Raw genomic sequence first — 114,359 nt, 5'->3', positions numbered from 1 at the left:
GACCCCGTGACGGGGGCGCCGGACAACCTGACCGGCGTCGCGGTGGACACCACGCCGATCGCGGTCGTGCACCCGACCTTCCTCTACGAGCTGCTCTGGAACCTCGCGGTCGCGGCGCTGGTCGTGTGGGCCGACCGCCGCTTCCGCCTGTCCCGCGGGCGGGCGTTCGCCCTCTACGTCGCCGGCTACACCGCAGGCCGCTTCGTCATCGAGCTGATGCGCACCGACCCGGCCACCCGGGTGTTCGGCGACGTGCGGATCAACGTGGTGGTCTCCGCGGTCGTCTTCCTGGGCGCCGTGGCCTACCTGTGGTGGGTCCGCGGGCCGCGCGAGGTGTTCGGCCGGGCCGCCGAGGCTCCCGACGGCGACTCGGGTTCGGCGGACGACGGTGGGGGTACGCCCGATCCCGTGGCACGCAACGGGAGTACCGGGGATCCGGACGAGGACCAGCGCTCGCAGAACGAGGCCGAGGTGCGCCTCACCGAGAGGTCGCCCGCCTCCGCGCCGGGCGGCAAGGGCGGTTCCGCGGATGCCAGCAGCGTCGACGCCGAGCCCGCCGACCCCCAGCAGGAGAACGACGTGCCGGCGGAGCCCCCGTCGGCCGCCAAGAACTGACGTCCCGAGAACTGACGTCCCGAGAACTGACGTCCCGAGAACTGACGTCCCGAGAACTGACGTCTCCGCCTCACCGGCGCACCCTGCCGCGGGCCGCCCGACCGTCTAGCATCGGTCGGGCACCGCGCAGGACGTCGGGGTCCCGCGCCGCCGGTCCTTGACCGATCCCGATCGCCGGGACCGCGCACGGATCCGCCGCGCACCCGTCCTGGGCCACCGTCGTCCCCGGGTCACCCCACCACCCGTCCGCGTGACGACGAGGAGGCACCGGATGGCTGTATCCCCTGCAGCTCCGACGCCGGGCCGGCAGGGTCTCTACGACCCCGCCTACGAACACGACGCCTGTGGTGTCGGCGCGGTCGCGCACGTCAAGGGAGAGCGCAGCCACGGCATCGTTGCCGACGCGCTCCACGTGCTGCACAACCTCGACCACCGCGGGGCGGCGGGCAGCGAGCCCACCACCGGCGACGGCGCCGGGATCATGGTGCAGGTCCCCGACGCCCTGATCCGGGCGACGGTCGACTTCGAGCTCCCCGCACCGGTCACCGGCCCCGGCGGCTCCGGACCCGACGGCCCCGATGGCCATGGCGATGGGCATGGCGATGGGCGTGGCGGTGGGCGTGGCGATGGGCATGGCGTGCCGGTCACCGAGCTGGCCTACGCCACCGGACTGGCCTTCCTGCCCGTCGACGAGGACGCCCACGCCAAGGCGGTGTCGTTGCTCGAGCGCGTCGTCGCCGAGGAGGGCCTCGTGGTCCTCGGCTGGCGCGACGTGCCCGTCGACCCCGAGGGCGCCGAGGTCGGCTCGGTGGCCCGCGGCGCCATGCCGCGGTTCGCCCAGATCGTCGTCGCGACCCCCGACCGTTCGGTCACGGGCATCGCGCTCGACCGGCTCGCCTGGATCGTGCGCAAGCGCGCCGAGCGCGACTCCCAGGAGGCGGGCTGCGGGCTCTACCTCGCGTCGCTGTCGAGCCGGACCATGACGTACAAGGGCATGCTGACCACCGACCAGCTGCCCCTGTTCTTCGGCGACCTGCGCGACGAGCGCCTGGTCAGCGCGATCGCGGTGGTGCACAGCCGCTTCTCCACCAACACGTTCCCGTCCTGGCCGCTGGCGCACCCGTACCGGTGCATGGCGCACAACGGCGAGATCAACACCATCCGCGGCAACCGCAACCGCATGCGGGCCCGCGAGGCGCTGCTCGGCACCGACCTCTTCCCCGGCGACCTGCAGCGGGCGATGCCGGTCTGCCCCGAGGACGCGTCCGACTCGGCGAGTTTCGACGAGGTCCTCGAGCTGCTCTCGCTCGGGGGCCGGCCGCTGCCGCACGCGGTGATGATGATGATGCCGGAGGCGTGGGAGAACCACGCCGAGATGCCGGCCGACCAGCGCGACTTCTACCGCTTCCACGCCACGCTCATGGAGCCCTGGGACGGCCCGGCCGCGGTGGTGTTCACCGACGGCACGCTCATGGGCGCCACCCTCGACCGCAACGGGCTGCGCCCGGCGCGGTGGTGGCAGCTCGCCGACGACCGCGTGGTGCTGGCCAGCGAGTCCGGCGTCCTCGACGTCGAGCCCGACCAGGTGCTCGCCAAGGGTCGCCTGCGGCCGGGGCGGATGTTCCTGGTCGACACGCGGCGCGGGGCGAGCGGAGCGACGGGGGAGGGTGCTGCGGCGATCGTCGACGACGACGCCTACAAGAGCGACCTCGCCGCCGCCGAGCCCTACGGCGAGTGGCTGCACGCGGGGCTGATCCGCCTCGACGAGCTGCCCGACCGCGAGCACGTGGTGCACACCCACGAGTCGGTGATGCGCCGCCAGCAGATGTTCGGCTACACCGAGGAGGAGCAGCGCATCCTCCTCGCACCGATGGCCACGACGGGCGCCGAGCCGCTGGGCTCGATGGGCACCGACACCCCCACCGCCGCGCTCTCGAGCCGGGCCCGGCTGCTCTACGACTACTTCGTCCAGCTCTTCGCCCAGGTCACCAACCCGCCGCTGGACGCCATCCGCGAGGAGCTCGTCACCTCGATGGCCCGGGCGATCGGCCCCGAGCAGAACCTGTTCCACCCCGGCCCCGCGTCGTGCCGCCAGGTCGTGCTTCCCGACCCGGTGATCGACAACGACGAGCTGGCCAAGCTCATCCACATCAACGACGACGGCGACATGCCGGGCTTCGCCGCCACGGTCCTCAGCGGCCTGTACCGGGTCGCCGGCGGCGAGGAGGCGTTGCGCGAGGCGCTCGACCGCGTGTGCCGGGAGGCGTCGGAGGCGATCGCGCACGGCAAGCGCATCCTCGTGCTCTCCGACCGCGACTCCGACGAGCAGTGGGCCCCGATCCCGGCGTTGCTGCTGGTCTCGGCCGTGCACCACCACCTGGTCGGCACCCGCGAGCGCACCCAGGTCGCGCTCGTCGCCGAGTGCGGCGACGCCCGCGAGGTCCACCACGTCGCACTGCTGCTGGGCTACGGGGCGGCGGCGGTGAACCCGTACCTGGCCTTCGAGTCGATCGAGGACATGATCGCGGGTGGGTGGCTGCAGGGCGTCGAGTGCGCCGAGGCGATCCAGCGCTACGTCGCGGCGCTGGTCAAGGGCGTCCGCAAGGTCATGTCCAAGATGGGCATCTCGACCGTCTCCGGCTACACCGCCGCCCAGGCGTTCGAGGCGCTGGGGCTCTCGCAGGAGTTCGTCGACGAGTTCTTCACCGGCACGTCGTCGAAGCTCGGCGGCGGTGGCCTGGACCTCGTGGCCCGCGAGACCGCGGAGCGGCACCGGCGGGCGTATCCGGACAACCCGGGGGAGCGCAAGCACCGCAAGCTCGAGGTCGGCGGCGAGTACGCCTACCGCCGGGAGGGCGAGCTGCACCTGTTCAGCCCCGAGACGGTGTTCCTGCTGCAGCACTCCACGCGGACCAGGCAGTGGGACGTGTTCAAGCGGTACACCGCGGAGGCCAACCGCCTGATCGAGTCGGGTGGCGCGCTGCGCGGCATGTTCCGGCTGCGCACCGAGCGGTGCACCCCGATCCCGCTCGAGCAGGTCGAGCCGGCCACCGAGATCGTCAAGCGCTTCGCGACCGGGGCGATGTCCTACGGCTCGATCTCCGCCGAGGCGCACACCGACCTCGCGATCGCCATGAACAACATCGGCGGCAAGTCCAACACCGGTGAGGGCGGCGAGGACCCGGTCCGGCTGTACGACCCGTCGAAGCGGTCGTCGATCAAGCAGGTCGCGTCCGGGCGCTTCGGCGTGACCAGCGAGTACCTGGTCAACGCCACGGACATCCAGATCAAGATGGCCCAGGGCGCGAAGCCGGGCGAGGGCGGCCAGCTGGCCGGCCAGAAGGTCTACCCCTGGATCGCGGAGGTGCGGTACTCGACGCCGGGAGTGGGGCTGATCTCCCCGCCCCCGCACCACGACATCTACTCCATCGAGGACCTCAAGCAGCTCGTCCACGACCTCAAGAACGCCAACGAGCACGCCCGGATCCACGTCAAGCTGGTGTCGTCGGTGGGCGTCGGCACGGTGGCCGCCGGGGTGGCGAAGGCCCACAGTGACGTGGTCCTGATCTCCGGGTGGGAGGGCGGCACCGGGGCCGCGCCGCTGACCTCGCTCAAGCACGCCGGCAGCCCGTGGGAGATCGGCCTGGCCGACACCCAGCAGACGCTGATGGTCAACGGGCTGCGCGACCGGATCACCGTCCAGGTCGACGGCCAGATGAAGACCGGCCGCGACGTCGTGATCGGTGCGCTGCTCGGCGCCGAGGAGTACGGCTTCTCCACCGCCCCGCTGGTGGTCAACGGCTGCATCATGATGCGCGTCTGCCACCTCGACACCTGCCCGGTGGGCGTGGCCACCCAGAACCCGGAGCTGCGCAGGCGGTACACGGGCAAGCCCGAGTTCGTCGAGAACTTCTTCTGGTTCGTCGCCGAGGAGGTCCGCGAGCACCTCGCCGAGCTGGGCTTCCGCTCGCTGGACGAGGCCATCGGGCACGCCGAGCTCATCGACGGCCGCGAGGCGGTCGAGAACTGGAAGGCCCGCGGCATCGACCTGACGCCGCTGTTCGCGGTCCCCGACGTGCCCGAGGGCGCGCCCACCGACCGCATCCGCACCCGCCCGCAGGACCACGGGCTCGACAAGGCGCTCGACCGGACGCTGATGCAGCTCGCGGAGGGCGCGCTGGCCGACGCGACCCCCGTGCGCCTGGAGATGCCGATCCGCAACGTCAACCGCACCGTCGGCACGCTCACCGGCGCCGAGGTCACGCGCCGCTACGGGCGCGAGGGGCTGCCCGACGACACGATCCACGTCGAGTTCCACGGCTCGGCCGGACAGTCGTTCGGCGCGTTCCTGCCGCCGGGGATGACCCTCGACCTCGTCGGCGACGCCAACGACTACCTGGCCAAGGGCCTCTCCGGCGGCCGGGTGATCGTGCGGCCCGACGACCGGGCCCCGTTCGCGGGCAGCGTCGACCGTCCTGGCTGCGACGAACGCCACGTCGTCGCCGGCAACGTCATCGCCTACGGGGCGACGGGCGGCGAGGTCTTCCTGCGCGGCCAGGTGGGCGAGCGGTTCTGCGTGCGCAACTCCGGCGCGCTGGCCGTGGTGGAGGGCACCGGCGACCACGCCTGCGAGTACATGACCGGTGGTCGGGTGGTCGTGCTCGGCTCCACCGGCCGCAATCTCGGCGCGGGCATGTCGGGCGGCATCGCCTTCGTGCTCGACCTGCCCGAGATCCGGGTCAACCAGGAGATGGTCGACCTGCAGGAGCTCTCCGACGACGACGCCGACTGGCTGCGGGCGGTCGTGGAACGCCACCGCGACCTCACGGGCTCGCCGCGGGCCGCGGCGCTGCTCGACGACTGGGCCGCGCAGGTCGGGCACTTCACCAAGGTCATGCCGCAGGACTTCCAGCGCGTCCTCGACGCGACCCAGCGGGCCCAGGCGGAGGGCCGCGACCCCGACGAGGTGATCATGGAGGTGGCGGCCGGTGGCTGATCCGCGCGGGTTCCTCAAGTACGAGCGGGAGGACAACCCCAAGCGCCCCATCGAGGAGCGGCGCACCGATTGGCACGAGCTCTACGCGCCGCTCACCGACCCCGCGGTCCGCGAGGGCACGATGGTCCAGGCCGCCCGGTGCATGGACTGCGGCATCCCGTTCTGCCACTCCGGCGGCGCCGGCTGCCCGCTCGGCAATCTCATCCCCGAGTGGAACGACCACGTCCGCCGCGGCGAGTGGGGCCGTGCCTCGGAGCGGCTGCACGCCACCAACAACTTCCCGGAGTTCACCGGCGCCCTGTGCCCGGCGCCGTGCGAGGCCGCGTGCGTCCTCTCGATCACCAGCCAGCCCGGGCCGGTCGCCATCAAGCGCGTCGAGTGGTCGATCGCCGAGAACGGCTGGGCCGACGGGCTCGTCGAGCCGCAGCCACCGTCGAACCACACCGGCAGGCGCGTCGCCGTCGTCGGCTCCGGCCCGGCCGGGCTCGCCGCCGCCCAGCAGCTCACGCGCGCCGGGCACGAGGTCACCGTCTACGAGCGCGACGACCGCCTCGGCGGGCTGATGCGCTACGGCATCCCCGAGTACAAGTTCGAGAAATGGGAGGTCGACCGGCGCCTCGAGCAGATGCGGGCCGAGGGCACCCGGTTCGTCGTCAACTGTGAGGTGGGCGGCGAGCCGGGTGGGCGGGACGGTGGCACTGTGCTGTCGGTCGAACGCCTGCGCGCCGAGTACGACGCCGTGGTGCTCGCGGTCGGCGCGCTGCAGGGGCGCGACGACCGGACGATCCCCGGGCGCGACCTCGACGGCATCCACCTGGCCATGGAGTACCTCGTGCCCGCCAACCGCGAGCAGGAGGGCGACGGGCCATCGCCGATCAACGCGCGGGGCAAGAACGTCGTGATCATCGGGGGCGGCGACACCGGCGCCGACTGCTACGGCACCGCCACCCGCCAGGGCGCGATCGGCGTGCACCAGCTCGACCAGTACCCGCCGCCCCCGAAGACACGCCAGGACTCGAGCTCGCCGTGGCCGACCTGGCCCTACGTGTTCCGCACCCCGCCGGCGCTGGAGGAGGGCGGCGAGCGGCTGTTCGCCACCGCCGTGCGCCGCTTCGTCGGCGACGAGCGCGGCCACGTGCGGGCGGTGGAGCTGTCGTCGGTGGAGGTGCGCCGCGACGCCGACGGACGCCGCGAGGTCGTGCCCACCTCCGAGGAGGTGCACGAGATGCCGTGCGACCTCGTGCTGTTCTCCATCGGCTTCACCGGTCCCGACGACATGCCGCTGCTGCCGCGGCTGGGGCTGGAGCGCAACCCCAAGGGCGCGATCGGCTGCGGCTCGGACTGGCAGACCGACGCGCCCGGCGTCTTCGTCTGCGGCGACGCCCACCGCGGGGCCTCGCTGATCGTCTGGGCCATCGCCGAGGGCCGCTCGGCCGCCGCCGCGGTCGACCGCTACCTCGACCCCGAGGGCAGCACCGACCTCCCCGCCCCCCTGCACCCCGGCGCCCTGCCCCTGAGCGCCTGACCGGCCCGCAGTTGCTAGGGCGCCGGTACGGCCTCGGTCCTGGACGAATCGGTGGCGACGGACGCCGTCACCTCGTCGACGAACGCGACCACGGCGTCGTGCACGGTGTCGCGGTCGTGCTCGTTGAGGACGTCGTGGAGGTCAGCGGGGAAGGTGACGACCCGGGCGTCGGGCAGCTGCGCCGCCGTCTGCCGCGAGTGCTCCACCGGCACGACCGGGTCCGCTTCGCCGTGCACGAGCAGCACCGGGACGCCCGGCCGCCCGTCGGCCAGCCCCGCGGCGATCTCCGGCCAGGTCTGCGTGACCGCGAGCAGCGTCTCGCGACGGAAGCCGCCGTGGTAGGTCAGCGGGTGGTGCATGAGCGCGTCGACGTACTCGGGGTGCGTGCTCAGCGCCTCGCGCGGGTCCTCGGCCGGGGTCTCCGGCTCGCCGGCCGCGAGCCACTCGTGGATCCACTCCTGCGGGCGCAGCGGCGCGCCGGAGAGCACGAGGGCGTCGGCGACCTCGGGCGAGCGCAACGCGAGCAGGGTGGTGGCCACCCCGCCTGCGGAGTGCCCGATCACGGTCAGCGGGACGCCGGGGTCCTCGTCACGGGCGATCCGGGCGAGAACCCGCGCGTCGTCGACGTAGATGTCCCACGTCGGGATCAGCGCGCGCTCGCCGTCGCTGCGGCCGTGGCCCACCGCGTCGAGGGCGTGCACGACCTGCCCGTGCGCCGTGAGCCGGCGCGCCAGGGCGTCGTAGAGCTCGAGGTACTCCCCGTAGCCGTGGAGCAGCACGACGGTTCCGCGGATCTCGCCGCTGGGACGCCACGTGTCGTGGAAGACGCGGCCGGCGGCACCGGTGAACGTGGGCATGACGGTGTCCTCTCGTCGGGTCCGCGCCGCTGGTCCGGCGCGGTGTCCCGACGGTCCCGGGGCCCGCTGTCAGATCGCTGCCGCTCCGCTGCCGACGTCAGGGTGCCGGCGCCTCGACCACGGCGCGCTGGATCTGCACCGGGATGCGCGGCGCCCCGCCGCCTGCCTGGTTCGAGCCGTCGTCGCCCCCGGCGGCGACGCGGTCGAGGACGTTCAGGCCCTCGGTCGCGATCCGCCCGATGACGGAGTACTCGGGCGGCAGCGCCGAGTCGCCGTAGACGAGGAAGAACTGGCTGCCCGTCGACCCCGGCTGCGCGCTCTTGGCCATGGCCACCAGCCCGCGCGCGTAGGTCGACGCCTGGCCCTCGGCGCCGGGGTACGGCGGCAGGTTCTGCGGCGGCTCCTCGGCGTACTGGTATCCGGGCCCGCCCGCGCCGGTCCCGGTCGGGTCCCCGCACTGGAGCACCTGCAGCCCCTGGCTGGTGACGAGCCGGGGGCACGGGGTGTCGTCGTAGAAGCCCTGCTCGGCGAGGCTCACCACCGCGTTGACCGCGCAGGGTGCCGACGCGCGGTCGAGGGTCATCGGGATCGCGCCCTGCGAGGTCTGCAGGGTGACGCCGACCGTACCGGTCGTCGGGGGATTCGGGTCGGGCGGAGTGTTGGGCTTGGCCGCGGGCTCCGCCGGGTTGTACTGGCACACCGCGGGGGCCGCGGCGGGTGGGGGCTCGTCGGAGCCCGACACGGCGAGGTAGATGCCCGCGGCGAGGGCGACCACCGCGACGACGGCGACGACCGAGATCAGCGTCAGGCGCTGCCGACGGCGCCGGGCCCGCTCGGCACGCCGCTCGATCTGGCGTTCCAGCTTGCGCTTGGCGGCCTTCCGGCGCTGCTCGTTCGTCGGCACGGCGGACATCGTAGGAACCGCGCCGCCGGAGCCGGGTGCGCCCCTCGACTAGGGTGGACGGGACCGAGCCGAGCGGCCGGACCGATGCCGAGGAGGACGAGGACGTGCTGGTCGAGGCCTTCGCGGCCGGGGTGTTCCAGACCAACTGCTACGTGGTCGCGCCCGGCCCCGGGGAGTCCTGCGTGGTCGTCGACCCCGGCCAGGACGCCGAGGAGGGGCTGCGCGAGGTCATCGCGCGCCACCGGCTCTCGCCGGTCGCCGTCCTGCTGACCCACGGGCACCTCGACCACATGTGGTCGGTGACGCCGGTGGGCGACGGCGACGACATCCCGGCCTGGATCCACCCCGAGGACCGCTCGATGCTCGCCGACCCGCTGGCCGGTGTCGGACCGATGGGCGCCCAGCTCGCGGCGATGTACCCGGGCCTGGAGTTCCGCGAGCCCCGCCACGTGCGCACCCTCGATGACGGCGCCGACCTCGAGCTCGCCGGCCTGCGCCTCTCCGTGGACCACACGCCGGGCCACACCCGTGGCTCCGTGGTGTTCCGCTCGGCCACCGAGGACGACCGTCCCTTCCTGCTCGCCGGCGACACGCTCTTCCAGGGCGGGATCGGGCGCACCGACCTGCCCGGCGGGTCGATGGACGAGATGATGGCCTCGCTCCGCGACAAGATCCTCAGCCTGCCCGACGACACCGCGGTGCTGCCGGGCCACGGTCCGATGACCACCGTTGGCCAGGAGCGGGACACCAACCCCTTCGTCCAGGGCCTGAGCCACGCCCCCGGACGCCACCTGTGACGGCCGTCCCGCCCGGGGGCTTCCGCGCCCCCAAGGGCATCCCCGAGTACGTCGGGCCCGAGTTCACCGCCGTCCGCGACACCCTCGTCCGCGAGGCCGACCGGGCGGGCTACGCCCACATCGAGCTGCCGGTCTTCGAGGAGACCGCCCTCTACGCCCGCGGCGTGGGGGAGTCGACCGACGTCGTGTCCAAGGAGATGTACTCGTTCGACGACCGCGGCGGCCGCTCGGTGACGCTGCGGCCCGAGGGCACCGCCGGCGTCGTGCGGTCGGTGATCGAGCACGGGCTGGACCGCGGCGGGCTGCCGGTCAAGCTGCGCTACGCCGGGCCGTTCTTCCGCTACGAGCGCCCGCAGGCCGGCCGGTTCCGCCAGCTCCAGCAGGTGGGCGTCGAGGCCATCGGCGTCGACGACCCGGCGCTGGACGCCGAGGTGCTCGCGGTCGCCGACGCCGGCTTCCGCGCGCTGGGCCTGCGCGGCTACCGCCTCGAGATCACGTCGCTGGGTGACGCGTCGACGCGGCCGCAGTACCGCGCGGAGCTGACGCGCTTCCTCGAGAAGCTGGACCTCGACGAGCCCACCCGCGAGCGTGCCCGGATCAACCCGCTGCGGGTGCTCGACGACAAGCGTCCCGAGGTCCGCGCGCAGCTCGAGGGCGCCCCGCTGATGGTCGACCACCTCTCCGACTCCGCGGCCGCCCACCACGCCGAGGTCAGGCGCCACCTCGACGCCCTGGGGGTCGCCTACGTCGAGAACCCGTGGATGGTGCGCGGTCTCGACTACTACACGAAGACGACCTTCGAGTTCGTCCACGACGGGCTCGGCTCGCAGTCGGGGATCGGCGGCGGCGGGCGTTACGACGGGCTGATGGCCGAGCTCGGGGGGCAGGACCTCTCCGGTGTCGGGTTCGGCATCGGCGTCGACCGCACGCTGCTCGCCTGCCGCGCCGAGGAGTCCGGGCAGGGGACGGCCGGGCGGGTCGAGGTGTTCGGCGTGCCGCTGGGCGAGGCGGCCCGCGACCGGCTCGTCACGATCGTCGGGCAGCTGCGCCGCGCCGGGGTGCGCGCCGACCTGGCCTACGGACACAAGGGGCTCAAGGGCGCGATGAAGGCGGCCGATCGGTCGGGGGCGCGCTACGCCCTCGTGCTCGGTGCCCGCGACCTCGAGGCCGGCGAGATCCAGCTCAAGGATCTGCTCGACGGCAGCCAGGGCGCCGTGGCCCTGAACGACGCCGTCGCCGCCGTGGACCGGGCCCTGCACGACGACTGATCGCCACGCGGGGACGGGCGTGCGTGTCGTGGGCCGGGCTCCGGTCGGCCGGGAGCGCGGGGACCTGGGGTCATGATCGCACCGGGTCCGACGACGGCCGCCCGGTCCCCGCCGGTCGGCCTCGACGCGATCTTCGGCGTAGGTCGCCCCGCCCCCACCGCAGGGCGGTGGCGTCCGCGGGGACCCGCGCGTCAGCGCAGCCCGAGCACCCGCACCGCGTTGTCCTTGAGGATCCTCGGGCGCACGTCGTCGGGGACGTCGAGGTCGGCGAAGGCCGCGAGCCAGCGGTCGGGCGTGATCACCGGGAAGTCCGAGCCGAAGAGCACCTTGTCGCGCAGCTGACGGCCCGCGGCCCGCACGAGCTGGGGCGGAAAGTACTTCGGCGACCAGCCGGAGAGGTCGATGAACACGTTGGCCTTGTGCGTCGCGATCGAGATCGCGGCGTCCTGCCAGGGCACCGACGGGTGCGCGAAGATCATGGCGAGGTCGGGGAAGTCGGCGGCGACGTCGTCGAGCAGCATCGGGTCGGAGTACCGCAGCTTGAGCCCGGCGCCGCCCGGCAGGCCCGCGCCGATGCCCGTCTGCCCGGTGTGGAACAGTGCCGGCACGCCGGCCTCGGTGATCGCGTCGTAGAGCGCGTAGTAGGCCGGGTCGTTCGGCGCGAAGCCCTGCAACGTGGGATGGAACTTGAACCCCCGCGCCCCGCGCTCGACCAGCGTCCGTACCCGGCGTACGGAGGCCCGGCCGCCGTGCGGGTCGACCGACCCGAACGGGATGAGCACGTCGGGGAACGCCGCGGCCCGGTCGACGATCTCCTCGCTCGACAGCGGCGGGTGCCCCGTGGCCGCGGGCGCATCGACGGTGAAGACGACCGCGGCCATCGACCGCTCGCGGTAGTGGGCGGCGATCGCCTCGACGGTCGGGGTGCGGTTCTGATCGCTGCGGAAGTACTGCGCCGACGCGTCGAGCAGCTCGTCGGTCAGCGCGTAGCAGCCGTGCGCGTCCTGCTCGACGTGGGTGTGGACGTCGATGGCGGTCAGGGCGTCGAGGTCCATCAGCGTTGCTCCTGCGATCGAGCGGTCAGGACGGCGCGGATCACCGCGTCGCGGCGGGCGAGCAGGTCGGCGGGGTCGGCGCCGTCCACCGCCTGTTGCACCTGCGTGACGAGGCGGTCGGCGAGCTCGGGGGTCATGGTCACGTCCCCCAGGTCGGCCCACAGCGCCTCGGTGCCCGGCCCGAGGTGTTCGAGCACGTGGGCGAGCCCGCCGGCGCCGCCGGAGAGGTGCTGGCCGGTGATCGGCCCGAGGGCGGCCCAGCGCAGGCCGGGGCCCTCGGTGATCGCGGTGTCGACGTCGGCGACGGTCGCGACACCGCGCGCGACCAGCGAGTACGCCTCGCGCCAGAGCGCCGCCTGCAGGCGGTTGGCGAGGTGGCCCGGGAGCTCGGCGCGCAGCCGCAGCGGGGTCCGGCCCACCGAGGCGTAGACCGCCGTCGCGGCGTCCACCGCCGCCGGCGACGTCGCCTCCCCGGGCACGACCTCCACGAGGGGCACGAGGTGCGGCGGGTTGAACGGGTGCCCGACCAGCACGCGCTCCGGGTGCTCGGGGGCGCCGCGGGCGAGGTCGGTGGGCCGCAGCATCGACGAGCTGCTCGCGATCACCACCTCGGGTCGCGTCGCACGGTCGAGCACGCCGAGCAGCGCGTGCTTGAACTCGAGGCGCTCGGGCCCGTTCTCCTGGACGAAGTCCGCGCCGGCGACCGCGGTGGCCGGGTCGTCGGTGAACGCCAGCCGCTCGGCCGCCCCGAGCTCGGCGCGCAGCCGGTCCTCGGCGCCGGGGGCGGGGTCGGTGGCGACGACGTCGTGGCCGTGGGCGAGGAACAGCCGCGCCCAGCTGGCCCCGATGACGCCGGTCCCGACGACGGCGACCCTCACGAGGTGCGCTCCGGGGCCAGCCCCACGAATGCGTCGAGGGCCGAGGCGTCGGCCAGCGAGTCGCGGGACGCGACGGTGTCGGGGTCGGCGCCGAGCAGGATGCGCTTGGCCGGCACCTCGAGCTTCTTCCCGGTCCGGGTGCGGGGCACCGCGGGCAGGCCGTGGACGTGGTCGGGCACGTGGCGGGGCGACAGCGCGGAGCGCAGCTCGGCGCGGATGCGCGCCACCAGCGCGTCGTCGACCTCGTGGCCCGGGGCGGGCACCACGAACAGCAGGAGCTCGCCGGGCCCGCCGGCGGGGTCCTCGAGGTGCACGACGAGGCTGTCGGCGATCTCGGGCATCTCCTCGACGACCGCGTAGAACTCGGCGGTACCCAACCGGACGCCACCCCGGTTCAACGTCGCGTCCGAGCGTCCGGAGACCACCACCGACCCCGTGGGGGAGAAGCGCACCCAGTCGCCGTGGCGCCAGACGCCGGGATAGGTGTCGAAGTAGGCGGCGTGCAGCCGCGAGCCGTCCTCGTCGCCCCAGAACGACAGCGGCATCGACGGCATGGGTTCCCGGATGACGAGCTCGCCGCGCTCGCCGACGACCGCGTTGCCGTCCTCGTCGAACGCGGCCGCGTCCACCCCGAGCTCGGGGCCCGAGATCTCGCCCTCGACGACCTCCTGCCACGGGCCGCCCTGGACGATCCCGGTGCACACGTCGGTGCCGCCGCTGCCGACGAGGAGCAGGACCTCCGGGCCGAACTCGGCGGCGACCCAGCGGTATCCCTCGGGCGGCAGCGGGCTGCCGGCGACGCAGACCTGGCGCAGCGACCGCAGGTCGTGGTCGCGTGCGGGGTGAAGGCCCTCGGCCCGGCAGGCCATGAGGAAGCCGGGGGAGGCGCCGAAGTGGGTCGCCCGGGCCGCCGCGGCGAGCCGCCACTGCCAGGCGAGGTCGGGGTGCAGCGGGTTGCCGTCGACGAGGATCAGCGCCGCGCCGTGCAGCAGCCCGGACACCAGCGCGTTCCACATCATCCAGGCGGTCGTCGTGAACCACAGCATCCGGTCGCCCGGCTGGACGTCCCACGCCAGGCCGTGGTTCTTGAGGTGCTCGACGGTGATCCCGCCGTGGCCGTGGACGATCGCCTTCGGCTTGCCGGTGGTGCCCGAGGAGAAGAGCACGACCAGCGGGTGGTCGAAGGGCACCGGGTCGTAGGCCGGCGCCGCGGGCTCGGCGAGCAGCTCCGACCACGTCACGGCGTCGGGGACCTCGCCGCGGCCGTAGGGCACCTCGACGACGTGGCGCAGGCTCGGGAGCGCGGCACGCAGCGCCGCGACCTCGCGCGTCCGGTCGATCGGCTTGTCGCCGTAGACGTAGCCACCGACCGCGAGCAGGACCGTCGGCTCGATCTGCGCGAACCGGTCGATGACGCTGCGCGCCCCGAACTCCGGCGCGCACGAGGCCCAGACCGCGCCGAGGCTCGCGGCCGCGAGGTGCGCGACCACGGTCTCGGGGATGTTCGGGGCGTAGGCGACGACCCGGTCGCCGCGGCGCACCCCGAGCCGCTGGAGCCCGGCCCGGGCGCGGGCGACGGCGTCACGCAGCTCGCCGCGGGTCCACTCCTGGGGTTCGCGCGTCTGGGAGTGGGCGATCAGGGCGGTGTCCCCGTCGGCGCCCGGCCCCTCGAGCGCCCGCTCCGCGTAGTTCAGCGTGGCGCCCGGGAACCACACCGCGCCCGGCATCTCGCGGCGCGCGAGCACCGCCCGCGGGGCGTCGTGGAATCCCGCGACGAAGAACGTGGCGATCGCGGACCAGAAGCCGTCGAGGTCGGTGACCGACCACCGGTGCAGGGCGTCGTAGTCGTCGAACCGCAGCCCGCGCTCGGCCTCGAGCCAGGCGACGAAGCGGGCGGTCACCGTGCCCTCGGGTGGAGGCGCCATCAGCGGACCTTCCCCGCGTGCCCGTCCAGGAAGGCCGACATGCGGTCCTGGGCGTCGGCGCTGCTCGAGGAGATGGCGGCCATGAGCGACTCCATGAGGTACCCCTCCTCGTCCCGCGCGGCCGCGATGCGGGGCAGGGCCTGCAGGACGGCGAACGTGCTCGTGGGCGGGTTGGCGGCGATGCGGTGGGCGAGCTCGAGCGCCTTCGGGAAGCCGCCGCCGGGCTCGGTGAGATAGGTGGAGATCCCGAGCTGCTGGCCCTCGTCGGCGTCGAGGACCCGACCGGTGAGCATCATGTCGGTCATGCGCGGCACGCCGATGAGCCGGGGGATCCGCACCGAGCCCCCGCCGCCGACGAACAGGCCGTGCCGGGCCTCGGGCAGCGCGTAGAAGGCGCCGGACTCGGCGACGCGGACGTGGGTGGCGGCGGCGAGCTCCAGCCCGCCGCCGACGACCGCCCCCTTGAGCACGCTGACGACGGGCAGGCGGCCGCGTTCCATGCGGTCGAAGACGCGGTGCCAGAAGCGCGAGTGCTCGACGCCGGCGACGGCGTCGGTGTCGCCGAGCTCGGCGAGGTCCAGCCCCGCGCTGAAGTGCTCGCCCTCCGCGTCGAGCACGACCGCGCGGACGTCGGACGGCGGGGCGGCGAAGAACGCCTCGAGGCCCAGGACGGTGGCGTCGTCGAGGGCGTTGCGCTTGGCGGGACGCGCCAGCCGCAGGATCGCGATCGGCCCCTCGCGCTGCAGGGTCAGCGACCGGGGCAGCAGGGCGGCCACCGCGTCGTCGGGTCGCGCCCCGCCGCTCTCGTCCCCGCTCTCGTCCCCGCTCACGGCCTCGCTCATCGGGCTCCTTCCCGGGCGGCGGCGGGCAGCGCACGCTCCCGCAGCTCGACCCGACGGATCTTGCCGGTGGCGTTGCGCGGCAGCGCCTCCACGGCGACCAGGTACTTCGGGATCTTGTGGCGCGCCAGGTGTGCCTCGAGGTGGGCGCGCACGGCGGCCTCGTCGAACGCCTGCCCGTCGCGGACCTGCACGTACGCGGCCCCGACCTCGCCCCAGCGCGCGTCGGGGACGCCGACCACCGCGGCGTCGGCGACCTCGTCGCGGCGCACGAGCACGGCCTCGACCTCGGCCGGGTAGATGTTCTCGCCGCCGGAGATGATCACGTCCTTGACGCGGTCGACGACCTCGGCCCAGCCGTCCTCGTCGACCCGCAGCACGTCACCGGTTCGGAACCAGTCGCCGTCGACGAACGCGGCCGCGGACTCCTCGGGGCGGCCCCAGTAGCCGGAGAAGACGTGGGGCCCGCGCACGAGGAGCTCGGCCGGTGTCCCGGGGAGCTCGTCGCGGGCGCCGTCGCGCAGCATCGCCGTGTCGGTGAAGAAATGCGGCACGCCGACCGAGACGGGACGGGCGGGGTCGCCCCCGCGCGGGACCATGCAGACCCCCGGCGACGCCTCGGTCATGCCGTAGCCCTGCTGGAGGCGCACGCCGCGGTCCAGCCAGGCCCGCGCCACGCGCTCCTGCACCGGGGAGCCGCCGTAGAGCACGGTGTGCAGCGTCCCGAGCTCGGCGGACTCCCAGCCGGGGTGCTCCACCATCATCTGCAGCATCGTCGGCACGGCCGAGAAGCTGGTGATCCCCGCGGCGCCGATGCGGGCGAGCACGGCGCCGGGGTCGAAGCGCGGCAGCGGCTCGACCGACCCGCCCTTGAGCAGGGTGGGCAACGTGATCTGGCCGAGGCCGACGCAGTGGAACAGCGGCGCGATGCACAGCGCGCGGTCGGTGCTCGCGACGTCGGTGTCGGCGAGCTGGTTGATCGTGTTCCAGGTGAGGTTGCCGTGGCTGAGCACCGCGGCCTTGGGGCGTCCGGTGGTGCCCGAGGTGTAGAGCAGCACCGCCGGGTCGTCGGGGGTCACCGCCGGAGGTGCCGCCAGCGGGGCGCCCGCCGTCGCGATCTCGTCGAACTCGCCGTCGGTGCGCAGCATGGGGCAGCTCGGCCCGGCCGCGGCGGCGAGCTCTGCGGCGTCGGGGCCCACGACCAGCAGCGCGGCGCCGGCGTCGCCGAGCATGTAGGCGATCTCGGCGGCGGCGAGCCGGTGGTTGAGCGGGACCACGACGGCCCCGAGCCGCCAGACGGCGAAGAACGTCTCGAGCACGGTGACGGCGTTGACCCCGAGCTGGGCGACGCGGTCGCCGGGCGCGACGCCGCGGGCGCGCAGACCCTCGGCCAGCCGGTCGACCCGGCGGGCCAGCTCGCCGTAGGTCACCGTGCGGTCGGGACCCACGAGCGCGGGACGGTGCGCGGCGGCACGGGCGCGTCGCTCGGGCCAGGACCCGAGACCCGGCACCATCGTGTGACGCGCGGTGGCGGTCATGGCACACTCCTCAGGATTATCAGGAAGCTTGATATTAGGTGGTGGCGCGTCGCAACGGAAGCCGACGGGGACGGGGGATCGACGGTGGGCCAGGACGCGGGGCACCGTGACGGTCCCTCACTGCTCTACGCCGTCAAGCAGGTCGAGCTCGCCGTGCGGGCCCGCCTCGACGAGCTGCTGCGCGCCACCGGCATCACCGTGCCGCAGTGGACCGCGCTGACCGTGCTCGCGCGCCGCGAAGGCCAGACCAGTGCCGAGCTCGCGCGCAACGCGTTCGTCAGCGCGCAGGCGATGGGCGACCTCGTCGCGGCCCTGGAACGCGGCCGCTGGATCGTCCGCCGTCCCGACCCGACGCACGGTCGGCGCCTGCTCATCGGGCTGTCCGACGAGGGTCGGGCGCTGCTGGCGCGGGTGGAGCCCGGTGCCGCGGCGGTGGAGGAGCAGATGCTCGCGGGCCTCGACCCCGAGGACCGCTCCGCCCTGCGTGCCCTGCTCAACCGCTGCCGGACGAACCTGGCGCCCTGACCCATGTGAGCGATCTTCGGTGCGACAGGCCGGGAGATCGCTCACAGGGGATCAGCCGCGGGCCGCGTCCTCGTCGGGGATGACGTCCAGGTCGGCCGCGCCGGCGCGGGCGCCGGGCTCGTAGGCGGCGTAGAGCTCGCGGAACAGGGCGTGGGCGGGCTCGGCGGGCCAGTCGGGCGGCAGGTGCCGGCGGGGCAGGCGCGGGTCGCGGCGGACGGCCTGCAGCCAGTCGGTCTGCAGCAGGAGCTGGGCGGTCAGCGCGTCGGGCGCGGACTGACGCGCCGCCGGGTCGCCCCAGCGGGCGTGGAAGGCCGCGTAGCGCCCGGCGAGGGCCGGCAGGTCCCAGGCGTCGCGGACCAGGGTGTCGACGTCGGTGGGCGCGACGGCGCGGGCGTCGAAGGCCCGCAGGCGCCCCTCCAGTCCGAGCCCCTCACCGAGCGCGGGGACGTCGACCTCGCCGGGCGCGATCCACAGCCCGCCCTGCAGCGGCCCGAACCCGGCCCAGACCAGCCGGGCGCGCAGGAGGTGCCGTTCGCGCTGCCAGGCGTCGGGCAGCGAGAACGACAGCAGGGTCCACGTGCCGTCCCAGCGCGTGTTGACGACGTCGGTGCGCCAGATGCGGGTGTCGCCGTCGCGCAGGACCTCGCGGGTGGACGGAGTCGGGCCGACGTAGACCTGCCGGCCCCGCCGCACGCGGTGCAGCTGCTCCCGGCGGGCCATGCGACTGACCGTCGAGCGGGTCGCGTGCTCGGAGACCCCGGCCCGCCCGAGGACGTCGACGAGGCTGCTGGTGGCCACGTGCACGCCGCGTCCGAGCAGGTAGCCGCCGAGGAAGGTCAGCAGGATCGCCTGGGGGCGGGGGGCGTCGACCGGTTCCTCGACCGCGTCGTCCGGGGCCTCGGACACGGGCGGAGCCTAGCGTCGGGACGATGTTGGGCACATCGTTGACGGCCGTCGGTCGGTTGCCTACATTGGCGCCGACGCAGGTGACCCCGACCACATCAACGGAGGTGCGGCGTGGCCGACGCCGACACCCGCTCGCGGACCCAGCTCCGCCGGGCCGTGCTGTCCAGCTACCTGGGCAGCGTCATCGAGTACTACGACTTCCTGCTCTACGCGACCGCGTCGGCGGTGGTGTTCGCGAAGGTCTTCTTCTCGACGCTCGACCCGCTCGTCGGCACGGTCGCGAGCTTCGGGACGCTCGCCACGGGCTACCTCGCGCGCCCGCTCGGTGGCGTGCTGTTCGGGCACTTCGGCGACCGCGTCGGGCGCAAGAAGATGCTCGTGGTGACGATGAGCCTGATGGGCGTGGTCAGCGTGCTCATCGGCGTGCTGCCCACCTACGCCCAGATCGGGGTGTGGGCGCCGATCCTGCTGGTGCTGCTGCGCGTGCTGCAGGGCGTCGCGGTCGGCGGCGAGTGGGGCGGCGCGGTGCTCATGTCCGCCGAGCACGCGACCTCGCGCCGCGGCCTGTGGGCGAGCTTCACCAACGCGGGCGCCCCGAGCGGCATGGTGCTCTCCACCGCCGCGCTGGCCGGGGCCGCGGCGGTCGCGGGGGAGCAGGGCTTCCTGGCCTGGGGCTGGCGCGTGCCGTTCCTGCTCAGCGCGGTGCTGCTCGCGGTCGGCCTGTTCGTCCGGGCCCGCGTCGACGAGACGCCGGTGTTCACCCGCGCGCAGACTGGTGCGCCGTCGAGGCCCCCGCTGGTCGAGGTGCTGCGCCGCCCGCGCAACCTCGTGCTCTCGATCGGCATCGGCTTCGGCGCCTTCGTCGCGCAGGGCGTGCTCACGACGTTCGTCATCGCGTACGCCGTGCAGGCGGGCTTCGCGCGGCAGACCGTGCTCAACGCGCTGACGGTGTCCTCGATCACCGCGGTGTTCGGGATCCTCGGCTTCGCGGCGCTGTCGGACCGCGTCGGCCGCCGGCCCGTCGTGCTCGTCGGGGCGCTGGCGATGACCGTGTGGGCGTTCCTGCTGTTCCCACTGGTCGACTCCGGGTCCGCCGCGCTGCTCGTGCTCGGCGTCGTCGTCGGGCAGGGCGTGGTGCACGCGGCGATGTACGGCCCGCTGGCCGCGCTCTACACCGAGCTGTTCTCCACCCGCGCCCGCTACACCGGCGCGTCGCTGGGCTACCAGGTCGCCGGCATCGGCGCGGGTCTCGGCCCGGTGATCTTCGCCAGCGTGTTGCAGGGCACCGGCAGCCCGGTGCTGGTGTCGGTGGTCATCGCCGTGTGCTGCCTGCTCACCGTCGGCTGCGTGCTGGCCGCGGGCGAGACCAGCCGCCGCGGCCTCGACGACCCCGCCACGACCCCCGCCTCCGGCACGTCCCACAGTCCGGTCGCCTGACCCGTGTGAGCGAAGGTCCCGGCTACAGCCGGGAACTTCGCTCACCTGGGCGGTCGGCGATCGCAACCCGATCGTCACCCACAGCCTTCACACCTGCCTCACGTTGTGCCCCGGGCTGAGCGGAAGGGGACGTTGATGGCGGAGCAGGTGGACGCGACGTCCGGATCGGGGACACGCAGCGACTACCTGGCGCAACGCCAGCTGCGCGCCGGATCGGCGAGCTGGGTGCTCCTCGCCGGCCTCGGCGTCGCCTACGTCATCTCCGGCGACTACGCCGGCTGGCACTTCGGGCTGGCCCAGGGCGGGTGGGGCGGTCTCGCGATCGCCGCCGTGCTCATGGCCGTGATGTACACGTGCATGGTGCTCGGCCTCGCCGAGATGTCCTCGGCGCTGCCGGCCGCGGGCGGCGGGTACACGTTCGCCCGGGTCGCGATGGGCCCGTGGGGCGGGTTCGCGACGGGCGCGGCGATCCTGCTCGAGTACGCCGTCGCCCCGGCCGCGATCGCCACGTTCATCGGCGGCTACGTCGAGTCGCTCGGCCTGTTCGGGATCACCGACGGCTGGTGGGTCTACCTCGTCTGCTACGTCGTCTTCGTCGGCATCCACCTGCTCGGCGTCGGCGAGGCGCTCAAGGCCACGTTCGTGATCGCCGCCATCGCCCTGGTCGGCCTGATCCTCTTCGCCGTCGGCGGCATCATGTCCTTCGACGCCGCCAACCTCACCGACATCCCGGTGACCGACGCGGCGGGCGCGTCCCCCCTGCTGCCGTTCGGCCTGGTCGGTGTGTGGGCGAGCTTCCCGTTCGCGATCTGGTTCTTCCTCGCGGTCGAGGGCGTGCCGCTCGCCGCCGAGGAGGCCCGGGACCCGGTGCGGGCGGTTTAGCGGGGGATCATCGTCGCGATGGCGGTGCTGGTCGTCTCCGCGGCGGCCGTCCTGCTGCTCGCCCCGGGTGCGCAGGGCGCCCAGGCGCTCTCGGAGAGCGACAACCCCCTGGTCAGTGTGCTGGAGGCCGGCCTCGGCGCGGGGTGGCTGTCGACGACGGTGAACTACATCGGCCTGCTCGGCCTGATCGCGAGCTTCTTCTCGATCATCTACGCCTACTCGCGGCAGACCTTCGCCCTCTCGCGCGCGGGCTACCTGCCCCGCGTGCTGTCGCGCACCAACGGCCGAAAGGCCCCGACGCTCGCACTCGTCATCCCGGCCGCGCTCGGCTTCGTCCTGGCCGCCTTCGGCAACGGCGACATCCTCATCAACCTCGCCGTGTTCGGGGCGACGCTGTCCTACGTGCTGATGATGGTGGCGCACCAGGTGCTGCGCGCCCGGAACCCGGAGCTCCCGCGGCCCTACCGCACGCCGGGCGGGCGGATCACCACCGGGATCGCGCTCCTGCTCGCGCTCGCCGCGGTCGTCGCGACGTTCCTGGTCGACGTCGTCGCCGCGCTCTGCGCGCTCGTAGCGCTCGCCCTGCTCATGGCCTGGTTCGGGTTCTACTCTCGCCACCACCTCGTCGCGGCCGCGCCCGACGAGGAGTTCGCGGCCCTGGCGAAGGCGGAGGAGGAACTCGAGTGAGCTGGACGGGGCGAGCGCAGCGACGGGGGAAGTTCCGGACCACCCTCGGCGGCCACTCCTACACCTTCGACGACCTGCGCGACCTGCTCGCCAAGGCCACGCCCCTGCGCTCCGGGGACGTGCTGGCCGGCGTGGCGGCGGAGTCCGCGGCCGAGCGGGTGGCCGCACAGACCGTGCTGGCCGACGTGCCGCTGACCCACTTCCTGGACGAGGCCGTCGTGCCCTACGAGGACGACGACGTCACCCGGCTGATCATGGACTCGCACGACGCCGCCGCCTTCGCCCCGGTGCGCTCGCTCACCGTCGGCGGGTTCCGCGACTGGCTGCTGTCGTGGGAGGCCGACACCGCCACGCTCGCCGCGCTCGCGCCGGGCCTGACCCCCGAGATGGTGGCGGCGGCCAGCAAGCTCATGCGCGTCGGCGACCTCGTGGCCGTCGCCCGCAAGACGCGCGTCGTCACCGGCCTGCGCACGACGATCGGCCTCGAGGGGCGGCTGGCGACGCGCCTGCAACCCAACCACCCGACCGACGACGCCGTCGGGATCACGGCCTCACTGGTAGACGGGCTGCTGCACGGCGCGGGCGACGCGGTGGTGGGGATCAACCCCGCCACCGACCGGCCCTCCACCGTGCGGGCGCTGCTCGACCTCGTCGACGACGCCCGGCAGCGTCTCGACGCGCCGATCCAGTCCTGCGTGCTCACCCACGTCACGACGACCCTCGAGCTGCTCGAGCAGGGGGCGCCGGTCGACCTCGTGTTCCAGTCGGTGGCCGGGACGCAGGCGGCCAACCGCGGTTTCGGGGTGACCCTCGACCAGCTGCGCGAGGCCCGCGAGGCCGCTCTCGCCCTGGACCGCGGCACCGTCGGCCGCAACGTCACCTACTTCGAGACCGGGCAGGGCTCGGCACTCTCGGCCGACGCCCACCACGGGTCGAACGGGGGAGGGGTCGACCAGCAGACCCTCGAGGCCCGGGCGTACGCGGTGTGCCGTGCGTTCGACCCCCTGCTGGTCAACACCGTCGTCGGCTTCATCGGGCCCGAGTACCTCTACGACGGCAAGCAGATCCTGCGGGCGGGGCTCGAGGACCACCTCTGCGGCAAGCTGCTGGGCGTCCCCATGGGGGTCGACGTCTGCTACACCAACCACGCCGAGGCCGACGCCGACGACACCGACACGCTCCTGCTCACCCTCGGCGCGGCGGGCTGCGCGTTCGTGATCACCGTCCCGGGCGGCGACGACATCATGCTCAACTACCAGTCGCTGTCGTTCCAGGACGTGCTGCAGGCGCGCCAGACCCTCGGCCTGCGGCCGGCGCCGGAGTTCGAGGCGTGGCTGGGCTCGGTGGGGCTGCTCGACGCCGCCGGCCGGGTCCCCCGGCTGGTGCCCGAGCCGATCCGCGCCCTGATGGCCTGAGGGAGGACGGGCATGAGCACCGATCCCTGGGAGACGCTGCGGGCCGCCACCCGCGCGCGGGTGGGGCTGGGCCGCGCCGGCGACGGGTTGTCCACCCCGGAGAACCTGCGGCTGGCCGCCGCGCACGCCCAGGCCCGCGACGCGGTGCACGCGCCGCTCGACGCGGACGCCGTCGTCGCGGCGCTGGGGGAGCGGGCGGGGCCGGTGGTGCACTCCCGGGTCGCGGACCGCACCGAGTACCTCCAGCGCCCCGACCTGGGGCGGCGGCTGGCCGACGACCACGGCCTCGAGCGGGGTGACCACGACCTCGCGGTGGTGATCGCCGACGGGCTCTCGGCGCGGGCGGTGCACGACCACGCCGTCGCCGTCGTGGACGCGCTGCTGCCCCGCCTCGAGGGCTGGTCGGTCGCGCCCGTGGTCGTGGCGCAGCAGGCGCGCGTCGCGCTCGGCGACGACATCGCCGCGGCCCTGGGTGCGCGGATGGTGCTCGTGCTCATCGGTGAACGCCCCGGCATGTCCTCGCCCGACTCCCTCGGCGCCTACCTGACGTTCGACCCGCGCCCGGGCCGCCTCGACTCCGAGCGCAACTGCGTGTCCAACATCCGCCCGCCCGACGGGCTCACCTACGACGGTGCCGCCGAGGTCCTGGCCGCGCTGATGACCGAGTCCTTCCGCCTCGGGCTCTCGGGCGTCGGCCTCAAGGACACCGGCACGGCACTGCCGCCCGTCGCGGGCTGAGCCCGTCGTCCGGACTCGGTACGCCCGGTCGGCGTTCCGTGGCTGCGCCGATGAGGCGATCTTGGACGGCCACTCGGCCGGATGGTTTCGTCACCCCTTCGTGTCCGCGTCGTTGTCGACGCGTGGTGGCTCACGCCGCCACATCACCCCAGGGGCGGAAGGACACCACACGCATGGGTCTTCACAGGGCGAAGCTCGGACGTCGGGGGATGGTCGCGCTCGCGGCCACCGGGGCCCTGATCGTCGGCGGCGGAGCCGCCGCGGCGATCGGGACGGGCAGTGCGGCACCGCTGGTGCCGGCGCCCGTCCCGGTGGTGGGCACGACGTACGTGGAGCCGGATCTCGCGCCGTTCGCGCCCGGGGACATCCGCGGGGACGCCACGGCCGAGGTCTCCGACGCCTTCGGCGCTCCGGAGGGCGGAGGCGTGGCCGCGCTGCGGCTGCAGACCCCCGGCGGCTCGGACAAGGCAGCGCTCGCGGTGAGGGAGGAGCCGCCGTCGCCGCTCGCCGCCTGGATCCCGACGGCCGCGTACTCGGCCTACCGGTCCGCTGCGGACAACCCGGTGCAGTTCCCGAGCATGCAGCTCGCCATCGACTTCGACCCGACCTCGGACGCCGGGTTCTCGACCCTCACCTACGAGCCCGTCTACAACCCCGACGACAGCACCACGCCCGAGGAGTGGCACCGCTATGAGGCGGGCGCGGGCAACTGGTGCTCGACGCGAGCGATCCCGGACGTGATCGAGGCCGATCAGACGGCGTGCTCGAACGGCGGCGCGAAGCCGTTCTCGGCCTACGTCGCCGGGCAGCCCGACATCGTCGTCACGGCGCTCGTCCTCAACCAGGGCACGGGCAACCCCGGCCTCGACGCGGCCGTGGACCTCGTCTCGACGCCCAGCACGACCTACGACTTCGAGCTCGTCGCGCCCGAGGTGCCGGGTGAGGAGCCGTGCGAGGAGCCGACCGTGCCCTCCATTCCGATGCCGCACCCCGGTGACGGCGAGGACGAGGGTCACGAGAACGGTGGCCACGAGAACCAGGGCCACCACGACAAGGGCGGCCACGACAAGGGCGGCCACGACAAGGGCGGCCACGAGAACGGCGGTCACGACGGCGGTCACGACGGGGGCCACGAGCCGCGGCCCGAGCCGGAGCCCTGCTCCGGCAACTGATCCGGACACCCGACGGCCCCCTCGCCCTCGCCGGTGAGGGGGCCGTCGTCGTCCGAGTGCCCATGATCACCGGTACGTAGCGCATCCCGCACGGGCCGCGGGCTGACCTGTCGAACGTGCTCCTGATCTCCGCGAGGAGCGCGCTACTGCTCGCCGCGCCGGCGCCCGGGCAGGCGGTCGACCACGCGGCCGAGGCGTTCGGTGGTGCCCTGCAGCGGCGCGAGGGCGTCGGCGAGCACCTTGATCTGCTCGTCGAGGTTGTCGATGCGCCCGGCGAGAGTGCGCAGGTCGGGGCTGACCTTCTGCAGCTCGCCGGCGGCGGTCGACAGCGCCGCGTCGAGGTTGGCCAGGCGCGGCGGCACGTCGGGGAACGTGGTGTCGGCGTGGCGGGCGAGGGCCTCGACGTGCCCGATGGCGCCGGTGAGCTTGCGGACCTCGTCGATCGCGCCCGCCATCTGCCGCAGGGCCGGGGCGGCCTCGGCGAGGTGGTGGAGGTCGTCGACCGCGGAGGAGAGGGCGTGCAGGTCGTCCACGGCGGCCGAGAGCGCTTCGAGGGTCGGGACGGCCTCGGCGAGCCGGGCGACGGTGGGCACGGCGTCCGCGAGCGCGGCGACGGTCGGCACCGCGTCGGCGATCCGCTCGACGGGGCCCGTGGCGTCCGCGATCCGCCCGACGGTGGGGACGGCGTCGGCGAGGCGCTCGATCGTGCCCGTCGCGCCGGCGAGCGCCTGCAGGTCGTCGGTCGCGCCGGCCAGCGTGCCCAGGTGCCCGGCGGCCGTCGCGACGTCCTGGAGCGCCGGGACCGCGCCCGCGATCGTGGCCAGCTCGCCCGCGGCGTAGCCGATCTCCACCAGGGCGGGGGCGGCGGCGGCGATGGTGTGCAGGTCGTCGGTCGCGACGCCGAGGCGCTCGAGGGCCGGGACGGCGCCCGCGAGGTGCTCCAGCGACGGCGCGGCACCGGCGAGGCGCTCGAGGTGGGGGACGGCCCCGCCGAGCTGCTGCAGCGCCGGCGCCGCGTCCGCGAGGTGGGCGAGCACCGGCGCCGCCTCGCCGAGGTGCTGGAGGGCGGGGACGGCGGTCGCGAGCGTGGCGATGTCGCCGCGGGCGTCACCGATCTCCTGCAGGGCGGGGACGGCGGTGGCGAGCGTGGCGATGTCGCCGCGGGCGTCACCGATCCGCTGCAGGGCGGGGACGGCGGTGGCGAGCGTGGCGATGTCGCCGCGGGCGTCGCCGATCTGCTGCAGCGCCGGGACGGCCTCGGTGAGTGCGCGGATGTCGGGCGCCGCGCCGGCGATGGCCTCGAGCGCCGGCACGGCGCCGGCGAGGGCGTGCAGGTCGTCGGTCGCGTCGCCCAGGTGGCCCAGCGCGGGCACGGCCTCGGCGAGCCGGTCGAGCGCGGGCGCGGCCTCGGCGATGCGGGCCAGCGTGGGCACGGCGCGGGCCAGGGCGTTGAGGTCGTCGACGGCGCCGCCGAGGCGGTCGAGGGCGTCGACGGCGTAGGAGAGCCGCGTGAGGTCGGGCGCGAGCTGGTCGAGGGTGTGCTGCAGCCCCGACGCGACGGGGGAGAGCTGCTCGAGCAGCCGCACGAGCCGGGGCACGGCGCGCAGCGCGTCCACGACCATGGGGCTGAGGTCGGCCGCGGTCCCGGCGCCCGTGCGCGCGATGTCGGCCAGCCCCCGCACGATCGACGGTCCCTGCAGCGTGAGCTCGATGGCCGTGCGCGTCGACGCCACCACCAGGGCCCGCGCCGTGTCGAGCACCCCGTTCGGCGCCGGCGTCGGATCCACCGCGCGCGGCAGGGCGGGACGGGTCATGCGGGCTCACCCCGGGTGCTCGGACTGCTCGAACTGACGGCGCGCACGACGACGGCCGCGAGGAACGTGGTCACCGGGACCGAGGCGACCAGCCCGATGCTGCCGACGAGGGTCCGCACGACCTCCTGCGCCACGTCCTCGGCCGTGAGCAGGTCGCCGAGACCCCGCCCCGCCAGCGCGAACAGCAGCAGCAGGGGCAGCGCCGCCCCGGCGTACGCGAGCACGAGCGTGTTCACCGCGGAGGCGACGTGGTCCCGACCGACACGCATGGCGGAACCATAGAGGTCGATCAGCCGAGCGGCCGGGTCCGCGCGGTGCAACTCCCACACGGCGCTGGTCTGGGTGACGGTGACGTCGTCGAGCACGCCGAGCGCGCCGATGATCACGCCCGCGAGCAGCAACCCCCGCACGTCGAGCCCCGGGCCGAGGACGCCGGCGAGCTCCGAGGCCTCCTCGCCGAGCCCGGTCAGCCGCGAGGCCGCCGCGAAGAGCAGCGCGAGCACGCCGATCAGTGCGAGGCTCGCGAGCGTCCCCAGCGCCGCCGTGGCGCTGCGCGCCGACGCCCCGTGGGTGAGCGGGAGGACCACGCCGACGATCAGCCCGCACGCGATGAGGGCCACCGGCACCGGCGACGCGCCGGTGGCGAGGGCGGGCAGCACGAACACCGCGAGGACGCCCAGCGTGACGCCGAGCGCGACGAGGGCGCGCAGCCCCTGCCAGCGCCCGAGCAGGACCACGGCCAGCGCGAACAGGCCCCCGAGCAGCAGCAGCGGCGGGCCGCGCTGGAAGTCGACGAGGGTGTAGCCGAGCGGGTCGGCGGGGTCGCCGCCCGACCACGCCAGCACCACCGGGTCGCCCACCGCGAAGCGCGGTGAGCCCGGGGTCGACGGGGCCAGGGTCGCGATCCTCGTACCGGGCGCCGGACCGCTGTCGAGGCGGACCGTGACGGCGACGCAGCCCTCGCCGGGCGCGGGGGCGGGCAGGTTGGGGTCGGTGCAGTCGACCTCCCCCGCGGCGCGGAGGACCTCCCCGTCGACCGGCGTCTGCCCGCCGAGGCCGGGGACGCCCTGGGCCGACTGGCCCGCGCGCCCGGCCTCGACCACGCGCGCGTAGTCGCCGGGTGAGGGCATGAGCAGCACCAGCCCCGCCAGCACCGCCAGGACGAACGGGGCGAGCAGCAGCGCGAGCAGCCGGCGCACCCGCTGTGCCGACGCGCCCTCCAGCCCGCCGCCACCGTGGCCGTGCCCGTGGCCGACCGCGACCTCCGCACCCGGGTCGGCCGCGCGACGCGGGGGGGACCCTTCGCGTGCCGACGCTTCACGCGAGCGGCGCCGCCGCGGCGCCGTCCCGGACGAGCGGGCACGCGACGGCGCTCCGTCCTCACCGGTACGACGCCGCCCGGTGGCGCCGTCCGGCCGTCCGTCCTCGGCCGACCGGCGTCGGGTCCCCTCGCGCGGGCGCTCCCGGCGGATCGGTCCGGTGTCGTCGTCGGGCGCCGGGGTGCCCGCGCGGCGATCGGGTCGGCGGGGCGCGGTCACCGCCACATCATCGCCGGGCCCCGCGGCACGACCGGGGACGGGGGCTCAGGAGCCGGGCGAGGCGAGCCTGCCGCCGAGGCGCAGCACCGGCTCCGGGGCCTTGTGCGCGAGCTTCATGAAGATCTCGCCGGCGCGGGCCCGGGCCAACGAACCGTGGCCGAACCTGCGGCTCAGCCCGCGGCGGTCCCCGGGCAGGCGGTGGTGCACGGGCTCCTCGGTCGACTCCGGCTCGGACAGCGTCCGCCCGATCACCATGCGCTGGATCTCGCTGGTGCCCTCGAAGATCGTGTAGAGCTTTGCGTCGCGGTACCACTTCTCGACGGGCAGGTCGTCGACGTAGCCCCACCCGCCGCAGGTCTGCACGGCCTGTTCCGCGGCGCGCACGGCGACCTCCGAGGCCTTGAGCTTCGACATCGAGCCCTCGCCGACCTGGAACGGCACACCGTTGGCGGCCATCCACGACGCGCGCCACGTGAGCAGGCGGGCGGCGTCGATGTCGGCGGCGAGGTCGGCCAGGGGGAACGACACGCCCTGGTTGGCGATGATCGGCCCGCCGAACGCCTCCCGCCGGCGGGCGTGGTCGCAGGCGTACTCGAACGCCGCCCGCGCCACGCCGAGCGCCATCGCGGCCACCATCGGTCGCGTCTGCTCGAACGTCCCGAGCGCCGCGGCCTTGCCCTCGCCCCGTCGGGCCTTCTCCAGCTTGTGCTCGAGCTTGTCCTCGCCGCCGAGCAGCTGGTCGGCCGGGATGCGGCAGCCCTCGAACCTCAGCTCGGCGGTATGGCTGGCGCGGTGCCCGAGCTTGCGCAGGCGGCGGACCTGTTCCATGCCCGGGGTGTCCTTCGGCACGACGAACATCGCCTGGCCCTTGGTGCCGAGCTCGGGGTCGACGACGGCGTTGACGATCGTGACGTCGGCGATGCCGCCGTTGCCGATCCAGATCTTGTCGCCGTCGATGACCCAGGAGTCGCCGTCCTTGCGGGCGCGGGTCTGCAGCCCGGCGACGTCGCTCCCGCCCTGGGGCTCCGAGACGGCCAGCGCCGCGAGCTTGATGTCGCCGGGCTCGCCGAACATCTCGGGGGCCCACCGAGCGAGCTGCTCGGGAGTGCCGGCCTGGTTCAGCGCGGAGAGGGCCAGCGCGGGCAGGACGACGGTCAACCCGATGCCGGCGCAGCCCCAGAAGATCTCCTCGAGGAACAGTGGCAGCGACAGGCCCGTGGGGTCGGCGATGAGATCGGCGTAGAACAGCGGGCTGTAGAAGCCCTCCTGCGCCGCCCGGTCGACGATGTCCCAGGGGCACTCCTCGGCCGCGTCGTACCGGGGCGCCGCTGGCCGGATGACGTCCTCGGCGAAGGCGTGCGCACGGCGCACCAACTCGTGGTGGGCGGGCGTCAGCTCGAGGGTGAAGGCGTTCATGTGCCTCCACCCGCCTTGCTCCGCTGGGTCGTCTCCGCCACCGGACACCTCCTCACGGCCCGGAGCCCCTGCTCCGTTCTGCTGTTACCAATCAGTACCGCGTACTGCGAGTACCGAAACGTGGTCGCCGGAGTCAGGAGCGGACGAGGCCGATCGGGTTGCCGGGCGGGAAGGCGTGGGCGGCCACGACCGCGTCGACGAGCGGGGCCAGGAGCTGCGCCAGCCGATCGGTCCGCTCGCGCCCCAGGGCCGTCCACGGGCGGGCGGCGAGGCGGTCGGTGGCCGCCTCGATCTCCTCGTGCCCGATGCGCCCGGCATCGGTGAGGCGGTCCGCGTCGTCGAGCCAACCGCGTTCGCGCAGCTCCGCCGCGCCGGCCGCCCACTCCTCCTCGTCGAAGCGGCGGGCCTGCCGCGTGGTCCAGCCGTTCAGCTCCCCGGCCGCGGCCTTGAGCCGGTGCGCGGCGACCGGTCCGATCCCGCGGGTGACGAGGACCGCGACGTGGCCGTCCCCCCGGTGCTCCCGCAGCGTCGTCGCCGCCTGCCACAACGCGCGGACGGGCTCGTCGGGGCGGGGGAGCGCCTGGTTCGCCGCGCCGAGCACCCGGCCCTCGACGTCGGCCGCGTCGGCGGCCGCGCCCGCCAGCTCGGCGGCCTCGGCGATCTCCGGCCGGTGCGCCACCTCCTCCCCGAGCAGTCGGTGCAGCGCGGCGCCCGCGCCGGCGGCGCGCGCGGTCAGGCAGCGGTCCGGATCCGCGAGGTCCCAGGCGTCGGGCAGCGCGCGCTCGAGCCGAAGGCGGTGGAAGCCGTGGAAGGCGGCGTACGCGACCTCCGGCCCGACCGCGCCGAGCGGCGCCGACCGCTGGGCCACGTAGGCCATCCAGAATCCGCGCAGGCCCGCGGCGTCGGCCGCCGTCCGGGCCTCGACGGTGAAGTAGCTGACCGCGTGCAGCGGCTCGTACAAGGTCCACAGGCGCCGGGCGTCGTCCACGCGGAGAATGGTCCTCCCCGATGACGACTTGCCGCATCATCGAACACGTGTTCGAATAGGTGGGTGCGGTGGGACGAGCAGAAGGTCGCCGGGGGGCCCGAGCAGTTGCCGGGCATGCCGGCGCTCAAGGGGCTGGTCCGCAGCGTCCGGACGCCGGAGTTCGCGGGCATCACCTTCCACGAGGTGCGGGCACGCTCGGTGCTCAACCGCATGCCGGGCGCCTCGCCGATGCCCTTCGGCTGGACGGTGAACCCCTATCGCGGCTGCAGCCACGCGTGCACCTACTGCCTCGGTCCCGACACCCCGGTTCTCATGGTGGACGGCACGAGCGTGCGGCTCGCCGACGTGCGGGTGGGCGACCTCGTGGTGGGCACGGCGATGCGCGGCGGCGTGCGCAGCCTCGTGCCGACGCCGGTGCACGACGCGTGGACCAGCACGAAGACGGCGTGGCGCGTCCGCCTCGCCGACGGGACGGCGATCGTCGCCAGCGCCGACCACCGTTTCCTCACCCCGCGCGGGTGGGTCCACGTGCGCCCCGACGGGTGTGCGGGCGACCAACGGCCCCACCTGCGGGTCGGTGATGCGCTCGTGGGCGCCGAGACCCTCGCGGACGAGGCGTTCCGTCGCCCCGGTTCCCCGCCGGTCGCGCCCGCGCCCCCGGACGACGCGCCGGGCGGGCGCACGGTGGCCGCCATCGAGGAGCTGCCCGGCGAGCGGCCGCTGCGCGACCTCACGACGGGCACCGGCGATTTCGTCGCCGACGGCGTCATCAGCCACAACTGCTTCGCCCGCAACACCCACACCTACCTCGACCTCGACGCGGGCGACGACTTCGACCGCCAGGTCGTCGTCAAGCTCAACGCGCCCGAGGTGCTGGCGCGCGAGCTGCGCTCGCCGCGGTGGACGCGGGAGCACGTCGCGATGGGCACCAACACCGATCCCTATCAGCGGGCGGAGGGTCGGTACGTCCTCATGCCGGGCATCATCCGCGCCCTCGGCGGCAGCGGGACGCCGTTCTCGATCCTCACCAAGGGCACCCTGCTGGCCCGCGACCTGCCCGAGCTCACGGCGGCGGCCCGCGACGTCCCGGTGGGTGTCGGGGTGTCGCTCGCCCTGCTCGACCCCGAGCTGCACCGGCGGGTCGAGCCGGGCACGCCGACACCGCGCGCCCGGCTCGACCTCGTGCGCCGCGTCCGGGACGCGGGCCTGCCGTGCGGGGTCTTCGTCGCGCCGGTGCTGCCCGGTCTCACCGACACCGACGAGGCCCTCGACGCCCTGCTCGGCGAGATCGCCGACGCCGGGGCCAGCGGGGCCAGTGTGCTCGCGCTGCACCTGCGTCCCGGCACCCGCGAGTGGTTCCACGCGTGGCTGGCACGGGAGCACCCCGGCCTGATCGAGCGCTACGCCGCGCTCTACCGCCGCGGCGCCTACGTCGACGCCGCCTACCGGCGCGACCTCGCCTCCCGCGTCCGGCCGATGCTCGAGCGCCACGGGCTCACCGGGGGCGGGCACGCGATGGGCGGGCGGCACGGGGAGGGCCGCGGCGAGCGGCACGACGGCCTCGAGGGCAAGGGCGGGTGGCCGGACGGCGCGATGCCCTCGCCGACGGCACCCGAGGCGGTCGTCACCGCGCCGGCCGAGCAGCTCTCGTTGCTGTGAAGACGGGTTCGCCTGTGGTGCGACGACGGTGCGAGTCCTCCAGCGTCCCCCGGTCGAGTCTGAGGGCCCCGGCCGCGCTAGGCGGCGACCGGCAACGCTCCGAGCTGCGCGAGGGTCGTGAGCAGGTCCAGGAAGTGGCGCTTAGCGATGATCCGCCCGTCCCGGAACGTCACCCACATCACGGCGACCGCATCGAAGGACCGGTTGGACGGCGGCAGCTCACCGGTCGGTCCCTCCAGCGGCCCCGTCTGCGTTCCCGTCCAGCGAATCTCCATCACCGCGTCATCACCCTCGGAGACGACGCGGAGGACCTCACCCTGGATGTCCGGGAACGCCGCCTTCCATCCCTTGAGGACCTCCAGGGCGGCGTCGAAGCTCTCCAGGCGCCGGCCGGTTCCGGTCTCCTCGTAGAGGTAGCCGTCGCCGACCAACTCGTCCCGGTACGCGTCCCAGTCACCGGCGTTGAACAGCTCGATGATCCGTCGTGCGCGCTGCTCGTTTGATGCCTCGGCCATGATGGCTCCCCCTTCTCGTCGGTCGGACTGCGCCGAGGATGGGAGTCCGGCTGCCCGGGGCGCAGGGACCGAAGGACCTGACCCCGCGGAGCGGATCGGCCCCGCTACCCGGGGCTTGCACGGGTTGCATGAGCGAGCCGCGGTAACCGGTGCGGAGGGCACGGAGGCGCGGGGCCCTTCGACCCTGCGGCGGGCACGGCCCGCGTTGTCGCCTCGGACGTGCGCCGGCTGCGAGGGGATGACCAACGATGGGAATAGGCCCGTACGAGCACGCTCACGATCGCGCGACGAAGCCATGGATTCCGGACTGCGCGCTGTGCGTGAAGCAGGCGAAGCAGGGAAAGCGGCGGAAGGCGATGACGCTCATCTCTGGCACCGCGTTGTGCAAGGAGCACGCGCGCGAGCTCATGAATAGCGGTCGCGCGCGTATCGAGGAGTACTTCAAATGACTATCGCTGCCCATTCGTGGTAGCCACGGCTGCTCAAGATCGTAAAGAAATCGTCGTGCTATCACCCGCCGTTCCAGGCGGCGACGAAAAAAGTCGAAGAAGACGAGACGATTGCGGAGACGCTGAGGCCATGCAATATCAGTTAATCGGATAGCTCCTCTCCTTGTGGACTGGTTGCCGGACGCCGCGGTCGTGGCGCACCGCGGCCCGGTCCGGCTGCACGACCTGACCCTCGCCCGGGGACCCACGTCCTGCTCGCCCGGAACGCCCGCGACGTCCCGCGCGCGGCCCTGGGGCCGGGGGTACACGTGCACGGGCTCCGCGACCGTCCGGGCACGACCGTCGTCGCGGTCCGCCCCGACGGCTACCTCGCCTACCGGGACACCGACCGGGCTCCTTGTTCGGCTGGCTAGGCGACGTCGGCGCGCTCGATCGGGTGCGGGCCGTGAGGCGTCCGGTTCAGGATATACCGGATAGCCATCCGGTAAATTAGGGTCGGTCGGGCCTGGAGGGAGAACCTCATGATCGACTGATCGTTGAGCCGTGATCGACGGGGTCGACCGCACCTGCGGCAAGGAAGTGCCCCGTCGACTGCACTTGCGAGGGCGCCCGCGCGCGTACATCCACCCCGACGAGGTGTCGACTGCGGCGCCTGTGAGGCCGTCTGCCCGGTTGAGGCGATCTACTACGAGGACGACCTCCCGGCCGGGGTGGCAGAACTTGACTGCGGAGAACGCCCGCCTTTTCTCCCAGGCGCTGTCCGGGACCGGGCCCCCTGGGCTAGATCGTGGAGCAGGTATGAAGCGCGACATCAGCCACCGCACCGACGTCGACACTCTGGTGCGCGAGTTTTACGCAAGGGCCTTCGCCGATCCCCTGCTGGGCCCGCTCTTTCGCGACGTCGCCAGGATGGACCTCGACGCGCACATGCCGATCATGTGCGACTTCTGGGAGACCGTCCTGTTCCGAGCGGGGCTCTATCGACGCAACGCGCTGCGGGCTCACCAGGACCTCCACGCCCTGTCCCCCCTGACCACCGAGCACTTCGACCGTTGGCTCAGTCTGTGGTCGGCGACCGTCGATGACTTCTTTGCCGGCGAGAAGGCCGAGCTCGCGAAGACCCAGGCCATCCGCATCGCGTCCTCCATCAGGCGCCGGCTCCTCGGCGGGGCAGGGAGCGAGTTCGTCACCATCACCTCTGCGCCATCGGTGACCCGGGCACCGTGACGTCCCCCCCGACCTTCACCGCCCAGGCCCCACCGTCGCGACGACACGACGAGGGACCGGGGACCCCTACGTGGCCACCAGCCGGGACCTCACCTGGCCACCCGCGGGGACCGCCACTTGGCCACCTGCGGGGACTTTCGTGGCCACGGACAGGGGTGGACCCTGAGCGCGCTGCGGGCCGCCGACACTCTTTGCTCTACCTGAACTCAACTTGAGCTATTGTCCAGTCTCGCTTGAGGCTTTGCGGTCGATCTTGGCCAGAATGGTGTCGGTGTCCTTAGTCCAGACGAAGGGTTCGCAGCGCTCGTTCCAGCCGTCGATGAACTGGCGAATCTTGGCCATCAGGTCGCGGACGGAGTCGAAGGTGCTGCGGCGGATGGCCTGCGGGGTGATGATCCCGAAGAAGATCTCGACCATGTTCAGCCACGACGCGCTGTCTTGTGAACTGGGAAGATGTGGCCTGCAAGGGCGAGGACTACGCCTACGCCCAGCCCTCGCTGGTCGCGCACAAGCGGCGCGCGCCTCGGGCGGCGGCACACCCGCCGCTACTTGTGCCGCCGCAGCCCCGATATGGACTCGTACTGGAAGATCGTCGACAAGTCGGCCTGATCGGCCCCCGTCGTTGACCTTCACGGCCGGGGCCCGAGCTGTGAGTGCCGACGATGTACGGCCTCTATGCTGTCGACGGAGCGTGCCATCGGGGACCTTCGGTCGCCGGGTCGGGACGACGAGGGTCGGGCCGGTGGCACGAAACCCCGGTCAAGCTCAGCCGAGTTCGTTTGAGGTAGGCGTTCAGGCTGGCAAACACTGAACTGGCGATCCCCGGCCGGAAGGCCCGGGTTAGCGTGAAGTGGCCTGTTGATCGGGTCCGTCACACCCCGAAACCGCCACCTGAACACTGGGACCGCCACCGAAAGGGCGGGCGCTTTTCCGCTCCGACCGGTCGGAGCCTCGTCCTGGTCGCGATCCCGTTTCCTACTTGGTCTCCCCGGTGCGTCGGCGGCCGGCCGCTCCCCAGTCATCCGGCTCTTGCTGCCTAGTCGGCCGTTCCTTCGGCTCCTGTCGCCTGGTCTGTCGTCCCCTTGGCTCGCGTTGCTCTCCCGCCGGGCTCCGCTCTTCGGCGCGCTTGCGGCCCGCCCGTGTCCGCCGGACCGGACTCCGTTCCTGGTCCGGAGCATCGGCTCGGTCGGAGTCGGCCTGGCTGTCCATGTCGGACTTAGCCTGGGTGTCGTCGTGCGGCTTGGCTTCGGCCTCTTCGCTCGCCCTGTCGCCGACTTCCGAGACGGTGCCGCCGACCTCGGAGACCGTATCGCCGGCGCCCTGGCCGACGTCGGATACGGCCTCGCTGGCGCCCTCGGCGACCTCGGACACCGCCTGCCCGGCGCCCTCGCCGACCCGAGAGACCGCGCCGCTCGCGCCCGCGCCGAGGTCGGACACCGCCTCACCGGCGCCGCGTCCGAGCTCGCCCGCGGCCGTCGCAGCCCCTGAACCGACCTCGGACACCGCGTCGCTCGCGCCCTGGCCCACCTGCTCGACCGCGCGCCCCGCCCCCGACCCCAGCTCCTGGGTGGCCTGCCCGAGCCCGCGGGTCACGTGCTCCAGGATCTGCGGATTGCGGTCGATGGTGTCCAGAACCCGGTCGACGATCCCCGCGACATTGTCGAGGCGGACCTTGAGCGTGGCCTGTGCCTTGACTCCGCGGATGCCGAGGTGAACGCGGCCAAGCGAGGCGTCGACCCCGACGTTGAGCTTGACGAGGTCGAGCACCTCGGCTTGCAGGGACACGTGCGCCCGCAGGTCCTCCACCTCCAGGTCGATCTCGTCGACCTCGAGAACCGGCACGTGCAGGTAGACGTCCGGGGCGGCGTTGTCTCGGCCCTCACCCTGGTCCTCGCCCCGCGCGACGCTCGGTCGGCGGCGGCCCGCGTCTTGACTGTCCTGCTCCGGCTCCAGCTCCCGCTGAGTGGGGACCCTGCCGTCGGTCTGCTCGTGCGGGATCGTGTCCTCGGACATCGTCACCTCGACCTTCATCGCTGGTGAGGGCGGCTCTGCCCAGGCGGCCCGTGCTGCATGCGCCCTCGCGCCGATGTTGGTCCGACGGCACCTGACGCCTCCGCCGGTCGACCACCGCGGGGCGCCCGTCCGTCGGGAAGCACTCAGAGCCCGCACCGCGGCCTCCCATGGCCGGCAGGGCGCCGAGCGGGCCGGCCACCTGGCGGGGTCGGCCGCTGCGGGGGTCGAGCCCTACGCCACCCCCCGGCCCTGCCCGCTCGCCGATCTTGCTGGCGAGGCCGCCAGCGAATCCGGCTGCCGTGCGTGGTCCAGACCCAGCTTGCCGGCGACGGCCAAGCCCGCGATCGGGCCAACCTGTGGGCCGATCCCGGCCCGCTCGCGCACAGCCTGCCCGGGACAGACCCCGGGGGCGGCCCGGCGTTGGCCGTGGTTTCCTTCGACGCCCGCCGAGCGGCTCGCCGGCCACGACCTCCATCTGCTCCGCGGGCTACCCGAGCTGCGGACGCGCATCGGCGGTCCTGCCGAAGGTCGACCGGCTCCTGCGTTCTGTTCGGCTCGGCGCACTACTCGCCGCCCACCACCGTGATCCGCACGGGGTGTCGCGTAGCGTCATAGCGGCGTCAAGACATGAGGCCGTGCTCGTTGTGCCGACGTCGCGCGCCGGCGTTCGCGATCGACGTTCACGGCTGGCAGCATGTCGGACGTGGAGCTGGCTGCGACCCTTGCTGCCGCCGTGCCCGTCGGGGCGTCGGCCTACCTCCTCACCGTCGCGCCCGACGGCCGTCCACACGCGACGCCGACGACCGCCGTCGTCCGGGGTGCGTCCTCCGTCGTCGTGAGCGGACTCGGTCGCCGGACGCGGGCCAATGTCGAAGCGGGCAGCACCGTCGCCGTGCTCTGGTCGCCGCCCGACAGCGACGACCACACGCTCATCGTCGACGGCACCGCCGTGGTGCATGACGACACGCTCGTGGTCCGGCCCACCCGCGCCGTCCTGCACCGACAAGCCCCAGAGCGACCGGCTGCGGCTGGACCGGTGGCGGATGGTGCGTGCACCGCCGACTGCGTCGAGATCGCTCTGGCATGAGGCATCGGCGCTCCACCACCCGGGGGTGAGGTCGTGGAGCGAGGCGTCCAACATCTGCCTGCGCCGTGGCACCGGCAGTCCCGGCAGATTGGATCGCCGCCCCGGAGTGCGCCTGCTCTTCCGCCACCGCCGTCCCGCCCCCGCGGGCGAGGCCTCCTACCGGCGCCTGGACTCCTGCGCCGACTCCCCGGTGCCCGAGCTGCCGTCGGCGTCAGGCCTCCTGCCGCGCGCCGTTCAGGTCCAGCCCGGGGAGCGCGTGGCGTCCGCCCTGACAATGTGAGTCATCAGATGTTGCACGGGCCGGCTTGCGGGCATGACCACGACCTCAAGGACCAGGGCTGGACGCTCACCCAGCCCCGCCCCGGCTGGATCACCTGGACCAGACCCACCGGCCACACCTACCACCGCCCACCGCACGCGGTGGCCGGCGAGCTCCCCGCCCCCTGGCCACCGGCCGTTCCGTCGAGCACCGAACCCGCCCAGTACGCCGACGACGGACCCCGCCTGGGGCAACGCCCCACACCGTCCGGTGGCAGACGCGCCCGACACGCCGCGACGCCCGCCGGTGTCGCCGCGCGACGACTCCCGACCCTCCGCCCTTCCGACCGGACGGAGCGCGGCCTCCGACCTCGACGGTCGGCCGGGCCGCGCCCAGGACGTCGCCGAGACGACGGGAGGACCCGGAGCCGCGGTCTCACTAGCCTGTCGCCATGGACCTGGACGACGCCCGGCAGGTACTGCGCGAGCAGCACCGCGCGGTGCTGGCGACACGGCGCAGCGACGGCGATCCGCAGCTCTCGCCGGTGGTCGTCGGCGTCGACGACGACGGTGCCGCCGTCGTCAGCACCCGCGAGACGGCCCTCAAGACGCGCAACCTGCGTCGCGAGGGCCGGGCGTGGCTGTGCGTGCTGCCCGACGGGTTCTTCGGACGCTGGGTGCAGGTCGAGGGCGGCGTGGAGATCGTCGACCTGCCCGACGCGCTCGAGGGCCTGCGGGCGCTCTACCGGCAGGTCTCGGGCGAGCACCCCGACTGGGACGAGTTCGACGACGCCATGCGCCGCGAGCGCCGGGTGCTGCTGCGGGTGCACCTGGACCGCGCCGGGCCGGACGTCAGCGGCTGAGCGGACGGGTGCGCGGGGAATCGGGCGGCCCACGTCGATAACCTCGACGGGTGGCGGTCGCCGAGGTCGTCACCCGACACACGCGATCCAGGAGCACCCCCGCACCATGATGCGCACGCACCCCGCCGGCACGCTGCGCGCCGAGCACGTCGGCGCCACCGTCACCCTCGCCGGATGGGTGGCCCGCCGGCGCGATCACGGCGGGGTCGTGTTCATCGACCTGCGCGACGCCTCGGGCATCGTCCAGGTGGTGTTCCGGCTCGGCGACGTGGCCGCGGAGTCGCACCGGCTGCGCGCCGAGTTCTGCGTCCAGATCACCGGCGTCGTCGAGCAGCGCCCCGCGGGCAGCGAGAACGCCGACCTCGCGACCGGCGAGGTCGAGGTCAGCGCCACCGCCCTCACCGTGCTCAGCGAGTCGGCGCCGCTGCCGTTCGCGCTCGACGAGCACACCGAGGTCGGCGAGGACGCCCGCCTGCGCCACCGCTACCTCGACCTGCGCCGGGAGGGCCCGGCGTCGGCGATGCGGCTGCGCAGCCGCGCCAACAAGATCGCGCGCGACGTCCTCTCGGACCGTGACTTCCTCGAGGTCGAGACCCCGACGCTGACGCGGTCCACGCCCGAGGGCGCCCGCGACTTCCTCGTCCCGGCGCGGCTCAAGCCCGGATCCTGGTACGCGCTGCCGCAGTCGCCGCAGCTGTTCAAGCAGCTGCTCATGGTGTCCGGGCTCGAGCGGTACTTCCAGATCGCGCGCTGCTACCGCGACGAGGACTTCCGCGCCGACCGCCAGCCCGAGTTCACCCAGCTCGACATCGAGGCGAGCTTCGTCGACCAGGACGACGTCATCGAGCTCGCCGAGGCGATCATGGCCTCCCTGTGGCGGGATCTGGGCGACTACGAGATCCCCACCCCGATCCCGCGGATCCCGTACGCCGAGGCGATGGCGCGCTACGGCACGGACAAGCCCGACCTGCGCTTCGACATCGAGCTCGTCGACCTCACCGAGTACTTCGCCGACACCCCGTTCCGCGTGTTCCAGGCGCCCTACGTGGGGGCCGTGGTGATGCCCGGCGGGGCGTCGCAGCCGCGGCGCACGCTCGACGGCTGGCAGGAGTGGGCCAAGCAGCGTGGCGCCAAGGGCCTCGCCTACGTCCTGGTCGGCGAGGACGGCACGCTCACCGGCCCCGTCGCCAAGAACATCACCGAGGCCGAGCGCGAGGGCCTGGCCAAGGCCGCGGGCGCGGGCCCCGGCGACTGCATCTTCTTCGGCGCCGGAGAGGCCCCCGCGGCGCGCGCCCTGCTCGGCGCGACGCGCGGGGAGATCGCCCGGCGCCTCGACCTGATCGGAGAGGGCTCCTGGTCGTTCGTGTGGGTCGTCGACGCGCCGCTGTTCGAGCGCGCCGGGTCCACCGACGACGTCGCGGTCGGGTCGGGCACCTGGACCGCGGTGCACCACGCGTTCACCTCGCCGACGCCCGAGTGGATCGACCGGTTCGAGGACGACCCCGAGCACGCCCTGGCCTACGCCTACGACCTCGTCTGCAACGGCAACGAGATCGGCGGCGGGTCCATCCGTATCCACCGCCGGGACGTCCAGGAGCGGGTCTTCGCCCTCATGGGTCTGACCCCGGAGCAGCAGCAGGAGAAGTTCGGCTTCCTGCTCGACGCGTTCGCCTACGGCCCGCCCCCGCACGGCGGCATCGCGTTCGGCTGGGACCGCATTTGCGCCCTGCTCGCGGGCGTCGACTCGATCCGCGAGGTCATCGCCTTCCCCAAGACCGGTGGCGGCTACGACCCCCTGACGGCCGCTCCCGCGCCGATCACCGCGCTGCAGCGCAAGGAGGCCGGCGTCGACGCCCCGGCGCCGGCGACCCAGACCCGGCCGGCGGCCCCGGTGAAGCCGCCCGAGCGCCCGGTGCAGTGAGCCCGTGATCCGCCTGCGGGTGCTCTGCCTGGCCGCGCAGGCCGGGCTCGTGGAGCGGGTCCTCGAGGTCCTGACGGCCGAGCCGGGCGCGGTTCACGTCGTGCGCCTGCGCGGGGTCCTGGTGGAGCCGGCCGGCGACGTCGTCGAGGCCGACCTCGTCCGCGAGTCGGTCGACGAGGTGCTCGACGCCCTCCGGGACCTCGGGTGCGTCGAGCACGGCGGGATCGTGCTCGAGACCCTCGACACCGTCGTCTCGGCCGCCGCCGACCGGGCCGAGGAGGCCGCGCCGGGCGAGGGCGTCGACGCGGTGGTGTGGGACGAGCTGCTGGCGCGCACCGGGCAGGGGGCGCGACTGTCGGTGACGTTCGTGGTCATGCTCACGATCGCCTGCCTGCTCGGGGCGATCGGAGTCGTGACCAACTCGCCGGTCACCGTGGTCGGGGCGATGGTGCTGGGGCCGGAGTTCGGACGCGCTGACCAACCTCCCCGGCGTCGAGTTCGTCTACCACGTCGGGCCGCTCTCGTTCGTCGTGGCGCTCCTGGCCGGGGTCGCGGGCATGGTCGCGCTGATCGCCGGAGAGGGCTCGGGGGTCCTGGTCGGGGTGTTCATCTCGGTGACGACGGTGCCCGCGGCCGGGTTCGCGGCGGTGGCCGTGGTGCTCGGGGACTGGGGCCGGGCGGCGAGCTCGCTGCTCCAGCTGGCCGTGAACGTCGTGGCCATCGTGTGTTCGGGCGTGGTCGTCCTGCTGCTCGTGCGGGCCGTCCGGCGGCGCCGCCGCCTCCCTGATTCACTCCCGGCGCATGTCGCGGACCGGTAGAGTCCCGTCGCTGATGGCTCCCCTGACGACGGACGACGCGGGCACCGCCGATGGGCGTGCCGCGGACGCGGAGCGTGACGCCGACCACGCGCGGGTGGTCACGCTGGCCGAGGAGCTGCTGACGCGGCGCCACGGGGCGACGGTGCGCCTGGCCGATCCCGTGGACCTCGGTGGCAGCTCGCGCTCGGTCGTGGTCCGCGTGCGCGTGGCCGAGAACCCCTTCTCGCTGCCCCGCACCCTGGTGCTCAAGCACTATCTCGACGAGCCCGGCGCCGGCGAGCCGAGCGCCGACCGGTTCCGCTTCGAGGCCGCGTCCTGCCAGCTGCTCACCGCGATGCCGGCCGAGGACCGGGCGAGCCCCATGCTCGTGGCCAACGACCCGGCACACCGGCTGCTCGTGCTCGAGGACCTCGGCCGGTGCTCGACGCTGGCCGACCGTCTCGACGAGCGCGACCCCAAGGCCGCCGAGCGCGCGCTGCTGGGCTGGGCGCGGGCGCTGGGACGGATGCAGGCGGCCACCGCGGGCCGCGAGCACGACTTCGGAGCCCTGCTGCGCCGGTTCGGCGTCCGGACGTGGCGTGACCCGCTGGCCGACGACGCGCGCGCGGCGCTGGCCGAGGTGCCCGACCAGCTGGCCCAGCTGCTGCGCGTCGAGGCCGCGCCCGCCGGGGTCGCCGAGGCCCGCACGGCCGTGCGGCTGCTCGGCGGCTCGGGCTACCGCGCGTTCAGCCCGGCCGAGATCCGTCCGGACAACTGCCTGCTCACCGGCAGCGGCGCACGGTTCCTCGACTTCGAGTGGGGCTGCTTCCGCGACGTCGCCCTCACCGCGGCGTCGCTGTGCCTGCCGCTGCCCAGCGGCGGCCGGGCGCACGCCCAGCCGCCGGGCATGGCCGAGGCGCTCGTCGCGGCGTGGCAGGCCGAGATCACACCGGTGTGGACCGACCTGGCCGACGCCGAGGTACTGCGCGAGCGGGTGCTGCAGGCCGAGGTGCTGTGGGTGTGGCTGTCGACGCGCGCGCTGCTGCCGGCGGTCGTGGGCACCACGCCCGCGGGGCGGGCGGCGCGCGTCGTGGTGGCGGACCCCGGCGAGGACGCGCCCGCGGTGCTGAGCGCGCTGTGGCGGCGCCTCGGGGTCGACGCCGAACGCGCGGGCCTGGTGGCCACCGCCGAGCTCGCCGCGGCCGTGGTCGGCGCGCTCGGCCGTCACGGCGGGGAGGCCGTGCTGGCGCCCTATCCGGCCTTCGCCTGACGTCCGTGGTGGCCGGCCGGACGGACGGCCCGGACCATCGGGGGACCACGGTGAGGAGGTCACGATGACATCGCTCTACGACCCGACCACCGCTCTCGTGGTGGTGGACGTGCAGAACGACTTCGCGGATCCCCGGGGCGGCCTGTACGTCGCCGGCGGGGAGGAGATCGTGCCCCTGGCGAACGAGGAGATCCGCGCCGCCCGCCGGGCGGGCGCGACGGTCGTGTACTCCCAGGACTGGCACCCCGAGCACACGCCGCACTTCGTCACCGACGGCGGCACCTGGCCGGTGCACTGCGTGCAGGGCACGTGGGGCGCGCAGCTGCACCCCGACCTCGTGGTGGACGGCCCGGTGATCCGCAAGGGCACCGGCGGCGAGGACGGCTACTCGGCGTTCAGCGCTCGTCACCCCACCTCGGGTGAGGAGTCGGCCACCGAGCTCGACGCCGTGCTCCGCGAGGCCGGCGCCCGGTCGCTCGTGGTGGTCGGGCTGGCCGGGGACGTGTGCGTCAAGGAGACCGCGCTCGACGGACGCCGTCACGGCTACGAGGTCACTCTGCTCGCCGACGCCACCCGGCACGTGGAGCTGGAGGCGGGCGACGCCGACCGCGCGCTCGCCGAGATGGCCGACGCGGGCGTCACGGTGCACGGCTGGATGTGACCGCGCCGCGGCGCCGACTCGGTCCCTCGAGGTCAGCCGACCAGCCGCGCCCGGTGGACGAACGCGTCCGCGGCGGTCCCGGACCATGCGGCGGCGCCGTCCGCGGCGAGCGACTCGGCCGGCCGCCGCCCGGCCAGGAGCAGCAGCAGGGCGTCCGCGTCGACCTCGACGACGTCCGGAGCCGTGTGCGGGGCCGGCCCCGCGCACCGCCCGCCGACGATGTGCACGGTGCGTGCGAACGCCGTCGGGTGCTCGCCCGCGGCGCCGTCCGGGCGGCGCACGACCAGGCGCACGGTCGCGTCCCGCGGCCCGAGCGCGGCCACCAGGAGCCGCGGGGCGACGTCGACGATCAGCCGGCAGGCCTCGAGGGCGGCGGCCGGGTGCTCGCCGAGGTCGACGGGGGCGCCCAGCGCGGTCGTGAGGTCGTGGGCGTGCAGGCACAGGTCGAGGCAGTGCGCGCCGAGGACGCGGTCGCCGGCGTGGCGTCCGTCGATGGCCAGCGCCGTGCGGCGTCGAGCGTCGGCCAGCGAGGCCCGTTGCCGGTCGGGTGCGGCGTAGTGGGTGTCCGCGTGGACGCCGGCGAGGTGCGCGACGAGGTCACCGACCGTCGGCTCGGCGCCGGGTGCGGGACGGGACCAGTCCTCGGGCGCGAGCCCGTCGACGGCCTCCTCGGCCACGTCCCACAGCTCGAGCACGGCTCGGGTCGCGTCGTCCATCGGCCTCGCCGCCCACCGGTCGCACTACCGCATCGCTTGTCGGACCGCTCGCTGGGGAGGACACTATGTGATCGCCACCACAGGAGCAACGGTCCCTCCACCACCGCGGGGGCCGGGCGGGAGCCGCCATGGGCGAGTACGAGCCGCGGAACTTCCTCCGACCGTGCCTCCTCCTCCTGCTCCAGGAGCGACCCGCCCACGGCTACGACCTCGTCGAGCGCCTGCACGCGTCGTTCATCGACGACACCGACGCGGGCGGGGTGTACCGGACGCTGCGCTCGTTCGAGCGGGAGGGGCTCGTCTCCTCGTCGTGGTGCCTGTCCACCTCGGGCCCGGCCCGCCGCACCTACGCGCTGACCGCCGACGGCAAGGAGGCGCTGCGCCGCCAGGTGGAGACCCTCGAGGCCACGCACCACCTCGTGCGCGCCTTCCTCGCACGCGCCGGCTCGCTGACCGCGGGGTCCCCGTGAGCGGGCCGGAACCCTGCGACGGGCCGGTGTGCGTCACCTGCTCCGACGAGGCGCTGCCCTGGCGCGTGGTGGCGCTCGCCGACGGCGACCTGGCCTGGGTCGACACCGGCCGGGGCCGCGAGCAGATCAGCGTGGCGCTGGTGGAGGCCGCGGTCGGGGACGTGGTCCTCGTGCACGCCGGGGAGGCCATCGCCCGCCTCGGGGGTGGCACCGGGTGACCCTCGCGACCGGCATGAAGGGCACGGCGGTGCGGGCCCGGTTCACGGTGACCGGGATCGTGCAGGGGGTCGGGTTCCGGCCCTTCGTGCACGGCGTGGCCACCGGTCTCGGGCTCGCCGGCTCCGTCGGCAACGACGCGGCCGGGGTCGTCGTCGAGGTGGAGGGCGCGGCCGCGGACGTCGATGCACTCGAGGCCGCACTGCGGGAGCGCGCTCCGGCGCTCGCGGCGGTCGAGACGGTGACCCGCACGGCGCTGCCGGCCACGGGCGCGGTCGGCTTCACCATCGCGCCCAGCGACCCGTCCGCGCCGGGACCGCGGACGCTGGTCTCCGCCGACACCGCACCCTGCGCCGCCTGCCTCGCCGAGCTCACCGACCCCGCCGACCGCCGCTTCCGCCACCCGTTCGTCAACTGCACGAACTGCGGGCCACGCCTGTCGATCGTCTGCGACGTCCCCTACGACCGCGCGACCACCACGATGGCCAGGTTCGCGATGTGCCCGGCGTGCGCCGCCGAGTACCACGACCCGCGCGACCGCCGCTTCCACGCCCAGCCCGTGTGCTGCCCCGACTGCGGCCCCACGGTGCGCCTCGACGGCGTCGCCGAGGACGCCCTCGACCGGGCGGTGCAGCGCCTCGCCGCGGGCGAGATCCTGGCGGTGAAGGGGCTGGGCGGCTACCACCTGGCGGTGCGCGCCGACCACGAGGCGGGCGTGGCGCGGCTGCGGGCGGCCAAGCACCGGGAGGACAAGCCGTTCGCGCTGCTGGCCGGGGACCTCGCCGTCGCCGACGGCCTCGTCCGGCTCGACCCGGTCGCGCGGGAGGTGCTCGCGGGACGTCGCCGCCCGATCGTGCTGCGCCCGCGCCGGGCCGGTGCGGCCGTCGCCGCCGCGGTGGCGCCCCGCACCGCCGAGCTCGGGGTGATGCTCCCGCCGACCCCGCTGCACCACCTGCTGGCCGCGGACCTCGGCCGCCCCCTCGTCCTGACCAGCGGGAACTCCTCCGAGGAGCCGATCGCCCACCGCGACGACGACGCCGCCGAGCGTCTCGCCCCGCTCGTCGACGGCTTCCTCACCCACGACCGCGCGATTCGCACCCGGGTCGACGACTCGGTGGTGCGCGTGGCGCGGGGCCGCGTCGTGCCCGTGCGCCGCGCCCGCGGCTACGCGCCCGAACCGGTGCCGCTGGGATTCAGGGTGCTCCGGCCGGTGCTGGCGTGCGGGGCCGAGCAGAAGGTGACGATCACGCTCGCCGCCGGCCGCCGGGCGTTCCCGTCCTCCCACATCGGCGACCTGGAGAACCTCGCGACCCTGCGCGCCTTCACCGACGCGATCGAGCACCTCGGCCGGCTGTTCGCGATCACCCCCGAGGTCGTCGCGCACGACCTGCACCCGCAGTACCGCTCCACGTCCTATGCGCTCGGCCGCGACGACCTCGAGCCCGTCGCCGTCCAGCACCACCACGCCCACGTGGCGTCGTGCCTGGCCGAGCACGGGTGGGGGCCCGACGACGGCCCGGCGCTCGGCGTCGCCTACGACGGCACCGGCTGGGGCCCGGACGGCACCGTCTGGGGCGGCGAGCTCCTGCTCGCGTCGCTGTGCGCCGCGCGCCGCGTGGGCCACCTGCAGACCGTGGGCCTGCCCGGCGGTGCGGCCGCGGTGCGCGCCCCCTGGCGGATGGCCGCCGCGTGGCTCGGCGCGGAGGGCCGCGACCTCGCCGTGGCCGGGCGCCACCGCGACCGGTGGGACGCGGTGACCACTCTCGCCGGAGCGTCGGCCACCCTCGCGACGTCCAGCGCGGGGCGCCTGTTCGACGCGGTCGCCGCGCTGGTCGGGGTCCGCGACACCACCACCTACGAGGGCCAGGCGGCCGTCGAGCTCGAGCAGCGTGTCGACCCGGACGAGCACACGGCCTACCCCGTCGGGCCCGCCCGCGACGGCGTGGTGCCCGTGGGCGACCTGGTCGCCGCCGTGGCCGACGACGTCCGCGCCGGGGTGGACCCGGGGCGCATCGCCGCGCGCTTCCACCACGGGCTCGCCGACGCCACCGTCCGCGCGGTCGTGCCCGCCGCGGCCGCCCACGGCGTGGGTACGGCCGTGCTCTCCGGCGGGGTGTTCGTCAACCAGGTGCTCACCGAGCGGGTGCGCGCCGGGCTCGAGGCCGCCGGCCTGCGGGTGCTGACCCACGAGCGGGTGCCGTGCACCGACGCGGGGATCAGCCTCGGCCAGGCCGCCGTGGCCGCCTGCGGGGGGCGCCCGGTCGCCCCGGGAGAGGGGGAGGGGTCATGACGGGAGTGCGCACGCCGACGGCGCAGGACGCGCTCGACGCCGTCGCGCGCCGGAGGGCGGCGACGACGGCGCTGTCCCGGGACGCCGAACGGATCGCGGCGGCGTGCCGGGACGTGGCGGTGCGCTTCGCCCGCGGCGGGCGGCTGCTCACCTTCGGCAACGGCCCGGCCGCGGCCGACGCGGCGCACCTCGCGGTGGAGTTCGTCCACCCGGTGATCGTGGGCAAGCGCGCGCTGCCCGCGCTGTCGCTGGTGGCCGACCCCGCGGTGGTCACCGGACTCGCCCGGCGTGCCGGTACGGCGGACACGGTGGCCGCGTCGCTGCGCGCCCACGCGCGTCCGGAGGACGTCGCGATCGGGCTCTCGGCCGACGGTGACTGCGCCGACGTCGCCCACGGCCTCGCCGAGGCCCGTGACCGCGGGCTGCTCACGGTCGCGCTGGTCGGCGGCGACGGGGGAGCGGTCGGCGCGCTGCCGGGTCTCGACCACGTGCTGCGGGTGTGCTCGCCCGACCCTGCCGTGGTCCGGGAGCTGCACGTGACGATCTACCACGTGCTGTGGGAGCTCGTGCACGTCTTCCTCGAGCACCCGGGAGCCCTGCCCCTGGCGGCTGCGCGATGAGCGGCGTCGAGGCGCTGTACCCGTTCCTCTATCCCGAGGAGGACGACGGGGCGGACGACGACGCGCCGGCGCGCGTGCTGGCGCAGGTGGTCGCCTCGACGCGCGAGAAGGTCGACGAGATCGCGGCCCTGCGCGAGGAGGTCGTCGCGGCGCACGCCGAGGCGCTCGCGGCGTGCGCGGCCGCGATGGCGCACTCGCTCGCCGGCGGTGGGCGCCTGTTCGCGTTCGGCAACGGGGGGAGCAGCACCGACGCCCAGGCGCTCGCCGCCCTGTTCGCCCTGCCGACGGCCGACGACCCCCGGTCGTGGCCCGCGACCGCCCTGGCCGCGGACGTCGCGACGCTCACGGCGCTCGCCAACGACGTGGCCTTCGCGGTCGTGTTCTCACGCCCGATCGCCGCGGCCGGCCGCCCGGGTGACGTCGCCGTCGCCCTGTCGACCAGCGGCGGCTCGGCGAACGTCCTGCGCGGGCTGGCCGAGGCCCGCCGGCGCGGGCTGGTCACCGTCGGGCTGGCCGGCTACGACGGCGGGGCGATGGCCGAACCGGGCGTCGTCGACCACCTGTTCGTCATGCCCTCCTCGTCGGTCCACCGCATCCAGGAGGCGCAGACCACCGTCTACCAGGTGCTGGCCGAGCTCACCCGGAGGGCGCTGGGCTGACCGCTCGCGCTCGCGTCAGCCACCCTGGTCCCCGGTGGGGAGGTCGGGGCTGCCCTCGGTCACGGGCGGGTTGGGGTGCACCCCGCGGGGCTCGTTGCCGCTCCCGTGACCGTAAGGACGGCCCGACGCGCCCTGCTGTCCGGCCTCGTCCTCGGTACCCGCGGCGACCTCCTCGCCCCGGGTGGAGAGGCTCTCCCCGACCCCGAGCGGCGGCTGCGGTTCCGTCTCGGTGTCGCGCATCCCGGCCTCCTCCTCCCGGGACGGCTCGCGCCCCGGCCCGGGCCCGGGGGCGTTCTCCTTCGCACGGAACGCCTTCTCCGCGCCCCGCTCGGCGTCCTTCATCGTCGGTCCTCCTCGTCCGTCTCGGTGGCCCTCTCCGCCAGCGGCGGATCAGCAGATGCGCGGCAGCGGGTCGCCGACGAGGAGGTCGACGATCCGCGTGCCGCCGAAGGCGGTCCGCAGCAGCACCAGCCCGGGCGGGTCGTCGGCGACGTGGCCGATCAGCGCGGCGCCGGCACCGAGCGGGTGGGCCCGCAGCGCCGCCAGCGCCGCCGCGGCGCGCGCGGCGTCGACGACGGCGACCAGGCGGCCCTCGCAGGCCACGTACAGCGGGTCGATCCCGAGCAGCTCGGAGGCCCCGAGGACCTCCTCGCGCACGGGCACCGCGGCCTCGTCGACGACGACCCCGACTCCCGCCGCGCCGGCGATCTCGTTGAGGATCGTCGCGACCCCGCCGCGGGTGGCGTCGCGCAGCACCCGCGCCCCGTCGCCGGCGGCGTCGAGCAGGGCGGCGGCGAGGCCGTGCATCGGCGCGGTGTCGGAGACGACGTCGGCCTCGATGTCGAGCTCCCCGCGGGCGAGCATCACCGTCACCCCGTGGTCGCCGATCGGCCCGGACACGAGCACCGCGTCGCCCGGCCGGACCGTCGCCGCGCCGAGCGTGACGTCCCGCTCGCGCACCCCGATCCCGGCGGTGGTCAGGAAGCACCCGTCGGCCTGCCCGCGGCGCACGACCTTCGTGTCGCCGGTGACGATCTCCACCCCGGCCGCCGCGGCGGCGCGTGCCATGGACGCGGCGATGCGCTGCAGGTCGGCGACCGGGAAGCCCTCCTCGAGGATCACCCCGACCGAGAGGTGCAGGGGGCGCGCCCCGCACATCGCCAGGTCGTTCACGGTGCCGTTGACCGCGAGGTCGCCGATGTCGCCGCCGGGGAAGAACAGCGGCGAGACGACGAAGGAGTCGGTGGTGAACGCGAGGCGGGCCCCGCCCACGCTCACCGCCGCCCCGTCCTCGAGCTGCTCGAGCACGGGGTTGCGGAAGGCGTCGACGAACACGGCCTCGACGAGCGTGCGCGTGGCCTTGCCGCCGGCGCCGTGGGCGAGGGTGATCCGCTCCTCGCGCACCCGCGGCCGGCGACGCCGGGCCCGCTCGACCCGCTCGAGGACCTGCTCCTCGGTGCGCAGGTGCTCGGCGCCGGCATGGGTGGCGACGGCCTCCTCGGCCCAGCCGGCGCGGGCCGGCGCGTTCCCCTGCGGTGCGCTCATCGCAGCACCACCGGGTCGGCGAGCGGGGTCGGCCCGGCGGAGCCGGCACGGACCCGGGAGCGGCTGAACCGGCCGAAGTTGTAGTACGCCGCGCACGCGCCCTCGGAGGACACCATGCACGTGCCGATGGGCGTCTCGGGCGTGCACGCGGTGCCGAACACCTTGCACTCCCAGGGTTCGAGCACGCCCTTGAGCACCTCGCCGCACTGGCAGGCCTTGGGGTCGGCGACCCGTACGCCCGGTACGGCGAAGCGGCGCTCGGCGTCGAAGGCCGCGTACGCGTCCCGCACCTGCATCGCGGACTGCGAGATGAAGCCCAGACCGCGCCACTCGAACCAGGGCCGCAGCTCCATGACCTCCCCGATGACCTCGAGGGCCCGGCGGTTGCCCTGCCAGGGCACGACCCGGCTGTACTGGTTCTCGACCTCGCACCGGCCCTCGCGGCGCTGGCGCATCAGCTGGTGGACGGCCTGGAGGATGTCCAGCGGCTCGAACCCGGCGACCACCAGCGGCTGCCCGTGACGCCGGGCGATGAACTCGTAGGGCCGGCACCCGATCACGGTGGAGACGTGCCCGGGGCCGAGGAACCCGTCGAGGCGCAGGTCGGGGGAGTCGAGGATGGCCTTGATCGCCGGGATGATCGTGACGTGGTTGCAGAAGACCGAGAAGTTCTCGATGCCCTCCCGCGCGGCGCGCAGGACGGTCATCGCCGTCGAGGGTGCGGTGGTCTCGAACCCGATCGCCATGAAGACCACGTGCTTGTCCGGGGTGTTGCGAGCGATCTTGAGGGCGTCGAGCGGACTGTAGACCATGCGGATGTCGGCGCCGGCGGCCTTGGCGTCGAAGAACGAGCCCCGCCCACCCGGCACCCGCATCATGTCCCCGAACGCGGTCATGATCACGTCCGGCTGCTCGGCGATGGCGACGGCGTCGTCGACCCGACCCATCGGCAGCACGCACACCGGGCAGCCGGGCCCGTGCACGAGCCGGATCGACTCGGGCAGGTGGTCCTCGAGGCCGTGCTTGTAGATCGTGTGGGTGTGCCCGCCGCAGACCTCCATGAAGGCGTAGCGCCGGCCCGGCTCGCACAGCGCGGCGATGCGGGTCGCCAGCGCCCGGGCGGTGTCGGCGTCGCGGAACTCGTCGACGAACCTCACAGTCCCTCCCTCCCGACCGCCGAGCCGGTGAAGTCCGCCAGCTCCTGGTCGTAGGCCGGCCCGAGGCCGTGCAGCATCTCCAGGGCGGCCTGCGCCTCCGCCTCGTCGATCTTGGCGAGCGCGAAGCCCACGTGGATGAGCACCCAGTCGCCCACCGCGAGCTCGTCGTCCTCGGTGAGCAGGCCGACGTTCACGCGCCGCCGGACCCCGGCCACCGACACCAGGGCGAGATCGGTGTCGTCGGTGGCCATCTCGATGAGCTCACCTGGGATGCCCAGGCACATCTGCCCACCTCCTCCTCGGTTCGCGTCCCGGCCCCGGGGCCCGGTCCGCGAGGGTGATCGACTCCAGGACCAGGTCGTCGCCGGCCAGGAGCTCCAGGTCGTGCCCGTCGCAGCCCCCGCAGGTGGTGACGAGCCCGTCGGCGGTGGTCGTGGCGCCGCAGTCGCGGCACCGCACGGTCACCGGCACCTCGACGATCTCGACGCTGGCCCCGTCGGCCACCCCGCCGTCGCCGATCAGGGCGAACGCCTGGTCGAACACGGGCCGCTCGAGGCGCTGCAGCGCGCCGACCTGCACCCGCACGGCGCAGACCGGGCGCCCCGCGGCGCGCGCCTCCACGGCGTCGAGTACCCCGGCGGCCACCCCGAACTCGTGCACGGGTCTCACATGTTCCGGATGCGCAGGTAGCGGCGGATGTCGTCGCGCGAGTCCCACAGGACGTACCCGGCGCCGCCGAGCAGGGCGAGGACCAGGATCTTCTTCATCGTGCGGCTCCCGTGTCGGTGCGGATCCCGCTCGCGGCGGGGGTGAAGGGTCGGTCGTCGAGGAGGTGGGCGACGATGCGCGGCACGGCCTCGACCGCCGCGTCGACCGCGTCCGCCACCGCGGGCGTGAGGCCCATGCCGGCGCCGAGGTCGGCGGGCTCGCAGCCGAGCACCAGCACCCGGCGCAGCTCGTGGGTGCCGACCGCACGGGCGAGCGCGCCGACCAGGTCGAGCACCGCGTCGGGCTCCATCCCGTGCGGGTCGAACGACGCTAAGGCGCCGGCGTCGGTGAGGTCGTGCTCGAGCAGGTACAGCGAGCCGGGCGGGCCCCCGCCCCGGGTGGTGTCGGCCACGAGCAGCACCTCGTAGCCCTCCAGGACCTGGTAGGCGAGGTGCATGCCGCGGACGCCGACGTCGACGACGTCCACCGCGGCGGGAAGGCCGCCCACGGCCAGCAGGCGCCGCGCCACCGCCGAGCCGAAGCCGTCGTCGGAGAAGAACACGTTGCCGACGCCGCCGACCAGGATCCTCATCGGGCCTCTCCGATCCCGAGACCGGTCCCGAGCTCGTCGGGGCGGAAGTAGCGGTAGCGGCCGTGGGTGGCCTGCAGGTCGGCGCCGGGGTCGTCGTCGAGCGAGACCGCGACGTGGACCTGGCCGTCGACGTCGTGCACCACGGCCTGCACCGTCGCGGCCGCGCCGTCGAGGAACACGTCCTGCGCGTCGCCGCCGGGGGCGGGCCGCAGCACGACCGCGCTGCCCCGCGACACCGGCCGCCCCTGCACCAGGGTCGTGTCGGTCTCCGGGTCGACCGACGCGTCGGCGGCGGGGTCCCACCAGGGTGTGGTAGGCGGGGGTGTGGCGGGCGTGACGAGGGTGGGGACCTCGTCGGGCGCCCGCCCGTCGGGGCGGATCGTGCCGTGCAGGCGCTCGAACATCGCCGGGCCCATGGCGTCGAGCGCGTCGAGCAGCTCGGCGGCCCGGGGATCGGTGGCCCGCGCCTCCCGCTTCTCGGCGTCGGTGAGCGCGAGGGTCCGCAGGCTGAGGATCTCGTCGTTCTCGGTGCCGTCGAACAGGTCGGTCGGGCTCTCCGGAGCGAGCTGGGGGTGGTCGGCGAGGATGATCGGCGAGGCCAGCACCAGCCGGGCGGTGCCGGGCGCCCCGGCCAGCACCGGCCAGCTGTGCTCGTTGACGCATGCGCCCACCGCCGCGGCGGCCCACTCCGGAGGGTCGGTGCTGGACAGGAACGCGCCGGCGTCCAGCCCGAGCACGCCGTGCGCGGCGACCAGCGCGCGGCGCAGGGCAGCGTCCCTCGTGGGGTCGGGCCGGCACGCGGTGTCGTTGACGACGTCGAGCCGCAGGCGCCACGCCCCGTACGGGCCGGGAACGGGCGTCGCCGACAGCTCGGCGTGGCCGGTGAGCCCGTGGGTCCGCCGCAGGTAGGCGCCGTGCTCGACGCCGGCCGCGTCGACGATCGGGTCGCGCGACTCCGCGCCGGGGAGCGCGATCGGCACCGTGACCGGGCCCTCGCGCAGGTCGGCGAGCGCCACCGCGGCGTCGATCTCGCGGGGCACGCCCTCGTCCCAGCCGAAGTACGGGGTCCCGTCGACCGTCATCTCGTCACGGACCCGGCCCTCGCGGTCGAGGAGGACGCGCTCCTGGACCTGGAGGAAGCGCACGCGCAGGCGCAGCGTGGCCCCGGCCCGCGGCTCGAGCAGGAGCTCGGTGCGGCTGCGGGAGGGCTCGGCGAGGCGCGGCGCGGCCGCCGGGGGCACGAGGACCCCGAACTGCCAGCGCAGCGCGTTCTTCTGCGCCGACGCCCGGTAGGGGTAGAGGAGGTAGCCCTCGAGGAGCACCGCATCGGCGACGGCGGTGACCCCGGCGAGCTCGGCGAAGGGGTCGGTGGTGCTCACGGCGCCCTCCCCCCGCCGTGCCCCTCGGCGGCGGCCAGCAGGGCCGCGACGGTCTGGTCCCAGGAGGGCAGGGCACGCGCCGCGCGCCACGCCGCCAGGTCGCCGGCCGTGCGCTCCGGGAGCCGGATCCAGACGGTGCCGCCGTGGTGCGCGGCCATCATCGCCCGCCACACCGCGACCGGGAGGTGGAACGTCGCCTCGCTGCTCCACGGCACGAGCCCGACCTGGACCCCGGTGTCGCCCTCGTAGAACACGGTGCCACTGAACAGCAGGAGGAGGGGCGCCTCGCCGTCGCTGGTCGCGGCGCCGGGGCGATGCGTCGCCCGGTCGTCGGGGTCGTCGGGGTCGTCGGGGTCGTCGGGGCCGGCCAGGCCGCGGAAGTACCGGGTCGCGGCGAGGTCCGTGTCCGCGGTCAGGGGCACGTCGAGGGTCAGCGTGTGCTCGGCGGTGAAGCCGGGCGTCACCGTGGACACCGTGGCGAGCTGCACCGGGTTGAGCGTGCGGCCCCAGCGCTCCGGCTCGCCGAACAGCTCGACCAGCCGGCGCTGCTCCGCCGCCGAGTAGCGCCGGCGCGCGGGCTCGATCCGGATCTGCGTGCGCAACGCGAGCGCGTGGACACGGGTGCCCGTCGTCTCGGACACCGCGACCCTGAGACGCAGGGTGGGGGCGAGCGCGGCGGGGTCGTGATCGGCCCCGAGGACCGCGAACCGGAGCGCGGGTCCGGGCGCGGCGCGGGGGAAGGGGAGCGTCACGGGTCCACCTCCCGGGCCCGGGCGCGGGCGTCGGCGAAGAAGGCGTCGACGTGCTGCCAGGCCTCGGCGCCCCCGTCGAACCCGCGCCAGTGCCGGCGGACGAGACCGACGAGGCGGTAGCAGGCGTCGATCGGCACGAGCAGGCAGGACGTCGCGGCGCCCGGCTCGGCGTCCCGGCGCACGAGCAGGGCCTCGACGTCGGGCTCGAGCAGGGCCGCGAGCCGCCCCGCGCCCACGCCGTCGGCCCAGGCCCGCAGGTCCAGCTCGCTCTCGGTGGCCCCCGCGGGCCCGGGGTAGCAGGCGACGACGCCACCGGTCGCGCTGCTCTCCAGGAAGAACGCCAACCCCACGGGGATCTGCAGCGCGTCCCACTGCCCGTCGGTGAGCACGAACCGTGAGTCGGCCAGCCAGCGGTCGGGCACGGTCCGGACGCCGTCGGTCCTCCCGCTGAACAGCAGCGCGCACGCCCGGCACGCGCAGCGCAGCGAGCGCTCGCCGGTGTGCACGAGGTGCGGGTGCTCGGCGGGGATCTCCGCCGCGCACAGGTCGCAGCGCTCCGCCGGCGCGGACGCCCGCCCTTCCCGGGGAGCGAGGAACCGGCGCAGCCCCGCGACCTCGCCGACGGTGCTCATGATCCGGCCGCGGGGACGCCCGGGGGTCCCAGCCCGATCTGGAGCAGCGTGGGTCCTGGCTCCTCGGACGTGAACTCGACCGCGGCGATCTCCGGGGCGAGCTCGGTGACCGCGGTGCGGACGACGTCGCGCACGGTCTCCGACGAGGAGCCGCAGCCGGCCGCCAGCGTCACGTGCACGGTGCCGGTGTGGGTGTCGACGCGGTCGAGCGCGACGCCGCCCCCGTGGCTGCCGAGGCGACGGCGTGCGGTGTCGAGGGCGTGCCCGACCCGGACCGGCAGCTCCACGGGGTGCAGGTCGTGCAGCGCCAGCAGCGCGGCGACGAGGGGGTCGGCGGCGAGCCGGTGCACCAGCGCGTCGCCGCCGCCGAGCCGCGCGATCGAGACGATCCGGTCGAGGCCCGCGCCGTAGAACTGCATGAGCACGCGCACGAGATCCTCGCCGACCTCGCGGGCGGCGGGCTCCTCCGCGAGCTCGTCGAGCAGCTCCGCGATGGTCGCGGCCACGGCGCCCGGGTCGGTGCCCTCCTCGTCGGCGAACGGGGACACCATGGCTCAGGGCAGGTTGAGCTGGGTCGGCGAGGTCTCCCGGTGCAGCTGCCTGCCGTTGCCCAGGTACATGTGCACGCCACAGGGCAGGCACGGGTCGAAGCTGCGGACCGCGCGCATGATGTCGATGCCCTTGAAGTTCTCCGGAGGGTTCTCCTCGAAGATCGGGGTGTTCTGCACGGCGTCCTCGTAGGGACCGGGCGTGCCGAACTTGTCGCGCACGCTGCCGTTCCACGGCGTGGGCGGGTAGGGGTGGTAGTTCGCGATCTTCCCGTCCCGCACGACCATGTGGTGGGACAGCACCCCGCGGACCGCCTCGGTGAACCCGCAGCTCACGGACTCGTCGGGCACCGTGAACGACTCCCAGGTCTTCGTGTGCCCGCCGCGGACCTCGGCCAGCGCCTTCTCCAGGAAGTGCATCGCGGCCGCGGCGGCGTAGGCCTGGAAGTAGGTGCGGGCCCGGTCGCGCTCGATCGCGTTGGAGAGGGGGCGTCCCTGCTTGTCCGTGGGCGGGGTCCAGGTGAAGGTGCGCTCGGGCCGGTTGACCGTGCGCGGGAGGTTGATGTCGACGCTGTGGCCGGTGGCCTTGATGTAGCCGATGTCGACCAGCCCGGCGAGCGCGGTCGCCCAGAGCCGCGCGATCGGTCCGCCGCCGGTGTCGAGCGGGAGGTGGTCGGTGCCGTCGAACCAGCGCGGCGACATCGTCCACGAGTACTTGTCGTCGAAGTCGCGCTTCTGCGGCGCCGGGATCGTGTGCTGGTTCCACGGGTGGTCCTGCGACACGGGATTGCCCAGGGGGTCCTGCCGCACGAACACCGGCTGGTCCTCCCAGCCTCGGTAGAACGAGCTGCCCAGAAGGATCCGGATCCCCAGGTTGATCTCGACGAGATCGGTGGTGACCAGCTTCCCGTCGACCACGACGCCCGGGGTGACGAACATCTTTCGTCCCCAGTCGGTCATGGTCCGGTAGTCGAAGTCGCAGTGCTCCGGGTCGTTGAGCGATCCCCAGCAACCGAGGAGCACGCGGCGGCGGCCGACCTCCTCGTACCCGGGAAGCGCGTCGTACATGAAGTCGAAGAGGTCGTCGTGCATCGGCACGACCCGCTTCATGAATTCGACGTACCACATGAGCCGGGTCATGTAGTCGGTGAAGAGCTGGATCGTCGCGACCGTGCCGACGCCGCCCGGGTAGAGCGTGGAGGGGTGGACGTGCCGGCCCTCCATCAGGCAGAACATCTCGCGCGTGTAGCGGCTGACCTTCAGCGTCTCGCGGTAGAACTCCCCGGTGAACGGGTTGAGCGCCCGCATGATGTCGCCGATGGTGCGGTAGCCGTGCTCGGCGGCGCCGCGGGCCTCGGTCCGGTTCGCGAGCTCGAGGACACCCGGGTTCGTCTCCGCGATCATCTTCTCGCAGAAGTCCACGCCGACGAGATTGTCCTGGTAGAGGTTGTGGTCGAACATGTACTCGGCGGCCTCGCCGAGGTTGATGATCCATTCCCCGAGGTGCGGCGGGCGTACCCCGTAGGCCATGTTCTGGTTGTAGACCGAGCAGGTGGCGTGGTTGTCCCCGCAGATGCCACAGATCCGGCTGGTGATGAAGTGCGCGTCCCGCGGGTCCTTGCCCTTCATGAAGATGGAATAGCCGCGGAAGATCGACGACGTGGAATGGCACTCGGCGATGCGCTTCCCCGCGAAGTCGATCTTCGTGTAGATGCCGAGACTGCCGACGATGCGGGTGATCGGGTCCCAGGCCATCTCGACCAGGTCGGTCTTCTGACCCGTGCTCTGCTTCGGCGCGGTGGCGGTCATGACGCGGACCTCTCTGGGCTCGGAACGCTGGCTCTCAGAAGGCGGTGGGCTGGTAGCCGGTGCGCAGTTCCCGCCCCTTCGCCCGCCAGCGCGGTTCCCGGTCGACCGTCTTCGCGGTGATGTCGCGCAGCTTGCGCACGACCGTCCCGTAGGCCCCGCTCGCCACCCCGGACAGCCTGCTGCCGGGCGGGGCGTCCATGAACGGCATGAACTTGTCGGGGAAGCCGGGCATGGTGCAGCCGATGCAGATGCCGCCGACGTTGGGGCACCCGCCGACACCGTTGATCCAGCCGCGCTTGGGGACGTTGCACTTCACCACGGGCCCCCAGCAGCCGAGCTTGACGATGCACTCCGGCGAGCCGTACTCGGTGGCGAACTGACCCTGCTCGTAGTAGCCGGCGCGGTCGCAGCCCTCGTGCACGGTCTGGCCGAACAGCCAGGTCGGGCGGCCCGCTTCGTCGAGCGGGATCATGGGCGCCGAGCCGACCGCCTGGTAGAGCAGGTAGAGGATCGTCTCGGAGAGGTTGTCGGGGTGCACCGGGCAGCCGGGGACGTTGACGATCGGCAGCCCCGCCGAGGACGTCCAGTCCCAGCCGAGGTAGTCGGCGACACCCATCGCGCCGGTCGGGTTGCCCGCCATGGCGTGGATGCCGCCGTAGGTGGCGCAGGTGCCGACGGCGAGGACGGCCAGCGCCTTCGGGGCGAGCCGGTCGATCCACTCGCTCGTGGTCATCGGCTGCCCGGTGTCGGGGTTGTTGCCGAACCCGCACCAGTACCCCTCGGACTTGATCGCCTCGTTGGGGATCGAGCCCTCGACGACCAGGACGAACGGGCCGTCGAGCTCGCCGCGCTCCGCACGGAAGAAGTTCTCGATGAAGGTGTCGGCGCCCTTGTCCGGTCCCGACTCGAAGTCGATCAGCGGCCAGTGCACCGCCACCCTGGGCAACCCCGGCAGCGCCCCGAGCGCGATCTCCTCGATGCTCGGCTGCGTGGCCGCCGTCAGCGCGACCGAATCGCCGTCGCAGCTGAGCCCGGCGTTGATCCAGAGGATGTGCACCGTGGTGTCGTCGTGTGAGGCGAAAGTGGTCACGGATTCCCCCGACCGCTCCACGGCGGCGTGGCAGGTGGTGGTCCGCCGAGGTCAGCCAGGCTGCCAGCGGGGTCGCGACGCGGTAAGTGACCGCGGCACGTAGGGACCGGACGCAGTGTGGGTGCCCTCAGCGGCCGGTGGACGGGGCCCTCGCGGGGTACGGGGACGACCATGAGCACCGCCGACAGCGTGATCGACAAGGCCCGGGAGCTGCAGCGTCTGCACTCCGACCCCGAGCTGCTCGTGGTCGTCAACGTGTGGGACGCGATCACCGCCACGACCGTGGCGAACACCCCCGGCACGAGGGCGCTGGCCACGGCCAGCCACGGCATCGCGGCCTCCCGCGGCTACCCCGACGGCGAGGTGATCCCGCGCGACGAGATGATCGCCGAGGTCGGACTGATCGCCCGGCAGACCGAGCTGCCGGTGACGGCCGACCTCGAGGCCGGCTACGGCGACCCGGGCGGCACGATCGCCCGTGCCATCGACGTCGGCGTCGTCGGCGCGAACCTCGAGGACCAGCTGAGGCCGCTGTCGGAGTCGGTGAAGGCGGTCGAGGCGGCCGTCGCCGCCGCCGAGTCCGCCGGCGTGCCGTTCGCACTCAACGCCCGCACCGACGCGTGGCTGCGCGGCGGCGGCCGGGACCCGCTGGAGATCCTCGACGACGCGATCACGCGGGGGCGCGCGTACCTCGAGGCCGGCGCGACCTCGTTCTTCTGCCCGGGCCGGCTGGACGAGGACACCATCCGCGCGCTGGTCGACGCGCTGGGGGAGCGCAAGGTCAACGTCATCGGGGTGCCCGGGATGCCGGGCACACGGCGGCTCGGCGAGCTCGGCGTCGCCCGCGTGTCCTTCGGCCCGTGGAGCCAGAACGTGGCCCTGACCGCACTCGCGCAGCTCGCCGAGGACGCCTACGCCGGCGGGGGCCTCCCCGAGGGCACCCGCAAGCTCAACTGACCCCCTACGTGCGTGATCTTCTGAGCTATAGCTCAGAAGATCACGCACGTGTGGTGAGGAAACGGCCGATGCGCTCGAGAGCCTCCTCGAGCAGGGGCAGCGCGGTGGCGTAGGAGCAGCGGACGTGCCCCTCGCCCGAGGGCCCGAAGACGTCGCCCGGCACCACGGCGACCTTCTGGGAGTTCAGCAGCGCCTCGGCGAAGTCCTGCGACGACAGCCCGCTCGCCCGGATCGACGGGAACGCGTAGAACGCCCCGCCCGGCTCCGGGCACGTCAGCCCGAGCTCGTCGAGCCCCTTGACGAACAGGCGGCGTCGGCGGTCGTAGTCGGCGACCATCTCGGCCACGTCCGGCTCCGCGCTGCGCAGCGCCTCCACCGCGGCCACCTGGCTCACGTGCGGGGCGCAGAGCATCGTGTACTGGTGGATGCGGTGCATCAGCGCCGCCAGTGGCTCGGGCGCGCACACGTAGCCGACGCGCCAGCCCGTCATCGCGTACGACTTCGAGAACCCGCCGAGCAGCACCGTGCGGTCCCACGCCCCGTCGACCGCGGCGGTGCTCGTGTGGTGGCCCACGTAGGTCAGGCGGTCGTAGATCTCGTCGCTGACCAGCCAGAAGTCCTCGCGGGCCGCCAGCGCGGCGAGCGCGGTGAGGTCGGCCGCCGACTGCGCCGCGCCCGTCGGGTTCGACGGCGACCCGAACAGCACCGCCTTCGTCCGCGGCGTCACCGCGGCGGCGATCCGCTCGGCGTCGAGCCGGTAGCCCTGCGCCGGATCCATCGCCACGGGCACCGGCGTCCCGCCCGCGAACGCCACGCACGGCTGGTAGGCCACGTAGCACGGCTCGGGGACGATCACCTCGTCGCCGGGGTTGAGCAGCGCGCGCAGCGCCAGGTCCAGCCCCTCCGAGACCCCGGACGTGACCAGGCACTCGTCGGCGGGCCGGTAGGTCACCCCGCAGCGCCCGGCGAGGTCGGCGCACACCAGCTCGCGCAGCTCGAGCAGCCCCGAGTTGCTGGTGTACGTCGTCGCGCCGCGGGTCAGCGCGTGGATCGCGGTCTCGCGCACGCCCCACGGCGTCGGGAAGTCGGGCTCGCCGACGCCGAGGGAGATGACGCCCGACATCGTCTGGGCGAGGTCGAAGAACCTGCGGATCCCCGACGGCGGGCACGCCTCGACGACCCGGGACAGCGGCTTCTGCGGGGGCGTCACGGCGTGTACGACAGACGCTGGTCGGGCTCGGGGTCGGTGAGCAGCTGCCCGTCGTCCTTGTAGCGCCGCAGCAGGAAGTGGGTGCTCGTGGCCGTCACGCGGTCGACGCCCGAGAGCTTCTGGGCGACGAAGTCGGCGACCTCCTTCATCGAGGAGCCCTCCACCTCGACCCGCAGGTCCTGCGCCCCGGACACCAGGTAGACCGCCCGGATCTCGCGGAACTTGGCGATCCGCTCGGCCACGTCGTCGAACCCGCGGCCCCGCTCGGGCGCGACGGTGACGTCGACGAACGCCCGGACCCGCTCGTCGCCGAACCGGTCCCAGTCGACCACGGTCTTGTACCGGCGGATGACGCCGTCGGCCTCCCACCCGGCGATCGCCGCGCGCACCTCGTCCTCGGCGATGCCGGTGAGCGCTGCGATCCGCTCGGGGGTGGCGCGGGCGTCGGACTCGAGCACGGTGAGGATCTCGTGCATGGGGAACGACCCTAGCCGTCCCCCGTCGTCGCCGACCCGCGGAGCCGCCCCGTGCCCGTCCAGCCGCCCGTCCACCTCGTCGCCACCGGCGGCACCATCGCCAGCACGGGCTTCCCCGGCCCGCTGGCCCCCGCCCGCGACGGGCGGGCGCTGCTCGCCGACGCCGGCGTCGTCGACGACCTCCCCGCGGACGTCACCGCAGGCGTCACCGTCACCGACCTCGCCACCGCCGGGAGCTTCGCGATGGGGTGGGACGACCTGCGGCGGTTGCACGCGGCGGTGACCGCCGCCCTCGAGGCGGGCGCCGAGGGCGTCGTCGTCACCCACGGCACGGACACGATGGAGGAGAGCGCCTACGGGCTGGACCTCCTGCTCGACGACCGGCGCCCCGTCGTCCTGACCGGCGCCCAGCGTGCCGCCGACGAGCCCGGCGCCGACGGGCCCGCCAACCTGCGCACCGCCCTCACCGTCGCCGCGTCCCCCGAGGTCCGCGGCGACGGGGTGCTCCTGTGCTTCGACGGTGAGGCGTTCGCGGCCCGCGGCGTCGCCAAGCGTCACACCCTCGCGGCCGGCGCCTTCGGTGGCCCCGTCGTGCACCGCGTGCTCGACGGGTCCGTCCGGCGCGTGGCCCGGCCGCTCCGCCGGCCCGCCCTGCCGCTCCCGGCGGGCGAGCCCCCGCGGGTCGACGTCGTCGCCGCCCACCACGGCGCGGACGGCACGCTGCTGCGCGCCGCCGTCGCGGCCGGCGCCGGCGGGGTGGTCCTCGCCGCGGTGGGCATCGGCAACGCGTCCCCGGACGTGATCGAGGCGGTGGGGGAGGCCGTCGACGCCGGTGTGACCGTCCTCGTCGCCAGCCGCGTGCCCGAGGGTCCCGTGTCGGCGCGGTACGCGAGCGGCGGCGCGGCGCTGCTCGAGCGGGGCGCGCGGCTCGCCGGCGACCTGAGCCCCTGGCAGGCGCGGATCCTGCTCGGGCTGGTCCTCGCGGCTGACCCGGCGGATCACCGGGCACTCCTCGACGAGCACCTGAGCTGAGGAGGACCCGCATGGCCAAAGAGATCTTCGTCGCGTTCGGGGTCGACGTGGACGCCGTCGCCGGCTGGCTCGGCTCTTACGGCGGGCAGGACTCGCCCGACGACATCTCGCGCGGCCTGTTCGCCGGGGAGGTCGGCGTGCCGCGCCTGGTGGAGCTGTTCCGCCGCCACGGCATGACCCAGACGTTCTTCTGGCCGGGCCACTCGGTGGAGACGTTCCCCGGCGAGTTCGACGCCTGCGTCGCGGCGGGCCACGAGATCGGCGTCCACGGCTACAGCCACGAGAACCCGCTGGCCATGAGCCGCGTGCAGGAGGAGACGATCCTCGACTACTGCGTCGAGCTCATCGAGCGCCGCAGCGGGCGCCGGCCCACCGGCTACGTCGCGCCGTGGTGGGAGTTCAGCCGGGTCACCAACGAGATCCTGCTCGACCGCGGCATCCGCTACGACCACTCGCTGATGCACCGCGACGTCACGCCGTACTACGTGCGCGTGGGCGACGCGTGGACGCCGATCGACTACGACCAGCCCGCCGAGACGTGGATGAAGCCCCTCGAGCGCGGTCGGGAGACCGACCTCGTCGAGATCCCGGCGAACTGGTACCTCGACGACCTGCCGCCGATGATGTTCATCAAGGGCAGCCCGAACAGCCACGGGTTCGTCAACCCGCGCGACATCGAGCAGATGTGGCGCGACCAGTTCGACTGGACGTACCGCGAGTGCGACTACGCCGCCTTCACGATGACGATCCACCCCGACGTCTCCGGCCGCCCGCAGGTGCTGCTGGCGCTCGAGCGGCTCATCGAGCACATCGACGGCCACGAGGGCGTGCGGTGGGCGACGTTCGACGAGATCGCCCAGGACTTCCTCGCCCGGACCCCGCGCACGTGATGGGGCCCTGATGTGTGCAGCGTGCGGGTCGGGGCGCGTGCGGGCGCCGTGGGAGGACACGGTCGGCCCCCGCGACCCGGGGGCGTCCCGGCGGCTCGCGGCGGCGCTGACCCGCTGGCTGGGACCGTGGCGGTGGCGGGTGACGCCGTGGCCGGGCGGCTACGCCCTGACGGGGCCGTGCGGGGCGCTTCCGCCGGCCGGTGGCGTCGACGAGGTCGTCGCGCGCGCCGGGGCGGCGCGGCCCGGGGAGCTGGGACGCCGGCTCTCCGACGCCCCGCCCGACGGGCTCGACCTCGCCGAGGCCGTGGTGCGGGTGTCGGTGCTGGCCCTCGAGCGCGGGCACCCGGTGGTCCTGGCCGGCCCCGACCCGGGCCGTGCCCGCCGGTTGCACGCCCACGGCGGCGTCGCCGTGGACGTCGTCCCACGACCCGGCGCGGCCTGGAGCGTCGGCTGACGTCACTACCGTGTCTTTCATGGGTGAGGACGGGCTGTTCGAGGTCGAGGTGCCGGAGGCGTCCCCACCCGGCCCGGACCCGGAGCGGCCGGTCACGCGGGGTGTCGTGGACGACCGGCCGGCGCCAACAGGGGAACACGCCGACAGGGGAGTGGCGGTACCGCTGGCGGTGCGGATGCGCCCGGCGAGCCTCGACGAGGTCGTCGGCCAGGACCACCTGCTCTCGCCCGGCGCGCCGCTGCGGCGCCTCGTCGAGGGGGCGGCGCCGGCGTCGGTCGTGCTCCACGGGCCCCCGGGGACGGGCAAGACGACGCTGGCGCGCCTGATCTCGCAGGCGACGGGGCGGGCGTTCGAGGCCCTGAGCGCGCTCAATGCCGGGGTCAAGGAGGTGCGGGGGGTGATCGAGGTCGCACGCCGCCGTCTGGCCGCGGCCGAGCCGAGGCGCACCGTCCTGTTCATCGACGAGATCCACCGGTTCTCGCGCACCCAGCAGGACGCGCTGCTCGCTGCCGTCGAGGACCGCGTGGTGCTGCTGGTGGGCGCGACCACCGAGAACCCCAGCTTCTCCGTCGTGGCGCCGCTGCTCTCGCGCAGCCTCGTGCTGGGCCTGCACGCCCTCGACGACGAGGCGGTCGGCACGCTGCTCGACCGCGCCGTGACCGACCCGCGGGGGCTGGGCGGGGCGGTGACGCTGCACCCCGACGCCCGGGCCCACCTCGTGCGGCTGGCCGCGGGCGACGGGCGCCGCTCGCTCACGGCCCTGGAGGCCGCGGCGGACGCAGTGGGGGGAAGCGGCGAGATCACGCTGGCCGACGTCGAGCGCGTCGTCGACGAGGTCGCGGTGCGTTACGACCGCGCGGGCGACCAGCACTACGACGTCATCTCGGCGTTCATCAAGTCGATCCGCGGCTCCGACCCGGACGCCGCGCTGCACTACCTCGCGCGGATGATCGTGGCAGGGGAGGACCCGCGGTTCATCGCCCGGCGCCTGGTGGTGCACGCGAGCGAGGACATCGGGCTCGCCGACCCCACGGCCCTCCCCGCGGCCGTGGCCGCCGCCCAGGCGGTCCAGCTCATCGGCCTGCCCGAGGTGCGCATCAACCTGGCGCAGGTGACCATCCACCTCGCGACCGCGCCGAAGTCGAACGCCGTGATCACCGCGATCGACGAGGCGATGGCCGACGTCCGGCACGGCGCGGCGGGGCCGGTGCCCCCGCACCTGCGGGACGGGCACTACGCGGGCGCCCAGGCGCAGGGGAACGCGGTGGGCTACGTCTACCCCCACGACGACCGGGCCGGTGTCGTCGCTCAGCAGTACCCGCCCGACGAGCTCGTCGGCCGCGACTACTACCGCCCGGGCGGGCGGGGTGACGAGCGGGGGCGCGCCGAACGGCTCGCGCGGCTGCGCGAGGTGGTGCGGGGGCCGGCCGGGCGCTGACTCTCCCGCGGGTACGTCCCCCGCGGTACCCGCGAGACCCACGACCGGCGCAGCGCCCGGGCCGGCTCGTCGTAGCCTTCCCCCGTGACGCCCGACCGTGACCGCCGGCGCGTCCGGGGGCGTCCCGGACGCCGTCCGGACGCGTCCGACCTGCGAGGACGTCGTCCCCTCCCCGCGGGTGCCGCGTGAGCGCGACGGGTCCGCCGGACACCACGGCGCGGTTCTGCGCCGACTTCCTCGCCGAGCTCCAGCGCCGCGGGGTGTCCTTCCGGCGGGCCGAGGCGGTGTCCGGGTGGGGCAAGTCGACGATCGCGGCCGCCACCCGGGGGCCGGGGCTGCCCAACGTCGACCTCGTCACCGACGTGCTCGCCGGCGTCGGTGTCGAGGCCGACGACGTCGCGGGCTGGCGCAGCCGGCACGAGCGGCTGCGGGAGGCCCACGCCCCACCGGCGGAGGCGGCACCGCCCGCTCCACCACCCGTCCCGGTCGCGCCGGCACCGGCCGCCGACCCGCCCCCGGCACCCCGGCGCTCGACCCGCCGCCGCGTCGAGATCGCCGCATTCGCCGTCCTCGTCGCCCTCGTCGTCGGGCTGACGACGGCGGTGGTCGTCCTCGCCGACGAGGACCCCGCGCCGACACGCACGGTCGTGGTGCAGAACCGTGTGGCCATCGGGCGGGGCGAGCTGATCGAGGACCGCACGTCCTCCTACCTGGCGACGCGCCCGGTGGCGTACTGCGCGAGCATGCCCGGCTGCAAGATCCCGGGCACCGACGTGTGGAGCGGCGCGACCTTCACCGCGGTCTGCTGGCTCACCGGCGAGGCCATGACCAACGCCGACCTCACCTCCACCAACATCGGGCAGAACCCGAACGTCGCGAGCTCCGCGCTGTGGCTCGGCGCGCGGGCGCCCGACGGGCGCATCGGCTACATCTCGGAGGTCTACCTCGCCCCGTCCTACCGGGGCGGGCTGGGCCTGCCGCCGTGCTGAACCGGAGCTGATCAACCGGGCCCCGGAGGCGCGTCGGTGTCGCACGGTAACCTGCCGCCACCTGCGCCAGGTGCCGTCCGGAGACCCGCCCCCGGGCGGTGTCGCCGGGCGGCGGTCCGGGGACCTGTACCGCACCCAGCACCCGAGGAGGACCCGTGTCGGTCGGCCAGATCGCGGCGATCGTCGCCGCGGTGGCGTTCGTGATCCTGGTGGTGCTGCTCGCCATCCCGCTCATCAAGCTCGGGCGTACTCTGGACGAGGCGACGATCGCGATCCGCAAGGCGCACGAGGGCACCGAGCCGCTGCTCTCCGACGCCGGGGTCACGCTGACGACGGTGAACACCCAGCTCGAGCGCGTCGACGGCATGACGGCCAGCGCGCAGGCCGTCGCCGCCAACACGAAGGCGCTCACCACGCTGTTCACCGCCACCCTCGGCGGCCCGCTGGTCAAGATCGCCGCGCTGTCCTACGGGCTGCGCAAGGCCCAGCAGGCGCGCCAGCTGAAGTCGGCGCCGAGGAAGTCGAAGCGGAGTGCCCGCGCATGAAGCGTCTGTTCTGGGTGGGGGTCGGCGTCGCCGTCGGCGTCACCGCCACCCGCAAGGTCAACGAGCTCACCCAGAAGGCCACACCGGCCGGCCTCGGCACCAGCCTGGGCGAGGGGCTGCGCGAGCTCGGTGCCGGGCTCGGCGCGTTCGGCGCCGAGGTCCGCGCCGGGATGAACGAGCGCGCCGAGGAGCTCTACGCGATGGTCGAGGACACCACGGAGATCCCCGTGCGGCCGGATCCGTCGCCGGCCCGCCACGCCCGAGCGCCCCGGCGGGGTGCCTCGCACGCCCGCTGAGGCGTCCGGCCGGACCCCGCGCCACCCCTCGACCGCAGCGCACCCACCCGCACCATCCCTGAGCAGGACACCGTGCAGACCCACGAGATCCGCCGTCGCTTCCTCGCGCACTTCGAGCACGCCGGCCACACCCCCGTCCCCAGCGCCTCCCTGATCCTCGACGACCCGACGCTGCTGTTCGTCAACGCGGGGATGGTGCAGTTCAAGCCGTACTTCCTGGGCGACGCCCCGCCGCCCTACGCCACGGCGACGTCGATCCAGAAGTGCGTGCGCACCGGCGACATCGAGAACGTCGGCCACACCACCCGCCACAACACGTTCTTCCAGATGGCGGGCAACTTCTCGTTCGGCGACTACTTCAAGGAAGGCGCGATCCGCCACGCCTGGTCCCTGGTCACGTCCAGCCAGGACGACGGCGGGTTCGGCTTCGACCCCGAGCGCATCTGGGTCACGGTCTACGAGAACGACGACGAGGCCGAGCGCCTGTGGCAGGACGTCGCGGGCCTGCCCCTCGAGCGCATCCAGCGCCGCGGCGGCGAGGACAACTACTGGGACATGGGCGTGCCCGGTCCCGGCGGGCCGTGCTCGGAGATCTACTACGACCGCGGGCCGGAGTACGGGCTCGAGGGCGGGCCGGTCGCCGACGAGGACCGGTACCTCGAGATCTGGAACCTCGTCTTCATGCAGGACGTCCGCGGCGACTCCAGCCCGAAGTACGGGGCGCCCCCGATCGGCGAGCTGCCGCAGAAGAACATCGACACCGGTCTCGGCGTCGAGCGGGTGGCGTTCCTGCTCCAGGGCGTCGACAACGTCTACGAGACCGACCTGCTGCGGCCGACGATCGACCGGGTCCAGGAGCTCTCGGGGCGGTCGTACGACCACGGCACGCCCGAGGACGGCGTGCGGTTCCGCGTCATCGCCGACCACATCCGCACCGGCACGATGATCATCGGCGACGGGGTGATCCCGGGCAACGAGGGCCGTGGCTACGTGCTTCGCCGCCTGCTGCGCCGCGTGGTCCGCAACGCCCGCCTGCTCGGGATCACCGAGCCGGTGCTCGTCGACCTCACCACCGTCGTGCGTGACGCCATGGGGCCGTCGTATCCCGAGCTCGTCACCGACTTCGACCGGATCGTGTCGGTGATGCGCGCCGAGGAGGAGGCGTTCCTGGCGACGCTGACCACCGGCTCGCGGCTGTTCGACTCCGCGGTCGCGGACACGCGCCGGGCCGGGCGCAGCGTGCTCTCGGGCGAGGACGCCTTCGTCCTGCACGACACCTACGGCTTCCCGATCGACCTCACCCTCGAGATGGCCGCCGAGGCCGGCCTGGACGTCGACGAGGGCGCCTTCCGGTCGCTGATGGACCAGCAGCGCGCCCGCGCCAAGGCCGACGCCAAGAGCCGCAAGCAGGGCAGCGCCGACCACTCGGTGTACCGCCGCCTGCTCGAGGCCCACCCGCCGGGGGAGTTCCTCGGCTACACCGACCTGCAGGCCGCCACGCGCATCGTGGGGCTGCTCGTCGACGGGCAGCCGGTGCCGGTCGCGCGCGAGGGCGACACGGTCGAGGTCGTCCTCGACAACACCCCGTTCTACGGCGAGTCGGGCGGCCAGCAGCCCGACACCGGCGTCATCCGGACCACCGACGGCACGGTGCGCGTCGACGACGTGCAGCTGCCGGTGCCGGGCCTGCGGATCCACCGCGGGGTGGTCACGCACGGGACGATCGGCGTCGACACCGCCGCCGAGGCCGAGGTCGACACCGACCGGCGCAGCGCGATCGCCCGCGCCCACACCGGCACCCACCTCGTGCACGCCGGCGTGCGCAACGCCCTCGGGCCCGCCGCGGCCCAGGCCGGCTCGCTGAACGCGCCCGGCCGCCTGCGCTTCGACTTCACCTCGCCGTCCGGCGGCATCCCGCCCGCGCTCCTCGGGGAGGTCGAGGACGAGGTGAACACGATCCTGCAGGAGGACCGGGACGTCGACTGGTACGTCACCACCATGGACCGGGCCCGCGAGCTCGGCGCCATGATGCTGTTCGGCGAGAAGTACGGCGACCAGGTGCGCGTCGTCGACATGGGGGAGTACTCCCGCGAGCTCTGCGGCGGCACGCACGTGGCGCGCACCGGCGAGCTGGGCATGATCAAGGTCATCACCGAGGGGTCCATCGGCAGCGGCGTCCGGCGCGTCGAGGCCCTCGTCGGGCTGGACGCGTTCCGCTACCTCAACCGCGAGCACGTCCTGGTCAACCAGCTCGCCGAGCAGCTCAAGACGCCGACCGAGGACCTGCCCGAGCGGGTGTCGGGCCTCGTCGAGCGCCTGCGCGCCGCCGAGAAGGAGCTCGAGGCCGTGCGGGCCCGCGAGGTGCTGTCCTCGGCCGGCTCGCTGGTCGACGGCGCCGAGGACGTCGGCGGGGTCGCGCTCGTCGCCGCCCGCACCCCCGAGGGCGTCACCGGCGGCGACCTGCGCTCGCTCGCGGGCGACGTCCGCGGCCGGTTGCAGGGCCGACCCGGCGTCGTGGCGCTCTTCGCGCCGGACGGCGAGAAGGTGTCGTTCGTCGTCGCCACCACCGAGGGCGCCCGCGACCGGGGACTGGCCGCCGGCGACCTGGTCAAGGCGTTCGCGCCCGCGGTGAACGGGCGCGGGGGCGGCAAGCCGGACCTGGCCCAGGGCGGCGGCAGCGGGGTGGCGGGCATCGACGACGCCATCGCCGCCCTGCGCACGGAGGTGTCCCGCGCTGTCTGAGGGACGCCGTCTCGGGGTCGACGTCGGCAGCGTGCGGGTCGGGGTCGCGCTGTCCGATCCGGGGGGAGTGCTCGCCACCCCGCTCGTTACCCTCGATCGTGACGGGACGGCCGGTACCGACCTGGACCGGCTCGTGGCGCTCGTCGACGAGCACGAGGTGGTCGAGGTGGTCGTGGGGCTCCCCCGCACGCTCGCCGGTCGGGACGGACCGGCCGCGCAGTCCGCGCAGGAGTACGCGGCGGCCGCGCGGGACCGGCTCGCCGCCGCCGGGCGCGACGTCCCGGTCGTGCTGGCCGACGAGCGCCTGACCACCGTCGCCGCCACCCGCACGCTGTCCGACCGGGGGGTCCGGGGCCGCAAGCAGCGCCGCGTGATCGACCAGGCCGCCGCGGTCGCGATCCTCCAGGGTCACCTCGACGCGCGCCGCGCGGCCGGCGCCCCGGAGACCTCGTGACGGGTCGTCACGGAGGTCCGGGCCAGCCCGACGGGTGGTCGCCGGGCGGGCGACGGGTGATCCGCATGTCGCCCACCGGTCGGTCGTCGGGGCCGCGTCCCGGCACCGCCCAGGGACGGCCCGTGGGGCGGGCGGTGGCCGGACGCCCGACCGGACGGCACGGTGGTGGCGCGCGGTCCCCGGGGCGGGTGGCGGGGCGGGCGGCGGCGCCGCGGGGCCCCGAGCGTCCGGCACCGACCGACGACGACGTCGAGACCGACACGCACCTCGCGTCCGACTGGCGGGTGCCCGACGTGGAGGAGGAACGGTCCCCGGCGGCCGACGGTGATCCGGGCTGGCTGCTCGGCGACGACGACCGCCGGACCGCCCCGGACGACCACGACGCCGTCACCGAGCTGCTCGCGCACGACGGCCCGGCGCGGCGGCGCCGCCGGTACCTGTGGCCGGGGATCGCGGCGCTGCTCGTGCTCGCGCTCGTCGGCGGGGTGTTCTTCGCCCGCGACCTGATCGGCGTGTTCTTCCCGCCCGACTACGAGGGCCCGGGCACGGGCCGCGTCGTCGTCGAGGTCGCCGACGGTGCCTCGACCAGCGCGATCGGCGAGGAGCTCGCCCGCGCCGACGTCGTCGCGTCCGCCCGGGCGTTCGGGGACGCCGCCGAGGACGACCCCAACGGCCGCGCCATCCAGCCCGGCTTCTACGAGCTGCGCCGCCAGATGTCGGCGGCCGGCGCGGTGGAGGCGCTCCTGGACCCGGCCAGTCGCGTGGGACGCCTGGAGATCCGCAGCGGCACGCAGCTCGACGACACCGTCGGCGCCGGCGACGCCGTCGTCCCCGGGACCCTCTCGCTGATCTCGCGGGCCACGTGCACCGTCGACGAGGCCGGCGCCGAGCGCTGCGCCTCGGTGGACGACCTGCGCGCCGCGATGGCGACCGCGGACCCCGCCGAGCTCGGCGTGCCGTCCTGGGCGCTGGAGGGCGTGCGGCGCGCCGAGCCGAACCGCCGGCTGGAGGGCCTGCTCGCCCCGGGCACCTACGACCTGCGTCCGGGCATCGGGGCGCGCGAGGCGCTCGAGCAGGTGCTGCGGGAATCGGTGCCGCGGCTCGAGGCCGGCGGGCTCGTGCGCGAGGCGGAGGCCCGCGGGGTCGAGCCCTACGACGCGCTGATCATCGGGTCGCTCGCCGAGCGGGAGGGCGTCCAGGCCGACTTCGGGAAGGTCGCGCAGGTCATCTACAACCGTCTCGCGATCCCGATGCGCCTCCAGTTCGACTCGACGGTGAACTACCCGCTCGACCGGCAGACGCTGCTGACCAGCCCGTACGACCGTGCGACACCGGGGCCGTACAACACGTACCTCAACTTCGGGTTGACCCCGACCCCCATCGGCGCGGTCAGCTCCGAGGCGCTCGCGGCGGCGCTCGACCCGACGCCCGGGCCGTGGACGTACTTCGTGAAGTGCCAGCCCGACGGCACCTCGTGCTTCGCGGTGACGGTCGAGGAGCACGACGCCAACCGGCGCCTCGCCCAGGCACGCGGGGCCTACTAGGTGCACGCCGCCGTCCTCGGGTCGCCGGTGGCGCATTCGCGCTCGCCGGTGCTGCACCGCGCCGCCTACGCCGCGCTGGGTCTCGACGACTGGACCTACGAGGCCGTCGAGTGCACCGCCGAGGAGCTGCCCGCCTGGGTCGCCGCGCGCGACGCGTCGTGGGCCGGGCTGTCGGTGACCATGCCGGGCAAGCGCGCGGCCCTCGAGGTCGCCACGACCGTGACGCCCCGCGCCGCCCGCGTCGGGGCCGCGAACACCCTCGTGCGCCGTGCCGAGGGGTGGGCGGCGGACTGCACCGACCTCGACGGGGTCGCGGGCGCGCTGCGGGCCGGCGGGGTCGTCGGGGTGCCCGGTGCCGGGGGCCTGCGGGACGCGGTGGTGCTCGGGTCGGGGTCGACGGCGTGCGCCGCGATCGGCGGGCTGGACGAGCTGGGTGGGAGCGAGTCGGTGACAATCGTCGTGCGCGACCCCGTGCGGGCCGAGGGGACCCTGGCGGTCGCGCGGTCCTTCGGGTTCGCGGCGCGGGCGGTGCCGTGGTCGGCGCTGGCCGCGAGCGACCTGGAGCGGGCCCTGGCGCTGGTCAACACCACCCCGGCGGGATCGGTGGACGAGGCGCGGGCCGCGTTCCTCGTCGGGTCGGTGCCCGACGACACCGTCGTGCTCGACGCGGTCTACCACCCCTGGCCGACGCCGCTCGCCGCCGCCGCCACCGACCGGGGCCTACCCGTCGCGACCGGGCTCGACATGCTCCTGCACCAGGCCTTCGGCCAGGTCGAGCAGTTCACCGGCCTCCCCGCGCCCCGCGATGCCATGCGCGCGGCCCTGGCGGCCACGGTGGACGTGGCCCTGCTGCCCCTGCCGGACTGACGCACGCCGGGGCGCGTCCCGAGCGGGGCAGCGAGGGTCACCTTGGCTGCGTGGGAGGCAGCGAGCGCGTCCCTCGCCCCGACGCTGCGACGCTGACGCCGAACATCCCGCTGCTCCATACGCCCGTCCCCATCGCCCGGATGCGTCCCCAGGGTCGCGAGCGGATCCGTGACGGGGGTCGCGGGCGACGCCAGGCTCGACGGCGTGGTGATCGCGGCGGTGGTGACGGGCGGGGGAGCGGGGGCGCTCGCGGGTCTGGGTGTGCGGGCGGTGCTGGCGCGGATGCGGCGCGGGGTGCTCGTGCCGCGGGCTCCCTGCGCCACGGCGCTCGCGGTGCTGTGGGCGGTGCCGGCGGGCGTGGTGGTCGCGGGAGCGGCGCCGGCGGCGTGGTTGCCGGCATGGCTGGGGCTGGGCGCGCTGGTGGTCGCCGGCAGCGCGACGGATCTCGCCGCGCGCCGGCTCCCCGACGCGCTCACCCGCCCCGCGACGGTGCTGGCGCTCGCGGCGCTGGCGCCGCTCGGGCTCCGGGCCGTGCTGGTCGGCGTGCTCGGCGCCGTGTGCTGGGGGGTGGGGCACGCGGTGGTGCACCTCGTCGCGCCGGGAGCCCTCGGCGCCGGGGACGTGAAGCTGGCGCCGGCGCTCGGCGCGCCCCTGGCGGCGGCGTCGTGGGCCGCGCTGGCCGTCGCCCCGGTGCTGGCGGCGGCCGGGGTGCTCGCGCTGGTGCTGGCCCGCGGCGGGCGGTCGACGACGGTGCCGTTCGGGCCGCCCGTGCTCGGTGCCGCGTGGGTGGCGCTCGCGGCGGTGGTGATCACTCCGTGAGCGATCGGGGGCGCACGGTGACGTGCGACGATGGGCGACGTGTTGCGGTGGTTGACGGCGGGAGAGTCGCACGGTGCGGCGCTCACGGCCGTGCTCGAGGGCATGGTCGCGGGCGTCTCGGTGAGCTCGAAGGAGGTGTCGGCGGACCTCGCGCGCCGACGCCTCGGGTACGGGCGCGGCGCGCGGATGAGCTTCGAGGCCGACGAGATCGAGCTGTCCGGCGGGTTCCGGCACGGCGTGACGCTGGGCAGCCCGATCGCCATCCGGATCGCCAACACCGAGTGGCCGAAGTGGGAGACGGTCATGTCGGCCGACCCCGTCGACCCGGTGCTGCTCGAGGGCCGGGCGCGCAACGCTCCGCTCACCCGCCCCCGGCCCGGGCACGCCGACCTCGCCGGCATGACGAAGTACGACTTCGACGAGGCCCGCCCCGTCCTCGAGCGCGCCAGCGCTCGCGAGACGGCGGCCAAGGTGGCGCTCGGTGCGGTGGCCAAGGCGTTCCTCGGACAGGCCCTCGGGGTCGAGGTGCTCTCGCACGTGGTCAGCCTCGGCACCGCCGACGCGACGCCCGACGTGATCCCGATGCCCGGCGACGGCGAGCGGATCGACGCCAGCCCGGTGCGCGCGGTGGACGAGGCGTCGACGGCCGCGATGGTCGCCGAGGTCGACGCGGCCAAGGAGGACGGCGACACCCTCGGCGGGGTCGTCGAGGTCGTGGTGCACGGGCTCCCCGTGGGCCTCGGGTCGTACGTGCAGGCCGACCGCCGCCTCGACGCCCGCCTCGCGGGGGCCCTCATGGGCATCCAGGCGATGAAGGGCGTGGAGATCGGCGACGGCTTCACGACGGCACGCCGCCGTGGCTCGGCGGCCCACGACGAGATCCATCTCGGTGCCCGCGACACCGGCGTCGCCCGGGCCACCAACCGGGCCGGCGGGATCGAGGGCGGCATGACCAACGGCGAGCCCCTGCGGGCCCGCGTGGCGATGAAGCCGATCTCGACGGTGCCGAGGGCCCTGCGCACGGTCGACGTCGTCACCGGCGAGGGCACCACGGCCCACCACCAGCGCTCCGACGTCTGCGCGGTGCCCGCGGCGGGCGTCGTGGCCGAGGCCCTGGTTGCGCTCGTGCTCGCCGACGCCGCGCTGGAGAAGTTCGGCGGCGACTCGCTGGGCGAGACCGCGCGCAACGCCGCGGCCTACGCGGCCGCCGTCGACCCGCGGCGCGCCGTCGAGACCGGCCAGGACCTCCCGTGAGCCCCGTCGCCGTGCTCGTCGGCCCGCCCGGGGCGGGCAAGTCGACGGTGGGGGCGCTCGTCGCCGAGCGCCTCGGGGTGCGCTTCGTCGACAGCGACACGCTCGTCGAGCAGCGCGCCGGCCGGTCCATCAGCGACATCTTCCTCACCGACGGGGAGCCGGCGTTCCGGGTCATGGAACGTGACGCCGTCGCCGAGGCGCTCGCTGGCCACGACGGCGTGCTCGCCCTCGGCGGGGGCGCGGTGATGACCGAGGCGATCCGTGACCTGCTCGCGGGCCAGCCCGTCGTGTTCCTCGGGGTCGGGCTCGCCGCCGGGGTCCGCCGGGTGGGGCTGTCCACCGCGCGACCCCTGCTCGCCGGGGTCAACCCGCGGGCCACGTTCTCCGCGCTGCTCTCCGAGCGCCTGCCCGTCTACCGCGCCGTCGCCCGCCACGAGATCGCCACCGACGACCTCACGCCCGAGGCCGTCGCCGACGCCGTCCTCGCCGCCGTGGGCCCGGAGGCCGCCGACCGTGCCCGCTGAGACCGGAGCCGGCGCGGTCCTGGAGCGCCTGCACGTCGCCACCGCCGCGCCGTACGACGTGGTCGTCGGCCGCGGGGTCACCGGTGCCGTGGCCGAGACGCTGGCGGGCACGGCCACCGTGGTCGTCTGCCACCAGCCCGCTGTCGCCGCCATCGCCGGGGCGGTGCGCGACGCCCTCGAGGCGCAGGGCACCCGCACCCACCTCCACGTGCTGCCCGAGGGCGAGGACGGCAAGGACCTCACGACCGCCGGCGCGTGCTGGGAGGAGCTCGGCCGCCTCGGCCTGACCCGCTCGGACGCCCTCGTCGCGGTCGGCGGGGGGGCGGCCACCGACCTCGTCGGCTTCGTCGCCGCGTGCTGGATGCGCGGCGTGCGGGTGGTGCACGTGCCCACCACCCTGCTGGCGATGGTCGACGCGGCCGTCGGCGGCAAGACCGGCATCAACACCGCGGCCGGGAAGAACCTCGTCGGCGCGTTCCACGAGCCCGCCGCGGTGGTCGCCGACCTCGACAGCCTCGCCACCGTGAGCCGCCCCGAGCTGGCCGCCGGCCTCGCCGAGGTGGTCAAGACCGGGTTCATCGCCGACCCCGCGATCCTCGAGATCGTCGAGGCCGACCCGGACGCCGCGCTCGACCCGGCCGGCGCCGCGCTCGGCGAGCTCGTGGTGCGCTCGATCCGCGTCAAGGCCGACGTGGTGGCCGCCGACCTGCGGGAATCGCACCTGCGCGAGATCCTCAACTACGGCCACACCCTCGGCCACGCCGTCGAGCGGCGCGAGCGTTACCGGTGGCGTCACGGCGAGGCGGTGTCGGTCGGGCTCGTGTTCGCCGCCGAGCTCGCCCGCCGCGCCGGACGTCTCGACGACGTGACCGCCGATCGCCACGCCGCCGTCCTCACCCGGGTCGGGCTCCCGACGACCTACCCGGCCGACGCCTTCGACGACCTCGTCGCCACCATGCGCCTGGACAAGAAGTCGCGCGGCGCGCTGCTGCGGTTCGTGGTGCTCGACGGCCTCGCGCGGCCGGGGCGCCTCGAGGGCCCGACGCCCGAGGACCTCGCGGCGGCCTACGCCGCCCTCGCCTCCTGAGCCGCTCGCCCCGCGCGGACGTCCGACGCAGCGAACGCGCCGTTCGCTGCGATAGAAGCAGCGAACGGCGCGTTCGCTGCCACCGGGGGGCCCTCGTCGGGGCGTCAGCTTCGCGGGCGCCGCAGGCCGAAGCGACGGCGGGTCCGGGACTCGTGGGAGGCGTCGCCTGTGTCGGCCGAGGCCACGTCGCCCGAGCCGGCGCCCGGTGAGCCGCTGTCCGCCGAGCCGCCGCCCGCCGAGCCGCTGTCCGCCGAGCCGCTGTCCGCCGACGCCGTGCCCCTCGCCGGGGTCTCGGGGTCGAGCGGCCCGCCCGGCATCGGGAACGACGGCAGGACGGCGACGACGGGCGGCTCGAGGGACTCGGGCACGTCGTCGCGGTCCTCCGCCCCGCCCGGGGTCGAGGCCTCGGGGCCGAAGGGCGAGGACACGGTCGGCGACGCGCCCGAGGCCCGGACCGTCGACACGCGGCGCTGCCCGGCGAGACGCGGGGCCTCGGGCATCCGCTCGCGCTCGGCCACCTCGGGCCCCGCCGACCCCGCCGACCCTGCCGACCCCACCGACCCCACCGACCCCACCGCGGCCCGCTCCGGTGTGCGACGTCCGGGCGTCCGCACCCCCGCCACCGACGGCCCGGAGGCGCCGGCCGCCGCCGGGCGCACCCCCACCCGGGCGGCGGCGCGGGCTGCGGCGGCGGCACGGTCGTCCGCGGGGCCGCCGGGGGAGACGTCGGCCCGGTCGAGCGCGGCCCGGCGGGCGACGGCGTCGTCGTCGGCGTCGAGGGCCGGGTCGTCGGCGCCCTCGCCGTGGCGGCGGAGCGACAGCCAGCCGAGTCGCGAGCCGACGAACACCCCGGCGAGCACGAGCAGCGCGGTGAACGAGGCCCGCCCGACGAGCGCGGGCTGAAGGTCGGCGACGCCGGTGCCGTCGACGAAGAGCGCGAGGAGGATCCAGCTCAGCAGGCCCGCGGCGGGCGCCGACACCAGCGCGGCGCCGAACCACGACCACTCCGGGGGTCTGCGGTCGAGCACGACCTCCGCGCCCACCCACACGATGACGACGGCCAGCACGAGCACCAGCAGCAGGGCGCTCCACAGCCGCAGGAGGTCGGGCGACCACGACCGCAGGGCCACGAACAGCGCCTGCGCGACGCCGAAGACCGCGGTGAGCACGAGCGCACGCAGGACCCAGGGACGCGGCCGGACCGAGGTGGCGAAACGCACCCCGACACCGTACGACCCGCCCTCACCTACGCTGACGGGCATGCTCACCGGGGCCCCGACCGACCCCGGGCCGACCCGTCCGGACCGTGCACCCGGCGGACACGCCCGGCGCCGCGACACCCTGCGTGGGCTGCTGCGCGAGGCCCGGCTCGACGCGTTGCTCGTCACCGACCTCGTCAACGTCCGCTACCTGTCGGGCTTCACCGGCTCCAACGCGGCCCTGCTTGTCCACGCCGACGACGCCGCCGACCGCGGCGAGGACCGCACCGTGCTCGCCACCGACGGCCGCTACACCGTGCAGGCCGCGGCGCAGGCTCCCGACCTGCCCGTCCTCGTCGAGCGCGCCTGCGCGCCGGCGCTGCTCGCCGCGTTGCCGGCCGCCGCCGTCGTCGGGTTCGACAGCGCCCACGTCACCGTCGACGGGCACGGCGACCTCCTCGACGCCCTGGCCGCCGGTGAGCTCCGCCGTGCGCCGGGCCTGGTCGAGACGCTGCGCGAGGTCAAGGACGCCGGCGAGCTCGACGCGCTGCGCCAGGCGTGTGCCGTGGCCGACGCCGCGCTGGCGGGGATGCTCGCCGCGGACGGGCTGCACCCGGGGCGCACGGAGCGCGAGGTGGCCCGTGACCTCGAGGAGCGCATGCGCGAGGCGGGCGCCGAGGGCCCGTCGTTCGAGACGATCGTCGCCGCCGGGGCCCACGCCGCGATCCCGCACCACCGCCCCACGGACGCGCCGCTGGCCGACGGCGACCTGCTGACCATGGACTTCGGCGCGCTGGTCGACGGCTACCGCTCCGACATGACTCGCACCCTCGTGGTCGGCACCCCGACGCCGTGGCAGCGCGACCTCCACGCCCTCGTCGCCGAGGCCGCGGCCGCGGGCCGGGCCGCGCTCGTCCCCGGTGTCCCGACCCGCGACGTCGACGCCGCCGCGCGCGACGTCATCGCGAGGGCCGGCTTCGGCGAGCAGTTCGTCCACGGTCTCGGGCACGGCGTCGGGCTGGTCATCCACGAGGCTCCGGCGGTGTCGGCGACGGCGACCGCTACCCTGAAGGTGGGGATGACGGTCACCGTCGAGCCGGGCGTGTACCTGGCGGGCAGGGGCGGGGTCCGGATCGAGGACACGCTGGTCGTCACCGACGACGGAGCCGTACCGCTCACCCAGAGCCCCCGGGACCTCGAGGTCCCGTTCCGGTAACGACGCGTAGGAGAGTGCGCGCTACAGATGGCGACGACGAACGACCTGAAGAACGGCATGGTGCTGCGGATCGACGGCAACCTGTGGTCGGTCACCGAGTTCCAGCACGTCAAGCCGGGCAAGGGCGGCGCCTTCGTCCGGACCACGCTGAAGAACGTGATGACCGGCAAGGTCGTCGACAAGACCTTCAACGCCGGCACGAAGGTCGAGACGGCCAACGTCGACCGCCGCGACATGACCTACCTCTACCGCGACGGCGACGACTTCATCTTCATGGACGCCTCCGACTACGAGCAGGTGCCGGTGCCGGCCACCACCGTCGGCGACCAGTCCCGGTTCCTCCTGGAGAACCAGGAGGTCCAGGTGTCGTTCAACGACGGCGTGCCGCTGTACATCGAGCTCCCGGCGTCGGTCGAGCTCGAGATCACGCACACCGACCCGGGCGTGCAGGGCGACCGCTCCACCGGCGGCACCAAGCCGGCCACGGTGTCCACCGGCGCCGAGATCCAGGTGCCGCTGTTCCTGGAGTCGGGCACGAAGGTCAAGGTCGACACCCGGGACGGGCGCTACCTGGGTCGCGTGAGCGGCTGAGGTGACCTCACCCGCGACACCCCGCAAGGGGTCCCGCTCCAAGGCCCGCAAGCGGGCCCTGGACATCCTGTTCGAGTCCGAGGCGCGGGGCGAGGACGCCCAGGAGGTCCTCGCCCGGCGCATCGCCGGCGCCGACGCGCCGCCGGTGTCGGAGTTCGCCGCCTCACTGGTCGAGGGAGTGATCGCGCACCGCGACGAGATCGACGGCGTCATCTCGTCCTACGCGCGCGGTTGGACGATGGCCCGCATGCCGGCGGTGGACCGCGTGATCCTGCGCATCGGCGTCTTCGAGATCCTGCACTCCGACGAGGTGCCCGACCCGGTCGCGATCGACGAGGCCATCGACCTCGCCCGCGAGCTGTCGACCGACGACTCGCCGCGCTTCGTCAACGGCGTCCTGGCGGGGGTGTCGTCGGGGCGGCCGGGCACGGTCGCGGGTCCGAGCCCCGACCGCGTCGACGTCCCCGCGGGTGTCGAGCTGGCGCCGGCCGAGACCCTGCCGGCCGACACCCTGCCGGCCGACACCCTGCCGCCCGCGGACGACGAGCCGACCGCGGGCTGACCTCGCGCACGAACGGGGAGTTCGCGCGCATAGAGGCAGCGAACAGCCCGTTCGCTGCGACTCGCGACCCGGACTACTCGTCGATCCCGCGCGCGACCCGGGCCTCGGGCGGCAGGACGCCCCAGTCCACGAGCTGGTCGGACAGCTCTCCCGGGCTCATGTCGTAGATGATCGCGAGCGAGCGGAGGTCCTCGTTGCGGATCGAGAGGACCTTGCCGTTGTAGTCGCCGCGCTGGCTCTGGATGGCCGCGGCGTAGCGCGCGAGCGGCCCCGCCTTCTCGGCCGGGAGCTGCTGCAGCCGCTCGAGGTTTATGACGATCTTGGCCGCCGGCTCGGAGCCGGAGGGCACGCGCCCCTCGGGCAGCAGCTCGGCCACGGGCACGCCGTAGAAGTCGGCGAGCTCGGCGAGCTTCTGGACCGTCACCGCACGGTCACCGCGCTCGTAGGAACCGACGACCACGGCCTTCCACCGACCGCCGGACTTCTGCTCGACGCCGTGCAGGGACAGCCCCTGCTGCTGGCGGATGCCCCGGAGCTTCGACCCCAGCGCCTTCGCGTAGTCACCCATCTGGCGGACACCCCGTCCTCTCGCGTCGCTCGGCTCGCCCCGCCCGTGCACCCAGCGAAGTCGATACGGAGAGTGATGATGCGCCCCCGGTCGTCACAAGGTCAAGCCGGGACCTCACGGATCGTCGCCGCTTGTGGCTCGGGGCACTCGTCCGGACACGGACCACGGCGCGTAGTGCCTTGCGCTCACGCCCGGCACGTCCGGTCGCCCGCGGCCGCCACGGAAGGTCGGGATGGTCGCTGATAGTGTGCAGAGAGTCCAGACCGACATCCTTTAAGAACCGTCCGGCGAGGCGGAGAAGGAGGTCCCCCGCGTGCCGTCACGGCAGCGGGGCGCACCCGGGTCGGGTGGCGCGAGTGCCGAGGGTGAGCGCGAGCTGCTCTCCGCGGCGGACCTCGCGCGCACCGTGGCCCGGGTCGCCCACGAGATCATCGAACGCACCGCGCCCGACGGCGGTGAGCAGGCCCCGCCGGTCGTGCTCCTGGGCCTCCCGACGCGCGGCACCTACCTCGCGCGCCGGCTCGCCGAGCGCATCACCGAGATCACCGGCGCCGTCGTGCCCACCGGCACGCTCGACCCCACGCTCTACCGCGACGACCTGCGCCTGCGCCCGACGCGCGCGCTCGCCGAGACGGAGCTGCCGGCGGCGGGGATCGACGAGGCGGTCGTGGTGCTCGTCGACGACGTGCTGATGTCGGGCCGCACCGTGCGCGCGGCCCTCGACGCGCTGCGCGACCACGGCCGGCCGCGCGCGGTCCAGCTCGCCGTGCTCGTCGACCGCGGACACCGCGAGCTGCCGATCCGCGCCGACTACGTCGGCAAGAACGTGCCCACCAACCGGTCCGAGGACGTGGCCGTGCGCCTCGTCGAGGTCGACGGCGAGGACGGGGTGAGCCTGCGATGACCGTCGCGGACGGCACGAGCACCGGCATCGGCCTGCGCCACCTGCTCTCCACCGAGGCCCTGCGCCGCGACCAGGCGGAGGCGCTGCTCGACACCGCAGCCGGGATGGAGCAGGCGCTGACGGGCCGCGCCGTGCGCAAGCTCCCCACGCTGCGCGGGCGCACGGTGGTCACGCTGTTCTACGAGAACTCCACGCGCACGCGGGTGTCGTTCGAGGTCGCGGGCAAGTGGATGAGCGCGGACACGATCAACGTCAGCGCGTCGGCGAGCTCGGTGAGCAAGGGCGAGTCCCTGCGCGACACGGCGGCCACGCTCGGCGCGGCGGGCGCGGACTGCCTGATCGTGCGGCACCCCGCATCGGGCGCGCCGCACCGCATCGCCGCGTGGCTGGACCGCGTCGGGCACTCCCACCTGGGCGCCGAGGGCCACGTCGCCGTGGTGAACGCCGGGGACGGCACCCACGAGCACCCGACCCAGGCGCTGCTCGACGCGGCGACCCTGCGGGCCCGGCTCGGGCGGGTGGAGGGCGCGCACGTCGCGATCGTCGGCGACGTCCTGCACAGCCGCGTCGCCCGCTCCAACGCGCACCTGCTGGCGACCCTCGGCGCCCGGGTGACCCTGGTGTCGCCGCCGACCCTGCTGCCGGTCGGCGTGGAGAGCTGGCCGGTCGCGGTGTCGCACGACCTCGACGCGACCCTGGGCGGTGACGCTGCCGGGGGGGCACCCGACGCGGTGATGATGCTGCGCGTGCAGGCCGAGCGCATGCACGGCGGCTTCTTCCCCTCGGCGCGCGAGTACGCGATCCGGTTCGGGCTCTCGCAGGCCCGCGCCGACCGGTTGGCAGACCACGCCGTCGTCCTGCACCCGGGGCCGGCGGTGCGCGGCATGGAGATCGCCAGCTCGGTGGCCGACTCGAGCCGCGCCGCCATCACCGAGCAGGTCACCGCCGGGGTGCACGTGCGGATGGCCGTGCTCTACCACCTGCTGGCCGGGGAGGACGTGGCGTGAGCACCATCAGGATCAGGAACGTCCGCCCCTACGGCGAGGACCCGACCGACCTGTACGTCCGTGACGGCGTCCTCGTGGACACGGTGGACGACCCCGACGAGACCGTCGACGCCGACGGCCTCGTCGCCCTGCCCGGGCTGGTCGACCTGCACACCCACCTGCGCGAGCCCGGCGGTGAGGAGGCCGAGACCGTCGCCACCGGCTCCGCCGCCGCGGCGCTCGGCGGCTACACCGCGGTGTTCGCGATGCCCAACACCGACCCGGTGGCCGACTCGCCCGTGGTCGTCGAGCACGTGTGGCGCCGGGGCCGCGAGGTCGGGCTGGTCGACGTGCACCCCGTCGGCGCGGTCACGGTCGGTCTCGAGGGCAGCAAGCTCGCCGAGATGGGCATGATGGCCGCCTCACCGGCCGGGGTGCGCGTCTTCTCCGACGACGGTCGCTGCGTCAACGACCCGTTGATCATGCGTCGGGCGCTGGAGTACGCCCGGGCCCTGGACGCCGTGGTCGCCCAGCACGCCGAGGACCACCGGCTGACCGTCGGTGCCCAGGCCCACGAGGGCCCCGTCGCCGCGCGGCTCGGCCTCGCCGGGTGGGACCCGACGGCCGAGGAGTCGATCATCGCCCGGGACGCGATGCTCGCCGCCGCGGCCGGCGCGCGCCTGCACGTGTGCCACCTGTCCACGGCGCGGTCGGCGGAGATCGTGCGCTGGGCGCGGGGGACGCTCGGCGGCGCCCGCAGCGGCTTCCGCGTGTCGGCCGAGGTCACGCCCCACCACCTGCTGCTCACCGATACCGCCGCCGAGGACTACGACCCGGTGCACAAGGTCAACCCGCCGCTGCGCCCGTCCGCGGACACCGAGGCCCTGCGCCGGGCCCTGGCGGACGGGACGGTCGACTGCGTGGCCACCGACCACGCGCCGCACGCGGTGGAGGCCAAGGACTGCGAGTGGTCCGCCGCACGGCCCGGCATGCTGGGACTGCAGACGGCGTTGCCGGTGGTGGTGACGACGATGGTCGCCACCGGGCTGCTCGACTGGCGCGGCGTGGCGCGGGTGTGCAGCGAGGCCCCGGCGCGCGTCGCCGGGCTCGCCGACCAGGGCCGTCCGCTCTCACCGGGCGAGCCGGCCACGCTCACGCTCGTCGACCCCGAGGCCGCGTGGACGGTGCGGGGCGCGGCGCTGGCGAGCCTCGCGGCGAACACCCCGTACGAGGGGATGGAGATGCCGGTGTCGGTGGTGCACACCATGCTGCGGGGCCGGTGGACGGTGCAGGACGGAGCCGTGCAGGAGTCGGGAGAGGTTCAGGGAGAGGTGCAGGATGTCTGACGACGCCGTGCTCGTCCTCGAGGACGGCAGCGTCCACCGCGGCGAGGCCTTCGGGGCCCGGGGTCGCAGCCTCGGCGAGGCGGTGTTCGCCACCGGGATGACGGGTTACCAGGAGACGCTGACCGACCCCAGCTACCACCGCCAGATCGTGGTGGCCACGGCGCCGCACATCGGCAACACCGGCTGGAACGACGAGGACGACGAGTCCCGGCGCATCCAGGTCGCGGGCTACGTGGTGCGCGACCCGGCGCGCCGGCCGTCGAACTGGCGCTCGCGGCGCGACCTGGCCGAGGAGCTCGAGCGCCAGGGCGTCGTCGGCGTCTCCGGCGTCGACACCCGTGCGATCACCCGCCGGCTGCGGGAGGCGGGGTCGATGCGCGCGGGGATCTTCTCGGGTGACGCGCTCGCCGACCCCACCTCGCTGCGCGCCGAGGTGCTCGACAGCCCGGCGATGGCGGGCGCCGATCTCGCCGGCGCCGTCACCACCCGCGAGCCCTACACCGTGGCGGCGAGCGGCCCGACGCGCTTCCGCGTCGCCGCGCTGGACCTCGGCATCAAGGCCAACACGCCGCGCATGCTCGCCGAGCGGGGCATCGAGACCCGTGTGGTCCCCTCGACGGCGTCGGTGGAGGAGCTGCTCGAGGGCGGCCCCGACGGCGTGTTCCTCTCCAACGGGCCCGGCGACCCGGCGGCGGCCGCGCACGCGGTCGCCCTCACCGCGGAGGTGCTGCGCCGCGAGGTGCCGCTGTTCGGCATCTGCTTCGGCAACCAGATCCTCGCCCGCGCGCTGGGGCTGGGGACGTACAAGATGCGCTACGGCCACCGCGGGATCAACATCCCGGTCGTCGACCACGCGACGGGCACGGTGGCGATCACCAGCCAGAACCACGGGTTCGCCGTCGCCGGCGAGCCCGGCGCGCGGGTGGACGGCCCCGCCGGGCGCGTCCACCTGAGCCACTCGTGCCCGAACGACGGCACCGTCGAGGGCCTGACCTGCGAGGACGTCCCGGCGTTCAGCGTGCAGTACCACCCGGAGGCGGCGGCGGGCCCGCACGACGCCGCCGACCTCTTCGACCGTTTCGCTCTCCTGTTGGGGAAGTAGCCATGCCGCGCCGCGAGGACATCCACCACGTCCTGGTCATCGGCTCCGGTCCGATCGTCATCGGGCAGGCCGCCGAGTTCGACTACTCGGGCACCCAGGCCTGCCGGGTGCTGCGCGAGGAGGGCCTGCGCGTCTCGCTGGTCAACTCCAACCCGGCGACGATCATGACCGACCCGGAGATCGCCGACGCCACCTACGTGGAGCCGATCACCGTCGAGCACGTCACCAAGGTCATCGAGGCCGAGCGGGCGGCCGGGACCCCTGTGACGGCGCTGCTGGCCACCCTGGGCGGGCAGACGGCGCTGAACACCGCCATCGCCCTGCACGACGCGGGCGTGCTCGAGCGCTACGGCGTCGAGCTCATCGGCGCGGACGTCGACGCCATCCAGCGCGGCGAGGACCGGCTGAAGTTCAAGGACATCGTGCGCTCGATCGGCGGCGACGTCCCGCGCAGCGAGGTCTGCCACTCGATGGCCGAGGTGCGGGCCACCGTCGCCGAGGTCGGGCTGCCCGTCGTCATCCGCCCCAGCTTCACCATGGGCGGGCTCGGGTCGGGCCTGGCCTACACCCACGACGAGCTCGAGCGCCTGGCCGGCACCGGTCTGTCCGCCAGCCCGGTGCACGAGGTGCTCATCGAGGAGTCCGTGCTCGGGTGGAAGGAGTACGAGCTCGAGCTCATGCGCGACGGCAAGGACAACGTCGTCGTGGTCTGCTCGATCGAGAACGTCGACCCGATGGGCGTGCACACCGGCGACTCGGTGACCGTCGCCCCGGCGATGACGCTGACCGACCGCGAGTACCAGGTCATGCGCGACACCGGCATCGCCGTGCTGCGCGAGGTCGGCGTCGAGACCGGCGGCTGCAACATCCAGTTCGCCGTGCACCCCGAGACCGGCCGGCTCGTCGTCATCGAGATGAACCCGCGGGTCAGCCGGTCCTCGGCGCTGGCGTCGAAGGCCACCGGCTTCCCGATCGCCAAGATCGCCGCCCGGCTCGCCGTGGGCTACACGCTCGACGAGATCACCAACGACATCACCGGCGAGACCCCGGCGAGCTTCGAGCCGACGCTGGACTACGTCGTGGTCAAGGTGCCGCGCTTCGCGTTCGAGAAGTTCCCCGGCGCCGACCCCACGCTGACCACGACGATGAAGTCGGTCGGCGAGGCGATGGCGTTGGGCCGCAGCTTCCCCGAGGCGCTCAACAAGGCGCTGCGCTCGGCCGAGACGAAGGCCGGTGGGTTCTGGACGGTGGCCGACCCCGACGAGACGCCGGGCGAGGCGCTGCACCAGGCGTCGCTGCCGCGCGACGGGCGGCTCTACGCCGTGGAGCGGGCGCTGCGCCGGGGCGCGGAGGTCGACGAGGTCAGCAAGGTCTCGGGCATCGACCCCTGGTTCGTCGAGCAGATCGAGGGCCTCGTGCGGCTGCGCGGCGAGATCGCCGACGCCCCGGTGCTCGACGAGGTGCTGCTGCGCCGGGCCAAGCGTTCCGGGTTCTCCGACGCCCAGATCGCCGCGGTGCGCCCCGAGCTGGCCGGCGAGGCCGGGGTGCGGGCGCTGCGCCACCGCCTGGGCGTGCGTCCGGTCTACAAGACGGTGGACACCTGCGCCGCGGAGTTCGAGGCGCGCACGCCGTACCACTACTCGGCCTACGAGTCCGACCCGCACGCGGAGACCGAGGTCGCGCCGCAGACCGAGCGGCCCAAGGTGATCATCCTCGGCTCGGGGCCGAACCGGATCGGCCAGGGCATCGAGTTCGACTACTCCTGCGTGCACGCGGCGTTCAGCCTGCGCGCCGCCGGGTTCGAGACGGTGATGCTCAACTGCAACCCCGAGACCGTCTCCACCGACTACGACACCTCCGACCGCCTGTACTTCGAGCCGCTCACCGAGGAGGACGTGCTCGAGGTCGTGCACGCGGAGCAGGTCTCCGGCGAGGGCGGTCCGGGGCTGGTCGGGGTCGTCGTCCAGCTCGGCGGCCAGACGCCGCTCAAGCTGGCCGCGGGCCTCGAGGCCGCCGGGGTGCCCATCGTGGGGACGCCGCCCGCGGCGATCGACCTCGCCGAGGAGCGCGGCGCGTTCGGCCGCGTGCTCGCCGACGCCGGCCTGCCCGCCCCGCCCTACGGCACTGCGACCAGCTTCGACGGCGCCCGCGAGATCGCGGCGACGGTCGGCTACCCGGTGCTCGTGCGCCCGTCGTACGTGCTGGGCGGGCGGGGCATGGAGATCGTCTACGACGAGGCCACGCTGGCCGACTACATCGTCCGGGCCACCGAGGTCACGCCCGACCACCCGGTGCTCGTCGACCGCTTCCTCGACGACGCCATCGAGATCGACGTCGACGCGCTGTGCGACGCCGAGGGCGAGGTCTACCTCGGCGGGGTCATGGAGCACATCGAGGAGGCCGGGGTGCACTCCGGCGACTCGTCCTGCGCGCTGCCGCCGATCACCCTGGGGGTGGCCGAGCTCGAGACGGTGCGCGCGTCGACGGTGGCGCTCGCGCGCCGGCTCGGGGTGCGCGGACTGATGAACGTCCAGTACGCGCTCAAGGACGACGTGCTCTTCGTCCTCGAGGCCAACCCGCGGGCGTCGCGCACCGTCCCGTTCGTCTCCAAGGCCACGGGCGTGCCGCTCGCCGGGGCCGCCTCACGGATCATGCTCGGGGCCACGGTCGCCGACCTGCGCGCCGAGGGGGTGCTGCCGCCCGTCGGCGACGGCGCCGACCTGCCCCGCGGGCACCCCGTCGCGGTCAAGGAGGCGGTGCTGCCGTTCCACCGCTTCCGGCGCCCCGACGGTCGCGGCGTGGACTCCCTGCTCGGCCCGGAGATGAAGTCCACCGGCGAGGTCATGGGCATCGACCGGGCGTTCTCCACGGCGTTCGCGAAGGCCCAGGCCGCCGCGTCCGGCCCGCTCCCGACGCGCGGGCGGGTGTTCGTGTCGGTGGCCAACCGCGACAAGCGCTCGCTGATCTTCCCGGTGAAGCGGCTGGCCGACCTCGGCTTCTCGATCCTCGCCACGGCGGGCACCGCCAGCGTGCTGGAGCGCAACGGCATCCCGTGCGAGGTGGTGCGCAAGCACTTCGAGGGATCCGACAACATCGTCGACCGGATCGCCGCCGGCGAGGTCGACCTCGTGGTCAACACCCCGGTCGGGCACTCGGGCCCGCGCATCGACGGCTACGAGATCCGGGCGGCGTGCCTGGACGTCGGGGTCCCGTGCGTGACGACGGTCCAGGGCGCCGCGGCCGCGGTGCAGGCCGTGGAGGCCGCGATGCGCGGCGAGGTCGCGGTGACGCCGCTGCAGGTCTTCCACGCCCGTCTCGCCGAGGCACGCACGGAGGGCACCGAGGGCACCGAGTCGTCCCGCACCCCGGTGGCGGTGGCCGGGTCGTGAGCGGTGTCGACGGGGGCGCCGTGTCCTTCCGGACCCGTCTCCGCGAGGCCGTCGCCGCCCACGGCCCCCTGTGCGTGGGCATCGACCCGCACCCCGGCCTGCTGGCCGGCTGGGGCCTCGAGCCCGACGCGGCCGGGGTGGAGCGGTTCGCCCGCGGGGTCGTCGAGGCCCTCGCGGGGCACGTCGCCCTGGTCAAGCCGCAGGTCGCGCTGTTCGAGGTGCTGGGGTCCGCGGGCCTGCGCGCCCTCGAGCGGGCGCTGGCCGACGCCCGGGACGCCGGCGTGCTCACCGTGGCCGACGCCAAGCGGGGCGACATCGGCTCGACGATGACCGGCTACGCGCGCGCCTGGCTGGCCGACGGCGCCCCGCTGGCGGCCGATGCGCTGACGCTCTCGCCCTACCTCGGGGTCGGCGCGCTGGCGCCCGCCCTCGACCTCGCCGCCGCCACCGGGCGCGGGGTGTTCGTGCTCGCCCGCACGTCCAACCCCGAGGCGGCCGGGGTGCAGTCGGCCCAGGCGTGGGTGGAAGGGCCGGATGGGCGCCGCATGCGCGAGGTGGCGCAGTCCGTCGTCGACGCGCTCGCCGAGCACAACGCCGCCCACCGCGACGGGCCGGGGGAGGGGTCGGCCGGCGCGGTCGTCGGGCTCACCCGGGGCACCACCGGCCGCGACCACGGCCTCGACCTCACGGCCCTGGGCGGGCCGGTGCTCGTGCCCGGCCTCGGCGCGCAGGGCGGCACGACCGACGACGTGGCCGCGACCTTCGGGCCGCCGGACGCGTTGGGCGCAACCGGGGGACCGGTCGTGCCCGTCAGTGCCCGCGAGGTCCTCAGGGCGGGCCCCGACCCCGGAGCGCTGAGAGCCGCCGTCGGCGCGCTGAACGGGGCGCTGACGGGGTAGCCCGCTGCGTGCGCGTTCCCAAGGAGTCGATCTCCGGCCGGTGGGCGCGACGGCCGTCCGATCAGCGGGGCCAGCTCTGCTGCGCCACGTGTCCCGACCTGCGGACACTCCCGCCCCACGGACTGTCGGCCGCGCCCGCGCGCGGTACGTTCGCCAGCACTGGTCCAGCCCATCGCCCACCACGGGAGCCCGGTTCGGCCGGTCCCGTCGTCACGACCCCCGGAGGAGAACGTGGCTTTACCCGAGCTGACCGAGGAGCAGCGGGCCGCGGCGCTCGAGAAGGCCGCCGCGGCCCGACGTGCCCGGGCCGAGCTCAAGGAGCGGCTCAAGCGCGGGGGCACCAGCCTCTCGGAGGTGCTCGAGCAGGCCGACAAGGACGAGGTGCTCGGCAAGATGAAGGTCTCGGCGCTGCTGGAGGCCATGCCGGGGGTGGGCAAGGTCCGCGCCCAGCAGATCATGGAGCGCCTGGAGATCGCCCCCAGCCGTCGCCTGCGCGGGCTCGGCGAGCGGCAGCGCAAGGCTCTGCTCGACGAGTTCTCCGGCGGCGAGTGAGCCGGTGACCGCTTGATGGACGGCGCTTGATGGATGGGGCCCCCGACCACGGGCCCGGCCGGCTGATGGTGCTGGCCGGGCCCTCGGGGGTCGGCAAGAGCACGGTCGTCGCGGAGCTGCGGCGGATCGGCGCGCCCCTGTGGTTCAGCGTGTCGGCGACGACGCGGGCCGCCCGCCCCGGCGAGGTCGACGGGCGGGACTACCGGTTCGTCACGCCCGAGGAGTTCGACCGCATGATCGCCGAGGGCGAGATGCTCGAGTGGGCGGACATCCACGGCGGCATGCACCGCTCCGGCACGCCCCGCGCGCCCGTCGACGAGCACCTCGCGGCCGGCGAGCCGGTGCTGCTCGAGCTGGACCTCGCCGGCGCCCGCGCCGTGCGCGACCAGCGCCCGGACGCCCTGTTCGTCTTCCTCGAGCCGCCCTCGTGGGAGGTCCTCGTCGGCCGGCTGATCGGCCGGGGCACCGAGGCCACGGAGGTGGTCGACCGTCGCCTGGCCACGGCCCGCGAGGAGCTCGCGGCGGCCAGCGAGTTCGACGTCACCGTCATCAACCACGACGTCGGGGAGACCGCACGCCGGTTGGTAGAGTTGAGCGTTGGTCCACCCGTCAGCCGTGCCGGCCGGGGGACCGCACCCACCGACTCATCGACGCTGCCGGACCGATCGCCGTCCGGCGCGACCCCCGCAGGAGCGAGCGAGTGAGCATCCCCACCGGACGGACCAGCACCCTCGAGGGGCCGGAGGGCATCACCAACCCCCCGATCGACGAGCTGCTGGAGACGGTGAGCTCCAAGTACGCGCTGGTCATCTACGCGGCCAAGCGCGCCCGCCAGATCAACGACTACTACGCCCAGCTGGGCGAGGGCCTGCTCGAGTACGTCGGCCCCCTCGTCGAGCCCGGCCCGCGCGAGAAGCCGCTGTCCGTGGCGATGCGCGAGATCCACTCCGGCCTGCTCGAGCACACCGAGGGCGAGTGACACCTGCGGACCGACCCCGGGAGATCGTTCTCGGGGTCTCGGGCGGCATCGCCGCCTACAAGGCCTGCGAGGTGCTTCGGCGCCTGCGCGAGGCCGGCAACCACGTCCAGGTGGTGGCCACCCGGGCTGCGCTGCAGTTCATCGGCGCGGCCACGTTCGAGGCGCTGTCGGGCAACCCCGTGCACACCGGGGTGTTCGAGGACGTCCCCGACGTCGCGCACGTCGCCCTCGGCCGCCGTGCCGACCTCGTCGTCCTCGTGCCGGCCACCGCCGACCTGCTGGCGCGCATGGCGCACGGCCGCGCCGACGACATGCTCACCTCGACGCTGCTCACCGCGCGCTGCCCCGTGCTCGCCGTGCCGGCGATGCACACCGAGATGTGGGAGCACCCGGCGACGGTCGACAACGTCGCGACGCTGCGCCGGCGCGGCACCGTCGTCCTCGAGCCCGCGTCGGGCCGCCTGACCGGCGCCGACAGCGGCGCCGGCCGCCTGCCCGAGCCGCCGGAGATCGCCGAGTTCGCCCGGCTGCTGCTGGAGTGGGGCCTTGCCGACAGCGGGGACGCCGGCGGCATGCCCTTCCCGCTGCCCCGCGACCTCGAGGGCCGGCGGGTCGTGGTCTCCGCGGGCGGCACCGCCGAGCCGCTCGACCCGGTGCGCACGCTGGGCAACCGCTCGTCGGGCCGACAGGGCTACGCGCTCGCGCGGGTCGCGGCCCAGCGCGGGGCCGAGGTGACGCTGGTGGCGGGCACGACCGCCGACCTCGACCCGCCGGCCGCGGTCCACCTCCGCCGGGTGCAGACCACCCGCGAGATGCGCGACGCCGTCATCGACGCCGCGAAGGCCGCGGACGTGGTGGTGATGGCCGCCGCGGTCTCGGACTTCCGGCCCGCCTCGCTGTCGGTCGGGAAGATCAAGAAGGGGGACGAGCCGCCCGCGATCCCGCTCGAGTTCAACCCGGACATCCTGCGCGAGCTCGTCACCGAGGACGTCCCGCGCCGCCTCGTCGTCGGCTTCGCCGCGGAGACCGGCGACGAGCAGGGCAGCGTGCTCGAGTACGGGCGCGCGAAGCTCGAGCGCAAGGGCTGTGACCTGCTCGTCGTCAATGCCGTGGGTGCCGGGCGGGCGTTCGAGACCGAGGACAACGAGGGCTGGCTGCTGGCCGCCGACGGGTCGTCGTCGCCCCTGCCGATGGGGTCGAAGGCGGCGCTCGCGGCCCGCGTCTGGGACGCGGTGGCCGAGCGTCTCCCCTAGACGGGACGCGCCGCACGGGAGCACCCGCCCCTTCCCACGAACCCGCGGTGAACACAACCGTTGTGTGACAGGACTGGCATTTGGGCAGGTCAGCGGCCTCGCGATTCGGGCAGTTGCCGTTAGTGTGGACGGGTCCCATTGTCGAGGCAGGGAGAGATTGTGCCCGCTAGGCGTCTGTTCACCAGCGAATCCGTCACCGAGGGCCACCCGGACAAGATCTGTGACGCCGTCAGCGACGGCATCCTGGACGCCCTGCTGGCCCAGGACCCGAAGAGTCGCGTCGCGGTCGAGACGATGGTCACGACGGGGCAGGTGCACGTCGCCGGCGAGGTGACCACCAACGCCCAGGTCAACTATGTCGACGTCGTCCGCAAGACGATCCTCGACATCGGCTACGACTCCTCGGCCAAGGGCTTCGACGGGGAGAGCTGCGGCGTGTCGATCTCCATCGGCGCGCAGTCCAAGGACATCGCCCAGGGTGTCGACCAGGGCTACGAGTCCCGCGTCGAGGGCAACGAGGACGAGATCGCCAAGCAGGGTGCCGGCGACCAGGGCCTCATGTTCGGCTACGCCGACGCCGACACCCCGGAGCTCATGCCGCTGCCGATCGGGCTCGCCCACCGGCTGGCGCGCAAGCTGACCGCGGTCCGCCGCGACGGGACGCTGCCCTACCTGCGTCCGGACGGGAAGACCCAGGTCACCATCGCGTACGACGGCGACAAGGCCGTCGGTGTCGAGACCGTCGTGCTCTCGACCCAGCACGCCGCCGACATCGACCTCGACGAGCTGCTGACCCCCGACATCAAGTCGAAGGTCATCGACCCGGTGCTCGAGGGCATCGACCTCGACTCGTCGAACACCCGCGTGCTGGTCAACCCGACCGGCCGTTTCGTCACCGGTGGCCCCATGGGCGACGCCGGCCTCACCGGCCGGAAGATCATCGTCGACACCTACGGCGGCTACGCCCGCCACGGCGGTGGCGCGTTCTCGGGCAAGGACCCGTCGAAGGTCGACCGCTCGGCCGCCTACGCGATGCGCTGGGTGGCGAAGAACGTCGTCGCCGCGGGCCTCGCGAAGCGGGCCGAGGTGCAGATCGCCTACGCGATCGGCAAGGCGGAGCCCGTCGGCGTGTTCGTCGAGACCTTCGGCACCGAGAACGTGGACCCGGCCAAGATCGAGAAGGCCATCCACGACGTGTTCGACCTGCGTCCCGGCGCGATCGTGCGCGACCTGCAGCTCCTGCGCCCGATCTACCAGCCGACCGCGGCGTACGGCCACTTCGGCCGCGACGACCTCGACCTCCCCTGGGAGCGCACCGACCGCGCCGACGCCCTGAAGTCGATCGCCGGCTGAGGTCCCGGGCGACTCCGCAGGCATCGCACGGTCCCCGTGCGAGCAATGCGGCTTTGCTGGCGTTGAGCGCCAGGATCGCCACATCCTCACGAGCGCGACACGCCCGGCCCGGTCACCTCGATCATGAGGTGACCGGGCCGGCGTGCGTCCGGGCCTCGAGATCCGTACGGGTGGAGCGATCGTGGCGCTCAGGGGAACGTCCGCTCCACCATTGCGGCATCGTGCGACCGGCCGGTGGTCACGAGGGGCCGGGAGGCGTCGGACGGGTCTGGTAGACCGGGGCGCGTGACGGCAGGCGGGACGAGCGAGGCGCTGTTCGCGGCGCCGCCTGCCGAGGCCGCGACGCCCCCGGTCGGGCCCACCGGGAAGCCCGCCGAGAAGCCCCGCAAGGGCCACCGCAACGAGCGCCTCCCCGCCGCGGCGCGCCCCGTCGCGCGGGTGGCCGTGGACGTCAACCTCGCGCACCTCGACCGCCCGTTCGACTACCAGGTCCCCGAGCAGCTCGCCGGCCAGGCCGTCCCCGGTGCGCGGGTGCGGGTGCGGTTCGCCGGGCGCACGGTCGACGGCTTCGTGCTCGCGCGGGAGGACACCACCGAGCACACCGGCCGCCTGGGCTGGCTGGAGAAGGTCGTCTCGCCGGAGCCGGTGCTGGGCCCCGAGCTCGCCGGACTCTGCCGCGCCGTCGCCGACCGCTACGCCGGCACGCTCGCCGACGTCCTGCGCCTCGCCGTGCCCCCGCGCCACGCCCGCGTGGAAGCCGAGACACCGCGTGAGCGCACGCCCGCCGCCGCCCCGGAGACCACCGGCTGGGACGCCTATCCCCGCGGCCCGGCACTGCTCGAGGCCCTGGCCGCCGGCCGCGGCGCGCACGCCGTGTGGCAGGCGCTGCCCGGTGAGGACTGGCCCGCCCGCCTCGCCGAGGCCGCCGCGACGACCGCCGCCGCCGGCCGCGGAGCGGTGATCGTCGTGCCCGACCGCCGCGACCTCGACCGTGTCCAGGCGGCCTGCGAGGCCGTCGCGGGCGAGGACGCCGTCGTCGCCCTCGCCGCCGACCTCGGCCCCGCCGAGCGCTACCGACGCTGGCTGGCGGTCGCCCGCGGGCACGTGCGCATCGTCGTCGGCACCCGCGCCGCCGCCTTCGCCCCGGTGGCCGACCCGGGGCTCGTCGCGGTGTGGGACGACGGCGACGACTCCCACGCCGAGCCCCGCGCGCCCTACCCCCACGCCCGCGACGTCGCCATGACGCGCGCGCACCGCGACGGCGCGGCCCTGCTCGTCGCCGGCTTCGCCCGCACCGCCGAGGCCGCGCTGCTCGTCGCCAGCGGCTGGGCCCACGACGTCGTCGCCGACCGCGCCACGGTGCGCGCCCGGGGCCCCCGGGTCACCGCGATCGGCGAGGACGACCGCCAGCTCCTGCGCGACCCCGCCGCCCGCGCCGCCCGGATGCCGTCGGTGGCCTTCGAGGCGGCGCGCGCGGCGCTGGCGGCACGGGCGCCCGTCCTCGTCCAGGTCCCGCGCCGCGGCTACCTGCCCGCCGTCGCGTGCGCCCGCTGCCGCGAGCCCGCCCGCTGCCGCCGCTGCGCCGGCCCGCTGTCGCTGCCCGCCGCCGGGCGCGGTGACCACGAGGCGGCCCCCACCTGCCGCTGGTGCGGGCACCCCGACGCCGCGTACCGGTGCGGGGCGTGCGGGTCGCCGCAGCTGCGGGCGCTCGCGGTCGGGTCGGCGCGCACCGCCGAGGAGCTGGGCCGCGCCTTCCCCCAGATCGTCGTGCGCAGCTCGGGCGGCGGCGCCGCGGTGCTCGACACCGTGCCCCCCGGCCCCGCCCTGGTGGTGGCGACGCCCGGCGCCGAGCCCGTCGCCGAGGGTGGCTACGGCGCGGCGCTGCTGCTCGACGGCGCGGTCCTGCTCGCGCGTCCGGAGCTGCGGGCGGGGGAGGAGACGTTGCGCCGCTGGTTCGGCGCCGCGGCCCTGGTGCGCCCGGGGCCCGAGGGCGGGCGGGTGGTGGTCGTCGCCGAGTCGTCGACGCCGGCGGTGCAGGCGCTGGTGCGCTGGGACCCGGCCGGGCACGCCGCCACCGAGCTCGCCGCCCGCGAGGAGCTCGCGCTGCCCCCGGCGAGGCGCATGGCCGCGATCGACGGCCCGCCCGCCGCCGTCGCGGACCTCCTGGCGGCGCTGCCCGACACCGTCGAGGTGCTCGGGCCGGTGGAGCTGCCTCCCGGGACGCGCCTGCCCGGCGCCGAGGAGCGCACCGAGGGTGCCGAGCGCTGCCTCGCCCGCGTCCCCCGGACGCAGGGCCGGGAGCTGGCCCGCGAGCTGCACGCGGCGCAGGCGGTGCGTTCGGCGCGCAAGGAGCGCGAGCCGGTGCGCGTGCTGCTCGACCCGCTCGACCCCTTGTAGACCCGTGCGAGGCCTGCCAGTATTCAACCCTGAGGTTGAGTACGAGGAGGCCGTGATGCCCGAGACCCCCGCCGACCGCCACCGCACGGTTGCGACGATCTTCACCGAGCGCGTGCGCGGCACCGCCGACTGGGACGTGCCGTCGCCGGTGGCAGAGTGGACCGCACGCGACGTCGTGCGCCACCTGACGACCTGGTTCCCGGGCTTCCTGGCCTCGGGCGGCGTCGAGCTGCCGGCCGGCCCGTCGGTCGACGACGACCCGGTCGCCGCCTGGGAGCACCAGGCCGCGGCCGTGCAGGCACTGCTCGACGACCCGGCGCGCGCCGACCGCACGATCGCCAACCCGCACCTCGGCGAGATGACCGTGGGCGGCGCGACGGACATGATCTACACCGCCGACGTCTTCATGCACACCTGGGACCTCGCACGCGCCACCGGCCAGGACGACCGCCTCGACCCCGGGTTCTGCGCGGCGCTCGTCGAGGGCATGGAGCGGATGGAGGAGGCGATCCGGAGCTCGGGGCAGTTCGGCGCGCGGGTGCCGGTGCCCGACGACGCCGACGCCCAGACCCGCCTGCTGGGGTTCATCGGCCGCGACCCCGACTGGAAGCCCTGATCGGAAGACGTACCTACACTGGACGGTCGAACCCCCGAGAGAGGACCGATGACCGTCCAGCCGTTGCGCCTGTTCGGCGACCCCGTCCTGCGGACGAAGGCCGAGCCCGTCGTCGACTTCGACCGCGAGCTGCGCACCCTCGTCGCCGACCTGCACGAGACGATGCGCGACCAGGGCGGCGCGGGTCTCGCGGCGCCGCAGATCGGTGTCGGGCTGCGGGTGTTCACGTTCCGCGCCGACGGGGTCGAGGGCCACATGGTCAACCCGACGTGGAACGCGGTGGACGGCACCGAGCAGTTCGGACCCGAGGGCTGCCTGTCGATCCCGGGGCTGCGGTTCGACTGCCGTCGTTTCGAGCACGTCGTCGCGACCGGGTGGGACGTGCACGGCGAGCCGCAGACGGTCGAGGGCACGGCACTGGTGGCACGCGCGATCCAGCACGAGACCGACCACCTCGACGGCGTGCTGTTCCTCGACAAGCTCGACCCCGAGACCCGTCGCGAGGCGATGAAGGCGATCCGGGCGGCGCCGTGGTTCGACCCGGCCGCCCCGCCGACGCTCAAGCAGAGCCCGCACCCGCTCTTCGGCCGGGCCCTGTAGCGTGCGCGTCGTCTTCGCGGGCACCCCCGAGCCCGCCCTGCCCTCCCTGCGCCGCCTGCTCGCGAGCGAGCGGCACGAGGTGGCGGCCGTCGTCACCCGCCCCGACGCCCCGGTCGGGCGGTCGAAGCGCCCGCAGCGCAGCCCGGTCGGCGCCCTCGCCGACGAGGCAGGCGTCCCCGTCCTCACGCCCGTCAAGGCGAGCGAGGAGGCGTTCCTCGACGCGCTGCGCGCGCTGGCGCCCGACTGCTGCCCCGTCGTCGCCTACGGCAACCTGCTGCGCCGCGAAGCCCTCGACATCCCGCCGCACGGGTGGGTCAACCTGCACTTCTCGCTGCTGCCCGCGTGGCGCGGCGCGGCGCCGGTGCAGGCCGCGATCCGGGCCGGCGACGAGGTGACGGGCGCAAGCACGTTCGCGCTGGACGAGGGCATGGACACGGGCCCGGTCTACGGCACGGTCACCGAGGAGATCGGCCGCCACGACACCGCGGGGACGCTGCTCGAGCGCCTGGCCGAGGCCGGCGCGGCACTGCTCGAGCGGACGCTGGACGGCATCTCCGACGGCGAGCTGGTCCCGGTGCCCCAGCCCGCCGACGGCGTCTCCTACGCCCCGAAGGTCACCGTGGACGACGCGCGCGTGACCTGGACCCACCCGGCGCCCGCGGTGGACCGGGGCATCCGCGCCGTGACCCCCGCGCCCGGCGCCTGGACGACCTTCCGCGACGCCCGTCTCAAGCTCGGCCCGGTGCTCCCCACCGGCGAGGCGCGGCTCGACCCGGGCACGATCCGCGTCGAGCGCACGCGGGTGCTGGTCGGGACGGCCACCGCGACCGTGGCGCTCGGCGAGGTCCAGCCCGGCGGCAAGAAGCCCATGCCGGCCGTCGACTGGGCGCGCGGCGTGCGTCCGGAGCCGGGGGAGCGGTTCGCGTGACCGGGGCCAGCGAAGCGACGGGGTAACGATGACCGGGGCGAGCGAAGCGACAGGGTCCTCATGAGCGGGGCGAGCGAAGCGACGGGCTCCTCATGAGCGGGGCGAGCGAAGCGACGGGGTCCTCATGAGCGGGGCGAGCGAAGTGACGGGGTACGGATGACCGACAGCTCCGTCCCGCCCGGCGGGCACCGCTCCGGACGGGGCCCGCGCAAGCGTCCCGACGACCGCCGGCGCCGTAGCGGCCCGCCGCGTGGCCGGCAGGGTCCGGGTCGCCCGCCGGCGGGCGACCCGGCGCGCGAGGCCGCCCTCGACGTGCTGCGTGCGGTCCGCGAGGACGGCGCCTACGCCAACCTCGTGCTGCCCGGCCTGCTGCGCGAGCGGCGCATCTCCGGGCGCGACGCCGCGCTCGCCACCGACCTGGCGTACGGCGCCTGCCGCGCGCAGGGGCTGCTCGACACCGTGCTGGCCGCCTGCTGCGACCGGCCGCTCGCCGACCTCGACGGCGTCGTGCTCGACGTGCTGCGCCTCGGCACCCAGCAGCTGCTGCGCACCCGCATCCCGCCGCACGCCGCGGTCGGGGCGGCGGTCGAGCTGGTCCGCGCCCGCGCGGGGTCGCGACCGACGGGGTTCGTCAACGCCGTGCTGCGCCGGGTCGCCGAGCACGACGAGGCGACGTGGGTCGACCGCCTCGCTCCCGCCGACACGCTCGGCCGCCTCGCGCTGGCCCACGCCCACCCGCGCTGGATCGCGGAGGTGTTCGTCCGGGCGCTGGGGTCCGAGGACGAGCTGGCCGCGGCCCTCGCCGCCGACGACGCCCGCCCCGCGGTCCACCTCGCGGCCCGGCCCGGCGAGATCTCCGCCGAGGAGCTGGCCGCGATCACCGGCGGCGAGGAGTCCCCGTACTCGCCGTACGGCGTGCTGCTCACCGAGGGCGGTGACCCGGGCGACCTGCCGCCGGTGCGCGAGGGCCTGGCCGTGGTGCAGGACGAGGGCAGCCAGCTCGTCGCCCTCGTCGCGGCGCGGGCGCCCGTCGAGGGGCGGGACACCCGCTGGCTCGACCTGTGCGCCGGCCCCGGCGGCAAGGCGGTGATGCTGGGCGCGCTCGGTGCGATCGAGGGCGCGACCGTCGACGCCGTCGACCGCGCGCCGCACCGGGCCGGTCTCGTCGCGAAGGCCACCGAGGGCCTGCCCGTCCGCGTGCACACCGGCGACGCCCGCGAGGTCGCGCTGCCCGAGGCGGCCTACGACCGGGTGCTCGTCGACGCGCCGTGCACCGGGCTCGGCGCGCTGCGCCGCCGCCCCGAGGCCCGGTGGCGCCGCGACGCGGGCGACGTGGAGCAGCTCGCCGAGCTCCAGCGCTCGCTGCTGCGCGCCGGGCTCGAGCGCACGCGCTCCGGCGGCGTCGTCACCTACGCGACCTGCTCACCGCACCCCGACGAGACCACGGCGGTCGTCGCGGCCGTGGCCGCGGAGACCGGGGCCGAGCTGCTCGACACGGCGGCGTTGCTGCCCGAGGTGCCCGACACCGAGGCCGTCGAGGGCCCGGGCGTCCAGCTCTGGCCGCACCGGCACGGCACCGACGCGATGTACGCGGCGGTGCTGCGCAGGTCGTAGGGGGCGACCCGCCCGGTGCAGTCACCGTTACCATCCGTCACGTGGCGCGCGTCCCGATGATCGCTCCGAGCATCCTGTCCGCCGATTTCGCGCGCCTCGCCGAGGAGGCCGAGGCCGTGCGCGGCGCGGACTGGCTGCACGTCGACGTGATGGACGGGCACTTCGTGCCGAACCTGACCCTCGGGCTGCCCGTGGTGCAGGCGCTGGAACGGGCCACCGACATCCCGCTCGACTGCCACCTCATGATCGACGACCCGGATCGCTGGGCGCCGGGCTACGCCGAGGCGGGTTCGGCCAACGTGACGGTGCACGCGGAGGCGGCCCACGACGCGCGGCGCTGCGCCCGCGACATCCGGGCGGCAGGTGCCCTGGCCGGGCTCTCGGTCAAGCCGGGCACGCCGCTGGAGGACTGGATCGAGGTCCTGCGCGACTTCGACACGTTGCTGGTGATGAGCGTCGAACCGGGCTTCGGCGGCCAGGCGTTCATGCCCCAGGTGCTGGACAAGGTGCGCACCGCCCGGCGGCTGGTGGACACCGGTCACCTGCACGTCCTCCTCGAGATCGACGGCGGCATCAGCGCCGACACCATCGAGCAGGCCGCGGAGGCGGGGGTCGACTGCTTCGTCGCCGGCTCGGCGGTCTACGGCGCCGACGACCCCGGGCGCGCCGTCGAGGCGCTGCGCGAGCAGGCCGCGCACGCGGCGACGCACCTCGGGCAGGGGTGAGAGCGGGGTCACCGCGGTGGTGATGCCGCGCGACGGCGTCGTGAGGATGATGGCGGGCGAGCCCGGCGTTCCGGCCGGGCGGACGAGAGGATCGCGGTGTTCACGGGGATCGTCGAGGAGGTCGGCGAGATCGTCGACGTTGTCGCGGGCGAGGACCCTGCTGGTGGGTCTGCCCGGCTGCGTGTGCGCGGACCGCTGGTCACCTCCGACGCCCGTCCCGGCGACTCCATCGCGGTCAACGGGGTCTGCCTCACCGTCGTCGACCCGTCCGACGGCGAGTTCGGGGTCGACGTGATGGGCGAGACGCTGCGCCGCTCGAGCCTCGCCGGGGCGATCGCCGGCACGCGGGTCAACCTCGAGCGCGCGGTCGCGGCGGGCGCCCGGCTCGGCGGGCACATCGTGCAGGGCCACGTCGACGGCACCGCGACGGTCGTCGAGCGCACCGAGCACGACGAGTGGACGGCCGTCCGCTTCCGTGTCGGCAACGAGGAGGGTGACGGCCCGGGCCTCACCCGCTACGTCGTGGAGAAGGGCTCGATCGCCGTGGACGGCGTGAGCCTCACGGTCACCGGGGTCGACGACGAGTCGTTCGCCGTCGGCCTCATCCCGACCACGCTGCGCGAGACGACGCTGGGGGAGCGGGCCGTGGGCTCCACCGTGAACCTCGAGGTGGACGTGGTCGCCAAGTACGTCGAACGGCTCATCGGAGCACAGGCCGGGACAGCCGGGTCGGGGAAGTAGGGGACGTGGACGGGTTCGAGCACATCGAGCGGGCGATCGCCGACATCCGGGCCGGCAAGGCCGTGGTCGTCGTCGACGACGAGGACCGCGAGAACGAGGGTGACCTCATCTTCGCGGCCGAGTGCGCCACGCCGGAGCTCGTGTCGTTCATGGTGCGCTACACCTCGGGCTACATCTGCGCCCCGCTCACCGGCGAGGCCTGCGACCGGCTCGACCTCCCGCCGGCGCACTCGATCAACCAGGACCGGCACGGCACCGCGTACACGGTGTCGGTCGACGCCCGCGAGGGCGTCGGCACCGGGATCTCCGGCACCGACCGGGCCCACACGATCCGCGTGCTGGCGAACCCCGCGTCCGGGCCGACCGACCTGTCGCGCCCCGGGCACGTCGTGCCGCTGCGCGCCCGCGAGGGCGGGGTGCTGCGCCGGCCCGGGCACACCGAGGCCGCCGTGGACCTCGCCCGCCTCGCCGGGCTGGAGCCCGCCGGCGCCATCTGCGAGATCGTCTCGCAGAAGGACGACGGCGACATGGCGCGCTTCGACGAGCTGAAGGTCTTCGCCGACGAGCACGAGCTCTCGCTGATCACGATCAAGGACCTCATCGCCTACCGGCGGCGCTCGGAGAAGCAGGTCGTCCAGGTCGCCCACGCCAACATCCCCACCGACCACGGCACGTTCGTCGCCTACGGCTACGACTCGACGCTCGACGGCATCGAGCACGTCGCGCTGGTGCACGGCGAGATCGGCGACGGCGAGGACGTGCTGGTCCGCGTGCACTCGGAGTGCCTCACCGGCGACGTGCTGCGCTCGCGACGCTGCGACTGCGGCCCCCAGCTCGACGCGGCGATGGCCGCCGTGGTGGCCGAGGGCCGCGGTGTCGTGCTCTACGTGCGCGGCCACGAGGGGCGGGGGATCGGCCTGATCCACAAGCTGCAGGCCTACCAGCTGCAGGACGCCGGCGCGGACACCGTCGACGCCAACCTCGCGCTGGGCATGCCCGCCGACGCCCGCGACTACGGCACGGGTGCGCAGATCCTCGCCGACCTCGGCATCAAGTCGATGCGCCTGCTCACCAACAACCCGGAGAAGCGGGCCGGGCTCGAGGGCTACGGGCTGCAGATCCTCGGCCGCGTGGCGCTGCCGTCGCGCGCGACGCCCGAGAACCTGCGCTACCTGCGCACGAAGCGCGACCGCATGGGCCACGACCTCGAGGGCCTCGACACGGAGGAGGACGTCGTCGTCGCGCAGCACGCCACGGCCGACGACGACCGGCCGGCGGTGGGCGGGACGCGCTCGTGAGCGGCCAGGGACGCCCGGAGCCGGCGGTCCCCGATGCGGCGGGGCTGCGGCTGGGCATCGCGGTGACCCGCTGGAACGCGGCCATCACCGAGGTGCTGCTCGAGCGGGCCCTCCACGCGGCCGCGAAGGCGGGCGTCGGCGACCCGACGGTCGCGCGCGTCGCCGGGGCGATGGAGCTGCCCGTCGTCTGCCAGGGCCTCGCCGAGGGCCACGACGCCGTCGTCGGCCTGGGCGTCGTCATCCGCGGGACGACCCCGCACTTCGACTACGTCTGCGACGCGGTCACCGCCGGCCTGCTGCGCGTGGGCCTCGACGCCCGCACGCCGGTGGGCAACGGCGTGCTGACGGTCAACGACGAGCAGCAGGCCTGGGAGCGCGCGGGCACGCCGACCTCGAGCGAGGACAAGGGCTTCGAGGCGACCGTCGCGGCCTTGGACGCGGCGCTGACGCTGCGAGGGCTGACGCCGTGACCGCGCCCGGGGAACCGGTGGACATCGGCGAGGTGGAGCTCGAGGTCCGCCCGGTGCGCATCCGTTGGGTCGCCTGGGTCCTCGCCGTGTTCGTGTTCGCGCTCTTCCTCACCGGGGCGCTGCTGGTGTACGTCGAGAACTCGGGGTTCAACTTCCGGTTCGCCGACCAGGTGGCGATGGTCGTGCTCGGGGCGATCCTCGCCGGCTGCGCGCTGCTGTTCACCCGGCCCCGGCTGCGCGCCGGGCCGGGCGGGGTGGAGGTGCGCGCGACGATCCTCACCCGGCGCCTGCCGTGGTCCGAGGTGCTCGCGGTGAGCTTCCCCGACGGCACCCAGTTCGCGCGCCTCGAACTGCCCGACGACGAGTACCTGACGGTGTCGGCGCTGCAGGCCGTCGACCGCGGGCATGCGGCGCGCGGGGTGAGCGCGCTGCGCCGGCTGCACGCGCGCCACCACCGGGTCGACGCCGACTCCCGAGCCGACTCCCCATCCGACTCCCCATCCGACTCACCGGGTCGATGAGGCCCTACGACCTGCTCTTCCGCCACGTCGCGACGCGCATGCCCGCGGAGCTGACCCACTGCGTCGGGGTCAGCGCGCTGCGGGCGGCGGCCCCGCTGCTGCCCGACCGGCCGCGTCCGGGCACGCCGGTGGAGGCCATGGGCCTGCGGTTCGCGAACCCGCTGGGCGTCGCCGCCGGCTACGACAAGGACGCCGAGGGCGTGCGCGCGCTCGCGCGGCTGGGCTTCGGGGCGGTCGAGGTCGGCACGGTGACCGCGCGGCCCCAGCCCGGCAACCCGCGTCCCCGGCTGTTCCGCCTGCCCGCCGACCGGGCGCTGGTCAACCGCATGGGGTTCAACAACGCCGGCGCGGACGTCGTCGCCGCCCGGCTCGCGGCGGTGCGTTCGGGGCCGGGCGCCGGCACCGTGCTCGGGGTCAACATCGGGAAGTCGAAGGCCGCGACCGACGCCGTCGCCGACTACCGCTACTCCGCGCGGGTGCTCGGTCCGTACGCCGACTACGTCGTGGTCAACGTCAGCTCGCCCAACACGCCGGGGCTGCGCGAGCTGCAGGGCGTCGACGCCCTCGAGCCGCTGCTCGCGGCGGTGCGCGAGGAGGTCGGCGCGACGCCACTGCTGGTGAAGATCACCGCGGACCTCGACGACGACGGCGTCGACGCGGTGGCCGACCTGGCGGTCGCGCAGGGCCTCGACGGGATCGTGGCCACGAACACCACGATCGCCCGCGAGGGGCTCGCGTCCCCGGCCGACGTCGTCGCGGCAGCGGGCTCGGGCGGGCTGTCCGGGGCGCCGCTGGCGGGGCCCGCGCGGGCGGTGCTGGCCCGGCTGCGGGCGAGGGTGGGGGACGCGCTGACCCTCGTCTCGGTCGGCGGCATCGACACGGGGGCCGAGGCCCGCGCGCGCCTGGACGCGGGGGCCACGCTCGTGCAGGCCTACACCGGCTTCGTCTACGGCGGCCCGGCCTGGCCCCGCCGGGTGCTCGCCTCCATGTGAGTGATTGTCCCGGCCACAGCCGGGAAAATCACTCGCATGACCGCTCCCGCCCGCCGTCCCCAGGTCGTGCTCTTCGACCTGTTCGAGACCTGCCTGCAGCTGGAGGGGCTGCGGCCGCGCATCGAGGCCCTCGGGCGCCCGGGCCACGAGCTCGAGCTGTTCTTCGCCCGCCTGCTGCACCAGGGCATGGCGATGACGCTGGCCGGCGAGGCCCCGCCGTTCGCCACCGTGGCCGCCGACATGCTGCGCCGCACGTGCGGACGTGACCTCACCGACGAGCAGGTCGCCTCGGTGCTCGACGGCTTCGGTGAGCTGCCCGTGCACCCCGACGTCGAGCCCGCGCTGCGCCGCCTGCGCGAGGCCGGCGTCCCGGCCTACGGCTTCACCCACGGCTCGGCGGAGGTCGCGGCCGCGGCGCTGGAGGCCGGCGGGGTCCGTGACCTGCTCGCCGACGTCGTGTCGTGCGCCGAGCTGAAGATGTTCAAGCCGCCCGCCCGCGTCTACCAGTGGGTGTGCGAGCAGGTCGCGACGCCGCCGGCACGCACGGCCCTGGTCGCCGTGCACTCCTGGGACGTCCACGGCGCGGTCGCGGCGGGGCTGGTCGGCGCCTTCTGCGAGCGCCTCGAGGGCCGGATCCCCGACGCCGTCGCGCGCCCCCACGTCACCGGCCCCGCCCTCGACGACGTCGTCGAGGGTCTCCTGGCCCTCCCGGACGAGCCGTGCCCCTGACTACGTGCGTGATCTTCTGAGCGATAGCTCAGAAGATCACGCACAACCCCGTTGGGCGACGACTAAGACGGCGGGCGAGACTGAACGCTCCACCACAGCGTTCACGGAGGTGTCGGTGCCCCCCACCGCTCCCAACCGCCGCCAGGTCCTGTGCGGCCTCGCCGTCGCCCTCGCCGCGCCGGGCGCGCTCGCCGCGTGCTCCTCGGGCGGGGGCGGTGCCGCACCCCCGAGCCCGGCGGCCCCGCCCGGGACGGCACCCCGTGCCGCCGCGCCCGCCGGCGTCCCCCTCGCCGAGGTCCCGGTCGGCGGCGGCACGGTCACCACCGTCGGCGACCAGAAGATCCTCGTCGTCCAGCCCACGGCCGGCACCGTCAAGGCGTACGACGCGACGTGCCCCCACCAGGGCGCCACCGTCGCCCCTCCCGAGGGCGGCGTGATCACCTGTCCCGCCCACCAGAGCCAGTTCGACGCCGCCACCGGCGCGGTGCGCCAGGGCCCGGCCGAGACCGGCCTCACCGAGGTGCCCGCGCGCGTCGTCGACGGCGTGGTGCAGGTGACCTGAGCCGCGTGCTCGCCCTGCACGCCCTCTGGTCGCCGGGTCGCGGCGTCTGCCTGTGGGCCGAGAACCCGGACCTGCCGGTGCGCAGCACCAGCCGTGCCCGCCGCGGCGCCCGGCCGCACCCGTTCGCGGTGCCGGCCGAGCGGCTGGCGGCGGCGTGGGGCCTGGCGCCGGGCACGCCGACGGGTATCGCCGTGCTCGCCCTGCCCTCGGACCCCGACGGTCCGCGGGACTCCGAGGCCCTGGTGCGCGACGAGTCGTGGCCGGAGGGTGACGACCCGGTGCTCGCCGACTGGAGCGTGCCGGTCCTCGAGCTCGCCCCCGGCGCGCCCCCGCCCGCGCCGCCCGCCCGGACCCGCGCGAGCGCGTCGGTCGATCACCTCCGCGCGGTCGACGCCCTCGCCGCCGACCTCGTCACCCGCGGGCGTCTCCTGCCGGCTCCGGCGGACGACGGGGACCTGCGCGGCCTGACCTGGAGGCCCGTGCTGCAGGGCCCGGACCTCGTCGCCGCCGACACGCTGGCGGCGGCGCTGCCACCGGTCTGCCGGTGCGAGCGGGTGCCCGGCGAGGACACCCCGGCCGCCACCGCGGTCGTCGAGGCCGCCCTCGCCGCCGCCGTCGACGCCCACGCCCGCGCGCGCCTCACCGGCTCGCCCGAGCTCGCCGCCGCCCCCGACTGGGCGCACGCCCTGGGCGACGAACCGGTCCTGGGCCCGGCGTCACCGCCCGACGCCCTCGTGGCCGGGCTGCGGCGCTGGGCCGTGGTCGGCGCCCCGCACGCCGGGCCCGCGCGGGCGTCGTTCCGGCTTGACGAGGTCGTCGTCGACGGGTTCCTGCACGCCCTCGACGACCCGGAGCCGGTGTTCCGGCTGACCTTCGCCCTGCAGTCCGCCCAGGACCCGAGCCTCACCGTCGACGCCGAGGCGGTCTGGCGCGACCCCACGGCGCTGCGCCGCTGGCTCGACGACCCGGCTGAGCTGCTGCTCGGCGAGCTCGGCCGGGCCGCCCGCATCTACCCCGAGATCGGCGACGCGCTGCGCGTCCCGCGGCCCACGGGCCTGGACCTCGACCTCGCCGGCGCCCACCACTTCCTCGCCCACGTCGCCGGCGACCTCGACCGCGCCGGCTTCGGGGTGCTCCTGCCCGCCGGCTGGCGCGCGGGCCCGGCGCGTCTCGGGCTCGCCGGAGCGGGGCACGCGGAAGGCCCGGAGGGCGTCGTCGCGACCGGCGCCCGGATCGGCAAGGACGACCTCGTCGACTTCTCCTGGCGGCTCACCGTCGAGGGCGAGCCCCTGTCGGATGCCGAGATGGACGCGCTCGTGCGGGCCAAGGCGCCGCTGGTGCGCCTGCGCGGGCGCTGGGTGGCGGTCGACCCGGAGCGGCTGCGGGACGGGCTGGCGTTCCTCGCCGAGCGCGGAGCGGGCAGCGACCACCCGAGCGTCGGCGACGTGCTGCACCTCGCCGTCACCCACCCCGACGACGTGCCCGCACCGCTGCCCGTGGACTCGCTGCGCCTCGACGGCCCGCTCGGCGACCTCCTCGCCGGCGGCGCGGCGCTCGAGCCCCTCGACACCCCGCCGGGCGTGCACGCCACCCTGCGCCCCTACCAGCGCCGCGGGCTCTCGTGGCTGGCGTTCCTCGCCCGGCTCGGGCTCGGCGGGGTGCTCGCCGACGACATGGGCCTGGGCAAGACCTTGCAGGTCCTGGCGCTGGAGGCGCACGAGCGGGCCGACGGCTCGCCCGGCCCGACGCTGCTCGTCTGCCCCACCTCCGTGGTCTCCACGTGGCGGCGCGAGGCCGAGCGGTTCGTGCCCCACCTGCGCGTCGCGGTCCACCACGGCGCCGGGCGCGGCGACCCGGGCGCGGCCGCGGGCCGCGAGTTCGACGGGGCCGACCTCGTCGTCACCTCCTACGGCACGCTCGTGCGCGACAGCGACGCGCTGAGCGGGCTCGCGTGGCACCGGGTCGTGCTCGACGAGGCCCAGATGGTGAAGAACAACCGCTCGCGCGGCGCGAAGGCGGTCCGCCGCCTCGACGCCGGGCACCGCCTCGCGCTCACCGGCACCCCGGTGGAGAACCGGCTCGCCGAGCTCTGGTCGATCATGGACGCGGTCAATCCCGGCCTGCTCGGCAGCGTGTCCACCTTCCGCGAGCGCTACGCCGTGCCCGTCGAGCGCCACGGCCGCACCGACGTCGCCGACGACCTGCGCCGACGCACCCGCCCGTTCCTGCTGCGCCGGCTCAAGACCGACCCCACGGTCGTCGACGACCTCCCCGAGAAGATCGAGACCGTCGAGCGCTGCGGGCTGACCACCGAGCAGGCCTCGCTCTACCGGGTCGTCGTCGACCAGGTGCTCGAGAAGATCGACGACGTGCAGCCCGGCATCGAGCGGCGCGGCCGGGTGCTCGCGGCGATGACCAAGCTCAAGCAGGTCTGCGACCACCCCGCCCTGCTCCTGCACGACGGTTCCCCGGTGGGCCGGCGCTCGGGGAAGATCGCGCGGCTCGAGGAGATCCTCGCCGAGGTCCTGGCGGCGGGGGAGCGGGCGCTGCTGTTCACGCAGTTCGCGGCGTTCGGCGACATGCTCGCCCCGCACCTGGCCGCCCGCTTCGACACCGAGGTCGCCTGGCTCCACGGCGGGGTCTCGCGGCGCGCCCGGGACACCATGGTCGAGCGCTTCCAGCGCGGTGGCCAGGAAGGGTCGGGAGGGGGCCCGCCGCTGTTCGTGCTCTCGCTGCGCGCGGGCGGCACGGGCCTCACGCTGACTGCCGCCCAGCACGTCGTGCACCTCGACCGCTGGTGGAACCCGGCGGTCGAGGACCAGGCCACCGACCGCGCCTTCCGCATCGGGCAGCGCCGTACGGTCGGCGTCCGCAAGCTCGTCTGCGCGGGCACGCTGGAGGAGCGCATCGACGACCTCATCGCCGGCAAGCGGGCGCTGGCCGATCTCGCGGTGCGCGACGGGGAGGACTGGCTCGGCGACCTGTCGACCGACGAGCTCGCCCGCGTGCTGAGCCTGGACAGCGAGCCCGACGAGGCCGACGAGGATCCGGAGGAGGCCGACGACGATGGTGCGTGAGCACCGCTCGGGACCCCGGTTCTCGGAGAGGTTCCCCGAGAGCTACGCCGACCACGGCAAGCGCAAGCCCGTGGAGGACGGCATCGTCGCCCGCAGCCGCCGCGGCGCGATCGGGGAGTCGTGGTGGTCCGGGCGGTTCCTGGCCGTGCTCACCGCGCTCGGGGTCGGCGGACGCCTCGACCGCGGCAAGACCTACGCCCGCGCCGGGCAGGTCACGGACCTCGCCATCGAGCCGGGCGCGATCACCGCGACCGTCCAGGGCAGCCGCGACGAGCCCTACCGCGCGCGGATCGGCCTGCGCCCGTTCGCCGACGAGGCGTGGGAGGCCGTGCTCGACGCGCTCGCCGCCGACTCCTGGTACGCCGCGGCGCTGCTCGCCGGGGAGGTGCCCGACGACCTCGAGGACGTCCTCGCGCGCGTCGGGCTCTCGCTGTTCCCCCAGGGTTCGGCAGAGCTGCCGATGGACTGCTCGTGCCCGGACTGGTCGGTGCTCTGCAAGCACCTCGCGGCCGTCGCCTACCTGGCCGCCGAGGAGTTCGACGTCGACCCGTTCGCCCTGCTGCGCTGGCGCGGCCGCGACCGGGCCACGCTGCTGGCCGCCCTGCGCGACCGGCGCGACGCCGGCGCCGGCACGCCCACCGCCCTCGAGGACCTGCTCGACCGCTTCCACCGGCCCTGCGTGCCGATCCCGGAGCCGGTGCGCCCGGCGCGACGGGGCCCCGCGCCGGAGGCCCTGCTGGACGAGCTGCCGCCGCTGCCCCTCGACGGCGGGGTGGACGTGCGGGACGTGCTCCGCCCGCTCTACCGGCGCCTCGCCGAGCCGGACGGGTAGGTTCACCGGCGTGGAGCCCGAGCAGCCCGACCCCACCGAGCAGCTGACGATCCTCTTGATCGTCGCCCACCCCGACGACATCGACTTCGGCAGCGGCGGCTCCGTCGCCACGTGGACCGGCGAGGGCCACCGCGTCGAGTACTGCCTGGTCACCGACGGCGACGCCGGCGGTTACGACGAGGGCATCAGTCGCCCGGAGATGGCGGCGCTGCGCCGCGAGGAGCAGGGGGCCGCCGCCGACATCCTCGGGGTGAGCGACCTGCACTTCCTCGGCTGGCCCGACGGGCGCCTCGCCGTCACCCACGAGCTGCGCCGCGACCTGGCCCGCGTCATCCGCCGGGTCCGCCCGGACCGCGTGGTGACGCAGTCGCCGACCCGCAACCTGCGCTCCATGTACGGCAGCCACCCCGACCACACCGCGGTCGGCGAGGCGGCGATGTGCGCGGTCTACCCCGACGCCCGCAACCCGTTCGCGCACCCGGAGCTGCTCGCCGAGGAGGGTCTGGCGGCGCACACGGTCTCCGAGGTCTGGATCAGCCACGTGGGCGAGGGCGCCGACCACTACGTCGACACCACCGACGCCTTCGACCGCAAGGTCGCCGCCCTGCAGGCGCACAAGAGCCAGACCGCGCACATGGACGACCTCCGCGGGCGCATGTGGGGCTGGGGCCGCTCCCAGGCCAAGGCAGCCGGCTTCGGGGCCGAGCGCCTCGCCGAGGGCTACCTGGTGCTCGACACCCGGTGACCGCCGCCACGGCGTGAGCGACGCGACGCCACCCGGGGTTTACGCGCCGTGTCGGAGCGCCGACCCTGGGACGTACGTGGGGACGACGTCGCCCCCGACGCGGGATACGCCCGCCGCCGTCCTGGCGCGGGTGTGGTCCCTCCCGCGCCGGACAGGTCGCCCGCCCCACCTCCGGGAGGTCGTCCACCCGCCGGCGCTGCTCCCCGGTCGTGAAGGAGACCCCCATGAGCGACATCCGCTGGCTCGGCAACCGCGTGGCCCTGCAGGACATCGACGGCACGGACCTGACCTACCTCGAGTGGCGCCGGCCGTGGCACGGCTCGCTGCGCGGTTACCTCGTGGTCGGCTCCGACGAGCGGGCCCTGCTGGAGGACGCGGTCGAGGACGCGGCGGCCGGGCGTCGCGAGCACCCGCGACTCGACGCCGCGGGCGAGCCCACCGACCTCGAGGCCTTCGTCACCGACGTGCTGGGCCGTCGCCCGGGTGACCCGGCGCCGCAGGTCGACGTGACGCCGTAGCCGGGCCCTCCGGCGGGCCGGTCCTCCTGCGCGGACGCTCCGGTTCCCGAAGCGTTTCACGGGCCTGTTCGGGTCCGCCCGCGGGCCGGCAGGCCCGGACCCCGACGGAATTGTCTTCGCTTCCCGAAGCATTCTCCGAGGCCGTGACGGCTTCTCCCGAACCGCCACCGGCCGCACCTCCGCGTCCGTACCGTCACCGACCGTGGAGGACGGGTCCGCGGACGGGGAGCTGACGGGGGAGCTGCGGGAGGCCGAGCGACGGTGGCCGGCGACGGCCCTGGTCGACCGGCTCGCCGGCGCGCTCCGGCGCCACCACCGCGAGCTGACCCGGCTCCTCGGGCTGCGCGAGGTCGAGCTCGCCTGCCTGCAGCTCGTGGACCGCCCGCGGGCGATGGCGATGACGGCGGTCGCCGAGCGGCTGGGCCTGTCGCGGGCGGCCACGACGGCGGTCGTCGACCGGCTCGTGGCCACGGGTCGCGTCGTGCGGTGGAAGGACCCCGACGACCGGCGACGGGTCATGGTGGCCGCCGTCGCACCGCCGGGGGAGACCGCGCCCTGGCGTGGCCTGACCCGGGACCTCGTCGCCCGCCAGTACGCGTTCACCGACGACGAGCTGCGGGTGGTCGGCCGGTGGATCGCGGTGATGTGCGACGCGCTGCACGAGCGTGCCGGCGACCTGACCCTCGTGCGGACCGTGCGGGAGGACGCGGCACGGCGGGCCCGCCGGGCTCGACGGTGACGGTGCGGCGCGGGAACGACACGCCGCGACACGCCAGCGACACACCGCGCGACACGCCGGAACCACCCGTCCGGGTGCACGCCGAGCCGCCGGACGGACGCGCCTACGCTGGGGTCCACCATGGCCGATCCGCAGACGTACCGACCCGCCCCGGGGAGCATTCCCGAGGCGCCCGGGGTGTACCGGTTCTCGGACGAGAACGGGCGGGTCATCTACGTCGGCAAGGCCAAGAGCCTGCGCAGCCGGCTCAACTCCTACTTCGCCGACGTGGCCGGACTGCACCCCCGCACGCGGCGCATGGTCACCACCGCCGCGGCGGTGCAGTGGACCGTGGTGCACACCGAGGTCGAGGCCCTCCAGCTCGAGTACAACTGGATCAAGGAGTTCGACCCGCGGTTCAACGTCCGCTACCGGGACGACAAGACCTACCCGGTGCTCGCGGTGACGCTGAACGAGGAGTACCCCCAGCTGCGGGTCTACCGCGGTCCGCGCCGCAAGGGCGTGCGGTACTTCGGGCCCTACGCGCACGCCTGGGCCATCCGCGAGACGGTCAAGCTGCTGACCCGGGTGTTCCCGGCCCGCCAGTGCTCGGGCGGGGTGTTCAAGCGGCACGGGCAGATCGGACGGCCGTGCATGCTCGGCTACATCGACAAGTGCTCGGCGCCCTGTGTCGGGCGGGTCGATGCGGAGCAGCATCGCAAGATCGTCGACGATTTCTGCGACTTCCTCGCTGGGCACACCGACCAGCTCATCGGTCGCATCGAGAAGGACATGCAGGTCGCGGCGGCCGAGATGGACTTCGAGCGCGCCGCGAGGCTGCGCGACGACGCCGGCGCGCTCAAGCGCGTCGTCGAGAAGCAGGCCGTCGTGCTCGGCGACGGCACCGACGCCGACGTCGTCGCCTTCGCCACCGACGAGCTCGAGGCCGCGGTCCAGGTCTTCCACGTCCGCGGCGGGCGGGTGCGCGGGCAGCGCGGCTGGGTGGTCGAGACCGAGCCGAACGACGGGGCGGACAGCACCGTGCCCGACCTCGTCGGCCAGTTCCTCACTCAGTTCTACGGCGAGCAGGCCGCGCTGGCCGGCTCCGCCGACGACGCGGTGCAGCCGGTGCCGCGCGAGGTGCTCGTGCCCGCGATGCCGGCCGACGCGGCCGCGCTCACCCAATGGCTCTCGGACCTGCGGGGCTCCCGGGTCTCGCTGCGCGTGGCCCAGCGCGGCGACAAGCGCACGCTCGCCGAGACCGTCGAGCGCAACGCCGCCGAGGAGCTCACGCGGCACAAGCTGCGGCGCGCCGGCGACCTCACCGCCCGCAGCGCGGCGCTGGAGGAGCTGCAGGAGCAGCTGGGACTCGACACGGCGCCGCTGCGCATCGAGTGCACCGATGTCTCGCACGTCCAGGGCTCCGACGTGGTCGCGAGCCTCGTCGTCTTCGAGGACGGGCTGCCGAAGAAGTCGGACTACCGGCGCTACTCCATCCGAGGCGGCGCCGAGGGCGGCGACGTCGCGGCGATCGCCGAGGTGGTGCGACGCCGCTTCGCGCGCTACCTGCGCGAGACCGCCGAGGACGGCCCCGACCACACCGACACCGCGTGCGCCGGGGAGACCTTGACAGGGGAGCACGCCGATAGGGGGGCGCCGGCGACCGGCGAGGTGGCCCCCACCGACGGGCCGCTCGCCCAGGAGCAGTTCAGGCGCGGCATCGACCCGACCACCGGCCGCCCGCGGAAGTTCGCCTACCCGCCGAACCTGCTGGTCGTCGACGGTGGCGCGCCCCAGGTGGCCGCGGCCGCCGAGGTGCTCGGCGAGCTGGGCATCACCGACGTCGCCGTCGTGGGGCTGGCCAAACGCCTCGAGGAGGTCTGGCTGCCCGGCGAGGACGACCCGGCGATCCTGCCGCGCACCAGCGAGGCGCTCTACCTGCTGCAGCGCGTGCGCGACGAGGCGCACCGCTTCGCGATCACCTACCACCGTCAGAAGCGCTCGACGCGGATGACGGCGTCGGCGCTCGACGGCGTGCCGGGACTGGGCGAGGCCCGGCGCACCGCCCTGCTCAAGCACTTCGGCTCCGTGCACAAGCTACGGGCGGCGTCGGTGGAGGACGTCATGGAGGTGCCCGGCGTCGGCCGGCGCACCGCGGAGGCCGTGCTGGCGGCCCTGCAGGACGGGGGGAGCACGTGACGGGACGCACCGAGCCGCCGAGGCCGCGCTCGGGCGGCATCGAGGTGGCGATCGTGTCCGGGCTCTCGGGGGCCGGTCGCAGCACGGCGGCGAAGGTCCTCGAGGACCTCGGCTGGTTCGTCGTGGACAACCTGCCGCCCGAGCTGATCGAGACGATGGTGGACCTCGGCGCGCGCTCGTCGGGGCAGGTCACGAGCATCGCCGTGGTGATGGACGTGCGCAGCCGCGCGTTCACCGCCGATCTGGGTGCGGTGATCAAGGAGCTGGACGCGCGGGGCCACCGGCCGCGCGTGGTGTTCCTCGACGCCTCCGACGCCGTGCTCATCCGCCGCTTCGAGGCCAACCGCCGCTCGCACCCGCTGCAGGGCGACGGGCGCCTGGTCGACGGCATCGCCGCGGAGCGCGAGCTGCTCGCCCCGCTGCACGACCAGGCCGACCTCGTCGTCGACACGTCGAACCGCTCGGTGCACCAGCTGCGCGCGGCCATCGAGAGCGCGTTCGCCGACACGTCGGCCGACGTCGGGCACAGCGTCACGGTGGTCTCGTTCGGCTACAAGCACGGGCTGCCGCCGGACGCCGACCTCGTCGTGGACATGCGCTTCCTGCCCAACCCGCACTGGATCCCCGAGCTGCGCGAGCACGACGGCCGCGAGGCCGAGGTGCGCGACTACGTGCTCTCCCAGGAGGGCGCGGAGGAGTTCCTCGAGCGTTACCTCGAGCTGCTGCGCCTGGTCGGTGCGGGCTACCGCCGCGAGGGCAAGCGCTACCTGACGGTCGCGGTGGGCTGCACCGGCGGCAAGCACCGCAGCGTCGCCATCGCCGAGGAGCTCGCCCGGCGCATGGAGGGCACGGACGGCGTGCGGGTGACGGTGTCGCACCGCGACGTGGGGCGCGAGTGACCGGGGCTCGACCGCTGCGGGCGGTGGCGCTCGGCGGCGGCCACGGCCTGCACGCCACGCTCACGGCGCTGCGGCGGCTGACC

The 114,359-nt window shown here is 74.8% G+C and carries 105 protein-coding genes and 4 pseudogenes (2 of these 109 cut by a window edge); 76 read left to right on the top strand and 33 right to left on the bottom strand.

Annotated elements, in window-relative coordinates; all coding sequences use genetic code 11:
• From lgt to C8D89_RS08030, 3 genes are all read left to right on the top strand, one after another.
• Positions 1–615 carry the 3' portion of a prolipoprotein diacylglyceryl transferase gene (gene lgt / locus C8D89_RS08040; RefSeq protein WP_423716862.1) on the top strand. It extends 543 nt beyond the left edge of the window, so 615 of the gene's 1,158 nt are visible here — the last part of the coding sequence; the start codon falls outside the window, past its left edge; the stop codon is at positions 613–615.
• 271 nt (positions 616–886) lie between these two features.
• On the top strand, positions 887–5,611 hold the full coding sequence (gene gltB, locus C8D89_RS08035; RefSeq protein WP_116707581.1) for a glutamate synthase large subunit: 4,725 nt from the start codon (positions 887–889) through the stop codon (positions 5,609–5,611).
• Entirely contained in the window at positions 5,604–7,136 is a 1,533-nt protein-coding gene (locus C8D89_RS08030) for a glutamate synthase subunit beta (RefSeq protein ID WP_116707580.1), read from the top strand. The genes gltB and C8D89_RS08030 overlap by 8 nt, the downstream gene beginning before the upstream one ends.
• Before the next feature lie 14 nt (positions 7,137–7,150).
• Here C8D89_RS08030 and C8D89_RS08025 read toward each other — a convergent pair whose 3' ends face one another.
• Both C8D89_RS08025 and C8D89_RS08020 read right to left on the bottom strand, forming a co-directional pair.
• Entirely contained in the window at positions 7,151–7,993 is an 843-nt protein-coding gene (locus C8D89_RS08025; RefSeq protein ID WP_116707579.1) for an alpha/beta fold hydrolase, read from the bottom strand.
• Positions 7,994–8,090: 97 nt separating this feature from the next.
• Complete coding sequence (locus tag C8D89_RS08020) at positions 8,091–8,897, bottom strand: peptidylprolyl isomerase (protein WP_116707798.1); 807 nt, start codon at positions 8,895–8,897, stop codon at positions 8,091–8,093.
• A gap of 104 nt (positions 8,898–9,001) precedes the next feature.
• Between C8D89_RS08020 and C8D89_RS08015 the strand changes: the two genes are divergently transcribed.
• Both C8D89_RS08015 and hisS read left to right on the top strand, forming a co-directional pair.
• The gene (locus tag C8D89_RS08015; RefSeq protein ID WP_116707797.1) at positions 9,002–9,694 is read left to right on the top strand and encodes an MBL fold metallo-hydrolase; all 693 of its coding nucleotides are present in this window, start codon (positions 9,002–9,004) and stop codon (positions 9,692–9,694) included.
• Positions 9,691–10,962 (top strand): histidine--tRNA ligase, encoded by a 1,272-nt coding sequence (gene hisS / locus C8D89_RS08010; protein ID WP_116707578.1) that lies wholly within the window; start codon positions 9,691–9,693, stop codon positions 10,960–10,962. Before C8D89_RS08015 ends, hisS begins: the two co-directional genes overlap by 4 nt.
• A gap of 191 nt (positions 10,963–11,153) precedes the next feature.
• Here the strand turns inward: hisS and C8D89_RS08005 are convergent, their stop codons facing one another.
• From C8D89_RS08005 to C8D89_RS07985, 5 genes are read right to left on the bottom strand one after another with little or no spacing between them, the layout of a single operon-like run.
• Complete coding sequence (locus C8D89_RS08005; protein ID WP_116707577.1) at positions 11,154–12,017, bottom strand: amidohydrolase family protein; 864 nt, start codon at positions 12,015–12,017, stop codon at positions 11,154–11,156.
• Positions 12,017–12,895 (bottom strand): 3-hydroxyacyl-CoA dehydrogenase NAD-binding domain-containing protein, encoded by an 879-nt coding sequence (locus tag C8D89_RS08000; protein WP_207787120.1) that lies wholly within the window; start codon positions 12,893–12,895, stop codon positions 12,017–12,019. Before C8D89_RS08000 ends, C8D89_RS08005 begins: the two co-directional genes overlap by 1 nt.
• The gene (locus tag C8D89_RS07995; RefSeq protein ID WP_116707576.1) at positions 12,892–14,820 is read right to left on the bottom strand and encodes an acetoacetate--CoA ligase; all 1,929 of its coding nucleotides are present in this window, start codon (positions 14,818–14,820) and stop codon (positions 12,892–12,894) included. The genes C8D89_RS08000 and C8D89_RS07995 overlap by 4 nt, the downstream gene beginning before the upstream one ends.
• A complete protein-coding gene (locus C8D89_RS07990; protein WP_116707575.1) occupies positions 14,820–15,662 on the bottom strand; it encodes a crotonase/enoyl-CoA hydratase family protein in 843 nt (280 codons plus the stop codon). The genes C8D89_RS07995 and C8D89_RS07990 overlap by 1 nt, the downstream gene beginning before the upstream one ends.
• The gene (locus tag C8D89_RS07985; protein ID WP_243417940.1) at positions 15,659–17,197 is read right to left on the bottom strand and encodes an acyl-CoA synthetase; all 1,539 of its coding nucleotides are present in this window, start codon (positions 17,195–17,197) and stop codon (positions 15,659–15,661) included. Before C8D89_RS07985 ends, C8D89_RS07990 begins: the two co-directional genes overlap by 4 nt.
• Before the next feature lie 84 nt (positions 17,198–17,281).
• Between C8D89_RS07985 and C8D89_RS30720 the strand changes: the two genes are divergently transcribed.
• Positions 17,282–17,722 carry a MarR family winged helix-turn-helix transcriptional regulator gene (locus tag C8D89_RS30720; RefSeq protein WP_116707574.1) on the top strand — a complete coding sequence of 147 codons (441 nt, stop codon included), beginning with the start codon at positions 17,282–17,284 and terminating at the stop codon, positions 17,720–17,722.
• 51 nt (positions 17,723–17,773) lie between these two features.
• Here C8D89_RS30720 and C8D89_RS07975 read toward each other — a convergent pair whose 3' ends face one another.
• Entirely contained in the window at positions 17,774–18,628 is an 855-nt protein-coding gene (locus C8D89_RS07975; RefSeq protein WP_116707573.1) for a PaaX family transcriptional regulator, read from the bottom strand.
• A gap of 111 nt (positions 18,629–18,739) precedes the next feature.
• On the opposite strand from C8D89_RS07975, the gene C8D89_RS07970 reads away from it, so the two are divergent.
• The 5 genes and pseudogenes from C8D89_RS07970 to C8D89_RS07950 all read left to right on the top strand — a co-directional run bounded on the left by C8D89_RS07970 (position 18,740) and on the right by C8D89_RS07950 (position 24,959).
• The gene (locus tag C8D89_RS07970) at positions 18,740–20,065 is read left to right on the top strand and encodes an MFS transporter (RefSeq protein ID WP_116707572.1); all 1,326 of its coding nucleotides are present in this window, start codon (positions 18,740–18,742) and stop codon (positions 20,063–20,065) included.
• Between the two features lie 135 nt (positions 20,066–20,200).
• Positions 20,201–21,634: pseudogene (gene eat, locus C8D89_RS07965) on the top strand (ethanolamine permease).
• Positions 21,631–23,049, top strand: a complete 1,419-nt coding sequence (locus C8D89_RS07960; RefSeq protein ID WP_116707571.1) for an ethanolamine ammonia-lyase subunit EutB — start codon at positions 21,631–21,633, stop codon at positions 23,047–23,049. Before eat ends, C8D89_RS07960 begins: the two are co-directional and overlap by 4 nt.
• Positions 23,050–23,061: 12 nt before the next feature.
• On the top strand, positions 23,062–23,787 hold the full coding sequence (eutC, locus tag C8D89_RS07955) for an ethanolamine ammonia-lyase subunit EutC (protein WP_116707570.1): 726 nt from the start codon (positions 23,062–23,064) through the stop codon (positions 23,785–23,787).
• Between the two features lie 173 nt (positions 23,788–23,960).
• A complete protein-coding gene (locus C8D89_RS07950) occupies positions 23,961–24,959 on the top strand; it encodes a DUF4779 domain-containing protein (protein WP_133251840.1) in 999 nt (332 codons plus the stop codon).
• A gap of 143 nt (positions 24,960–25,102) precedes the next feature.
• Here the strand turns inward: C8D89_RS07950 and C8D89_RS07945 are convergent, their stop codons facing one another.
• The 4 genes from C8D89_RS07945 to C8D89_RS07930 form a co-directional block, all read right to left on the bottom strand.
• Entirely contained in the window at positions 25,103–26,773 is a 1,671-nt protein-coding gene (locus C8D89_RS07945) for a hypothetical protein (RefSeq protein ID WP_116707568.1), read from the bottom strand.
• Entirely contained in the window at positions 26,770–28,311 is a 1,542-nt protein-coding gene (locus C8D89_RS07940; protein WP_243417939.1) for a YibE/F family protein, read from the bottom strand. The genes C8D89_RS07945 and C8D89_RS07940 overlap by 4 nt, the downstream gene beginning before the upstream one ends.
• A gap of 45 nt (positions 28,312–28,356) precedes the next feature.
• Positions 28,357–29,727 (bottom strand): acyl-CoA dehydrogenase family protein, encoded by a 1,371-nt coding sequence (locus tag C8D89_RS07935; RefSeq protein WP_116707567.1) that lies wholly within the window; start codon positions 29,725–29,727, stop codon positions 28,357–28,359.
• A 133-nt stretch (positions 29,728–29,860) separates the two neighbouring features.
• Positions 29,861–30,715: an SCO6745 family protein gene (locus C8D89_RS07930; protein ID WP_116707566.1), complete on the bottom strand. Its 855-nt coding sequence runs from the start codon at positions 30,713–30,715 to the stop codon at positions 29,861–29,863.
• A 63-nt stretch (positions 30,716–30,778) separates the two neighbouring features.
• Here C8D89_RS07930 and C8D89_RS07925 point away from each other — a divergent pair, with 63 nt between their 5' ends.
• Entirely contained in the window at positions 30,779–32,374 is a 1,596-nt protein-coding gene (locus tag C8D89_RS07925; RefSeq protein ID WP_116707565.1) for an Rv2578c family radical SAM protein, read from the top strand.
• 77 nt (positions 32,375–32,451) lie between these two features.
• Here the strand turns inward: C8D89_RS07925 and C8D89_RS29090 are convergent, their stop codons facing one another.
• Positions 32,452–32,889, bottom strand: coding sequence for an ester cyclase (locus C8D89_RS29090; protein ID WP_165825594.1), 438 nt, complete (start codon positions 32,887–32,889; stop codon positions 32,452–32,454).
• A 992-nt stretch (positions 32,890–33,881) separates the two neighbouring features.
• Here C8D89_RS29090 and C8D89_RS07915 point away from each other — a divergent pair.
• Together C8D89_RS07915 and C8D89_RS07910 are read left to right on the top strand one after the other, a co-directional pair.
• Positions 33,882–34,118 (top strand): annotated as a pseudogene (locus C8D89_RS07915) (indolepyruvate ferredoxin oxidoreductase subunit alpha); the annotation flags it as partial.
• Positions 34,119–34,136: 18 nt separating this feature from the next.
• Positions 34,137–34,565 (top strand): group III truncated hemoglobin, encoded by a 429-nt coding sequence (locus C8D89_RS07910; RefSeq protein WP_116707563.1) that lies wholly within the window; start codon positions 34,137–34,139, stop codon positions 34,563–34,565.
• A 216-nt stretch (positions 34,566–34,781) separates the two neighbouring features.
• On the opposite strand, the gene C8D89_RS07905 is transcribed toward C8D89_RS07910, so the two are convergent.
• Positions 34,782–34,982, bottom strand: coding sequence for a hypothetical protein (locus tag C8D89_RS07905; protein WP_116707562.1), 201 nt, complete (start codon positions 34,980–34,982; stop codon positions 34,782–34,784).
• 558 nt (positions 34,983–35,540) lie between these two features.
• Positions 35,541–36,596 carry a hypothetical protein gene (locus C8D89_RS07900; protein ID WP_133251839.1) on the bottom strand — a complete coding sequence of 352 codons (1,056 nt, stop codon included), beginning with the start codon at positions 36,594–36,596 and terminating at the stop codon, positions 35,541–35,543.
• A 685-nt stretch (positions 36,597–37,281) separates the two neighbouring features.
• Here C8D89_RS07900 and C8D89_RS07895 point away from each other — a divergent pair.
• The 6 genes and pseudogenes from C8D89_RS07895 (at position 37,282) to C8D89_RS07870 (ending at position 43,435) form a co-directional block, all read left to right on the top strand.
• The gene (locus C8D89_RS07895) at positions 37,282–37,665 is read left to right on the top strand and encodes a pyridoxamine 5'-phosphate oxidase family protein (RefSeq protein ID WP_165825593.1); all 384 of its coding nucleotides are present in this window, start codon (positions 37,282–37,284) and stop codon (positions 37,663–37,665) included.
• Positions 37,666–38,375: 710 nt separating this feature from the next.
• The gene (locus C8D89_RS07890; RefSeq protein WP_116707559.1) at positions 38,376–38,786 is read left to right on the top strand and encodes a TIGR03618 family F420-dependent PPOX class oxidoreductase; all 411 of its coding nucleotides are present in this window, start codon (positions 38,376–38,378) and stop codon (positions 38,784–38,786) included.
• 106 nt (positions 38,787–38,892) lie between these two features.
• Positions 38,893–40,707, top strand: coding sequence for an aspartate--tRNA ligase (gene aspS / locus C8D89_RS07885; RefSeq protein ID WP_116707558.1), 1,815 nt, complete (start codon positions 38,893–38,895; stop codon positions 40,705–40,707).
• A gap of 4 nt (positions 40,708–40,711) precedes the next feature.
• Positions 40,712–41,525 (top strand): annotated as a pseudogene (locus C8D89_RS07880) (DUF389 domain-containing protein).
• 13 nt (positions 41,526–41,538) lie between these two features.
• Positions 41,539–42,774, top strand: coding sequence for a hypothetical protein (locus tag C8D89_RS07875; protein WP_116707557.1), 1,236 nt, complete (start codon positions 41,539–41,541; stop codon positions 42,772–42,774).
• A 64-nt stretch (positions 42,775–42,838) separates the two neighbouring features.
• On the top strand, positions 42,839–43,435 hold the full coding sequence (locus tag C8D89_RS07870) for an isochorismatase family protein (protein WP_116707556.1): 597 nt from the start codon (positions 42,839–42,841) through the stop codon (positions 43,433–43,435).
• Positions 43,436–43,467: 32 nt separating this feature from the next.
• Here the strand turns inward: C8D89_RS07870 and C8D89_RS07865 are convergent, their stop codons facing one another.
• Positions 43,468–44,151 (bottom strand): hypothetical protein, encoded by a 684-nt coding sequence (locus tag C8D89_RS07865; protein ID WP_116707555.1) that lies wholly within the window; start codon positions 44,149–44,151, stop codon positions 43,468–43,470.
• A gap of 128 nt (positions 44,152–44,279) precedes the next feature.
• Between C8D89_RS07865 and C8D89_RS07860 the strand changes: the two genes are divergently transcribed.
• Genes C8D89_RS07860 through C8D89_RS07840 form a run of 5 tightly spaced genes read left to right on the top strand, consistent with a single transcriptional unit; the run spans position 44,280 to position 48,406 of the window.
• Positions 44,280–44,621 (top strand): helix-turn-helix transcriptional regulator, encoded by a 342-nt coding sequence (locus C8D89_RS07860; protein WP_116707554.1) that lies wholly within the window; start codon positions 44,280–44,282, stop codon positions 44,619–44,621.
• Entirely contained in the window at positions 44,618–44,839 is a 222-nt protein-coding gene (locus C8D89_RS07855; RefSeq protein ID WP_243417938.1) for a HypC/HybG/HupF family hydrogenase formation chaperone, read from the top strand. The genes C8D89_RS07860 and C8D89_RS07855 overlap by 4 nt, the downstream gene beginning before the upstream one ends.
• Complete coding sequence (gene hypF, locus C8D89_RS07850; RefSeq protein ID WP_341477310.1) at positions 44,836–47,127, top strand: carbamoyltransferase HypF; 2,292 nt, start codon at positions 44,836–44,838, stop codon at positions 47,125–47,127. The genes C8D89_RS07855 and hypF overlap by 4 nt, the downstream gene beginning before the upstream one ends.
• Positions 47,124–47,747, top strand: a complete 624-nt coding sequence (locus tag C8D89_RS07845) for an SIS domain-containing protein (protein WP_116707552.1) — start codon at positions 47,124–47,126, stop codon at positions 47,745–47,747. The genes hypF and C8D89_RS07845 overlap by 4 nt, the downstream gene beginning before the upstream one ends.
• Complete coding sequence (locus C8D89_RS07840; RefSeq protein WP_116707551.1) at positions 47,744–48,406, top strand: D-sedoheptulose-7-phosphate isomerase; 663 nt, start codon at positions 47,744–47,746, stop codon at positions 48,404–48,406. Before C8D89_RS07845 ends, C8D89_RS07840 begins: the two co-directional genes overlap by 4 nt.
• A gap of 15 nt (positions 48,407–48,421) precedes the next feature.
• Here C8D89_RS07840 and C8D89_RS07835 read toward each other — a convergent pair whose 3' ends face one another.
• From C8D89_RS07835 to C8D89_RS07780, 13 genes are all read right to left on the bottom strand, one after another.
• On the bottom strand, positions 48,422–48,748 hold the full coding sequence (locus C8D89_RS07835; RefSeq protein WP_116707550.1) for a hypothetical protein: 327 nt from the start codon (positions 48,746–48,748) through the stop codon (positions 48,422–48,424).
• 48 nt (positions 48,749–48,796) lie between these two features.
• Complete coding sequence (gene hypE, locus C8D89_RS07830) at positions 48,797–49,870, bottom strand: hydrogenase expression/formation protein HypE (RefSeq protein ID WP_243417973.1); 1,074 nt, start codon at positions 49,868–49,870, stop codon at positions 48,797–48,799.
• 77 nt (positions 49,871–49,947) lie between these two features.
• Complete coding sequence (gene hypD / locus C8D89_RS07825) at positions 49,948–51,108, bottom strand: hydrogenase formation protein HypD (RefSeq protein WP_116707548.1); 1,161 nt, start codon at positions 51,106–51,108, stop codon at positions 49,948–49,950.
• Entirely contained in the window at positions 51,105–51,392 is a 288-nt protein-coding gene (locus C8D89_RS07820; protein ID WP_116707547.1) for a HypC/HybG/HupF family hydrogenase formation chaperone, read from the bottom strand. The genes hypD and C8D89_RS07820 overlap by 4 nt, the downstream gene beginning before the upstream one ends.
• Entirely contained in the window at positions 51,370–51,768 is a 399-nt protein-coding gene (locus tag C8D89_RS07815) for a hydrogenase maturation nickel metallochaperone HypA/HybF (protein ID WP_116707792.1), read from the bottom strand. The genes C8D89_RS07820 and C8D89_RS07815 overlap by 23 nt, the downstream gene beginning before the upstream one ends.
• Before the next feature lie 5 nt (positions 51,769–51,773).
• Entirely contained in the window at positions 51,774–51,875 is a 102-nt protein-coding gene (locus C8D89_RS31080) for a DUF6893 family small protein (RefSeq protein ID WP_423716785.1), read from the bottom strand.
• Positions 51,872–52,408: a hydrogenase maturation protease gene (locus C8D89_RS07810; protein ID WP_116707546.1), complete on the bottom strand. Its 537-nt coding sequence runs from the start codon at positions 52,406–52,408 to the stop codon at positions 51,872–51,874. Before C8D89_RS07810 ends, C8D89_RS31080 begins: the two co-directional genes overlap by 4 nt.
• Entirely contained in the window at positions 52,405–53,787 is a 1,383-nt protein-coding gene (locus C8D89_RS07805; protein WP_116707545.1) for a hypothetical protein, read from the bottom strand. The genes C8D89_RS07810 and C8D89_RS07805 overlap by 4 nt, the downstream gene beginning before the upstream one ends.
• On the bottom strand, positions 53,784–54,539 hold the full coding sequence (locus C8D89_RS07800; protein ID WP_207787119.1) for a DUF6084 family protein: 756 nt from the start codon (positions 54,537–54,539) through the stop codon (positions 53,784–53,786). The genes C8D89_RS07805 and C8D89_RS07800 overlap by 4 nt, the downstream gene beginning before the upstream one ends.
• Entirely contained in the window at positions 54,536–55,171 is a 636-nt protein-coding gene (locus tag C8D89_RS07795; protein ID WP_116707544.1) for a DUF5947 family protein, read from the bottom strand. Before C8D89_RS07795 ends, C8D89_RS07800 begins: the two co-directional genes overlap by 4 nt.
• The gene (locus tag C8D89_RS07790; protein ID WP_116707543.1) at positions 55,168–55,722 is read right to left on the bottom strand and encodes a NifU family protein; all 555 of its coding nucleotides are present in this window, start codon (positions 55,720–55,722) and stop codon (positions 55,168–55,170) included. Before C8D89_RS07790 ends, C8D89_RS07795 begins: the two co-directional genes overlap by 4 nt.
• Positions 55,723–55,725: 3 nt before the next feature.
• Entirely contained in the window at positions 55,726–57,528 is a 1,803-nt protein-coding gene (locus C8D89_RS07785) for a nickel-dependent hydrogenase large subunit (protein WP_116707542.1), read from the bottom strand.
• A 34-nt stretch (positions 57,529–57,562) separates the two neighbouring features.
• The gene (locus C8D89_RS07780; protein WP_116707541.1) at positions 57,563–58,618 is read right to left on the bottom strand and encodes an NADH-quinone oxidoreductase subunit B family protein; all 1,056 of its coding nucleotides are present in this window, start codon (positions 58,616–58,618) and stop codon (positions 57,563–57,565) included.
• A 171-nt stretch (positions 58,619–58,789) separates the two neighbouring features.
• Here C8D89_RS07780 and C8D89_RS07775 point away from each other — a divergent pair, with 171 nt between their 5' ends.
• Positions 58,790–59,575, top strand: coding sequence for an isocitrate lyase/PEP mutase family protein (locus C8D89_RS07775; RefSeq protein WP_116707540.1), 786 nt, complete (start codon positions 58,790–58,792; stop codon positions 59,573–59,575).
• Positions 59,576–59,615: 40 nt separating this feature from the next.
• Here C8D89_RS07775 and C8D89_RS07770 read toward each other — a convergent pair whose 3' ends face one another.
• Together C8D89_RS07770 and C8D89_RS07765 are read right to left on the bottom strand one after the other, a co-directional pair.
• Positions 59,616–60,785 (bottom strand): aminotransferase class I/II-fold pyridoxal phosphate-dependent enzyme, encoded by a 1,170-nt coding sequence (locus C8D89_RS07770; protein ID WP_243417937.1) that lies wholly within the window; start codon positions 60,783–60,785, stop codon positions 59,616–59,618.
• Positions 60,782–61,261: an Lrp/AsnC family transcriptional regulator gene (locus tag C8D89_RS07765; RefSeq protein ID WP_116707539.1), complete on the bottom strand. Its 480-nt coding sequence runs from the start codon at positions 61,259–61,261 to the stop codon at positions 60,782–60,784. The genes C8D89_RS07770 and C8D89_RS07765 overlap by 4 nt, the downstream gene beginning before the upstream one ends.
• Before the next feature lie 51 nt (positions 61,262–61,312).
• Here C8D89_RS07765 and C8D89_RS07760 point away from each other — a divergent pair, with 51 nt between their 5' ends.
• The 15 genes from C8D89_RS07760 (at position 61,313) to aroB (ending at position 76,196) form a co-directional block, all read left to right on the top strand.
• The gene (locus C8D89_RS07760; RefSeq protein WP_116707538.1) at positions 61,313–62,293 is read left to right on the top strand and encodes an asparaginase; all 981 of its coding nucleotides are present in this window, start codon (positions 61,313–61,315) and stop codon (positions 62,291–62,293) included.
• A gap of 11 nt (positions 62,294–62,304) precedes the next feature.
• On the top strand, positions 62,305–63,183 hold the full coding sequence (locus tag C8D89_RS07755) for a polysaccharide deacetylase family protein (protein ID WP_116707537.1): 879 nt from the start codon (positions 62,305–62,307) through the stop codon (positions 63,181–63,183).
• A gap of 37 nt (positions 63,184–63,220) precedes the next feature.
• Entirely contained in the window at positions 63,221–63,637 is a 417-nt protein-coding gene (locus C8D89_RS07750; protein WP_116707536.1) for a hypothetical protein, read from the top strand.
• A 19-nt stretch (positions 63,638–63,656) separates the two neighbouring features.
• Positions 63,657–65,075, top strand: coding sequence for a replication-associated recombination protein A (locus tag C8D89_RS07745; protein WP_116707535.1), 1,419 nt, complete (start codon positions 63,657–63,659; stop codon positions 65,073–65,075).
• A 185-nt stretch (positions 65,076–65,260) separates the two neighbouring features.
• Positions 65,261–66,064: a hypothetical protein gene (locus C8D89_RS07740; protein WP_116707534.1), complete on the top strand. Its 804-nt coding sequence runs from the start codon at positions 65,261–65,263 to the stop codon at positions 66,062–66,064.
• Positions 66,065–66,219: 155 nt separating this feature from the next.
• On the top strand, positions 66,220–66,609 hold the full coding sequence (locus tag C8D89_RS07735) for a DUF948 domain-containing protein (RefSeq protein WP_116707533.1): 390 nt from the start codon (positions 66,220–66,222) through the stop codon (positions 66,607–66,609).
• A complete protein-coding gene (locus C8D89_RS07730; RefSeq protein ID WP_116707532.1) occupies positions 66,606–66,905 on the top strand; it encodes a hypothetical protein in 300 nt (99 codons plus the stop codon). Before C8D89_RS07735 ends, C8D89_RS07730 begins: the two co-directional genes overlap by 4 nt.
• 72 nt (positions 66,906–66,977) lie before the next feature.
• The gene (gene alaS, locus C8D89_RS07725) at positions 66,978–69,647 is read left to right on the top strand and encodes an alanine--tRNA ligase (protein ID WP_116707531.1); all 2,670 of its coding nucleotides are present in this window, start codon (positions 66,978–66,980) and stop codon (positions 69,645–69,647) included.
• Positions 69,640–70,101 carry a Holliday junction resolvase RuvX gene (gene ruvX / locus C8D89_RS07720; RefSeq protein ID WP_116707530.1) on the top strand — a complete coding sequence of 154 codons (462 nt, stop codon included), beginning with the start codon at positions 69,640–69,642 and terminating at the stop codon, positions 70,099–70,101. Before alaS ends, ruvX begins: the two co-directional genes overlap by 8 nt.
• A 65-nt stretch (positions 70,102–70,166) precedes the next feature.
• Positions 70,167–71,645, top strand: a complete 1,479-nt coding sequence (locus C8D89_RS07715) for an endolytic transglycosylase MltG (protein WP_116707790.1) — start codon at positions 70,167–70,169, stop codon at positions 71,643–71,645.
• Entirely contained in the window at positions 71,646–72,512 is an 867-nt protein-coding gene (locus tag C8D89_RS07710) for a shikimate dehydrogenase (protein WP_116707529.1), read from the top strand. It begins immediately after the preceding gene.
• 168 nt (positions 72,513–72,680) lie between these two features.
• Positions 72,681–73,331 (top strand): prepilin peptidase, encoded by a 651-nt coding sequence (locus C8D89_RS07705; RefSeq protein WP_116707528.1) that lies wholly within the window; start codon positions 72,681–72,683, stop codon positions 73,329–73,331.
• Between the two features lie 30 nt (positions 73,332–73,361).
• Positions 73,362–74,585, top strand: a complete 1,224-nt coding sequence (gene aroC / locus C8D89_RS07700) for a chorismate synthase (RefSeq protein ID WP_116707527.1) — start codon at positions 73,362–73,364, stop codon at positions 74,583–74,585.
• Positions 74,582–75,109 (top strand): shikimate kinase, encoded by a 528-nt coding sequence (locus C8D89_RS07695; RefSeq protein WP_116707526.1) that lies wholly within the window; start codon positions 74,582–74,584, stop codon positions 75,107–75,109. The genes aroC and C8D89_RS07695 overlap by 4 nt, the downstream gene beginning before the upstream one ends.
• Positions 75,099–76,196, top strand: a complete 1,098-nt coding sequence (gene aroB / locus C8D89_RS07690; protein ID WP_243417936.1) for a 3-dehydroquinate synthase — start codon at positions 75,099–75,101, stop codon at positions 76,194–76,196. The genes C8D89_RS07695 and aroB overlap by 11 nt, the downstream gene beginning before the upstream one ends.
• Before the next feature lie 104 nt (positions 76,197–76,300).
• On the opposite strand, the gene C8D89_RS07685 is transcribed toward aroB, so the two are convergent.
• Positions 76,301–77,416 carry a hypothetical protein gene (locus tag C8D89_RS07685; RefSeq protein WP_116707525.1) on the bottom strand — a complete coding sequence of 372 codons (1,116 nt, stop codon included), beginning with the start codon at positions 77,414–77,416 and terminating at the stop codon, positions 76,301–76,303.
• Positions 77,417–77,456: 40 nt separating this feature from the next.
• Between C8D89_RS07685 and C8D89_RS07680 the strand changes: the two genes are divergently transcribed.
• From C8D89_RS07680 to nusB, 3 genes and pseudogenes are all read left to right on the top strand, one after another.
• Positions 77,457–78,611 (top strand): M24 family metallopeptidase, encoded by a 1,155-nt coding sequence (locus tag C8D89_RS07680; RefSeq protein ID WP_116707524.1) that lies wholly within the window; start codon positions 77,457–77,459, stop codon positions 78,609–78,611.
• Positions 78,612–78,638: 27 nt separating this feature from the next.
• Entirely contained in the window at positions 78,639–79,202 is a 564-nt protein-coding gene (gene efp / locus C8D89_RS07675; protein WP_116707523.1) for an elongation factor P, read from the top strand.
• A 1-nt stretch (position 79,203) separates the two neighbouring features.
• Positions 79,204–79,650 (top strand): annotated as a pseudogene (nusB, locus tag C8D89_RS07670) (transcription antitermination factor NusB); the annotation flags it as partial.
• 187 nt (positions 79,651–79,837) lie between these two features.
• Here nusB and bldD read toward each other — a convergent pair.
• On the bottom strand, positions 79,838–80,332 hold the full coding sequence (gene bldD / locus C8D89_RS07665) for a transcriptional regulator BldD (protein ID WP_116707521.1): 495 nt from the start codon (positions 80,330–80,332) through the stop codon (positions 79,838–79,840).
• Positions 80,333–80,645: 313 nt separating this feature from the next.
• Between bldD and pyrR the strand changes: the two genes are divergently transcribed.
• The 32 genes from pyrR to C8D89_RS07505 form a co-directional block, all read left to right on the top strand.
• A complete protein-coding gene (pyrR, locus tag C8D89_RS07660; protein ID WP_116707520.1) occupies positions 80,646–81,236 on the top strand; it encodes a bifunctional pyr operon transcriptional regulator/uracil phosphoribosyltransferase PyrR in 591 nt (196 codons plus the stop codon).
• 32 nt (positions 81,237–81,268) lie between these two features.
• A complete protein-coding gene (locus C8D89_RS07655) occupies positions 81,269–82,243 on the top strand; it encodes an aspartate carbamoyltransferase catalytic subunit (RefSeq protein ID WP_116707788.1) in 975 nt (324 codons plus the stop codon).
• Positions 82,240–83,568 (top strand): dihydroorotase, encoded by a 1,329-nt coding sequence (locus C8D89_RS07650; protein ID WP_116707519.1) that lies wholly within the window; start codon positions 82,240–82,242, stop codon positions 83,566–83,568. Before C8D89_RS07655 ends, C8D89_RS07650 begins: the two co-directional genes overlap by 4 nt.
• Positions 83,561–84,670 (top strand): glutamine-hydrolyzing carbamoyl-phosphate synthase small subunit, encoded by a 1,110-nt coding sequence (gene carA / locus C8D89_RS07645; RefSeq protein ID WP_116707518.1) that lies wholly within the window; start codon positions 83,561–83,563, stop codon positions 84,668–84,670. Before C8D89_RS07650 ends, carA begins: the two co-directional genes overlap by 8 nt.
• A 2-nt stretch (positions 84,671–84,672) precedes the next feature.
• Positions 84,673–88,059 carry a carbamoyl-phosphate synthase large subunit gene (carB, locus tag C8D89_RS07640; RefSeq protein WP_116707517.1) on the top strand — a complete coding sequence of 1,129 codons (3,387 nt, stop codon included), beginning with the start codon at positions 84,673–84,675 and terminating at the stop codon, positions 88,057–88,059.
• Positions 88,056–88,958 carry an orotidine-5'-phosphate decarboxylase gene (pyrF, locus tag C8D89_RS07635; protein ID WP_243417935.1) on the top strand — a complete coding sequence of 301 codons (903 nt, stop codon included), beginning with the start codon at positions 88,056–88,058 and terminating at the stop codon, positions 88,956–88,958. Before carB ends, pyrF begins: the two co-directional genes overlap by 4 nt.
• A gap of 231 nt (positions 88,959–89,189) precedes the next feature.
• The gene (gene mihF / locus C8D89_RS07630) at positions 89,190–89,510 is read left to right on the top strand and encodes an integration host factor, actinobacterial type (RefSeq protein ID WP_116707516.1); all 321 of its coding nucleotides are present in this window, start codon (positions 89,190–89,192) and stop codon (positions 89,508–89,510) included.
• Between the two features lie 29 nt (positions 89,511–89,539).
• The gene (gene gmk, locus C8D89_RS07625) at positions 89,540–90,214 is read left to right on the top strand and encodes a guanylate kinase (RefSeq protein WP_207787117.1); all 675 of its coding nucleotides are present in this window, start codon (positions 89,540–89,542) and stop codon (positions 90,212–90,214) included.
• The gene (gene rpoZ / locus C8D89_RS07620; protein WP_207787116.1) at positions 90,211–90,489 is read left to right on the top strand and encodes a DNA-directed RNA polymerase subunit omega; all 279 of its coding nucleotides are present in this window, start codon (positions 90,211–90,213) and stop codon (positions 90,487–90,489) included. Before gmk ends, rpoZ begins: the two co-directional genes overlap by 4 nt.
• On the top strand, positions 90,486–91,742 hold the full coding sequence (gene coaBC, locus C8D89_RS07615; protein ID WP_116707515.1) for a bifunctional phosphopantothenoylcysteine decarboxylase/phosphopantothenate--cysteine ligase CoaBC: 1,257 nt from the start codon (positions 90,486–90,488) through the stop codon (positions 91,740–91,742). The genes rpoZ and coaBC overlap by 4 nt, the downstream gene beginning before the upstream one ends.
• Positions 91,743–91,916: 174 nt before the next feature.
• Entirely contained in the window at positions 91,917–93,095 is a 1,179-nt protein-coding gene (gene metK / locus C8D89_RS07610; RefSeq protein WP_116707784.1) for a methionine adenosyltransferase, read from the top strand.
• A 285-nt stretch (positions 93,096–93,380) separates the two neighbouring features.
• Positions 93,381–95,492, top strand: a complete 2,112-nt coding sequence (locus C8D89_RS07605) for a primosomal protein N' (protein WP_165825592.1) — start codon at positions 93,381–93,383, stop codon at positions 95,490–95,492.
• A 55-nt stretch (positions 95,493–95,547) separates the two neighbouring features.
• Complete coding sequence (locus C8D89_RS07600) at positions 95,548–96,108, top strand: TIGR03086 family metal-binding protein (RefSeq protein ID WP_116707513.1); 561 nt, start codon at positions 95,548–95,550, stop codon at positions 96,106–96,108.
• A gap of 48 nt (positions 96,109–96,156) precedes the next feature.
• Positions 96,157–96,708: a peptide deformylase gene (gene def, locus C8D89_RS07595; protein ID WP_116707512.1), complete on the top strand. Its 552-nt coding sequence runs from the start codon at positions 96,157–96,159 to the stop codon at positions 96,706–96,708.
• Between the two features lies 1 nt (position 96,709).
• On the top strand, positions 96,710–97,636 hold the full coding sequence (gene fmt / locus C8D89_RS07590; RefSeq protein ID WP_116707511.1) for a methionyl-tRNA formyltransferase: 927 nt from the start codon (positions 96,710–96,712) through the stop codon (positions 97,634–97,636).
• Positions 97,637–97,792: 156 nt separating this feature from the next.
• Entirely contained in the window at positions 97,793–99,250 is a 1,458-nt protein-coding gene (locus tag C8D89_RS07585) for an RsmB/NOP family class I SAM-dependent RNA methyltransferase (RefSeq protein WP_116707510.1), read from the top strand.
• A 56-nt stretch (positions 99,251–99,306) separates the two neighbouring features.
• The gene (gene rpe, locus C8D89_RS07580; protein ID WP_116707783.1) at positions 99,307–99,975 is read left to right on the top strand and encodes a ribulose-phosphate 3-epimerase; all 669 of its coding nucleotides are present in this window, start codon (positions 99,307–99,309) and stop codon (positions 99,973–99,975) included.
• Between the two features lie 96 nt (positions 99,976–100,071).
• The gene (locus C8D89_RS07575) at positions 100,072–100,716 is read left to right on the top strand and encodes a riboflavin synthase (RefSeq protein WP_116707509.1); all 645 of its coding nucleotides are present in this window, start codon (positions 100,072–100,074) and stop codon (positions 100,714–100,716) included.
• Between the two features lie 5 nt (positions 100,717–100,721).
• Positions 100,722–102,014 (top strand): bifunctional 3,4-dihydroxy-2-butanone-4-phosphate synthase/GTP cyclohydrolase II, encoded by a 1,293-nt coding sequence (locus C8D89_RS07570; protein ID WP_116707508.1) that lies wholly within the window; start codon positions 100,722–100,724, stop codon positions 102,012–102,014.
• Positions 102,011–102,484, top strand: a complete 474-nt coding sequence (ribH, locus tag C8D89_RS07565; RefSeq protein ID WP_116707507.1) for a 6,7-dimethyl-8-ribityllumazine synthase — start codon at positions 102,011–102,013, stop codon at positions 102,482–102,484. Before C8D89_RS07570 ends, ribH begins: the two co-directional genes overlap by 4 nt.
• The gene (locus tag C8D89_RS07560; protein ID WP_116707506.1) at positions 102,481–103,005 is read left to right on the top strand and encodes a PH domain-containing protein; all 525 of its coding nucleotides are present in this window, start codon (positions 102,481–102,483) and stop codon (positions 103,003–103,005) included. The genes ribH and C8D89_RS07560 overlap by 4 nt, the downstream gene beginning before the upstream one ends.
• Positions 103,002–103,997, top strand: coding sequence for a quinone-dependent dihydroorotate dehydrogenase (locus C8D89_RS07555; RefSeq protein WP_116707505.1), 996 nt, complete (start codon positions 103,002–103,004; stop codon positions 103,995–103,997). Before C8D89_RS07560 ends, C8D89_RS07555 begins: the two co-directional genes overlap by 4 nt.
• A gap of 36 nt (positions 103,998–104,033) precedes the next feature.
• Entirely contained in the window at positions 104,034–104,726 is a 693-nt protein-coding gene (locus C8D89_RS07550; protein ID WP_116707504.1) for an HAD family hydrolase, read from the top strand.
• Positions 104,727–104,841: 115 nt separating this feature from the next.
• Positions 104,842–105,288 carry a Rieske (2Fe-2S) protein gene (locus C8D89_RS07545; protein ID WP_116707503.1) on the top strand — a complete coding sequence of 149 codons (447 nt, stop codon included), beginning with the start codon at positions 104,842–104,844 and terminating at the stop codon, positions 105,286–105,288.
• Positions 105,289–105,293: 5 nt separating this feature from the next.
• On the top strand, positions 105,294–108,365 hold the full coding sequence (locus C8D89_RS07540) for a DEAD/DEAH box helicase (RefSeq protein WP_116707502.1): 3,072 nt from the start codon (positions 105,294–105,296) through the stop codon (positions 108,363–108,365).
• Positions 108,355–109,197 carry an SWIM zinc finger family protein gene (locus tag C8D89_RS07535; RefSeq protein WP_116707501.1) on the top strand — a complete coding sequence of 281 codons (843 nt, stop codon included), beginning with the start codon at positions 108,355–108,357 and terminating at the stop codon, positions 109,195–109,197. The genes C8D89_RS07540 and C8D89_RS07535 overlap by 11 nt, the downstream gene beginning before the upstream one ends.
• 10 nt (positions 109,198–109,207) lie before the next feature.
• Positions 109,208–109,942 carry a PIG-L deacetylase family protein gene (locus tag C8D89_RS07530; protein WP_243417933.1) on the top strand — a complete coding sequence of 245 codons (735 nt, stop codon included), beginning with the start codon at positions 109,208–109,210 and terminating at the stop codon, positions 109,940–109,942.
• 224 nt (positions 109,943–110,166) lie between these two features.
• Positions 110,167–110,460 carry a hypothetical protein gene (locus C8D89_RS07525; protein ID WP_133251838.1) on the top strand — a complete coding sequence of 98 codons (294 nt, stop codon included), beginning with the start codon at positions 110,167–110,169 and terminating at the stop codon, positions 110,458–110,460.
• A 202-nt stretch (positions 110,461–110,662) separates the two neighbouring features.
• Complete coding sequence (locus tag C8D89_RS07520; protein WP_116707499.1) at positions 110,663–111,199, top strand: MarR family winged helix-turn-helix transcriptional regulator; 537 nt, start codon at positions 110,663–110,665, stop codon at positions 111,197–111,199.
• A gap of 120 nt (positions 111,200–111,319) precedes the next feature.
• Complete coding sequence (gene uvrC / locus C8D89_RS07515; RefSeq protein WP_116707498.1) at positions 111,320–113,377, top strand: excinuclease ABC subunit UvrC; 2,058 nt, start codon at positions 111,320–111,322, stop codon at positions 113,375–113,377.
• Between the two features lie 38 nt (positions 113,378–113,415).
• A complete protein-coding gene (gene rapZ, locus C8D89_RS07510) occupies positions 113,416–114,276 on the top strand; it encodes an RNase adapter RapZ (protein ID WP_207787134.1) in 861 nt (286 codons plus the stop codon).
• Positions 114,273–114,359, top strand: partial view of a gluconeogenesis factor YvcK family protein gene (locus C8D89_RS07505; protein WP_279323360.1) — the start only. Its footprint extends 1,005 nt past the window's final position; only the first 87 of its 1,092 coding nucleotides appear in the window; it begins with the start codon at positions 114,273–114,275; its stop codon lies off the right edge, out of view. Before rapZ ends, C8D89_RS07505 begins: the two co-directional genes overlap by 4 nt.

Source organism: Actinomycetospora cinnamomea (assembly GCF_003096675.1).
GTDB classification, from domain to species: Bacteria; Actinomycetota; Actinomycetes; order Mycobacteriales; family Pseudonocardiaceae; genus Actinomycetospora; species Actinomycetospora cinnamomea.
This window is presented reverse-complemented; position numbering and strand designations above follow the sequence as displayed.

Excerpts from the sequence above, each read along its gene's own strand:
- C8D89_RS29090 (WP_165825594.1), bottom strand. The coding sequence starts at position 32,889 with ATGGCCGAGGCATCAAACGAGCAGCGCGCACGACGGATCATCGAGCTG.
- C8D89_RS07585 (WP_116707510.1), top strand. The coding sequence starts at position 97,793 with ATGACCGACAGCTCCGTCCCGCCCGGCGGGCACCGCTCCGGACGGGGC.
- C8D89_RS07995 (WP_116707576.1), bottom strand. The coding sequence starts at position 14,820 with ATGGCGCCTCCACCCGAGGGCACGGTGACCGCCCGCTTCGTCGCCTGG.
- gmk (WP_207787117.1), top strand. The coding sequence starts at position 89,540 with ATGGATGGGGCCCCCGACCACGGGCCCGGCCGGCTGATGGTGCTGGCC.
- C8D89_RS07860 (WP_116707554.1), top strand. The coding sequence starts at position 44,280 with ATGGGCGAGTACGAGCCGCGGAACTTCCTCCGACCGTGCCTCCTCCTC.
- C8D89_RS07550 (WP_116707504.1), top strand. The coding sequence starts at position 104,034 with ATGACCGCTCCCGCCCGCCGTCCCCAGGTCGTGCTCTTCGACCTGTTC.
- C8D89_RS31080 (WP_423716785.1), bottom strand. The coding sequence starts at position 51,875 with ATGAAGAAGATCCTGGTCCTCGCCCTGCTCGGCGGCGCCGGGTACGTC.
- gltB (WP_116707581.1), top strand. The coding sequence starts at position 887 with ATGGCTGTATCCCCTGCAGCTCCGACGCCGGGCCGGCAGGGTCTCTAC.
- carA (WP_116707518.1), top strand. The coding sequence starts at position 83,561 with ATGTCTGACGACGCCGTGCTCGTCCTCGAGGACGGCAGCGTCCACCGC.
- C8D89_RS07715 (WP_116707790.1), top strand. The coding sequence starts at position 70,167 with ATGTCGCCCACCGGTCGGTCGTCGGGGCCGCGTCCCGGCACCGCCCAG.
- carB (WP_116707517.1), top strand. The coding sequence starts at position 84,673 with ATGCCGCGCCGCGAGGACATCCACCACGTCCTGGTCATCGGCTCCGGT.
- C8D89_RS07765 (WP_116707539.1), bottom strand. The coding sequence starts at position 61,261 with ATGCACGAGATCCTCACCGTGCTCGAGTCCGACGCCCGCGCCACCCCC.
- C8D89_RS07775 (WP_116707540.1), top strand. The coding sequence starts at position 58,790 with ATGAGCACCGCCGACAGCGTGATCGACAAGGCCCGGGAGCTGCAGCGT.
- C8D89_RS07890 (WP_116707559.1), top strand. The coding sequence starts at position 38,376 with ATGGACCTGGACGACGCCCGGCAGGTACTGCGCGAGCAGCACCGCGCG.
- C8D89_RS07785 (WP_116707542.1), bottom strand. The coding sequence starts at position 57,528 with ATGACCGCCACCGCGCCGAAGCAGAGCACGGGTCAGAAGACCGACCTG.
- def (WP_116707512.1), top strand. The coding sequence starts at position 96,157 with ATGACCGTCCAGCCGTTGCGCCTGTTCGGCGACCCCGTCCTGCGGACG.
- C8D89_RS07900 (WP_133251839.1), bottom strand. The coding sequence starts at position 36,596 with ATGAAGGTCGAGGTGACGATGTCCGAGGACACGATCCCGCACGAGCAG.
- C8D89_RS07555 (WP_116707505.1), top strand. The coding sequence starts at position 103,002 with ATGAGGCCCTACGACCTGCTCTTCCGCCACGTCGCGACGCGCATGCCC.
- C8D89_RS07990 (WP_116707575.1), bottom strand. The coding sequence starts at position 15,662 with ATGAGCGAGGCCGTGAGCGGGGACGAGAGCGGGGACGAGAGCGGCGGG.
- C8D89_RS07755 (WP_116707537.1), top strand. The coding sequence starts at position 62,305 with ATGGCCAAAGAGATCTTCGTCGCGTTCGGGGTCGACGTGGACGCCGTC.
- C8D89_RS07600 (WP_116707513.1), top strand. The coding sequence starts at position 95,548 with ATGCCCGAGACCCCCGCCGACCGCCACCGCACGGTTGCGACGATCTTC.
- C8D89_RS07905 (WP_116707562.1), bottom strand. The coding sequence starts at position 34,982 with ATGGTCGAGATCTTCTTCGGGATCATCACCCCGCAGGCCATCCGCCGC.
- C8D89_RS07845 (WP_116707552.1), top strand. The coding sequence starts at position 47,124 with ATGACGGGAGTGCGCACGCCGACGGCGCAGGACGCGCTCGACGCCGTC.
- bldD (WP_116707521.1), bottom strand. The coding sequence starts at position 80,332 with ATGGGTGACTACGCGAAGGCGCTGGGGTCGAAGCTCCGGGGCATCCGC.
- C8D89_RS07835 (WP_116707550.1), bottom strand. The coding sequence starts at position 48,748 with ATGAAGGACGCCGAGCGGGGCGCGGAGAAGGCGTTCCGTGCGAAGGAG.
- C8D89_RS08025 (WP_116707579.1), bottom strand. The coding sequence starts at position 7,993 with ATGCCCACGTTCACCGGTGCCGCCGGCCGCGTCTTCCACGACACGTGG.
- C8D89_RS07795 (WP_116707544.1), bottom strand. The coding sequence starts at position 55,171 with ATGAGCACCGTCGGCGAGGTCGCGGGGCTGCGCCGGTTCCTCGCTCCC.
- C8D89_RS07935 (WP_116707567.1), bottom strand. The coding sequence starts at position 29,727 with ATGAACGCCTTCACCCTCGAGCTGACGCCCGCCCACCACGAGTTGGTG.
- C8D89_RS07950 (WP_133251840.1), top strand. The coding sequence starts at position 23,961 with ATGGGTCTTCACAGGGCGAAGCTCGGACGTCGGGGGATGGTCGCGCTC.
- C8D89_RS07985 (WP_243417940.1), bottom strand. The coding sequence starts at position 17,197 with ATGACCGCCACCGCGCGTCACACGATGGTGCCGGGTCTCGGGTCCTGG.
- C8D89_RS07865 (WP_116707555.1), bottom strand. The coding sequence starts at position 44,151 with ATGGACGACGCGACCCGAGCCGTGCTCGAGCTGTGGGACGTGGCCGAG.
- rpe (WP_116707783.1), top strand. The coding sequence starts at position 99,307 with ATGATCGCTCCGAGCATCCTGTCCGCCGATTTCGCGCGCCTCGCCGAG.
- uvrC (WP_116707498.1), top strand. The coding sequence starts at position 111,320 with ATGGCCGATCCGCAGACGTACCGACCCGCCCCGGGGAGCATTCCCGAG.
- C8D89_RS07870 (WP_116707556.1), top strand. The coding sequence starts at position 42,839 with ATGACATCGCTCTACGACCCGACCACCGCTCTCGTGGTGGTGGACGTG.
- aroC (WP_116707527.1), top strand. The coding sequence starts at position 73,362 with ATGGGCGACGTGTTGCGGTGGTTGACGGCGGGAGAGTCGCACGGTGCG.
- C8D89_RS07790 (WP_116707543.1), bottom strand. The coding sequence starts at position 55,722 with ATGGTGTCCCCGTTCGCCGACGAGGAGGGCACCGACCCGGGCGCCGTG.
- efp (WP_116707523.1), top strand. The coding sequence starts at position 78,639 with ATGGCGACGACGAACGACCTGAAGAACGGCATGGTGCTGCGGATCGAC.
- C8D89_RS07910 (WP_116707563.1), top strand. The coding sequence starts at position 34,137 with ATGAAGCGCGACATCAGCCACCGCACCGACGTCGACACTCTGGTGCGC.
- C8D89_RS07840 (WP_116707551.1), top strand. The coding sequence starts at position 47,744 with ATGAGCGGCGTCGAGGCGCTGTACCCGTTCCTCTATCCCGAGGAGGAC.
- C8D89_RS07820 (WP_116707547.1), bottom strand. The coding sequence starts at position 51,392 with ATGTGCCTGGGCATCCCAGGTGAGCTCATCGAGATGGCCACCGACGAC.
- C8D89_RS07535 (WP_116707501.1), top strand. The coding sequence starts at position 108,355 with ATGGTGCGTGAGCACCGCTCGGGACCCCGGTTCTCGGAGAGGTTCCCC.
- C8D89_RS07875 (WP_116707557.1), top strand. The coding sequence starts at position 41,539 with ATGGCTCCCCTGACGACGGACGACGCGGGCACCGCCGATGGGCGTGCC.
- C8D89_RS08005 (WP_116707577.1), bottom strand. The coding sequence starts at position 12,017 with ATGGACCTCGACGCCCTGACCGCCATCGACGTCCACACCCACGTCGAG.
- C8D89_RS07680 (WP_116707524.1), top strand. The coding sequence starts at position 77,457 with ATGCTCACCGGGGCCCCGACCGACCCCGGGCCGACCCGTCCGGACCGT.
- C8D89_RS07525 (WP_133251838.1), top strand. The coding sequence starts at position 110,167 with ATGAGCGACATCCGCTGGCTCGGCAACCGCGTGGCCCTGCAGGACATC.
- C8D89_RS07810 (WP_116707546.1), bottom strand. The coding sequence starts at position 52,408 with ATGAGGATCCTGGTCGGCGGCGTCGGCAACGTGTTCTTCTCCGACGAC.
- C8D89_RS07945 (WP_116707568.1), bottom strand. The coding sequence starts at position 26,773 with ATGACCCGTCCCGCCCTGCCGCGCGCGGTGGATCCGACGCCGGCGCCG.
- C8D89_RS07745 (WP_116707535.1), top strand. The coding sequence starts at position 63,657 with ATGGGTGAGGACGGGCTGTTCGAGGTCGAGGTGCCGGAGGCGTCCCCA.
- C8D89_RS07730 (WP_116707532.1), top strand. The coding sequence starts at position 66,606 with ATGAAGCGTCTGTTCTGGGTGGGGGTCGGCGTCGCCGTCGGCGTCACC.
- eutC (WP_116707570.1), top strand. The coding sequence starts at position 23,062 with ATGAGCACCGATCCCTGGGAGACGCTGCGGGCCGCCACCCGCGCGCGG.
- aspS (WP_116707558.1), top strand. The coding sequence starts at position 38,893 with ATGATGCGCACGCACCCCGCCGGCACGCTGCGCGCCGAGCACGTCGGC.